This is a genomic window from Thermomonas sp. (genome assembly GCF_023953935.1).
GTDB lineage: Bacteria > Pseudomonadota > Gammaproteobacteria > Xanthomonadales > Xanthomonadaceae > Thermomonas.
Map to the genome: position 1 here is coordinate 228,800 of NZ_JAMLIW010000001.1, position 115,343 is coordinate 344,142.

The 115,343-nt window shown below is 66.6% G+C and carries 104 protein-coding genes, 1 tRNA gene, 1 other RNA gene and 1 pseudogene (1 of these 107 cut by a window edge); 40 read left to right on the forward strand and 67 right to left on the reverse strand.

Features of this window, described 5'->3' with window-relative positions:
* Positions 1-9: 9 nt before the first annotated feature.
* The 18 genes from M9902_RS01050 to ald form a co-directional block, all read right to left on the reverse strand.
* Positions 10-711 (reverse strand): TorF family putative porin, encoded by a 702-nt coding sequence (locus M9902_RS01050; protein ID WP_297220545.1) that lies wholly within the window; start codon positions 709-711, stop codon positions 10-12.
* 153 nt (positions 712-864) lie between these two features.
* Positions 865-2,328: an NADH-quinone oxidoreductase subunit NuoN gene (gene nuoN / locus M9902_RS01055; RefSeq protein ID WP_297220547.1), complete on the reverse strand. Its 1,464-nt coding sequence runs from the start codon at positions 2,326-2,328 to the stop codon at positions 865-867.
* Positions 2,329-2,377: 49 nt separating this feature from the next.
* Positions 2,378-3,892, reverse strand: coding sequence for an NADH-quinone oxidoreductase subunit M (locus M9902_RS01060; protein ID WP_297174816.1), 1,515 nt, complete (start codon positions 3,890-3,892; stop codon positions 2,378-2,380).
* Between the two features lie 33 nt (positions 3,893-3,925).
* Positions 3,926-5,986, reverse strand: coding sequence for an NADH-quinone oxidoreductase subunit L (gene nuoL / locus M9902_RS01065; RefSeq protein ID WP_297220548.1), 2,061 nt, complete (start codon positions 5,984-5,986; stop codon positions 3,926-3,928).
* A 117-nt stretch (positions 5,987-6,103) separates the two neighbouring features.
* Positions 6,104-6,427 carry an NADH-quinone oxidoreductase subunit NuoK gene (gene nuoK / locus M9902_RS01070; protein WP_297174820.1) on the reverse strand — a complete coding sequence of 108 codons (324 nt, stop codon included), beginning with the start codon at positions 6,425-6,427 and terminating at the stop codon, positions 6,104-6,106.
* Complete coding sequence (locus tag M9902_RS01075) at positions 6,424-7,071, reverse strand: NADH-quinone oxidoreductase subunit J (RefSeq protein ID WP_297220552.1); 648 nt, start codon at positions 7,069-7,071, stop codon at positions 6,424-6,426. The genes nuoK and M9902_RS01075 overlap by 4 nt, the downstream gene beginning before the upstream one ends.
* Positions 7,072-7,082: 11 nt before the next feature.
* Complete coding sequence (gene nuoI / locus M9902_RS01080; RefSeq protein ID WP_297220553.1) at positions 7,083-7,574, reverse strand: NADH-quinone oxidoreductase subunit NuoI; 492 nt, start codon at positions 7,572-7,574, stop codon at positions 7,083-7,085.
* Positions 7,575-7,578: 4 nt separating this feature from the next.
* Entirely contained in the window at positions 7,579-8,655 is a 1,077-nt protein-coding gene (gene nuoH / locus M9902_RS01085) for an NADH-quinone oxidoreductase subunit NuoH (RefSeq protein ID WP_297220989.1), read from the reverse strand.
* 23 nt (positions 8,656-8,678) lie between these two features.
* The gene (gene nuoG, locus M9902_RS01090) at positions 8,679-10,898 is read right to left on the reverse strand and encodes an NADH-quinone oxidoreductase subunit NuoG (RefSeq protein ID WP_297220566.1); all 2,220 of its coding nucleotides are present in this window, start codon (positions 10,896-10,898) and stop codon (positions 8,679-8,681) included.
* The gene (nuoF, locus tag M9902_RS01095; protein ID WP_297174828.1) at positions 10,895-12,262 is read right to left on the reverse strand and encodes an NADH-quinone oxidoreductase subunit NuoF; all 1,368 of its coding nucleotides are present in this window, start codon (positions 12,260-12,262) and stop codon (positions 10,895-10,897) included. Before nuoF ends, nuoG begins: the two co-directional genes overlap by 4 nt.
* On the reverse strand, positions 12,262-12,789 hold the full coding sequence (gene nuoE / locus M9902_RS01100) for an NADH-quinone oxidoreductase subunit NuoE (protein WP_297174830.1): 528 nt from the start codon (positions 12,787-12,789) through the stop codon (positions 12,262-12,264). Before nuoE ends, nuoF begins: the two co-directional genes overlap by 1 nt.
* Positions 12,786-14,096 (reverse strand): NADH-quinone oxidoreductase subunit D, encoded by a 1,311-nt coding sequence (locus M9902_RS01105; RefSeq protein WP_297174832.1) that lies wholly within the window; start codon positions 14,094-14,096, stop codon positions 12,786-12,788. Before M9902_RS01105 ends, nuoE begins: the two co-directional genes overlap by 4 nt.
* A complete protein-coding gene (locus tag M9902_RS01110) occupies positions 14,093-14,854 on the reverse strand; it encodes an NADH-quinone oxidoreductase subunit C (protein ID WP_297174834.1) in 762 nt (253 codons plus the stop codon). Before M9902_RS01110 ends, M9902_RS01105 begins: the two co-directional genes overlap by 4 nt.
* Entirely contained in the window at positions 14,851-15,444 is a 594-nt protein-coding gene (locus tag M9902_RS01115; RefSeq protein ID WP_297174836.1) for an NADH-quinone oxidoreductase subunit B, read from the reverse strand. Before M9902_RS01115 ends, M9902_RS01110 begins: the two co-directional genes overlap by 4 nt.
* Complete coding sequence (locus M9902_RS01120; protein ID WP_297174838.1) at positions 15,441-15,797, reverse strand: NADH-quinone oxidoreductase subunit A; 357 nt, start codon at positions 15,795-15,797, stop codon at positions 15,441-15,443. The genes M9902_RS01115 and M9902_RS01120 overlap by 4 nt, the downstream gene beginning before the upstream one ends.
* 200 nt (positions 15,798-15,997) lie before the next feature.
* Positions 15,998-16,618, reverse strand: a complete 621-nt coding sequence (gene lolA / locus M9902_RS01125; RefSeq protein ID WP_297220571.1) for an outer membrane lipoprotein chaperone LolA — start codon at positions 16,616-16,618, stop codon at positions 15,998-16,000.
* A gap of 540 nt (positions 16,619-17,158) precedes the next feature.
* Positions 17,159-19,447 (reverse strand): DNA translocase FtsK, encoded by a 2,289-nt coding sequence (locus M9902_RS01130; RefSeq protein ID WP_297174842.1) that lies wholly within the window; start codon positions 19,445-19,447, stop codon positions 17,159-17,161.
* 123 nt (positions 19,448-19,570) lie between these two features.
* Entirely contained in the window at positions 19,571-20,641 is a 1,071-nt protein-coding gene (gene ald / locus M9902_RS01135) for an alanine dehydrogenase (protein WP_297174844.1), read from the reverse strand.
* A 168-nt stretch (positions 20,642-20,809) separates the two neighbouring features.
* Here ald and trxB point away from each other — a divergent pair, with 168 nt between their 5' ends.
* The 6 genes from trxB to M9902_RS01165 all read left to right on the forward strand — a co-directional run bounded on the left by trxB (position 20,810) and on the right by M9902_RS01165 (position 26,096).
* Positions 20,810-21,763 (forward strand): thioredoxin-disulfide reductase, encoded by a 954-nt coding sequence (gene trxB, locus M9902_RS01140; RefSeq protein WP_297174845.1) that lies wholly within the window; start codon positions 20,810-20,812, stop codon positions 21,761-21,763.
* Between the two features lie 36 nt (positions 21,764-21,799).
* Complete coding sequence (gene aat / locus M9902_RS01145; RefSeq protein WP_297220586.1) at positions 21,800-22,531, forward strand: leucyl/phenylalanyl-tRNA--protein transferase; 732 nt, start codon at positions 21,800-21,802, stop codon at positions 22,529-22,531.
* A 313-nt stretch (positions 22,532-22,844) separates the two neighbouring features.
* Positions 22,845-23,063 (forward strand): translation initiation factor IF-1, encoded by a 219-nt coding sequence (infA, locus tag M9902_RS01150; RefSeq protein WP_297174849.1) that lies wholly within the window; start codon positions 22,845-22,847, stop codon positions 23,061-23,063.
* A 133-nt stretch (positions 23,064-23,196) separates the two neighbouring features.
* The gene (locus M9902_RS01155) at positions 23,197-24,141 is read left to right on the forward strand and encodes a cysteine synthase family protein (protein WP_297174851.1); all 945 of its coding nucleotides are present in this window, start codon (positions 23,197-23,199) and stop codon (positions 24,139-24,141) included.
* Positions 24,142-24,153: 12 nt separating this feature from the next.
* A complete protein-coding gene (locus tag M9902_RS01160) occupies positions 24,154-24,804 on the forward strand; it encodes a glutathione S-transferase family protein (RefSeq protein WP_297220588.1) in 651 nt (216 codons plus the stop codon).
* A gap of 404 nt (positions 24,805-25,208) precedes the next feature.
* A complete protein-coding gene (locus tag M9902_RS01165) occupies positions 25,209-26,096 on the forward strand; it encodes a pirin family protein (protein ID WP_297220590.1) in 888 nt (295 codons plus the stop codon).
* A gap of 21 nt (positions 26,097-26,117) precedes the next feature.
* Here M9902_RS01165 and M9902_RS01170 read toward each other — a convergent pair whose 3' ends face one another.
* Positions 26,118-28,016, reverse strand: coding sequence for an aromatic amino acid lyase (locus M9902_RS01170; protein ID WP_297220593.1), 1,899 nt, complete (start codon positions 28,014-28,016; stop codon positions 26,118-26,120).
* A 34-nt stretch (positions 28,017-28,050) separates the two neighbouring features.
* Positions 28,051-29,421 (reverse strand): histidine--tRNA ligase, encoded by a 1,371-nt coding sequence (hisS, locus tag M9902_RS01175; protein WP_297220595.1) that lies wholly within the window; start codon positions 29,419-29,421, stop codon positions 28,051-28,053.
* Positions 29,422-29,530: 109 nt separating this feature from the next.
* Here hisS and M9902_RS01180 point away from each other — a divergent pair.
* Positions 29,531-29,607 (forward strand) — tRNA-Pro (locus tag M9902_RS01180).
* Positions 29,608-29,686: 79 nt separating this feature from the next.
* Here M9902_RS01180 and M9902_RS01185 read toward each other — a convergent pair.
* The 12 genes from M9902_RS01185 to M9902_RS01240 all read right to left on the reverse strand — a co-directional run bounded on the left by M9902_RS01185 (position 29,687) and on the right by M9902_RS01240 (position 50,221).
* The gene (locus tag M9902_RS01185; RefSeq protein WP_297220597.1) at positions 29,687-30,814 is read right to left on the reverse strand and encodes a TraB/GumN family protein; all 1,128 of its coding nucleotides are present in this window, start codon (positions 30,812-30,814) and stop codon (positions 29,687-29,689) included.
* 473 nt (positions 30,815-31,287) lie between these two features.
* The gene (locus M9902_RS01190; RefSeq protein WP_297220599.1) at positions 31,288-31,932 is read right to left on the reverse strand and encodes an OmpA family protein; all 645 of its coding nucleotides are present in this window, start codon (positions 31,930-31,932) and stop codon (positions 31,288-31,290) included.
* Between the two features lie 290 nt (positions 31,933-32,222).
* A complete protein-coding gene (locus tag M9902_RS01195; RefSeq protein ID WP_297220601.1) occupies positions 32,223-37,700 on the reverse strand; it encodes an MBG domain-containing protein in 5,478 nt (1,825 codons plus the stop codon).
* An 11-nt stretch (positions 37,701-37,711) separates the two neighbouring features.
* Positions 37,712-39,379, reverse strand: coding sequence for a ShlB/FhaC/HecB family hemolysin secretion/activation protein (locus tag M9902_RS01200; protein ID WP_297220603.1), 1,668 nt, complete (start codon positions 39,377-39,379; stop codon positions 37,712-37,714).
* Between the two features lie 32 nt (positions 39,380-39,411).
* The gene (locus M9902_RS01205) at positions 39,412-41,628 is read right to left on the reverse strand and encodes a CHAT domain-containing protein (RefSeq protein ID WP_297220605.1); all 2,217 of its coding nucleotides are present in this window, start codon (positions 41,626-41,628) and stop codon (positions 39,412-39,414) included.
* Positions 41,629-41,957: 329 nt separating this feature from the next.
* Complete coding sequence (gene argH / locus M9902_RS01210) at positions 41,958-43,253, reverse strand: argininosuccinate lyase (protein WP_297220607.1); 1,296 nt, start codon at positions 43,251-43,253, stop codon at positions 41,958-41,960.
* A gap of 128 nt (positions 43,254-43,381) precedes the next feature.
* Positions 43,382-44,332 carry an N-acetyl-gamma-glutamyl-phosphate reductase gene (argC, locus tag M9902_RS01215; protein WP_297220609.1) on the reverse strand — a complete coding sequence of 317 codons (951 nt, stop codon included), beginning with the start codon at positions 44,330-44,332 and terminating at the stop codon, positions 43,382-43,384.
* Positions 44,329-45,648, reverse strand: coding sequence for an acetylglutamate kinase (locus M9902_RS01220; protein WP_297220992.1), 1,320 nt, complete (start codon positions 45,646-45,648; stop codon positions 44,329-44,331). Before M9902_RS01220 ends, argC begins: the two co-directional genes overlap by 4 nt.
* 33 nt (positions 45,649-45,681) lie before the next feature.
* Positions 45,682-46,767: an acetylornithine deacetylase gene (locus M9902_RS01225; protein ID WP_297220611.1), complete on the reverse strand. Its 1,086-nt coding sequence runs from the start codon at positions 46,765-46,767 to the stop codon at positions 45,682-45,684.
* Between the two features lie 374 nt (positions 46,768-47,141).
* Positions 47,142-48,398, reverse strand: a complete 1,257-nt coding sequence (locus M9902_RS01230; protein ID WP_297220613.1) for an argininosuccinate synthase — start codon at positions 48,396-48,398, stop codon at positions 47,142-47,144.
* 118 nt (positions 48,399-48,516) lie between these two features.
* Positions 48,517-49,545: an N-acetylornithine carbamoyltransferase gene (locus M9902_RS01235; RefSeq protein ID WP_297220615.1), complete on the reverse strand. Its 1,029-nt coding sequence runs from the start codon at positions 49,543-49,545 to the stop codon at positions 48,517-48,519.
* 244 nt (positions 49,546-49,789) lie between these two features.
* Positions 49,790-50,221: a hypothetical protein gene (locus M9902_RS01240; protein ID WP_297172586.1), complete on the reverse strand. Its 432-nt coding sequence runs from the start codon at positions 50,219-50,221 to the stop codon at positions 49,790-49,792.
* 103 nt (positions 50,222-50,324) lie between these two features.
* Between M9902_RS01240 and cysS the strand changes: the two genes are divergently transcribed.
* The 3 genes from cysS to M9902_RS01255 all read left to right on the forward strand — a co-directional run bounded on the left by cysS (position 50,325) and on the right by M9902_RS01255 (position 53,657).
* On the forward strand, positions 50,325-51,776 hold the full coding sequence (gene cysS, locus M9902_RS01245; RefSeq protein WP_297220617.1) for a cysteine--tRNA ligase: 1,452 nt from the start codon (positions 50,325-50,327) through the stop codon (positions 51,774-51,776).
* A gap of 208 nt (positions 51,777-51,984) precedes the next feature.
* Entirely contained in the window at positions 51,985-52,428 is a 444-nt protein-coding gene (locus M9902_RS01250) for a SufE family protein (RefSeq protein ID WP_297220619.1), read from the forward strand.
* Positions 52,425-53,657, forward strand: a complete 1,233-nt coding sequence (locus M9902_RS01255) for an MFS transporter (protein WP_297220621.1) — start codon at positions 52,425-52,427, stop codon at positions 53,655-53,657. Before M9902_RS01250 ends, M9902_RS01255 begins: the two co-directional genes overlap by 4 nt.
* Before the next feature lie 215 nt (positions 53,658-53,872).
* Here M9902_RS01255 and dksA read toward each other — a convergent pair whose 3' ends face one another.
* On the reverse strand, positions 53,873-54,985 hold the full coding sequence (gene dksA, locus M9902_RS01260) for an RNA polymerase-binding protein DksA (protein WP_297220623.1): 1,113 nt from the start codon (positions 54,983-54,985) through the stop codon (positions 53,873-53,875).
* Positions 54,986-55,086: 101 nt separating this feature from the next.
* Between dksA and yidD the strand changes: the two genes are divergently transcribed.
* From yidD to M9902_RS01275, 3 genes are all read left to right on the forward strand, one after another.
* Positions 55,087-55,305 carry a membrane protein insertion efficiency factor YidD gene (gene yidD / locus M9902_RS01265; RefSeq protein ID WP_297172598.1) on the forward strand — a complete coding sequence of 73 codons (219 nt, stop codon included), beginning with the start codon at positions 55,087-55,089 and terminating at the stop codon, positions 55,303-55,305.
* A 96-nt stretch (positions 55,306-55,401) separates the two neighbouring features.
* On the forward strand, positions 55,402-56,748 hold the full coding sequence (locus M9902_RS01270; protein ID WP_297220626.1) for a dihydroorotase: 1,347 nt from the start codon (positions 55,402-55,404) through the stop codon (positions 56,746-56,748).
* A complete protein-coding gene (locus M9902_RS01275; protein ID WP_297220627.1) occupies positions 56,745-57,626 on the forward strand; it encodes a M23 family metallopeptidase in 882 nt (293 codons plus the stop codon). The genes M9902_RS01270 and M9902_RS01275 overlap by 4 nt, the downstream gene beginning before the upstream one ends.
* Before the next feature lie 99 nt (positions 57,627-57,725).
* On the opposite strand, the gene folE2 is transcribed toward M9902_RS01275, so the two are convergent.
* The 5 genes from folE2 to efp form a co-directional block, all read right to left on the reverse strand.
* A complete protein-coding gene (gene folE2, locus M9902_RS01280) occupies positions 57,726-58,652 on the reverse strand; it encodes a GTP cyclohydrolase FolE2 (protein ID WP_297220629.1) in 927 nt (308 codons plus the stop codon).
* A 75-nt stretch (positions 58,653-58,727) separates the two neighbouring features.
* On the reverse strand, positions 58,728-59,408 hold the full coding sequence (locus M9902_RS01285) for a phytoene/squalene synthase family protein (RefSeq protein ID WP_297220631.1): 681 nt from the start codon (positions 59,406-59,408) through the stop codon (positions 58,728-58,730).
* Positions 59,405-60,124 carry a phosphoglycolate phosphatase gene (gene gph, locus M9902_RS01290; RefSeq protein ID WP_297220633.1) on the reverse strand — a complete coding sequence of 240 codons (720 nt, stop codon included), beginning with the start codon at positions 60,122-60,124 and terminating at the stop codon, positions 59,405-59,407. Before gph ends, M9902_RS01285 begins: the two co-directional genes overlap by 4 nt.
* A gap of 17 nt (positions 60,125-60,141) precedes the next feature.
* Complete coding sequence (locus M9902_RS01295) at positions 60,142-61,485, reverse strand: TRZ/ATZ family hydrolase (RefSeq protein ID WP_297220635.1); 1,344 nt, start codon at positions 61,483-61,485, stop codon at positions 60,142-60,144.
* A 236-nt stretch (positions 61,486-61,721) separates the two neighbouring features.
* Positions 61,722-62,288, reverse strand: coding sequence for an elongation factor P (gene efp, locus M9902_RS01300; protein WP_297172620.1), 567 nt, complete (start codon positions 62,286-62,288; stop codon positions 61,722-61,724).
* Between the two features lie 92 nt (positions 62,289-62,380).
* On the opposite strand from efp, the gene epmB reads away from it, so the two are divergent.
* The 8 genes from epmB (at position 62,381) to M9902_RS01340 (ending at position 70,081) form a co-directional block, all read left to right on the forward strand.
* Positions 62,381-63,427: an EF-P beta-lysylation protein EpmB gene (epmB, locus tag M9902_RS01305; RefSeq protein WP_297172625.1), complete on the forward strand. Its 1,047-nt coding sequence runs from the start codon at positions 62,381-62,383 to the stop codon at positions 63,425-63,427.
* Between the two features lie 38 nt (positions 63,428-63,465).
* A complete protein-coding gene (locus M9902_RS01310) occupies positions 63,466-65,568 on the forward strand; it encodes an EAL domain-containing protein (RefSeq protein WP_297220638.1) in 2,103 nt (700 codons plus the stop codon).
* 72 nt (positions 65,569-65,640) lie between these two features.
* The gene (gene gluQRS, locus M9902_RS01315; RefSeq protein ID WP_297220640.1) at positions 65,641-66,546 is read left to right on the forward strand and encodes a tRNA glutamyl-Q(34) synthetase GluQRS; all 906 of its coding nucleotides are present in this window, start codon (positions 65,641-65,643) and stop codon (positions 66,544-66,546) included.
* Positions 66,547-66,588: 42 nt separating this feature from the next.
* Positions 66,589-67,329 (forward strand): acetoacetyl-CoA reductase, encoded by a 741-nt coding sequence (phbB, locus tag M9902_RS01320; protein WP_297172633.1) that lies wholly within the window; start codon positions 66,589-66,591, stop codon positions 67,327-67,329.
* Positions 67,330-67,415: 86 nt separating this feature from the next.
* Positions 67,416-67,871: a cytochrome c gene (locus M9902_RS01325; RefSeq protein WP_297220643.1), complete on the forward strand. Its 456-nt coding sequence runs from the start codon at positions 67,416-67,418 to the stop codon at positions 67,869-67,871.
* Between the two features lie 33 nt (positions 67,872-67,904).
* Positions 67,905-68,405 (forward strand): DUF456 domain-containing protein, encoded by a 501-nt coding sequence (locus tag M9902_RS01330; protein WP_297220645.1) that lies wholly within the window; start codon positions 67,905-67,907, stop codon positions 68,403-68,405.
* Between the two features lie 57 nt (positions 68,406-68,462).
* Positions 68,463-69,482: a mechanosensitive ion channel domain-containing protein gene (locus M9902_RS01335; RefSeq protein WP_297220647.1), complete on the forward strand. Its 1,020-nt coding sequence runs from the start codon at positions 68,463-68,465 to the stop codon at positions 69,480-69,482.
* Positions 69,483-69,592: 110 nt separating this feature from the next.
* A complete protein-coding gene (locus M9902_RS01340) occupies positions 69,593-70,081 on the forward strand; it encodes a TerB family tellurite resistance protein (RefSeq protein WP_297173189.1) in 489 nt (162 codons plus the stop codon).
* On the opposite strand, the gene M9902_RS01345 is transcribed toward M9902_RS01340, so the two are convergent.
* Positions 70,071-70,553 carry a DUF488 domain-containing protein gene (locus tag M9902_RS01345; protein ID WP_297220649.1) on the reverse strand — a complete coding sequence of 161 codons (483 nt, stop codon included), beginning with the start codon at positions 70,551-70,553 and terminating at the stop codon, positions 70,071-70,073. The two genes, M9902_RS01340 and M9902_RS01345, sit on opposite strands and share 11 nt — an antisense overlap.
* Before the next feature lie 186 nt (positions 70,554-70,739).
* Here M9902_RS01345 and M9902_RS01350 point away from each other — a divergent pair, with 186 nt between their 5' ends.
* A complete protein-coding gene (locus M9902_RS01350; RefSeq protein ID WP_297220651.1) occupies positions 70,740-71,534 on the forward strand; it encodes a ferredoxin--NADP reductase in 795 nt (264 codons plus the stop codon).
* A gap of 42 nt (positions 71,535-71,576) precedes the next feature.
* Here M9902_RS01350 and M9902_RS01355 read toward each other — a convergent pair whose 3' ends face one another.
* Together M9902_RS01355 and M9902_RS01360 are read right to left on the reverse strand one after the other, a co-directional pair.
* Positions 71,577-71,984 carry a hypothetical protein gene (locus M9902_RS01355; protein WP_297173181.1) on the reverse strand — a complete coding sequence of 136 codons (408 nt, stop codon included), beginning with the start codon at positions 71,982-71,984 and terminating at the stop codon, positions 71,577-71,579.
* The gene (locus tag M9902_RS01360; RefSeq protein WP_297220653.1) at positions 71,981-72,463 is read right to left on the reverse strand and encodes a glutathione peroxidase; all 483 of its coding nucleotides are present in this window, start codon (positions 72,461-72,463) and stop codon (positions 71,981-71,983) included. Before M9902_RS01360 ends, M9902_RS01355 begins: the two co-directional genes overlap by 4 nt.
* A gap of 129 nt (positions 72,464-72,592) precedes the next feature.
* Here M9902_RS01360 and M9902_RS01365 point away from each other — a divergent pair, with 129 nt between their 5' ends.
* Complete coding sequence (locus M9902_RS01365) at positions 72,593-74,761, forward strand: M3 family metallopeptidase (RefSeq protein ID WP_297220655.1); 2,169 nt, start codon at positions 72,593-72,595, stop codon at positions 74,759-74,761.
* Positions 74,762-74,798: 37 nt separating this feature from the next.
* Here M9902_RS01365 and M9902_RS01370 read toward each other — a convergent pair whose 3' ends face one another.
* The 4 genes from M9902_RS01370 to M9902_RS01385 form a co-directional block, all read right to left on the reverse strand.
* Positions 74,799-75,647, reverse strand: a complete 849-nt coding sequence (locus M9902_RS01370; protein WP_297220657.1) for a DUF3298 and DUF4163 domain-containing protein — start codon at positions 75,645-75,647, stop codon at positions 74,799-74,801.
* A gap of 265 nt (positions 75,648-75,912) precedes the next feature.
* Positions 75,913-76,122, reverse strand: a complete 210-nt coding sequence (locus M9902_RS01375) for a cold-shock protein (protein ID WP_297173172.1) — start codon at positions 76,120-76,122, stop codon at positions 75,913-75,915.
* A 278-nt stretch (positions 76,123-76,400) separates the two neighbouring features.
* Entirely contained in the window at positions 76,401-77,009 is a 609-nt protein-coding gene (locus M9902_RS01380; protein ID WP_297220660.1) for a rhomboid family intramembrane serine protease, read from the reverse strand.
* Positions 77,010-77,036: 27 nt separating this feature from the next.
* Positions 77,037-77,672, reverse strand: coding sequence for a glutathione S-transferase family protein (locus M9902_RS01385; RefSeq protein ID WP_297220662.1), 636 nt, complete (start codon positions 77,670-77,672; stop codon positions 77,037-77,039).
* A 107-nt stretch (positions 77,673-77,779) separates the two neighbouring features.
* Between M9902_RS01385 and M9902_RS01390 the strand changes: the two genes are divergently transcribed.
* The 6 genes from M9902_RS01390 to M9902_RS01415 all read left to right on the forward strand — a co-directional run bounded on the left by M9902_RS01390 (position 77,780) and on the right by M9902_RS01415 (position 82,771).
* A complete protein-coding gene (locus tag M9902_RS01390; protein ID WP_297220664.1) occupies positions 77,780-78,241 on the forward strand; it encodes a ribonuclease domain-containing protein in 462 nt (153 codons plus the stop codon).
* Positions 78,238-78,687, forward strand: coding sequence for a barstar family protein (locus M9902_RS01395; protein WP_297220666.1), 450 nt, complete (start codon positions 78,238-78,240; stop codon positions 78,685-78,687). Before M9902_RS01390 ends, M9902_RS01395 begins: the two co-directional genes overlap by 4 nt.
* Before the next feature lie 9 nt (positions 78,688-78,696).
* Positions 78,697-79,251 carry a GNAT family N-acetyltransferase gene (locus M9902_RS01400; protein WP_297220668.1) on the forward strand — a complete coding sequence of 185 codons (555 nt, stop codon included), beginning with the start codon at positions 78,697-78,699 and terminating at the stop codon, positions 79,249-79,251.
* A complete protein-coding gene (locus tag M9902_RS01405; RefSeq protein WP_297173156.1) occupies positions 79,248-79,583 on the forward strand; it encodes a non-heme iron oxygenase ferredoxin subunit in 336 nt (111 codons plus the stop codon). The genes M9902_RS01400 and M9902_RS01405 overlap by 4 nt, the downstream gene beginning before the upstream one ends.
* 21 nt (positions 79,584-79,604) lie before the next feature.
* Positions 79,605-80,318 (forward strand): MgtC/SapB family protein, encoded by a 714-nt coding sequence (locus M9902_RS01410; protein ID WP_297220671.1) that lies wholly within the window; start codon positions 79,605-79,607, stop codon positions 80,316-80,318.
* A gap of 230 nt (positions 80,319-80,548) precedes the next feature.
* A complete protein-coding gene (locus M9902_RS01415; RefSeq protein WP_297220673.1) occupies positions 80,549-82,771 on the forward strand; it encodes a TonB-dependent siderophore receptor in 2,223 nt (740 codons plus the stop codon).
* Positions 82,772-82,915: 144 nt separating this feature from the next.
* Here the strand turns inward: M9902_RS01415 and M9902_RS01420 are convergent, their stop codons facing one another.
* Positions 82,916-83,494 carry a HutD family protein gene (locus tag M9902_RS01420; protein WP_297220675.1) on the reverse strand — a complete coding sequence of 193 codons (579 nt, stop codon included), beginning with the start codon at positions 83,492-83,494 and terminating at the stop codon, positions 82,916-82,918.
* Between the two features lie 110 nt (positions 83,495-83,604).
* Positions 83,605-83,946, reverse strand: coding sequence for a ComEA family DNA-binding protein (locus M9902_RS01425; RefSeq protein ID WP_297173145.1), 342 nt, complete (start codon positions 83,944-83,946; stop codon positions 83,605-83,607).
* 223 nt (positions 83,947-84,169) lie between these two features.
* Here M9902_RS01425 and M9902_RS01430 point away from each other — a divergent pair, with 223 nt between their 5' ends.
* Together M9902_RS01430 and M9902_RS01435 are read left to right on the forward strand one after the other, a co-directional pair.
* Positions 84,170-85,618, forward strand: coding sequence for a M20 family metallopeptidase (locus M9902_RS01430; protein WP_297220677.1), 1,449 nt, complete (start codon positions 84,170-84,172; stop codon positions 85,616-85,618).
* 486 nt (positions 85,619-86,104) lie between these two features.
* Complete coding sequence (locus M9902_RS01435) at positions 86,105-87,940, forward strand: DEAD/DEAH box helicase (RefSeq protein ID WP_297220679.1); 1,836 nt, start codon at positions 86,105-86,107, stop codon at positions 87,938-87,940.
* Between the two features lie 177 nt (positions 87,941-88,117).
* On the opposite strand, the gene M9902_RS01440 is transcribed toward M9902_RS01435, so the two are convergent.
* From M9902_RS01440 to M9902_RS01450, 3 genes are all read right to left on the reverse strand, one after another.
* On the reverse strand, positions 88,118-88,270 hold the full coding sequence (locus M9902_RS01440) for a hypothetical protein (protein WP_297173136.1): 153 nt from the start codon (positions 88,268-88,270) through the stop codon (positions 88,118-88,120).
* A 91-nt stretch (positions 88,271-88,361) separates the two neighbouring features.
* Entirely contained in the window at positions 88,362-89,504 is a 1,143-nt protein-coding gene (locus M9902_RS01445; protein ID WP_297173133.1) for an MraY family glycosyltransferase, read from the reverse strand.
* 82 nt (positions 89,505-89,586) lie between these two features.
* On the reverse strand, positions 89,587-90,975 hold the full coding sequence (locus tag M9902_RS01450) for an FAD-binding oxidoreductase (protein ID WP_297220681.1): 1,389 nt from the start codon (positions 90,973-90,975) through the stop codon (positions 89,587-89,589).
* 159 nt (positions 90,976-91,134) lie between these two features.
* On the opposite strand from M9902_RS01450, the gene serA reads away from it, so the two are divergent.
* A complete protein-coding gene (gene serA, locus M9902_RS01455) occupies positions 91,135-92,376 on the forward strand; it encodes a phosphoglycerate dehydrogenase (RefSeq protein ID WP_297173126.1) in 1,242 nt (413 codons plus the stop codon).
* Positions 92,377-92,498: 122 nt separating this feature from the next.
* On the opposite strand, the gene M9902_RS01460 is transcribed toward serA, so the two are convergent.
* On the reverse strand, positions 92,499-93,056 hold the full coding sequence (locus tag M9902_RS01460) for an NUDIX hydrolase (protein ID WP_297220683.1): 558 nt from the start codon (positions 93,054-93,056) through the stop codon (positions 92,499-92,501).
* 147 nt (positions 93,057-93,203) lie between these two features.
* Between M9902_RS01460 and M9902_RS01465 the strand changes: the two genes are divergently transcribed.
* The 5 genes from M9902_RS01465 (at position 93,204) to mtnC (ending at position 97,584) form a co-directional block, all read left to right on the forward strand.
* Positions 93,204-94,787 (forward strand): amino acid permease, encoded by a 1,584-nt coding sequence (locus M9902_RS01465; protein WP_297173120.1) that lies wholly within the window; start codon positions 93,204-93,206, stop codon positions 94,785-94,787.
* Between the two features lie 111 nt (positions 94,788-94,898).
* The gene (locus tag M9902_RS01470; RefSeq protein ID WP_297220685.1) at positions 94,899-95,558 is read left to right on the forward strand and encodes a class II aldolase/adducin family protein; all 660 of its coding nucleotides are present in this window, start codon (positions 94,899-94,901) and stop codon (positions 95,556-95,558) included.
* Between the two features lie 81 nt (positions 95,559-95,639).
* Positions 95,640-96,275: a methylthioribulose 1-phosphate dehydratase gene (locus M9902_RS01475; RefSeq protein ID WP_297220687.1), complete on the forward strand. Its 636-nt coding sequence runs from the start codon at positions 95,640-95,642 to the stop codon at positions 96,273-96,275.
* A gap of 14 nt (positions 96,276-96,289) precedes the next feature.
* Complete coding sequence (locus M9902_RS01480; RefSeq protein ID WP_297220689.1) at positions 96,290-96,832, forward strand: acireductone dioxygenase; 543 nt, start codon at positions 96,290-96,292, stop codon at positions 96,830-96,832.
* A gap of 56 nt (positions 96,833-96,888) precedes the next feature.
* Entirely contained in the window at positions 96,889-97,584 is a 696-nt protein-coding gene (gene mtnC, locus M9902_RS01485; protein ID WP_297220691.1) for an acireductone synthase, read from the forward strand.
* Positions 97,585-97,591: 7 nt separating this feature from the next.
* Here the strand turns inward: mtnC and M9902_RS01490 are convergent, their stop codons facing one another.
* The 13 genes from M9902_RS01490 to M9902_RS01550 all read right to left on the reverse strand — a co-directional run bounded on the left by M9902_RS01490 (position 97,592) and on the right by M9902_RS01550 (position 110,397).
* Positions 97,592-98,965 (reverse strand): calcineurin-like phosphoesterase C-terminal domain-containing protein, encoded by a 1,374-nt coding sequence (locus M9902_RS01490; RefSeq protein ID WP_297220693.1) that lies wholly within the window; start codon positions 98,963-98,965, stop codon positions 97,592-97,594.
* Positions 98,966-99,071: 106 nt separating this feature from the next.
* A complete protein-coding gene (gene hisIE, locus M9902_RS01495; protein ID WP_297220695.1) occupies positions 99,072-99,677 on the reverse strand; it encodes a bifunctional phosphoribosyl-AMP cyclohydrolase/phosphoribosyl-ATP diphosphatase HisIE in 606 nt (201 codons plus the stop codon).
* Entirely contained in the window at positions 99,674-100,444 is a 771-nt protein-coding gene (gene hisF / locus M9902_RS01500) for an imidazole glycerol phosphate synthase subunit HisF (protein WP_297220697.1), read from the reverse strand. Before hisF ends, hisIE begins: the two co-directional genes overlap by 4 nt.
* A complete protein-coding gene (gene hisA / locus M9902_RS01505; protein ID WP_297220699.1) occupies positions 100,438-101,172 on the reverse strand; it encodes a 1-(5-phosphoribosyl)-5-[(5-phosphoribosylamino)methylideneamino]imidazole-4-carboxamide isomerase in 735 nt (244 codons plus the stop codon). The genes hisF and hisA overlap by 7 nt, the downstream gene beginning before the upstream one ends.
* A gap of 10 nt (positions 101,173-101,182) precedes the next feature.
* The gene (gene hisH, locus M9902_RS01510; RefSeq protein ID WP_297220994.1) at positions 101,183-101,785 is read right to left on the reverse strand and encodes an imidazole glycerol phosphate synthase subunit HisH; all 603 of its coding nucleotides are present in this window, start codon (positions 101,783-101,785) and stop codon (positions 101,183-101,185) included.
* A complete protein-coding gene (gene hisB, locus M9902_RS01515) occupies positions 101,782-102,855 on the reverse strand; it encodes a bifunctional histidinol-phosphatase/imidazoleglycerol-phosphate dehydratase HisB (protein ID WP_297220996.1) in 1,074 nt (357 codons plus the stop codon). The genes hisH and hisB overlap by 4 nt, the downstream gene beginning before the upstream one ends.
* Before the next feature lie 2 nt (positions 102,856-102,857).
* Positions 102,858-103,946 (reverse strand): histidinol-phosphate transaminase, encoded by a 1,089-nt coding sequence (gene hisC / locus M9902_RS01520; RefSeq protein WP_297173090.1) that lies wholly within the window; start codon positions 103,944-103,946, stop codon positions 102,858-102,860.
* The gene (gene hisD / locus M9902_RS01525; RefSeq protein WP_297220701.1) at positions 103,943-105,241 is read right to left on the reverse strand and encodes a histidinol dehydrogenase; all 1,299 of its coding nucleotides are present in this window, start codon (positions 105,239-105,241) and stop codon (positions 103,943-103,945) included. Before hisD ends, hisC begins: the two co-directional genes overlap by 4 nt.
* On the reverse strand, positions 105,238-106,152 hold the full coding sequence (gene hisG / locus M9902_RS01530) for an ATP phosphoribosyltransferase (protein WP_297220703.1): 915 nt from the start codon (positions 106,150-106,152) through the stop codon (positions 105,238-105,240). Before hisG ends, hisD begins: the two co-directional genes overlap by 4 nt.
* A 9-nt stretch (positions 106,153-106,161) precedes the next feature.
* Positions 106,162-106,485, reverse strand: a complete 324-nt coding sequence (locus M9902_RS01535) for a YerC/YecD family TrpR-related protein (RefSeq protein ID WP_297220705.1) — start codon at positions 106,483-106,485, stop codon at positions 106,162-106,164.
* A 342-nt stretch (positions 106,486-106,827) separates the two neighbouring features.
* Complete coding sequence (locus M9902_RS01540; protein ID WP_343231866.1) at positions 106,828-107,571, reverse strand: M15 family metallopeptidase; 744 nt, start codon at positions 107,569-107,571, stop codon at positions 106,828-106,830.
* Between the two features lie 231 nt (positions 107,572-107,802).
* Positions 107,803-109,218 carry an SH3 domain-containing protein gene (locus tag M9902_RS01545; RefSeq protein ID WP_297220707.1) on the reverse strand — a complete coding sequence of 472 codons (1,416 nt, stop codon included), beginning with the start codon at positions 109,216-109,218 and terminating at the stop codon, positions 107,803-107,805.
* 21 nt (positions 109,219-109,239) lie between these two features.
* The gene (locus tag M9902_RS01550; protein ID WP_297220709.1) at positions 109,240-110,397 is read right to left on the reverse strand and encodes a DUF819 family protein; all 1,158 of its coding nucleotides are present in this window, start codon (positions 110,395-110,397) and stop codon (positions 109,240-109,242) included.
* Between the two features lie 268 nt (positions 110,398-110,665).
* Between M9902_RS01550 and M9902_RS01555 the strand changes: the two genes are divergently transcribed.
* The 3 genes from M9902_RS01555 to M9902_RS01565 all read left to right on the forward strand — a co-directional run bounded on the left by M9902_RS01555 (position 110,666) and on the right by M9902_RS01565 (position 113,327).
* The gene (locus M9902_RS01555; RefSeq protein WP_297220712.1) at positions 110,666-111,220 is read left to right on the forward strand and encodes a DUF3228 family protein; all 555 of its coding nucleotides are present in this window, start codon (positions 110,666-110,668) and stop codon (positions 111,218-111,220) included.
* Positions 111,221-111,303: 83 nt separating this feature from the next.
* Positions 111,304-112,101, forward strand: a complete 798-nt coding sequence (locus M9902_RS01560; protein WP_297220714.1) for a L,D-transpeptidase family protein — start codon at positions 111,304-111,306, stop codon at positions 112,099-112,101.
* Entirely contained in the window at positions 112,098-113,327 is a 1,230-nt protein-coding gene (locus M9902_RS01565; RefSeq protein ID WP_297220715.1) for a dicarboxylate/amino acid:cation symporter, read from the forward strand. The genes M9902_RS01560 and M9902_RS01565 overlap by 4 nt, the downstream gene beginning before the upstream one ends.
* A gap of 366 nt (positions 113,328-113,693) precedes the next feature.
* On the opposite strand, the gene ssrA is transcribed toward M9902_RS01565, so the two are convergent.
* From ssrA to M9902_RS01580, 3 genes and pseudogenes are all read right to left on the reverse strand, one after another.
* Positions 113,694-114,047, reverse strand: a transfer-messenger RNA (tmRNA) gene (gene ssrA, locus M9902_RS01570).
* A 392-nt stretch (positions 114,048-114,439) separates the two neighbouring features.
* Positions 114,440-115,027: pseudogene (locus M9902_RS01575) on the reverse strand (OmpA family protein); the annotation flags it as partial.
* A gap of 192 nt (positions 115,028-115,219) precedes the next feature.
* Positions 115,220-115,343 carry the 3' portion of a wax ester/triacylglycerol synthase family O-acyltransferase gene (locus tag M9902_RS01580; RefSeq protein ID WP_297172277.1) on the reverse strand. 1,376 nt of this gene lie beyond the right edge of the window, so 124 of the gene's 1,500 nt are visible here — the last part of the coding sequence; its start codon lies beyond the right edge, outside the window; it ends in the stop codon at positions 115,220-115,222.

Genomic DNA, 115,343 nt, shown 5'->3' on the forward strand with positions numbered 1-115,343 from the left:
CACGCCCAATCAGCGCGCAAACTTCACCATCAGCACGACCCGGCTGTCGGCCGTTCTGCCGAAGTCCGTGCGCGCCCGGCCATCGGTACCGTAGTACCCAAGCGCGACTTCCGCGGCCCCGAACTGCCGCGCAACCCGCAGATTCCAGTCAACATAGCTGCGCACCCCGGTGACCGCGCTGTCGCGAAACACGTTGCGTCCAAAACCGGCCGACAGGCTGAACGCGTGCGGCAGCGCCCACTGCGCCTCGGCGGCAAAATACAAGCCGGTACTGCCGGTGTTCCAGACATCATTGCTGTAGCCCAGCGTCAAGCTGTAATCATCGGCAACGGTCAGGCTGGCCAGCCACTCGTTGTAGTCCAGTTCGCTCGCGCCGGGAAAACTGTAGCGGTTGAGCGAGACATCCAGCGCGAGAGCCTCACCAAGATCGCGCGCATAGCCAACGCTCCAATCCACCTCGACGCTGGGGCTTCCGGCTCCGAAATCGACGCCGGTAGCCCAGCCTTCCACATACCAGCCGCGTTCGGATGCGATGCTCACCCCGCCCTGCATCGTCGGTTTGCCCGCGGTCTGCGAGACGCCGCGGAACAGATAATCGGACACCGCGCCGATTTCCCAGCCAACCGGCGAATCGGCGTCCTCTTCCGCGTGGGCAGGCAACGGGGTCGCGCCCAGGATGAGGGCGATGGCGAGCAGGCGCAGCGCGGACATGGCCTAGAGTCTGACCGATTCCCCCGGGAATTGCCCGTTCCAAAGACAAGGCGGCGCTGCTGGCTGCCAGCGGGAGCCGCCGCTTCGCCGCTTGCAGCCTTTAATCCAAGCATTGGGCGCGCATGCGCACGCCCTGCCCGCCTGCCCATGGAATCAGACGAACGCCGCCTGGCACCAGGCCATGATCGGGTTCCAGAACACGCCCAGCACCAGCAGGGCCAGGGCGTTGACGGCGAAGGTGAAGCGCATCACGCCGTTGTCGCGGGCCTGGATCGGCTCACCTTCGGGCTCGTCGAAGTACATCACCTTCATCACATGCAGGTAGTAGTACGCGCCGATCACCGCGAACACGATACCGACGATCGCCAGCCACATCATGTCGCCGTCGATCGCCGCGCGCAGCACCGCGAGCTTGGCCCAGAAGCCGAGGAACGGCGGCACGCCGGCCAGCGAGGCCATCACGCACAGGATCATCGCCGCGCTCCACGGATCACGCGCGTTCAGGCCCTTGTAGTCGGCGATCTGGTCCGCCTCGAAGCCGCGCCGCGCCATCACCACGATCGCACCGAACGCGGCGGTGGCCATCAAGGCATAGGCAATGGCGTAGAACATCGCCGCGGCATAGCCTTCGGCACCGCCGCCGGCGAAACCGAGAAAGATGAAGCCGACGTGGGAGACCGTCGAATAGGCCAGCATGCGCTTGAGGTTGGTCTGCACCAGCGCAATGAGATTGCCGACCACCAGCGAGAGCGTGGCCAGCACTGCCATCAGCGGCTGCCAGTGCTCGGCCAGCGGCGCGGTGCCGAAGCCGAACAGGCGCACCACCATCGCGAACGCAGCCAGCTTGGGCGCCGAGCTGATGAACAGGGTGATCGGCGTCGGCGCGCCGTGGTAGACGTCGGGCAGCCACATGTGGAACGGCGCGGCGCCGAACTTGAACGACACGCCGGCGGTCATGAACACCACGCCGGCCAGCAGCAGCATCGGTTGCTCGACGCCCATCGCCACGCCGCGGATGGTAGCGAGGTCGAGGCTGCCGGTGGCGCCGTAGACCAGCGACATGCCGTACAGCAGCAGGCCCGAGGCCAGCGCGCCGAGCACGAAGTACTTGATCGCCGCTTCCGAAGCCAGCGGATTGTCACGATCGATCGCCACCAGCGCATACGAACTCAACGCCAGCAGCTCCAGCCCGAGGTACACCATCACCAGGCTGCCGGCCGAGATCAGCAGCATCATGCCGAGTACGGCAAACAGCACCAGCACCGACACCTCGCCCTTGTAGATCCCGCGCTCGCGCAGATCCGGCCAGATGAACAGCAGCGCGATCGCGGAGACCACGCAGGCGCCGACCTTGAGCACGTCGGCCATGGTGTCGCGCACGAACATCCCCGACAGCGCAGACGCTTCGTCACCGGCGCCCACCCCAGTCGCGATCATCGCCGCGATCAGCACTAGCACCAGTACCGACAGCACGTGGGTGATGCCGCGGCGGGCATCGCTCACGAACAGGTCGAGCATCAGCAGCAGGAAGCCGAGCCCGGCCAGCGTCAGCTCCGGGATCAGCGGCACCAGTTCGCTGGCGGCCGGCATGGCAAGGGTGGCCTGCATCGTCGTCATGTCCTGAAGATCGGTTCGAAGTCGCGGCGTAGCGTGTTCACGTCAAGGCTCACGGCAGTTTGGTTGCGGCCAGCTGGTCCACGAGCTGGGAAATGCTCGGCCCCATCAGGTCGGTCAGCGGCTGCGGCCAGACGCCCAGGATCAGGGTGCCCAACGCGAACACGCCCAGCACGATCCACTCGCGCATGTTGATGTCCTTCATCGTCAGCACCGGCGCATTCGTCACGTCGCCCCAGATGATCCGCTTGGTCAGCCACAGCGAGTAGCCGGCGCCGATGATCAGGGTCAGCGCCGCGCTCAGGCCGATCAGCGGATGCGCCTGGAAGCTGGCCAGGATCACCACGAATTCGCCGACGAAGCCGCTGGTGCCCGGCAGGCCGCAGTTGGCCATCGCGAACAGCACCCAGAACAGCGCGAACCACGGCATCACCCGCGCCACGCCGCCGTAATCCTTGATCTGGCGGGTGTGCAGGCGGTCGTAGAGCACGCCGACGCAGGAGAACATCGCGCCGGAGATGAAGCCGTGGCTGATCATCTGCACCATCGCGCCCTGCAGGCCGAATTCGGCGGTGTCGTTGGCGCCGGCCACGCGCACCAGCTGGAACGCGATGAAGGTGCCGAGAATGACGAAGCCCATGTGCGCGACCGAAGAATAGGCCACCAGCTTCTTCATGTCGGCCTGTACCAGCGCGACCATGCCGACGTAGACGATCGCGATCAGGCTGAAGGCGATCATCAGCCAAGCCCACTCCTGCCCCGCGTCGGGGACGACCGGCAGGGTGAAGCGCAGGAAGCCGTAGCCGCCGATCTTCAGCATGATCGCCGCCAGCACCACCGAACCGCCGGTGGGCGCCTCGACGTGGGCGTCGGGCAGCCAGGTGTGGACCGGGAACATCGGCACCTTGATCGCGAACGCGCCGAAGAAGGCGAAGAACAGCCAGGTCTGTTCGGTCATGCTCAGCGGCATCGCGGCCAGGTCGGCGATCTGCCAGCTGCCGCCCTTCATGTACAGATAGATCAGCCCGACCAGCATGAACACCGAGCCGAGGAAGGTGTACAGGAAGAACTTGAGCGCGGCGTAGATCCGGCGCGGGCCGCCCCAGATGCCGATCACCAGGAACATCGGGATCAGCATCGCCTCGAAGAACACGTAGAACAGCATCGAATCGAGCGCGCAGAACACGCCGATCATCACGCCTTCGAGGAACATCAGGTTGGCGTAGTACTGGGCAACGCGCTTTTGCACCGAGCCCCAGGCACCGACCAGCACCAGCACGCCGACCAGGGTGGTCAGCCCGATCAACGGCACCGACAGGCCATCGACGCCGAGGTGGTACTGGATGTTGTAGGCGGGGATCCACTCGTGCAGCTCGACGAACTGCATTTGCGCCGTGCTCTGGTCGAAGCCGGTGAACAGCGGCACGGTCAGCACCAGAGTGATCAGCGCGAAAATCAGCGAGGTCCAGCGCGCCGCATCCGGGCGGCGGTCGCCGACGATGAGCGAGAGCACGCCGCCGAGGATCGGCAACCAGATCAGCAGACTAAGCAGGGGCCATTGGGTCACGCTTGCGGTATCCATCGAGTGTCGGTTGCCGGCTTACGCCCAGAATTGGTGGATCATGGCCAACAGCACGACCAAGCCAATGATCATCGCGAAGGCATAGTGGTAGAGGTAGCCCGATTGCAGCTTGCGGGAAATCGCGGCCACCACGCCGATCAGGTTGGCGCTGCCGTTGACGAACAGGCCATCGACGACGCGGCTGTCGGCAAGATTCGAAGCCTTGCCCAGCTGCACGCTGCCGCCGGCCAGGCCGCCGATCCACAGGTCATCCATGTAGAACTTGCGCTGCAGCACGCGGATCGGCAGCGCCAGCGCCCGCGCCGCGCCCGCGCGCAGTTCCGGCTTGATGATGTAGAGCAAGGTCGCGGTGGCAAATCCAAGGAAGGCCAGAATGAACGGCAGCGTGGTGAAGCCGTGCAGCGCGAAAGCGATCGGGCCGTGGAACTCCTCGGCGACCTTGGCGACCATGTCGTTTTGCTGCAGCACGTGGATCGCGCCTTCGAAGAACGGCGTCTGCCGGGCGTGGCCCATCACGTCGGTGCCGAACAGCATCGGCCCTGCGGTGAAGAAGCCCACCCCGACCGAGGCGATCGCCAGCAGCACCAGCGGCAGCGTGACGACCCACGGCGATTCGTGCGGTTCATGCGCGCCGTGGTGGCCGTGATCGTCCCGCGCGTGGGCATCGTCATGACCGTGCTCGGCCGCAACCTTGCGGAAGCGCTCTTCGCCGAAGAAGGTCAGATACAGCAGGCGGAAGCTGTAGAAGCTGGTGACGAAGGTGCCCAGGATCACCGCCCACTTGCCGTACTGGGCGATCATGTCGCCCGGCCGCGCGGCGGCGTGCAGTTCGGTGGCGGTGATGATGGTGTCCTTGGAGTAGTAGCCGCTGAAGAACGGCATCGCCACCAGCGCCAGAGTGCCGACCAGGGTGGTCCAGAAGGTGATCGGCATGTACTTGCGCAACCCGCCCATCTTGCGCATGTCCTGCTCGTGGTGCATGCCGATGATCACGCTGCCGGCGGTGAGGAACAGCAGCGCCTTGAAGAAGGCGTGGGTCATCAGGTGATAGACCGCGGCCGAGTACGCCGACACGCCCAGCGCCACCGTCATGTAGCCCAGCTGCGACAGGGTGGAATACGCCACCACCCGCTTGATGTCGTTTTGCACCATGCCGATCAGACCGGTCCAGAACGCGGTGGTGGCACCGATGAACAGGACGAACTCCAGCGCCATCGGCGACAGCTCGAACAGCGGCGACATCCGCGCCACCATGAAGATGCCGGCGGTCACCATGGTCGCCGCGTGGATCAGCGCCGAAATGGGGGTCGGGCCTTCCATCGAATCCGGCAGCCACACGTGCAGCGGCACCTGCGCGGATTTGCCCATCGCGCCGATGAACAAAAGAATGCAGATGATGGTGGGCACCGACCAGGCGTGGCCGGGGAAGAACTCGAAGGTGTTGCCCGCCACCGATGGCGCGTTGGCGAACGCGGTGGCGTAGTCCAGGGTGCCGATCCAGTACAGCACGCCGGCGATGCCGAGGATGAAGCCGAAGTCGCCGACCCGGTTGACCAGGAACGCCTTGAGGTTGGCGAACACCGCGGTCGGCTTCTTGTACCAGAACCCGATCAGAAGGTAGGACACCAGGCCCACCGCCTCCCAGCCGAAGAACAGCTGCATGAAGTTGTTGCTCATGCACAGCATCAGCATCGAGAAGGTGAACAGCGAGATGTAGCTGAAGAAGCGGGTGTAGCCGTCGTCGTCGGCCATGTAGCCGATGGTGTAGATGTGCACCAGCAGCGAAACGAAGGTGACCACCACCATCATCATCGCGCTGAGCTTGTCGATCATGAAACCGACGTTGACCGAGATGCTGCCGGCCTGCAGCCAGCCGTACACGTTCTCGTTGAATACCGGCGCGCCCTGCATCAGCTGCCAGAGCACGTGGCACGACAGCGCGCAGCTGCCGGCCACGCCGAGGATGGTGACGGTGTGTGCCCCCGCGCGCCCGACGAAGCGGCCGAGCAGGCCCGCGATCAGCGAGCCCAGCAGCGGCAGCAGGACGATCAGGACGAGCTGGGTTTGGGAAATGGCCATGGAATCGTCTTGTCTGGTCTTGCGTTGCCCAATCGCGGCGAATCTTGAACACCCGCCGTGCCGGCCGTGCCGGCGCTCGAATCCCGCATCGACCAGGGCCGACGCGGGCGCTTGAACTCACCCCTTCAAGGTGTCGATGTCGGCAACGTCAATGCTGCGTCGGTTGCGGAACAAGGTCACCAGAATCGCCAGACCGATGGCCGCCTCAGCGGCCGCCACGGTCAGGATGAAGAATACGAACACCTGCCCCGACGCGTCGCCGAGCGCGCGTGCGAAGGCCACGAAATTGACGTTCACCGACAGCAGGATCAGCTCCAGCGAAATCAGCAGCATGATCACGTTCTTGCGGTTCAGGAACAGCCCGGCCACGCTGATGCAGAACAGCACCGCGCCCAGCGCGAGGTAGTGACCCAGCGACAGCCCCGTCAGCAGCGCATTCATGGCTTGACCTCCTCAGCGGCGGCGGGTGCCGGCGCGGCCGGCCGCACCGCCGGCATCTTCACCATGCGCAGGCGCCCTTCCGGACGCGCGCGCACCTGCTCGGACGGGTTCTGGTGGCGAGTGCCTTCGCGCCGGCGCAGGGTCAGCATCACCGCGGCCACCACCGCCACGGTCAGGATCACCGCGGCCACCTCGAACGGCAGCAGGAAATTCGTGAACAGCGTGCTGGCCAGCCACTGGGTATTTGACAGACCGGCGGCAGCGGCAGGGTCGGCCGGCAGCGGCGTTTGCATGGCCCCGTGCACGCCAACCAGCACCAGCATCTGCGCCAGCATCACCGCGGCCACGATCAGGCCCACCGGCAAATAGCGCACGAAGCCCTCGCGCAGCGGCACCCGCTCCATGTCCAGCATCATCACCACGAACAGGAACAGCACCATTACCGCGCCGACGTAGACCAGCACCAGCATCAGGCCGAGGAACTCGGCGTTGCCGACGATCCAGGTACAGGCCACCGAGAAGAACGTCAACACCAGCCACAGCACCGCGTGGACGGTGTTGCGGGCACTGATCGCGGCCAGCGCGGCGATGGTCGCCACCGCCGCCGAGCACAGGAAGGAAAGGGTTGGGTAATCGAAGTCCATGCGTGCCTGCTTCAGCGGTACGGGGCGTCGGCGCCGCGGCGTTCGGCGATTTCGGCTTCAAGCCGATCCCCAATCGCCAGCAGCTTGGGCTTGGTCAGGATGTTTTCGCCGCGCTGTTCAAAGTGGTATTCGTGGATATGGGTTTCCACGATCGAATCGGTGGGGCACGATTCTTCGCAGAAGCCGCAGAAAATGCACTTGAACAGGTCGATCTCGTAGCGGGTGGTGCGGCGGGTGCCGTCGTCTTCGCGCGGGCCGGCCTCGATGGTGATCGCCAGCGCCGGGCATACCGCCTCGCACAGCTTGCAGGCGATGCAGCGTTCCTCGCCGTTGGCGTAGCGGCGCAACGCATGGATGCCGCGGAACCGCGGCGACATCGGGGTCTTTTCCATCGGGTACATCAGCGTGTACTTGGGACGGAACAGATACTTCAGGGTCAGCCACAGGCCGGAAAGCATTTCCAGCAGCAGCAGGCTCCTGACGTAGGAAACGACCTTGCTCACGCCCTCACCTCCCCGCCTCAAGGATCCCGAAATACACCAGCAGCGCGGTGACAAAGATCCACGCGATGGTGATCGGGATGAACACCTTCCAGCCCAGCCGCATGATCTGGTCATAGCGGTAGCGCGGGAACGCGGCGCGGAACCAGATGAAGCAGCTGGCGAAGAAGAACATCTTGGCCATCAGCCACCACCAGCCGTCGCCGAGCACGGTGGCAAGCACCGGCACGTCCGGGATCCACGCCGCCGGGATCGGCGACAGCCAGCCGCCGAGGAAGAAGATCGGGGTCAGGATGCTGACCAGGATCATGTTGGCGTATTCGGCAAGGAAGAACAGCGCGAACTGCGAGCCGGAGTATTCGACCATGTGGCCGGCAACGATTTCCGACTCGCCTTCCACCACGTCGAACGGCAGTCGGTTGGTCTCGGCCACACCGGAAACGAAGTAGATGACGAACAGCGGCGCCAGCGGAATCCAGAACCATTCGGTGAATCCGCCGTTGCCCGACTGCGCCATCACGATCTCGCTCAGGTTCAACGTGCCGGCGGCCACCAGCACGCCGACCAGGGCGAAGCCGGCGGCGACCTCGTAGCTGATCATCTGCGCCGAGGCGCGCATCGCGCCGAGGAAGGCGTACTTCGAGTTGCTGGCCCAGCCGGCGATGATCACGCCGTAAATGCCCAGCGAAGTCATCACCAGCAGATAGAGCACGCCGGCATTGGCATTGGAGAGCACCACCTGCGCATCGAACGGCACCACCGCCCAGGCCGCGAAGGCCGGAACCAGCAGCAGCAGCGGCGCCAGCCGGAACAACACCGGATGCGCGACGGTCGGCTGCACCACTTCCTTGAACAGCAGCTTGAACACGTCGGCAAAGGCCTGGAACACGCCCCAGCCGACGTACATCGGGCCGTGACGGACGTGCATCCAGCCGATCAGCTTGCGCTCCCAGACCACGTAGAAGGCCACGGCCAGGATCACCGGCACCGCGATCACGAGGATCTTCAGCACGATCCACGCCAGCAGGCCGAGCGTGCCGAAGCCGAGCAGCGCATCGCGCAGCGGATCGATCGCGTAGGTCATCAGCGGATTGAAGGTCGCAGTCATCATGGGCGGGCAAGGCTCACTGTGGCCGCGGCCGCAAGCGGCGCGGTGGCGTCATAACCGGATTCGATCCACACGCAGCCGCGGGCGACGCGACGGTCGTGCACGACCGGCAGCATGGCTCCGCCCAGCTTGCCCATCGCGTCGTGGACCACGCCGACCGCGGCCGCGTCGTCGGGATGCACGCTGGCGCGCGGACCCTTGGTCAGCGGGTGCGATTGCAGCGCCGCGCAGCGGCGGATCACCGCGTCGCTGCGGTAGATGGCGCGAGTGACAGCCACCTCCAGCCCGCTGCCCACCTGCGGCGCACTGCCGCGGGACGGCTGGACGGGTTTGGCGGCCAGACTGGCGCGCAGTTCGTCGAGCGTGGTGAATTCGAACCCCGGCAACTTCAGGTCGCCGCCCAGTGCGCGCAGCACGCGCCAGCCGGAATGGGCCGCGCCCTGCAGCTTGCCGGCCGGCAGCGCCTGCTGTTCGATGCCGTCGAGGTTGGTCAGGCTGGCCTCGATTTCCGGGAATGCACCGATCGGCAGCAGCACGTCGGCCACCGCCTTGAGCGATTCGCTGGCGTAGGCATTGAGCGCGATCACCTGCGCCCCAGCCAAGGCTTCCATCGCGACGACCGGATCGACGCAATCCAGCGCCGGCTCGATGCCGTGCAACACATAGGTGGCACGGCGGTCCTTGAGCATGGCGCGGGCGTCGCGCCCGCTCGGCAGCACGCCCAGTCGGCTCAGCCCAACGGCATTGGCGCCCTGCGGAATGCGGCACAGGCTGGCGCCGGTGCGCGCGGCAAACGCCGCCGCCGCGGCGCGGATGGCGGCGGCGTGCGGGCCGTTTTCCGCGATCTCGCCGACGATCACCGCCGCCTGTTGCGCATCACCAGGATCCAGTTCGGCCAGCGCCGACGCCAGCTTCGAAGGCGCCACGATCCGCTTGCCGGCGATGTCGAAGGTGAAATCGAAATCGACCGGATTGACCACGAATACCCTGGCCCCGGCCTTCCACGCCTTGCGCACGCGCTGGTGCAGCAGCGGCACCTCATGGCGCAGGTTGCTGCCGACGATGACGATGACATCGGCTTTCTCGATCCGTTCGACGGGCATGCCGAAGGGTTCGGCGACCGCGCCGTCGGACAGGTCGAGCTGGGTGATGCGGTGATCGAGATTGCCACAGCCCAGCCCCTCGGCCAGCCGCGCCAGCAGCGTGCCCTCCTCGTTGGTCGTGGCCGGATGCGCCAGCACGCCCAGCGCGTCGCCGCGGTGGTCCTGGAGGATCGACGCGGCCCGCGCCAGCGCTTCGTCCCAGGAGGCTTCGCGCAGGGTGTCGCCCTCGCGCACCATCGGCGCGATGGCACGGTCTTCGGAATACAGCCCGGCGCGCGCGTAGCGGTCGCGGTCGGACAGCCAGCACTCGTTCACGGCTTCGTTGTTGCGCGGCACGCAGCGCAGGATCTCGCCGCGCCGGGTGTGCAGGAACAGGTTGCTGCCGAGCGGGTCGTGATAGCCCAGCGATGGCCGCGCGATCATTTCCCAGGGCCGCGCCTGGAAGCGGAACACCTTGTCGGTCAGCGCGCCGACCGGGCAGACGTCGATCACGTTGCCGGACAGCTCGGTGGTCAGCGGCTTGCCGTCGTAGGTGCCGATCTGCAGGTCTTCGCCACGGTACATGCCGCCCAGCTCGTAGGTGCCGGCGATCTCGGCGGTCACCCGGATGCAGCGGGTGCAATGGATGCAGCGGGTCATGTCGCTGGAGACCAGCGGCCCCAGATCCTCATCGGCCACCGAGCGCTTGCGCTCGACGAAGCGGTTGACCGAACGCCCGTAGCCCAGGGCCAGGTCCTGCAGCTCGCACTCGCCGCCCTGGTCGCAGACCGGGCAATCCAGCGGATGGTTGATCAGCAGGAATTCCATCACATTGCGCTGGGCCTGCATGGCCTTGGCGTTGTTGGTGAAGACCTTCATGCCGTCCATCACCGGCGTGGCGCAGGCCGGCAGCGGTTTGGGCGATGCCCGCCCGCCCACTTCGGTATCGACCATGCACATGCGGCAGTTGGCCGCAATCGGCAGCTTGGGGTGGTAGCAGAAGCGCGGGATCTGGATCCCGGCCTTGTCGGCGGCCTGGATGATCATCGAACCCTTGGGCGCAGCCAGCTCGACGCCGTCGATGAAAACGGTGACCTGGTCGGGCGGCAGGTTCGGGTTGACGGGGTCGGCCATCACGCCCCTCCCTGTGCAGTCGTGACCAAGGTGCCGGCGCGCTCGTCGTCGACGTAGAAACGCTTGTTCACGATGGCGTATTCGAATTCATGCCAGTAGTGGCGCAGGAAACCCTGCACCGGCCACGCCGCGGCTTCACCGAAGGCGCAGATGGTGTGGCCTTCGATCTGGCCGGCGGCCGCGCGCAGCATCTTCAGATCGTCGAGGTTGGCCTGGAAGGCGGCGATGCGGTTGAGCATGCGGTTCATCCAGCCGGTGCCCTCGCGGCAGGGCGTGCACTGGCCGCAGCTCTCGTTCTTGTAGAAGCGGCTGATGCGCTGGCAGGCGCGCACCATGCAGGTGGTCTCGTCCATCACGATGACGGCGCCCGAGCCCAGGCCCGAGCCGGCGTTCTTGATGGCGTCGTAATCCATCGTCAGCCCCATCATCACCTCGCCCGGCAGCACCGGCATCGACGAGCCGCCGGGAATCACCGCCTTGATCTTGTGGCCATTGCGCACGCCGCCGCACAGCGCCAGCAGGTCCTTGAACGGGATGCCCATCTTCACTTCGTGATTGCCGGGATTGTTGACGTGGCCCGACACCGAGAAAATCTTGCAGCCGCCGCTGTTGGCAATCCCCTGGGCCATGAACCACTCGGGGCCGTTGCGGATGATCGCCGGCACCGAGGCATAGGTTTCGGTGTTGTTGATCGTGGTCGGCTTGCCGTACAGGCCGAAGTTGGCCGGGAACGGCGGCTTGTAGCGCGGCTGGCCCTTCTTGCCTTCCAGCGATTCCATCAGCGCGGTCTCTTCGCCGCAGATGTAGGCACCGGCGCCGAGCGCGTTGTGGATGTCGATGTCCACGCCCGAATCGAGGATGTTCTTGCCCAGCCAGCCGTGCTTGTAGGCCTCGGCCAGCGCTTCTTCGATGTGCTCGAACGGCTCCAGGTGGAACTCGCCGCGCATGTAGTTGTAGGCGACCTTGGTGTTGGTGGCATAGCAGGCGATCGCCAGGCCTTCGAGCACCGAATGCGGGTTGTAGCGCAGGATGTCGCGGTCCTTGCAGGTGCCCGGTTCGGACTCGTCCGAATTGCACAGGATGTACTTCTCGCCATCGTGCTTGGGCATGAAGCTCCACTTCAGCCCGGTCGGGAAACCCGCGCCGCCGCGGCCGCGCAGGCCCGAGGCCTTGACCATCTCGATCACCTGCGCCGGCGGGATCTTCTCGGTCAGGATCTTGCGCAGCGCCTGGTAGCCGCCGGTCTTGAGGTAGTTCTCGTACGACCACGGGCGATCGAAATGCAGCGTGGTGTAGACCGCCTGGTGTTCCTTCGGCGCCGGGCCGACCGGGCCGGTGGCGTCCGAATAGTAGAGGTGTCCGATCATTACTTCAGCCCGTCCAGCAGCTCGTCGACCTTCGCCGGCGTGAGCTTTTCGTGGTAGTGCCCGTTGACCACGGCCACCGGCGCACCGCAGCAGCCGGCCACGCATTCTTCCTCGCAGCGCAGATAGACGCGGCCGTCGGCCGTGGTTTCGCCCAGCTTCACGCCGAGCTTCTGCTCCGCGTGCGCGACCAGATCCTCGGCGCCGTTGAGCCAGCAGCTGATGTTGGTGCAGAACGAGACGCTGTTGCGGCCCACCTGACGCAGCTCGAACATCGAATAGAAGGTCGCGACCTCATAGGCCCACACCGGCGGGATGCCGAGGTAGTTGGCCACCGCCGCGATCAATTCATCGCTCAGCCAGCCGCCGTTCTGCTCCTGCGCCGCGTGCAAGCCCTGCAGCACCGCCGAACGCCGCTGGATGGCCGGGAACTTGGTCAACCAGTGGTCGATATGGCCACGCGTCGTCTCCGACAGCGCGACCATCGGATCGATGTTGCGGCAGGCTTCGAAATTGCCGGTTGCTTTCATCGATCCACCTCACCAAACACCAGGTCATACGTGCCGATCATCGCCACCACGTCCGAGAGCATGTGGCCCTTCACGATTTCGTCCATCGAGGACAGGTGGGCAAAACCCGGCGCGCGCAGGTGGACGCGGAACGGCTTGTTGGCGCCGTCGCTGACGAGGTAGCAGCCGAATTCGCCCTTGGGCGCTTCCACCGCCGCATAGGTCTCGCCGGCCGGCACGCAATAGCCTTCCGAGAACAGCTTGAAGTGGTGGATCAGCGCTTCCATGCTGTGCTTCATTTCGGTGCGACTGGGCGGCGCGACCTTGTAGTTGTTGACCATCACCGGACCGGGGTTGGCCTTCAGCCACTGCACGCACTGGGCGATGATGCGGTTGGACTGGCGCATCTCGGCCACCCGTACCAGATAGCGGTCATAGCAATCGCCGTTGACACCGACCGGGATGTCGAAATCGACCTCGGCGTACTTGGCGTAGGGCTGCTTCTTGCGCAGATCCCATTCGATGCCGGAGCCGCGCAGCATCGGGCCACTCATGCCCCAGGCCTTGGCCTGCTCCGGCGTCACCACGCCGATCCCGACCGTGCGCTGCTTCCAGATGCGATTTTCGGTCAACAGGGTCTCGTATTCGTCGATGCGGTCCGGGAAGGTCTGGGTGAAACGCTCGATGTAGTCGAGCAGCGAACCCTCGCGGGCCTCGTTGAAACGCTTGAGGCTCCTGCCCTTGTGCCAGGGCGATTGCTTGTACTTGGGCATCTGCTCGGGCAGATCGCGGTAGACGCCGCCCGGGCGGTAGTAGGCCGCGTGCATGCGCGCGCCGGACACCGCCTCGTAGGTGTCCATCAGCTCTTCGCGTTCGCGGAAGGTGTACAGGAACACCGCCATCGCGCCCAGGTCCAGCCCGTTGCTGCCCAGCCACATCAGGTGGTTGAGGATGCGGGTGATTTCATCGAACAGGGTGCGCACCCACTGCCCGCGCTCGGGCACTTCGATCCCCATCAGGGTTTCGATGGCGCGCACGTAGGCGTGCTCGTTGCACATCATCGAGACGTAATCCAGCCGGTCCATGTACGGGATCGACTGGTTGAACGGCTTGGATTCGGCCAGCTTCTCGGTGCCACGGTGCAGCAGGCCGACGTGCGGGTCGGCGCGGCGCACGGTTTCGCCGTCCATTTCCAGGATCAGGCGCAGCACGCCGTGCGCGGCCGGGTGCTGGGGACCGAAGTTCAGCGTGTAGTTGCGGATTTCCTGATGCGCCTCGGCCGGATTGCTTGCGAACGGCTCGGGGCTGGGTTGCACGTGCGCGTTCATCGGCGGGTCTCGCGGTCGAGGATGCGGTGCTCGGCTTCTTCTTCCGCCGTCGCCAGGTGACTGTCTTCGCGAATCACCCGCGCCACGCCCACGCGCGGCGTCACGCTGGTGACCGGCGCATAGACCACGCGCTTGCGTTCGGCGTCGTAGTGCACCTCGACGTTGCCGATCAGCGGGAAGTCCTTGCGGAACGGATGCCCGACGAAACCGTAGTCGGTGAGGATGCGGCGCAGGTCGGGATGGCCGTCGAAGATCACCCCGTACAGGTCGAACGCCTCGCGCTCGTACCAGTCGGCGCCGCGCCAGACGCCGGTCACCGAGGGCACCACCGGCAGGCCGTCGTCGGGTGCGTAGCAGCGCACTGCGATCCGACGATTGTCGCGGATCGACAGCAGGTGCAGGACCACGGCGAAACGACGCGTTTCACGGCGGTCGGGGGCGATGCCCGCCGAAGTCGACACCTGATGGCTGGGTTCCTCGCCCCAGTTGAAGCGCCCGGGCCCGTAGCCTTCGGCGCCGCGGCCAAAGCCGTGCCAGTTGGCTTCAACGCTGTCCCACTCGGCGTTGCCGTAGCCGAGGTAGTCCACCCCGCACAGGTCGATGAAAGTATCGAAACCGAAGTTGTCGCGCAGGTCGGTCGCCGCCGACAGCCAGGTCTCTGGCGTCAGCTCCAGCGTGATCTCGCCGCGCGGCTGCGCGAGCTTGACCGCTTCCGCACCAAAGCGCGCGACCAGCGCCTCGACCAGCGCCGTGCTCATGCGCGTGCGCCCTCGGGCTTGTCCGCCTTCGAGAACGGATTCTGCTCCAGCCGGCGGATTTTCTTCTGCAGTTGCAGGATGCCGTACACCAGCGCCTCGGCGGTGGGCGGGCAGCCCGGCACGTACACATCGACCGGCACCACGCGGTCGCAGCCGCGCACGACGGAGTACGAATAATGGTAGTAGCCGCCGCCGTTGGCGCAGCTGCCCATCGAGATTACCCACTTCGGATCGGGCATCTGGTCGTAGACCTTGCGCAACGCCGGGGCCATCTTGTTGACCAGGGTGCCGGCCACGATCATCACGTCGGACTGGCGCGGCGACGGGCGGAACACCACGCCGTAGCGGTCGAGGTCCAGACGCGCGGCGCCGGCGTGCATCATCTCCACCGCGCAGCAGGCCAGGCCAAAGGTCATCGGCCACATTGAGCCGGTGCGCGCCCAGTTCCACAGCGCGTCCAGCGAGGTCGTGAAATAGCCGTTCTGGCGCAGGTGCTCGGCACCGCCATCGGCCCGCAGGATGTCATCCAGCCGCCCTTCCGGCAGCGGATTGTTGGCGGCATCCAGAACGCCTTGAACGAGGTTGCTCATTCCCACTCCAGCGCGCCGCGCTTCCACACGTACGCGAAACCGATCACCAGCAGCGCGAGGAAGGTGCCCATTTCGATCAGGCCGAACATTCCCAGCTCACGGAACACCACCGCCCAAGGAAACACGAACGCGATTTCCAGATCAAAGACGATGAACAGGATCGCGATCAGGTAGTAGCGCACGTCGAACGGCATACGCGCGTTCTCGAACGCATCGAAGCCGCATTCGTATGGAGACAGCTTCTCCGCCGATGGCCGCTTCGGGCCCAGCACATTGCCGACGATGATCAGCACGATGCCGATGCCGGCGGCGACGATCAGGAACAGCAGGGGGGGCAGATACTCGGCCAGCACGCTCGCCTCATGCGTTGTGGAGGATCCCGACGACACGAAGTCGTCGACCGACAGCCGCACATTCTACCCGCCGCGATGCGGCCGCGGCCAGACCCGGGTCGCGTTTTCACGCAGCGCCAGCGATTCGCGCGCACTTCCCGTGGCTATAGTCGAGAACGGTTCGCATCCAGCACGACTGCGCGCGGGCGGTGAACGTCGCGCTACCCGCCAATCACGTCCACGCCCGCCGGCGGCGTGAAGACGAAGGTGCCGGCGGCGAAGGCCGGATTGCGCTTCCAGCCGCTGAAGCGGATTTCGGTGCGCTGGCCGAGCGCATCCTCGTACTCCATGCGCAGCAATTGATTGCGCAAAAACCCCAGGCGCGCGCTGCGAAAACCGGCCTCGGCACTGCGTGGCTGGATCGACAGCCAGCTCAGGCCATCGGCATCGCCGGCTTCCTTGACGATGAAATCGCGATCCAGGCGAGCCGGATCGAGCAAAACAGCGAGCGGACTGCTGGCCTCCTCGGCGCCCTGCGGGCGGCGGCTGGCCTGCTTCAGATCCGGGTCATAGACCCACACCGTCTTGCCGTCGGCCAACACCAATTGCGCGTAGGGCTGCCGATATTCCCAGCGGAACAAATGCGGTGCCGACAGCGCCACGCGGCCGGAGCTGGACTCCTTGCGCCGCCCCTGCGGATCGAACACGTCCTGGTTGAACTGGCCGTCCAATCCGCGCAGGCCGGCGGCAAATGCCGCAAGATCCTCGCGTGCGCCGGCATTGGCAACCGAGGCGACCGCCACCAGCAGTGCAGCCAGTGCGGCGGAAACGATGAACTTCATGCGGCATCTCCTGCAACGTTGTCAGCAGTGTGTCGAAACCATCCTGAACGGCAGTGCCATCAAGCCCGCGCAAGCATGTCTGCGCTTCCCGGAAGTTCGCCGGGTTCCGCAAGCCCTTTGGGCAAATGTCCCCCGGCATCCGCCTGCGCGGATGCCTCCTCCTTTACTTTGCCCAAAAGGCCTGCGGAATCCGGCGAACCGGCGTGCGATTGTGAGGCCACGCGCTGCGAGTAGCCACAGGTCGCGGGTTGCCCGCTGGGGTTCGAGCAGGCCATGGATGGCCTGCGCCCGCGAATCGAAGCTGGACGCGGAGTGTTGAGCGGCGAGCCCCAGCGGGCGACCCGCGACGCTTCATACCCTGCGCTCTGCGCCCGTTGCAAGAAAACCTGTGGCCACAGCTTCAGCCAGTGTCATGCGCGACAACCGGAGATACGCTTGCGTCAGCGCCGGTCGCCTGTGGGAGCGCGCCCCGTGCGCGTCAGCCGCGCAATCAAACCCCGGTCACGGGCAGGGCCCGTCCCGCGAAATAACGCTGCACCCTCAGCGCGGTGGCGGCGGCGCCAGCACGGCGCGATCGCCGTTGTGCTCGGGTGCACTCACCACGCCGGCCGCTTCCATCGCCTCGACCAGACGCGCGGCGCGGTTGTAGCCGATCTTCAGCCGCCGCTGGACGCCGGAAATCGAAGCACGCCGGGTTTCCGTCACGATCTGGACGGCCTGATCGTAGAGCGGGTCGGCTTCCGGATCGGTGCCGACCGGCGCTTCCGGCAAGCCACCGGCGCCAACGCTGCTGCCATCGTACATGGTCTGCGTTTCTTCCAGCACGCCCTCGATGTAATCCGGGCCGCCGCCGTCCTGCTTGAGGTGCTCGACCACGCGATGCACTTCTTCATCCGAGACGAAGGCACCGTGGATGCGCTCGGGCATGGCGGTGCCTGGCGGCAGGTAGAGCATGTCGCCGTTGCCGAGCAGGGTTTCCGCCCCACTCTGGTCGAGGATGGTGCGCGAGTCGATCTTGCTCGATACCTGGAACGCGATCCTGGTCGGGATATTGGCCTTGATCAGGCCGGTGATGACATCCACCGACGGCCGCTGGGTCGCGAGAATCAGGTGGATGCCGGAGGCACGCGCTTTCTGCGCGAGGCGGGCAATGAGATCTTCGACCTTCTTGCCGACGATCATCATCATGTCGGCGAATTCGTCGATGAACACGACGATGAACGGCAGCGGTTCCAGTGTCGGCGGCGCGCCGTCCGCGTCGGGTGCGGCCTTGAACAGCGGATCGAGCAGCGGCTGGCCGGCGTCGATGGCGTCCTTCACCTTCTTGTTGAAACCGGCCAGATTGCGCACGCCGACCGCACTCATCAGCTTGTAGCGGCGCTCCATCTCGGCCACGCACCAGCGCAGGCCGTTGGCGGCCTCCTTCATGTCCGTCACGACCGGCGCCAGCAGGTGCGGGATGCCCTGGTAGACCGACAGCTCCAGCATCTTCGGGTCGATCATCAACATCCGCACGTCGTGCGCGGAAGCCTTGTAGAGCAGCGACAGCACCATCGCGTTCACCGCCACCGACTTGCCGGAACCGGTGGTGCCGGCCACCAGCAGGTGCGGCATCCGCCCGAGGTCGGCGACGATGGGTTTGCCGGCGATGTCCTTGCCCAGCGCCAGGGTCAGCGCGCTGCCGGATTTGTCATATTCCTTCGAACGCAGCAGCTCGCTCAGGTAGATCATTTCCCGGCGCACGTTCGGGATTTCCAGGCCGATCACCGACTTGCCCGGAATCACGTCGACCACGCGCACCGATTTCACCGACAGGCCGCGGGCAATGTCCTTGTCGAGCGAGGAAATCTGGCTGACCTTCACGCCCGGTGCCGGCTGCACTTCAAAACGGGTGATGACCGGGCCAGGATTGGCGCCCACCACCTCGGCGTCGATGCGGAAATCCTTGAGCTTGAACTCGATCTGCCGCGACAGGGTTTCCAGCGTGTCCTCGTCGTAGCTCAACGGCTGCGGCTTGGGCTCATCGAGCAGGGCCAGCGGCGGCACCCCGGTGGCATCGCCTCCGTGGAACAGCGGGATCTGCTGCTCACGCTTGGCGCGTTCGCTCTTTTCGACCACCGGCGCAATCGGTGGCTCGATCTTGACCTTGTCACGCTTGGCGCGCAGCTGGCTGTCGGTGCGCCGCGCCTCCTCGCGCTGCTCGCGCAGCGCCCGCGCCTCGCCCCATTCGCTGGCGGATTTGGCCCCCTGCCGCGCACCGCGGTTGAGCAGGCCCGGCAGTGCCAATGCCCAGGCGCCGATCCGATCCATCACCGCCAGCCACGACAATCCGGTGGCCAGGGTGACGGAAATCAGGAACAGCGTGACGAGGAACAAGTTCGCACCGACCGGCCCGAAGCCGTGCAGCAGCGAACGCCCGGCCAGGGTGCCGAGGATCCCGCCGGCGCCGGCGGAAAAATCATTTGCCGGCACCCCGCGCAGGAACAGCAGCCCGCAGCTGGCCACCAGAAAGCCGACGATGCCGACCAGGCGCAGCGCCGGGCCGAGGTCGGCCTTGCCGTCACCATCGCTGTCCAGGCCGAACAGCGCGATCCAGGCGATCGCCCCCAGCACGAAGGGCAGCAGGAAGGCGACATAGCCGGTCAGGAACAGCAGGAAGCTGGCGGTCCAGGCCCCGGCGATCCCGCCGAGGTTGTGGACCGGCGCCAGCAGGCTGCCGCCGTGGTCCCAACCCGGATCCGACGGCGCATAGGAAAACAGGCAGGCCAGCAGGTACAACAGCAGCGGCGCAACCGCGATCAACACGATGTCGCGCCACAGCTTCGGCATGGATTGCGGACGGTCGCCGCTGCCACGCGGCGCCGTTTTCCGGTTGGACTTGCGAACGTCAGTCGCCGCTTTCCCCACCTGCGATCAAACCTCAGGAATCTTTCGCACCTGCTTGATAGTACGTCAAAGATTCATGCCGTGCAGCGCGGGATGCACGATGGCACCGTTCTCGACGTTGATGCCCTTGACCAAGGCGGCATCCTTGCGCCAACCGTCGCCGGCCGCGAGCCGGTTGACCCAGGGCAGGATCGCCGCGCAGATCGCCTGCGACGAGGTCTGCGGCACCGCACCGGGCATGTTCGTCACGCAAAAGTGCGTGACGCCCTCTTCCACGTAGGTCGGTTCCTTCCAGTTGGTCGGGCGCGAAGTCTCGAAGCAGCCGCCCTGGTCGATGGCGATGTCCACCAGCACGCTGCCCGGCTCCATGCCCTTGAGCATTTCGCGATCCATGACGTGCGGCGCGCGCGCGCCGGTCACCAGTACCGCGCCGACCACGAGATCGGCCGAAGCCACCTCCTTGGCCACGACGTCGTGGTAGGGATACAGCGCCGTCACGTTGTTGCCGAGGCGGCGCATTTCGTCCATGCGGTCGTGGCGCATCTCGAACACCGTCACATTGGCGCCCGCGGCGGCCGCCAGCGTCGCCGCCGCGCCGCCGGCCTTGCCGGCACCGAACACCACCACCCTGCCGCGCTCGGTTGCCGACAGCCCGCCGAGCATCTTGCCCTTGCCGCCCATCGGCTGGTGCAGCAGGTGGGTGCCGACCTGGGTTGCCAGGGTGCCGGCAATCACCGACATCGGCGCCAGCAGCGGCAATTCTCCGTTGGCCAGCTCGACCGTTTCAAAGGCGATGCCGGTCAGGCCGATGTCGAGCAGGCGCTTGGTCAACGCCGGTTCGGCGGCCAGGTGCAGATAGCAGAACAACAGGTGATCCTTGCGCAGGTGCTGCAAATCGCCGGCAATGGGCTCCTTGACCTTGACGATCATCTGGCCCTTCTCATACAGCGCCGCCGCGTCCGCGGCGATCTTCACGCCGAGCCGGGTGTATTGTTCGTCAGCGAAACCGGATTTGAGCCCCGCCCCCTGTTCCAGCCACACTTCGTGGCCGCGCTTGACCAGATCGCCGGCCGCGGCCGGCACGAGCGCAACGCGCCCTTCGAGGGTCTTGGTTTCTTTCGGTACGCCGATACGCATGTCGTGCTCCTGTCGATGACTGGTGCGATGTGAAGAGTGAAGCCGTTCCAGCCGCGGCCGGCAGCGTTGTGTCCGGCGTGGCTTGTCAGGTGACGCGGCGGCCGCCAAGCTAACGGTTTGCCGTCAAAATCGCGAATCCCGCCAATTATAGGAACATTGCCCCCGACCATGAGCACCCGCCGCCACGTTCGCCTGTTGATCCTCGGTTCCGGCCCCGCCGGCTGGACCGCCGCCGTGTATGCCGCCCGCGCCAACCTCAAGCCGGTGGTCATCACCGGCATGCAGATGGGCGGCCAGCTGACCACCACCACCGAAGTCGACAACTGGCCCGGCGACGCCCACGGCCTGATGGGCCCGGACCTGATGGCGCGCATGCAGGCGCACGCCGAACGTTTCGATACCGAAGTGGTGTTCGACCACATCCACACTGCCGACCTGTCGCAGCGCCCGTTCGTCCTCAGCGGTGATTCCGGCGAATACAGCTGCGACGCATTGATCATCGCCACCGGCGCCACCGCGCGCTACCTCGGCCTGCCTTCCGAAGAGGCCTACAAGGGCCGCGGCGTCTCCGCCTGCGCGACCTGCGACGGCTTCTTCTACAAGGATCAGGACGTGGCGGTGATCGGTGGCGGCAACACCGCGGTCGAAGAAGCACTGTACCTGTCCAACATCGCCCGCAAGGTCTATCTGGTCCATCGCCGAGACACCCTGCGCGCGGAAAAGATCATGCAGGACAAGCTGTTCGCGAAAATCGAGACCGGCAAGATCGAACCGGTCTGGCACCACACGGTCGATGAAGTGCTGGGCGACGATTCCGGCGTCATCGGCATGCGCCTGAAATCGGTGCAGGACGGCACTACCCGACAGATCGACGTCCACGGCTTTTTCGTCGCGATCGGCCACAGCCCCAACACCGAGTTGTTCAAGGATCAGCTGGAGATGAAGAACGGCTACCTGACCATCCGCACCGGGCTCGAAGGCAACGCCACCCAGACCAGCATGGAAGGCGTGTTCGCCGCCGGCGACGTGGCCGATCAGGTCTATCGCCAGGCCATCACCTCGGCCGGCTTCGGCTGCATGGCGGCGCTGGACGCGGAGAAGTTCCTCGACGAGGGGCATTGATGTGCGTCTTCCCCGCCAAGGTGGGGGTTTGAGCGCATGGAACCGCTGCGCCTGCACCGCCTCGGTTCCGCGCCCGATGCCCCGTTTCCACCGGTCGAACTGGCGCTGACCGATCCGGACGGACTGCTGGCGCTGGGCGGCGATTTGTCACCCACGCGCTTTCTGGGGGCTTATCGCAGCGGCATCTTCCCCTGGTATTCCGAGGGCGAACCGATCCTGTGGTGGAGTCCGTCGCAGCGTGCCGTGTTTCGCACCGACGGCGTGCATCTGCCACGCAAACTTCGGCAACGGCTGCGCCACAGCGGCTGGACCGTGCGCGCCGACACCGATTTCGCCGCCGTGGTACGCGGCTGCATGGCGCCGCGCCCCGGGCAGGACGGCACCTGGATCACCGCCGGCATGTTCGATGCCTATCTTGAATTGCACCGCCTCGGCCACGCCCACAGCATCGAAGTCTTCGACGGCAAGGCGCTCGCCGGCGGCCTGCTTGGGCTGGGCATCGGCCGGATGTTCTGCGGCGACAGCATGTTCTCGGCGGGTTCCGGCGCCTCCTCACTGGCGCTGGCGGTGCTGGCGTGGCGACTGCACGATTGGGGCTGGCCGCTGATCGACGCCCAGATCCCCAACGCCCACACCCGGCGCCTGGGCGTGGAGATCTGGCCGCGCGAGCGCTATCTGGCCGCGCTTTTCGATGCCCGCGACCAGCCGGGCCTGACCGGATCATGGACCGAAGCGTTCGGCGAATTCCCGGCGGAAAAACTGGCCTGAAGCCAGCAACAAGACGTGGTCGGATGTCCTGGCGTGCGAAATCAAGGGGGAGGCGTCGGTCGCAGGCCGGCGCCGGAGGACATTCGCACGCCAGCATCCGCACGCAAGGACATCCGACCCCGTCTCCGCGCAGACGCAGCCCCCCCCCCCTGGCCGCAGGCCGCTACCGGAAGACATTCACGTTCAAGGGCATCCTTCCCTGTCATCGTGTCTTGCTGGCGTCAGACAACCCTGCTTTGCGCGCAGCCCATCAACGTGCCAAAATAGCGGACTTTGGGACCGCATTCGCGGCGCCCGGTTGCGCACTCCGCCCATGGCGAAAGACGACGTCATCGAATTCGAAGGCACCATTTCCGAAACCCTCCCGAACACCATGTTCCGGGTGACGCTCGAAAACGGCCACGAGATCATCGCCCACATCTCCGGGCGCATGCGCAAGAACTACATCCGCATCCTGACCGGCGACAAGGTCAAGGTCGAGATGACGCCTTACGATTTGACCAAGGGCCGGATCACCTACCGCCACCGCTGATCCGGCACCAGCACCGCACGTCCAGCAAACGCCCCGTCCGGGGCGTTTCGCGTTTTCGCACCGCGTTGACGTGCATCAGTGCGAGCATGGCGGAGGTTTGGCGACACTGCCTTCCCCCACCGGAGCCTCGCACATGGCCACCCGCTATACCGGCGTTTCCAGCAACATCCTCGACGCCATCGGCGACACCCCGCTGCTGGACATCGACGGCGTGTTCGCCAAATGCGAATTCATCAATCCCTCCGGCTCGATCAAGGCCCGCATCGCCAAGTACATCGTCGAACGCGCCGAAAAGGAAGGCCTGCTCAAGCCCGGCGACACGATCGTGGAAGCCACCAGCGGCAATACCGGCAACGCGTTCTCGATGGTGGCCGCGGTCAAGGGCTACCGGATGCTGGTGGTCATGCCCGAGGGCCTGTCCACCGAGCGCGTGGCCATCTCGCGCGCATTCGGTGCCGAGGTGCTGTTCTGCGGCACCTTCCACGTCAACGCCGCGCTGGAACGCGCCCGCGAACTCGGCCGCCAGCCAGGGTTTTTCTTTCCCGGCCAGTTCGAGAACGAGTGGAACGTGGAGGAAAACCGCAGCTGGCTGGGGCAGGAAATCCTCGCCCAGCTCGGCGACCGCATCCCCGACGCCTTCGTCCACGGCGTCGGCACCGGCGGCACCCTGATCGGCGTCGGCCAGGCCTTGCGCGAGGTCAACCCGAACGTGCGCCTGTTCGCGATGGAGCCGTCCGAATCACGCACCATCCTGTGCGGCGAAGTGGCGCTGCACCAGATCGAAGGCATCTCCGACGGCTTCATTCCCGGCATCTTCGCCCGTCATCGCGACTTGATCGGCGACAACACCATCAGCGTGTCCAGCGAAGAGGCCGTCGCCCAGATGCGCAAGCTGGCCAGCACCCGCGGCCTGCTGTGCGGCCCCAGCTCCGGCGCCCACCTGCTGGCCGCGCAGCGGATCCGCCAGCAGCATCCCGAGCTCAAGACCGTGGTGACGATCTTCGACGACGAGGGCGAGAAGTACCTGCACGACTTCTACATGCCGCACGCCGCCCAGCAGCCGCTGCCGTTCCACTGAGGAACGCCGCCGATGTTGCTGCTCGATGCCCTCAGCCCCGCGCCACGCACCCTGCGGATGTACCTGCTGGAAAAGGGGCTGCATCTGCCGATGCAGCAGATCGACGTGTTCACGGGCGAGAACCGGCAGCCGCCTTTCCTCGACCACAATCCCGCCGGGCAGACGCCGGCGCTGCTGCTCGATGACGGCACCTGCCTTGCCGAAGCGGTGGCGATCATGGAATACCTCGAAGAATTGCACCCGGCGCCGGCGCTGACCGGAACCACCCCGCAGGAACGCGCGTTGGCCCGCCAGTGGCAGCGGCGTGTCGAACTCAACATCACCGAGAACATCCACAACGCCTACCACTACGCGGAAGGTTTGCCGCGATTCGAGAACCGCATCCCGGTGGCGCCGGAAGCCGCCGCCGGCCTCAAGCGGGTCGCACAAGATCGCATCCGCTGGCTGGACGGGATGCTGGCAGGCCACGTCTGGCTGGCCGGCGATCGGTTCACCATCGCCGACATCTGGCTCTACGCCTGGCTGGATTTCGCCGTCTCGGTCGGCCAGCCATTCGATCGCCACCTGCCGCATCTTGGCCCGTGGTTCCACCGTGTATCCGGGCGTCCTTCCGCCGCCGCCAGCCTGCACCCGAACTGCAAACCCGGCGGCGTGCGCGGCTAGCGGCGTGCGCAACCAGACGACTTCGCAAGACCGCTTTGCCGCGGTTGCTGGCGCGTGCGTCAGCTCAAATTGCCATTGGGCAGCTGGGATCGAAAGCGCTGGCCGAGGTTGTGACTGCATGCAGAGCGGATTATCGCTCAGTGATCCAATTGACCGAATTGGCCGGTTAGCCGATTAGCCGATCGGCCGGCTGACCAGTTGGCCGGCTATTTGCCTAGCGTGTTGTTATGCTAATGCGTTATCACACTAATATGCTAATACATTAACGCGCTAACATGCTGACTCGACATTCGTTCCAAAAACAGGACACTCAATCGGAACAATGGTCATTTGTTCCATTCAAATGAACACAATATCCTGAAAACCGTGGCGCAACCCGCGCCCGCACTCCAGGGAGTATCCCCATGAACACCGCCCTCGCCGCCGCCCGCAAGACCGTGCTGTCCACCCGCAAGGCGCCGGGTCGCCACTGGGTGGGGAATGGCTTTCCGGTCCACGGGATGTTCGATTACAACGGCCCGGGCGTGTCCGGCCGCAGCCCGTTCCTGCTGCTGGACTACGCGGCGCCGATGGAATTTTCGGCCACCGCAGAACGGCGCGGGGTCGGCAGCCATCCGCATCGTGGCTTCGAGACCGTCACGATTGTGTATGACGGCGAAGTCGAGCACCGCGACTCCACCGGTGCCGGCGGCGTGATCCGCAAGGGCGACGTGCAGTGGATGACCGCCGCCGGCGGGATCATCCATGAAGAATTTCATTCCGCGGATTACGCCGCACGCGGCGGCCCGTTTGAAATGGTGCAACTTTGGGTCAACCTGCCGGCGAAAGACAAGTTGAGCGCCCCGCACTACCAGGGCATCACCGATGCGCAGATTCCTGCCGTGACCTTGCCGAATGACGCCGGCAAGGTGCGCGTGATTGCCGGCAGCTTCGGCGGCAGCGCGGGACCGGCGCGCACCTTCACGCCGATGAATGTACTGGACGTGCGGCTCATGGATGGCCGCACGCTGGAGCTGCCGCAGCCGGAGGGCTGGAACGCCCTGCTGGTGGTGCTGGCCGGCCAGGTGACACTCAATGGTGGGACCACCCTAGGCGCGGCCGAGATGGCCGCGCTCTCCGCCGAAGGCGAAGGTCTCACCCTTGCGGCCAGCGGCGATGCCAAGCTGCTGTTGCTGTCCGGCGAACCGATCGACGAGCCGGTGGTCGGCTACGGGCCGTTCGTGATGAACACCCGCCAGGAAATCACGCAGGCGATCGAGGACTTCAACAGCGGGCGCTTCGGCAGGATCTGATCCGCCCCGCTGCGCGCGGCCTCAAGCCCAGGCCGCGCGCGCGGCCGCCAGCACGCTGCCGTCGGCCACCAGCGCCACGGCAGCGGCGACTTCGGCATCCAGCGCGCGGTCGCGGCCCAGGTACGGGATGCGCTTGCGCAGCAGCGCGTGGGCGGCGGCAACGGCCTTGCCCGGCTGGAACGCTTGGGTCTCCGCCAGCTGGGCCCGCAGTGCGTCCACTTCAGCGAGGAAGTCCGCGCGCTCGGCCGCCTCCGGCAACGGTCCGCCCAGCACTTTGCTGGCAAAACCTTCGGCATCGCTGCGGTGCGCCAGCTCGCGTGCGGCATTGATCATGTCACGACGCAGATCCAGCGCCTGCGCGGCTACCAGCAGCTCCAGACCCAGCACCTTGCCCAGATCCCCAACCATCGCCAGCACGTGGCGCGCTTCGTTGGCGCCCATCGACACATGGTCCTCGGCGTTGGCCGAGGTCGGAATCGAATACACCGAAGCCGGCATGGCGCGCGAGGCCAGATCGTTGACGATCGCCGCCGCGGTGTACTGCACGATCATGTGGCCGGATTCGGTGCCGTCCTCGTTGCCGATCAAAAACGCCGGCAACCCGTCATTGGTGGCCGGATCGACCAGTTTGTTCAAGCGCCGCTCGCTGATCGAAGCCAGCACCGGGATGGCGGCTTTCAGGTAGCTCATCGCCAGCGCCAGCGGCATGCCGTGGAAGTGACCGGCCGAGATCACCTGCTCTTCGACGTGGGCGGCGTCGGCCTTGTCCGGAAACACCAGCGGGTTGTCGGTGACGGCATTGAGTTCGATGTCGAGGACGCGTTTGGCCTGCTCCAGCGCATCGCGCACCGCGCCGTGGACCTGCGGGATGCAGCGCAGCGAATAGCTGTCCTGCGGCTGGTGCTTCTTGCCGCCGCGGAACGGCAGGAAGCGCCGGTAGAACTTCTCGCGGCCGTGGCGCTGGTGGAACGCCACCCAGTCCCAGCCGATGTCGAAGCCCAGCGCCTGCGCCGCCGGCGTATCCCAGCTGGTCGGCTGCCAGGCACGAAATTTCGGCACCAGATGGTAGGGAATATTGGCCAGCGTGGAACCTTCCAGCAGCTGCAGCAGGTGGGCGGCGGTCTTGACCTGGCCCGGGTGCGGGCGCAGCGCATGGACCTCCGGCGCAAACGCGCCCAAGCGCCCGGCAAAAGCGTCGATCGTCATTGCCGCGGCCAGATCGGCGGTATCCAGCAGGTCTTCCAGCTGCTGGACCGCCAGCACCCCGGTCGCCAGCATCTGCGCGGTACCGTTGTTCAGCGCCAGCCCTTCCTTGTAGCTCAAGTCGATCGGCTTCAGCCCCTTGCGCGCCAGCGCTTCACCGCCGGGCATCCGCACGCCGTCCACGAACGCCTCGCCGCCGCCGATCAGCACGATGGCCAGGTGCGAGAGCGGTGCCAGATCGCCGGACGCCCCCACCGAGCCCAGCTGCGGCACCACCGGCACGACGCCGGCGTTGAGCAGGTCCGCCAGTGCTTGCAGGGTCTGCACGCGGATCCCCGAATGTCCGCGCAGCAGCGTGTTGATGCGGATGCACAGCATCGCCCGCACCACCTCCGGCGCAAACGGCTCGCCCACGCACACCGCATGGGTGACGATCAGGTTGTGCTGCAATTCAATCCCCGGCGCTCGCCCCGACGGTTGCGCCCCCGGCAGCGCATCACGCAGCCGATGCGCGCCCAGCAATTTGTCGGCATTGCTGCCAAAACCGGTTGACACACCGTAGATGGGTTCCTGCTTCGACACCTGTTCGGCGAGAAAATCCGCGGCCCGCGCCACGCTTGCCAGTGCAACGGGTGAAAGGTCGACCGTTGCGCCATGGGCCACCGCGGCCAGTTGGGTGCGGGTGAGCGAGGTGCCGTCGAGTTGAATGTGCTTCATCGTGGATTTCGATCCGGAAAGAAATGGGAGGCCGTCAGCCCAGCGCGCGCTGCTGCTCGCGCTCCACCAGCAGGGCCGCGGTCAACTCGGCTTCGGGCACTTCGAACTGGGCCCCGCGGCGCAGGTCCTTGACCGTCGCCACGCCGCGCGCGGCTTCGTCTTCGCCACGCAGGACCACGAAGCGAATCCCGGCCTTGTCCGCGTATTGCAACTGCTTGGCCAGCTTGCGCGCTTCCAACTGGGTTTCCACGTTCAGGCCGGCCGCACGCAGCCGCTGCGACAGCGCCAGCGCATGCTCCAGGCCGGAGTCATCCAGCAACGCCACCAGCACGTCCACCGTACTGTCGGCCGCGGCGACGAGGCCTGCTTCCCTGAGCTGGTAGAACAAACGGGTCAGGCCGATGGAGATGCCCACGCCCGGCAGCTTCGATTTGGTGTAGTGGCCGGCGAGATTGTCATAGCGGCCACCCGAGCAGATCGAGCCGATCTGCGGCCAGGCATCGAGCGTGGTCTCGTACACCACGCCGGTGTAGTAATCGAGGCCGCGCGCGATCGAAAGATTGAGCGCATAGCGCGATTCGTCCACGCCCAACGCCTTGAGCTGCTCCAGGATCGCGCGCAGCTCCGCACGCCCCTCCTCGAACAGCGCGCCTCCGCTGCCCAGCGCCTCAAGCTTGGCCAGCGCGTCGGCATGGCCGTGCGAACGCACCTGCGAGAACGCCATCAACTTGTCGATGACTTCGGCACCAAGCCCGAACCCCTCGCCCGCCAGAGTTTCGCGCACGGCGTCCGCGCCGCGCTTGTCCAGCTTGTCCAGCTCGCGCAGCACCAGCAGCTGCATCTCGCCTGCAATCCCCAACCCTTCGAAATACCCGCGCAGCAGCTTGCGGTGGTTGAGCTGGATGGTGAACGCGCCGATCGCCAGCCGTTCGAACACCGCCGCGATCACCGCCGGTATCTCGGCGTCGAAACGCGACGACAGGCTGTCCTTGCCGATCACGTCGATGTCGCACTGGTAGAACTCGCGGAAACGCCCGCGCTGGGCGCGCTCACCGCGGTAGACCCGCTGCATCTGGTAGCGCCGGAACGGAAACGCCAGTTCGCGCTCGTGCTCGGCCACATAGCGCGCCAGCGGCACCGTCAGGTCGAACCGCAGCGCCAATTCCGGCAAACCCTCGTCCGCCCGCCCGAGTGCACCGGTGGACTGCACGAAATACACCTGCCGCTCGGTCTCGCCGCCGGTCTTGGTGAGCAGCACCTCCGACAGCTCCATCACCGGCGTCTCCACCGGCAGGAAGCCGAAACGCTCGAAAGTCTGGCGAATGGTGTCGAGCATCCGCTGGAACGCGATCTGATCGCGCGGCAGCAGTTCCATCACCCCGGCGGGGGTACGCGGCTTGATCAACGCAGGGCTCCGCAGTGCACAAACGCACATTCTAGGGCAACGCATCCAGCCAAATCGCCCCTCCCCCTTGCCGTCGCCCCTGCATACCCATAAAATTCGCGTTCCACTTCGGGGTGTAGCTCAGCCTGGTAGAGCGCTACGTTCGGGACGTAGAAGTCGCAGGTTCAAATCCTGTCTCCCCGACCAATGAAATCAAGGGTTCCAGCGAAAACCGGCCTAGTGCCGGTTTTTTCGTGTAAGCAATGGCCTTGCAGATGCGATCATCTCAAGGCTCAGATGGCGGTATCGCCTCGACCCTGAAGCCATCACGGCGCAGCCGGGCGACCAGTCCGTCCGGTCCAGCCAGATGCAGGGCGCCCACGGCAACCAGGGCGCGCTGCCGGCGGAACAAATCCTCGATCACACCGATCCAGCGTGCATTGCGGTCCTCCAGTAGACACAGGCGCGAACGACGTTCGATCCGCTTGGCGGAATCGCTGAGCCCTTCCATGCGATCCACGTCGGCCATCCAGGCCTCGAGATCGCGCGCGCGGTAGGCAGCCATGGCTTCGGCCGAATCGAGCTGCAGGAACACCGGATTGTGCAGGCGTTCGGCCAGGACCTGTGCTTGCTGCTCCGCCGGAACGCAGTCGAGCGCGCGCAGCTGGTCTTCCAGGGACTCCAGATGGACCAGCTGTTTGCCCATGCCGCTGGCGATCCGCTGCAGCCGGACATCGGCATTGTCTGCCCCCGCCGGCTCACCGCGCGCTTCCAGCAGCGCCAGCACCATCCACGGCCGCATCCGCTGCAAATCGCGCTCCCGCACGTCCGGCAGCAGTTCGTGCGCCTTGGCCATGGCGACGGCGCCCAGCAACCGCGACAGTGAGGCCCGCGCCGGCAGCCAGCGATAGCCGTCCAGCCGCGTGTCCCAAGGGGTATCGACATCAGCCTCGTTGGCAAACACCGCAACCTCGTCGAGCAGCTTGCCCAAGATGCCGTAATCGATTCCCTGCTCCTCGGCTGTCCCGAAATGGATGGTGCCGAACAGATAGCCGACGATCGGCCGGGCGTTGCCCTGCGCCGGCGCGGTGATCCGGAACAACACCCCGCGCTTCGATGCCGCGTCCGGATGCAGGACTGCGTCCGTGGCCTGGGTCGTGGCCGCAGGACGTACGCCGCGGGTGAGGCCCGGCGGCACTTGCTCCGGTTCTGCCGGTGTTTCGCGTCGCGTTGCCGGCTCTTCCCGCGACTGGACGTCGGTACGCGCCGCCTGGGTCGCCGTGCCCGCGTGCAGGCTGCGGGTGGTATCCGGCGGCGCCTGCTGCGGAGTTAGAGCAGCAGCGCTGGAGGCCACGAGCACCAGCAGCAAGGCCGGGAAATGCAGTCGTGCACCGCCGCAGCCCCGGGCCTTCATCGGGGTCCGTCGTCGGGAAATTGGCTCGTCTTGCTCTGGCATCTTCACCCAACCCGGACCGAGCCGGAGATGGCGCCTGCTTCGCAGATCGAAGCCGTGCCGCCACGCACCTCAGTCAATCCCATGACAACGCCGAAAAGCCGGCGATGCCGGCCGGCCGGGAAGGGCCGGCAGCGGATCATTCACCCAAGTGTTTGATCCGCGAGCGCCAAGTCCAGGCCAGCACTGGCTTGCACTGGACTTGGCGTCAGCCGACAAGCCCGGGATGGACTTGTTCGGCGCCCGCCGAAGAAAGCGGATCGCGCCCACCGCACGGCGATGAACGCGACCAGCCTGCTCCTGCCCTCCCCGGGCCTTGCTCCTTGCGAATTTGCCAACGGCATGGACTTGCCCGCCGGGAAATCCTCGTCCCTCAAGATCTCGTTCTCAAGACAACCCCGGCTGCATCGGCGCTGCCTCAAAGCCCCGTTGCCTCAACGCCCCGTCGCAATGATCTCGACGCGGCGGTTCACGCCCGAATTCGGATTGCGCGGGTTGAGCAGCTGGCTCTCGCCTTTGCCTTCTGCGGTCAGGCGATCGGCGTCGATGCCGTGCTCGACCAGATAAGCACGCACCGAAGCGGCGCGGCGCTCGGACAAGGACAGGTTGTAGGCTCCCGAGCCCTTGGCATCGGTATGCCCCACGACGGTGAACTTGCGGTCGGACAGCTGCGGTGAGGCCAGCGCTTCGGCCAGGGTGGCCATGGTGCGCTGCGAATCACCGGAGATCTGGTCCGAATTGAATTCGAAATTGATCGTCATGTTGGTCGAGGCGCGCGCCGAAGACGTTGCGACATGCGAGCCATGCCCGCGATTTGCGCGGGGTTTCGGCTTTGGTGCCGCAGCCGCTGCCGGCGCCGCCTCCGGCGCTGCCGCGGGCGCGGTGGTGGCCATCGAGGCGGCACCCGGCCGCAGCGCCCGGGTCTGCTCGTCCTGGGCTTGGTCATTGTTCGATTTCAGGGCATTGACGATCGAATCGACGGTCGGCTCACTGCCTTGGTTGCTTTGCGCAAACACGGCACCGGAGCTCGCCAGCAAGGCGATCGCCAGCGTGCCACGCATCCAGGTCTTGACGCTCATTGCAAATCCTCCTGACACCGTGGCCATCCGGCCACTTGGGGGGCGATCAGAGATTGTTCGCCCGTTTGATCATGAATACGCCATTGCCGTCGGCGACCGGCCATTGCCATTTCCCATTCGCTCAGCCGCGGCTTCAGACGCCCTCGGCAAAGTCTCTGCCTGAAGTTGAAGCAATCGGGCACGCCAATCATCCAACCAATTGATTTGGATAAACAAATCCACGGAGCACCTGCACAAGTTCCCACCGTATCCGGCGTCCGCCGCGGCAGCCGCGGGCGGACGCCGCTGCCTCAGAAACTGCCGCAGCCGTTGCGGCGGTCATTGCTGAAGCAGTTCACCAGATTCAGGCGCTTGCGCACCTTCGACCACTCGTTGCCCAGCGGATCGCCGCCCGCCAATTCGTTTTCATTGCCCGAAATCGTCAGCGGGCACATGGCGACGGTTTCGAAATTGGTCTCGTAGACGAAGGTTTCCTCCGGCTCGGAGATGAACTGGGTCGGGGTGTCCGACGGCTGCGCCAGCGGCAGGATGTGCAGTGCCGACACGTTGCTCTGCGCCTGGACGAAGACATAGTTCATCGCGCCTGAGCCGCCGCCGAAAATCCCGTAGTACCCGGGCCCCGACAGCGGACCTGCCGGGGTGCCCCACAGGATCCCGCCCGGCCCGAACACGCTGGTCAAGGTGTCACCGTTCTTGAAGCCGGTGACCGTGCCGGTGAACGCCGGGAACGGCATGCCCATGTACCAGGTCAACGGATCGGCGGTGAACACCAGCGTTGCCGGGGTGATGGTCAAGGTGCCGGGCGTGAAGCTGAAACCGTAGCCGGCCGGCGAGCTGAAGCTGCCGTTGATCGCATAGGTTCCGACGTTGCTGCCGGCGCTGGTGCCACTGCTCAGCAGCGCACTGAGGACGTACAGCGGATTGTCGTCGGCAAAGATCAGGCCGCTGACGGTGTAGGTGAAGACCGGATCGCTGTCACCGTACTCGCGGCTGACGTCATCGACGCTGATGCTGAGCACCGGTTGCTGGGTATAGATGAAGTGGTTGCCGCTGCCAACGGTGACTCCGCACGGGCCGCCGTAGGTGCAGTTGTACAGGTTGGGCAGCGGCCCGCTGCCGAGCAGGCCGCCGCGGTTTTCGCCGACCCAGGTGCTGGCCCAGACCCGCCAGGCGTTGCTGGCGGTGATGGTGGCACCGCCGGGATTGAGGAACACGCCGGCGGTCACCAGATCGATATCGTCACCGCTGACGTTGGCGTTCAGGCTCAGGTTGCCGGTCAGGTTCTGGATCAGGATGGTGTCTGCATTCACGCCCGCCCCGTTCACGTTGACGAAGGCCCCGTTGTTGAAGCCTTGGCCGGCCACGTTGCCAATGGACAGGTCATTCGCGTCCAGATACAGGAAGCTGCCCCCGGCGCTGCCTGCGAGCGTGTTGCCGGTGATGTCGTTGGCCGCGGCATTGAGGAAAACGCTGCCACCGGCCACCGCCAGCAGGCTTTCGGCATGGATTGCGCCCGTCGCGCCTTGTGAAATGTCGCCCGCGGTCAGCAAGCCCAGCGTATGGCCACTGACATCGATCATGGCGTCGAGCAGAATGCCGTTGCCACCGCCCTGGTTCTGCAGGGTGAGGTTGCCGCCATAGGTGATGGCCGAAAGCACCTGGATCGCGCCCTGATGCTGGGCGCTGCCGAGCACCAGCCACGGCGAGGCGATGTTCGCAAGCTCGGCATTGTCCAGCACGAAGCCATTGCCGCCGCCCAGGTAAATGGTGTCGGTGGCATCCAGCGGGCGCAGGTTCACCGCCGTATTGCTGGCAATCTGGCCGGCCAGCACGATCGCATCGCTGCTGCCGTCGTTGCCGGCGCGGATGACGACAGTACCGCTGCCCGCCGTGATGCTGGAGGCAGCGTCGAGATTGACCCCCGCCCCGCTGGCACTGTACCCGGCCAGTTCGATGTTCCCGGAGGTGCTGGCAAGGTCGCCGTTGACCAGGGAAATGCCGCCGCCGGTGCCCAACGCGCTGAGGTACATCGCGCCCGCGTCGCTGCTGACGGTCGACCCGGAGACCAGCAGGCCATCGCTGCTGTCGTCGGCGTCCAGGGTCACGGCACCGCCGTTGCTGTCGACCAGAGCGCCGTTGCCGATCTGGATGCCGCCAGCGCTGGCGAGATTCGCCGTCATCGTGATGGCGGCGTTGCTGGTAATGACCTGCGCAGCGTCGACCACGATCCCGATGTTGGAACGATCGGCATCGATCAGGATCGCGCCGCCTTCGGCGTCCACGAGCGCCCCGGCAAGAATGGAAATGCCGTTGCCGTAATCGGCCAGCAGCGTGATGTCGCCGCCGCCGGCGCGCACATGGGAATCGTCGACAAAGATTCCGTCTGCGGTATAGCGCGCCAGCATGTAGACATTGCCGCCATCGCTGTCGATGTAGGAATTGCCCGTGATCTGGATGCCCTCGCCTCCGGTGCCCTCACTGCCGTCGGTCAGCAGCGAAATATCGCCGCCGGTGGCGTAGATCGATGCATCATCGATATCGATCCCGGTATCGCTGTTCATCGATTGCAGCACGATGTCGCCGTTGCTGCTGCGGATCAGGCTGCCGTTATCCACGCGGATGCCCCCGGTGGCGCCGTGGTCGGCGCTCAGGGTGATGTCGCCGTAGCTGGTGAGGCTGGTCGTGTTGGTGATGTGGATGCCGGTGCCGCTGTCATTGGCGTTGACGACGATCCCCCCGGCGGGATTGGAGAGCGTGCTGGAATCCAGCAAGACCCCGTTGGTGCTGTTGTCTGCTTCGATGCGGAGATAATCGCCGACCGCGCTGATGGTGGAACCGAGGATTTCAACGCCGCCGCTCGCCTCGGCATAGAGCCCGATCGAACTACCGCCGCTGAGCGTGGAGTTGTCGATCGTGATTCCGATATAGCTGCGCTCGGCCTGCAAGGTGATGCCGCCGCCGTCGGCGTCGATCATCGATCCGCCCAGGACCTGGATGCCGCCGCTGCTGCTGTCATCCGCGTTCAAGAAGATGTCGCCGCTGTCGGAATGCAGGGTCGAACCACCACTGATCGTGATGCCTGCAATGGAACTGTTCGCGTCCAGCTCAAGGCCCCCGGCGGCCGTGAGCGTGGACCCAGCGATCTGGATGCCGCCGACGGTCCCGGGGGCAAACAGCGTGATCGTGCTTGCCGTGACCGAAGAGGCGCCGTTGATGGTGATGCCATTGCCACTGGCTCCGGCGTAGAACTCACCGCCTGCAGCTGCAATGATGCCTGCATTCAGCAGGACATCTCCGGCGGACAGGCCTATATCGCCGCCGTAGCTGTCCAGGCTGAAATTGGAAAGCTGGATGTTGCCGCCGGCGGAAAACTCCAGCCCCAGCGCGGCGTTCGCTCCGGTGATGGCGAAGTTGTTTCCGAGGATGTCATTGAGCGCGGTGAATGAAGCGCCGCCCAAGGCGGTACCGGTGACGTTGACCGAAGCGAAATCGACGAAATTCACGTTGCCGAAGAAGCTGGTCCCGCCGGCATAGGTCAGGTTGTCGGCCAGCAGCCAGACATGGGTGCCATTGCCCATCGCCGCCGCCAGCACCGCGTCGGTCACCACGACACCTTCGCTGTAGGAGCCGAAACCAAGGGGTGTGGTGACCCAGACTTCGCCGCTGTAGAGGGACCAGTCCTTCGCGAATACGGTGATCGGTGAGCCGCCAACGCCCAGATAGACGGAGGCTTCGCTGAAGAGCGTTCCCCAGATGTCCGGCGTGGCGGCACGGGTATCAAAGAACCCGCCATAGTTGACGATGGCACCGCTAATGGAAATATCGCCACCATTGCCGCCGGCCGCGCCGCCCAAGGCGAGGAAGGTGCCATTGACATTGATAATCGTCGCGCCGAGCTGGATCGTGCCGCCGTTGCCGGTGCCGGAGCCGACGCCGCCGCTGACATCGAAGCGGGTGTCGTCGAACTGCATGAATTCGGACTGGAAATCGACAAAGCCGCCCGCGCCGTAGCCGCTGGCATTGACGAACCACGGCACCGGCGAGCCCGGCGCCACAATGACCGAGATCGACCCGCCGCTGGCCATGGCATTGACCGTGCCGCCAGTGCCGCCCATCCCGCGCACATTGATGGCCCAGTAGTACTCGGGATCGGACGGCACCACGGCCAAGCCATTGGAAATCAGGCTGATGCTGTTGGCGCTGAGGTTGACCGTACCGCCGTTGTTGTAGCCATAGGCCGACAGCACGCCCTGTGACATCAGGGTACCCGGACCGCCCAGCCAGGCGCGCTGGCCGCGGTAGATGTCGATGTTCATCGATTCAATATCGATGGTGCCGCCGGTTCCGGTCGCGCTTCCGCTTTCGGCCAGGATCCAGTTGTGGATCTGGGAGGTGCCGAAGGGGTTGTTGATGTCGACCAGCCCCCCGTTGCCCCCGAACGCGGCGGCCTGGATGATGCCGGCGTGATACAGCCCGCCACCGTAGGTATCGCCGGTGAGGTTGATGGTGATCTGGCCACCGTTGCCGCCGGCGCCCTGGGCGGTGGCGTCGATCCAGCCCATGTTATCGACGCCCGAACAATTCCCCGGCGGGCCGGGCGTGAAGCAGACGTGGGTGAACAACTGGTAGGCGTCGATTTCCACCGTGCCCGCATTCTGGCCCGCGCCGGTGGCGTTGGCCCTGACCACGCCGGCTTGCCCGGAAATCCCGCCAAGATCGACGTTCCCCATCCCGGCATCGAGGATGATCGAGCCGGGGCCCAATGCCGTGGTCGGCGTGGACACCGTACCGCCGATCCAGATCCGCCCGCCGTTGGTGGCCTCGGTGAACAGCGCGGTGCCGATCGGCTGCGGCAGGCCGTCGTCGGTGGTGGTACGCATTTCGACATGGCCACCGGCGGCGGTGATGGTGCCGCTGTTTTCGATGCCGCCCAGGCAGGAGGAGGTCGGTATCCCCACCGCGCAGCCCGACGCCGCCCCGTTTCCGGTCAGGGTGACGGTGGTCAGGCCATCGTTGTAGAAATCCAGGTTGGCCCCGACCGCGGCGCCGAACACCACGCTGCCCTCGGGGGCCGTGAGGGTGGCTCCGGGCTGGTTCTCGATCCGCGCTGCCAGCAGGGCGATGGTGCCGCCGGCATCGGCGGTGATGGCCCCCTGGTTGACGACCGGCGCGCCCGGGAACCCGGCGACGGCGTTGAAGATGTAGTGACCAGAACCCACGCCCGCGTTGAAATTCGCGTCAGTGATATCCATCGTCGAGGCCACCAGCCCGCCGACGTTGACGGACGAACCGGCCCCGAACAGGATGCCCGCGCGATTGACCAGAAACACTGACCCGGTGGCATTGATCGTTCCCTGGATGAACGATGGATTGCCGCCCGTCACCCGGTTGAGGGTGACGCTGGAGGTGCTGGGTTGATCAAAATACACCGCGAACCCGCTGGCGACGTTGAACGTGTTCCATTCGATGATCGCGCTGTTCGTGGTCTGGGTGATGATCAGTGTGTCCATCCCCGTCGGGCCCGGATTCATGACGCCACTGAGATCGAGGTTGGAGGTGGCGGCACCGGATGTCACCGTGCCGATTTCAGGCAAGCAAAGCGGACAGGCCGGGACAGGCTGAGGCGTCGGCGGCGTGACGACGCCCCCCCACGCCGCCGGCGCCAGCAGCGCCAAGGCCAGCGCCAGCGCCAGACGCCCGCGGCGCGGCCGGCGTTGGGTCTGCTTGCGATGCTTGTCGTTGTTGCGATTGCTGATGTTCGCGCTCATGTCATTTCCCCTCAGAACGCCTTCTGGATCGACCAGTAAATGCGTGGATTGCGGTCGCCGCCGTCGGTGACGCCCGGCCCAGTCGCCCGCCAGGCCACGCTAAGGTTCATGCCCACGCTGCCGGGCTTGCTCCAGCTGAAACCCAGGCCGTAGCCGCGCAGGCTGCGCCCCAGATCCGGGTCGAAGACCCGGCGGCGGTGGTACATGTCCCCGCGCGCGGCATCGTAGAACGCATACAGCGTGGTCTCCGGCCGCGGCGAGAAGCGCAGTTCCAGCGCCCCCAACCAGCCGTCATCGACCAGCACCTCGCCGGTGGCGTAGGCACGCACCGCCTTGGGCCCGCCCAGCGACAGCTTTTCGTAGGGGTCGAGGTTGCGGCTGGCGTGCTGGTAGCCGACGCTGGCCATCAGGCTCCAGCGCGGTGCCAGATACTGCAGCCGCGCCGCTTGCAGGGTGAATTTGGTGAAACTGCCCTCGGTGGAATAGCCGAACGGCGGCCGGTCGAGCACCCTGGCCATCGGGTCGAGCAGGTGCAGGCTGCCGCGATAAACCTGGACATTGGCGCTGTTGTAGCCGCCCCCGCCCCAGCGGTCGCGGTGTTCCAGCGCCAGGCCGAGACTGACGCCGTTGACCCGCTTGCGGGTTTCCAGGCCGACCGTTTCATAGCGGTCGGTCAGCGACTTGCGCTCCAGTGCGCCGCGCAGCAGCAGGTTGGTGCTGCGTTGGCGGATCAGCGGGTAGTTGAACGACAGGTCGGCGACATCGCCCACGCCGGTGGGCTTGAGCGGCGCGAACGGCCCGCCCAGTTCGTACTGCACCCGCGCCAGCCCGCCGCCAATGCGCAGTCCCGAATAGCCGACCGGGGTTTCGTAGGAAATCCGCCCGAACGCGGTATGCATGCCTTGGGCAGCCATGATCCTCAGGTCGAGATTGTCGCCGCGTTCGAACGGGCTGGACCAGCGCAGGCTGCCGGTCAGCCGCAGCCGCCCGGAATCGCGAGTGCCGTTGTTGTCCAGCCCCAGCATGAACTGGAAGCGGTCGCGGGCCTCCACGTGCACGCGCAGGTCGTTGGCCTGCGAGGACGCGCCCACGGTGACGCTGGACTGCGGCTTGATGCCCGGCAGGTCGGACAGCAGCAGCATCGCCCGCTCGTATTCATTCGTGCTCAGCGGCTCGCCCGGTTTGAGCACGGACAGCATCCCGGCCACGCGCTCGAGGTGGATCGGGGCGCCTTCGGCGATCTCGATCGACACCTCGCCCAGCTTGCCTTCCAGCACGCTCAATTTGATCCGCCCGTCCACCACTTCCTGCACCGGCACGAACACCCGCGCCAGCCCGTAGCCGTGCCGCGCGTACACCGCCGCCGCTTTCACCGTGAGCTGCTGCAAGTCGGCGAAGGTGACCGACTTGCCGATCATCTCCGCAACCGACGCCTGCAATTCGGATTCCGGCACCAGGGTGGCGCCGACGAATTCGACGCCCTGCAGCACGAAGCTGGCCTGCGCCTGCTGGGCCATCTGCGGCTCGGGCAACGATTGGGCCTGCTGCGGCACGCTCTGCGGGCTGGCATCAGCGGCCAGCGCCGGCGCGGTGGGCAGCCCCAGCGCCAGCGCCGCCGCCAGCAGCGCCGGACGCAGGCGGACCGGGCGGCGCGGCGGGCAGTCGTTGTGGTGTTCCATCATCACATCCTCGTCTCGTCCGATTCCGCTGCTCACTGCATCACCCGCAGCCGCCAGTTGCCGATCAGGTTGAACGGCGCCCAGTAGTACGGATGCGCGGTGGCCGGATTGGCCAGCACCGCGCGCTGGGCGTCGCGCATTGCGTCCTGGGCGTTGGCGCCGTGGGCCAGGTCGCCGTAGAAGGTGGTCATCAGTTTTTCGGTCGCCGCATCCGACACCGGCCACAGCGAGGCCAGCAGACTGGAGGTACCCGCCGACAGGAAGGCACGGGTGAAGCCCAGAACTTCGTCACCGTTCTCCACCCGGCCCAACCCGGACTCGCAGGCCGACAGGGTGAGCAGCGCCACCCCGTCCAGCTTCAGTGCCATCACGTCCTTGGCTTCCAGGTAGACCGGCTGGCCGTCGCCATCGGTGAACAGGACTTTCGAGTGCAGCGGATCCAGGGTATCCACCAGCGCGTGCGAGGCCACGTGCACCAGCTGCGACTGCGGGGCGTACTCGTCGAAATTGGCGCGGGTGGCCTGCTCACCGAAGAACAGCCGAGCGCCGGGGAAGTCCGCGGCCAGCGCGCGCACCTCGCGTTCGGCGCCGGGCAGCGGCGCGGCGACGCTGGCAGCGACGGTCGGGTTGCCGAACCCGAGCAGATGCGACTGCGCCTGCGGTGCGTGCGCAGCCAGCCGTGCGGCGATGCTGACCGAAGGCGCCAGCGCCACCGGATTGCGTTCAATCAGGTACTTGCCGTCCAGCCGCAGGGCCTGGAACGGCAGGTAGTGCAGCGGCCCGTGCGGAACGATCAGCAGCCGTTTTCCGGCGGGAATCTGCAAGGGCGCCAGCAGCAGGCGACCGATCTGGTCGGACGCCGTCACGATGCCCGCGTTGCGGCCGATCAGCGCCGTCCGGTAGGCCTCCACCAACTTGACCAGATCGGCGCGCGGCAGCGCGGTCGGGAAGTGCGCCTCGCGCACGCCCTCGCGGGTCAGCACCCAGGCCACCAGATGGTCCGGCAGGGTGTGGAAAGCGACCACCACCTCATCGGGCGCCAACCCGGCGCGCAGGGTCTGCACGTCGAGCGCGGTGGTCTCGTTCGAATTCAGGTCGGCGCGGCCCGCAATCGAATCCAGCAGCGCACGCGCGCGGCTGCGTTCGCTGATGTCGAAGGCGCGCTCGACCTGACCCAGCTTGTCGTGCAGGGCAATGGCGCGTTCGAACACGCTCTGCGCATCCGAGAACAGCCCCATCTTGAAATCATCGCTGCGGAACTGCGCGCGCGCGCGTTCGAATTCGTCCAGCGCCTGATCCAGCGACGCGGCGGCCGCCGCATCGTCGCCCAGGGCCGCCTGACTGCGCGACATGCCGTCCAGCGCCCAGGCGCGATAGAACACGCCGTCGCCGGCCGCGGCATCGACCGGCGTGTCGGCCAACTGGCGGAACACGGCCAGCGCCTGCGCCGGCTGGTTTTCGGCAAGCAGGAGCTTGCCGCGGGTGCGGGCCAGCTGCGCGCGCTGGGCACGGTCGGCCGGCTCGGGCATCGCGTCGAGCGTGCTGCGCGCGCGCGCCAGATCACCCGACTGGATCAACGCGTTGGCCAGGGAGGCCTGCACCAGCGGCTGGAAGCGCGGCGAACTTCCTTTCTCCGCCTGATCATAATAGGCAATCGCCTCGGCATAGCGGCCCTGGCGGGCGCGCACGTCGCCGAGGATCTTGTTGGCCGGCCCCAGCACCTGGGTGGGATCCAGGCCCGGATACTTCAGCGCCAGCGTGGCGAATTGTTCGGCACGCTCCAACTGGCCGGCATAGCTGAAGGCGATCGACAGATCGCGGTAGGCCTTGCCGAGCAAATCCGGATTGCCGGTCTCCAGCGCCACGTGCAGGGCCATGCTCGCCGCCCGCGCGCTTTCACGCAGTTCGCCCAGGTCGGCCAGCTCCACGGCCTGGCTGCAGTAGGCATAGCCGTCGAGCTTGACCCGTTCCCGCGCGTACAGGGCGGCGCCTTCGGCCGCCAGCGAGAGCGCGGTGTCGGCATCCTGCAGCCGGGCCAGGGCTGCCAAGGCTTCACGGGAACCGCCGTCGGCCGGCGCTGCCGGCGCAGCGCGCCTTGCCTGCGGCACGGGCGCGGCTGCGGGCGCTGCCAGCGGAGCCGATGACGCCAGCCCGCTCGTCGCCAGCAGCGCCGCATCCGGCGCGCAATTGGCGGCGGCCGAACCACAGACCAACAGGCCACTGAAGGCGAGTGTGACGAGTGCTGTCATCCTTCGGTGCGAAACGGTGGCTGGTCGCATGAACAAGGACTCCACGATCAACGCGCACGCAGGGGATGCGCGAATGAGATGCAGTCCGGAAAGTCGTCGAAAAAAGAGTTGCCAGCCACCTTCCGCAAGCCAACCGACTCCATTCCCCTGAAATCCGCCTGTCCGAACCCCCGCCATGAGCCTACCGCAACGGCAGGTTTTTGGCAGCGCCCTTGTTCAGCAACGGCAGCCGCGTCCGCAAGCGGTCAGCCTGCCCCGGTTCGGGCATCGCGCCGGCGGATGCACCGGGCGGCCGTGGCGTGCGTCAGCCCGGCCACGATCGCCCGGATTCAGGCCAGCCCCTGCCAGCGCTCGCGCAGCGCCTCCAGCCGCAGGTCGGCGGCGGCCCCGGGTGAGCGGCGTGCCGCCAGCGAGCCTTCCGGGCTGCGCCCCCGCCCGGCGCTGTCGGCAGACGCCGCCGCAGTCCTGTAGGCATCACGAAACGGAATACCGGCCAGCGCCGCTTCGACCGCCACGTCGGTGGCGTACATGCCCGAATCGATCGCGCCGCGCAGACGTTCTTCACGCCATTCGAGACTGGCCAGCAGCGCCGGCAGCAGTTCGAGTGCAGCCAGACCGCGTCCAAAGCCGTGGAAGATGGCCCCCTTGGTCGCCTGTAGGTCGCGGTGGTAGCCGGACGGCAGCGACAGCAGTTGTTCGATCTCGGTGCGCGCCGCCGCCACGCTGGCATGGCTGGCGCGCATCAGTTCGATCACGTCGGGATTGCGCTTGTTGGGCATGATCGAGGAGCCGGTGGTGTACTGCGCCGGCAACGCGATGCAGCCGAACTCGGCGCTGGCGAACAGCGACAGGTCCCAGGCCAGGCGGCGCAGGTCGAGGGTGGCGCTGCCCAGCGCCTCCAGCGCCGCCAACTCGAACTTGCCGCGCGACAGCTGCGCGTAGATCGGGCTGACCTGCATCCGCGCAAAGCCCAGCGCCGCGGTGGTGTGCTCGCGATCGAGCGGGATGTTCACGCCGTAGCCGGCCGCCGTGCCCAGCGGGTTGCAATCGATCAGGGCCAGGGTGTCACCAGCGCGGATGGCATCATCGATGAACGCCTCCGCCCAGCCCGCCCACCACATCCCGGCGCTGGACACCACGGCGCGCTGCAGATGGGTGTAGCCGGGCATCGGCAGCGCGCGCTCGGCTTCGGCGCGCGCCAGCGCGACCTTGGCGATCTCGCGTGCCAGCGCCTGCAAATGCGCCAGCTTTTCCTTCAACCACAAGCGCGTGGCGACCAGCACCTGGTCATTGCGACTGCGGCCGGTATGGATCTTCTTGCCGACATCCCCCAGCCGCTCGGTCAGCCGCGCCTCGATCGCGGAATGGCCGTCCTCGAAGCGCGCATCGAGCACGAACGCGCCGCTGCGGAAATCCTCGGCCAGCTGCGTCAGTTCCTGCTCCAGCCCCGCCAGCTCGTCCGAAGTCAGGAGGCCGATGCGCTGCAATCCCTGTGCGTGGGCGCTGCTGGCGAAGATGTCGTGCAGGAAGAATTCACGATCCAGCAGCACGTCGTCACCGGCGAGGAACGCCTGGATCCGCGCATCGACCTCGACGCCGGGTTTTTGCCATAGCAAATCAGTCATCTATGTCTCCCTGCTTTTCCTTCTCCGGCCGGGGGAAGGTGGCCCGAAGGGCCGGATGCGGGATTGGAGCATCGAACGGCCCCGTACCCTCACCCCAACCCCCCTCCCGGCGGGAGAGGGGCGCAACGCTACCGTGGGACACCTTCGAGCTCATCCAGCCCGAACGCCCGATTGAGATTTTGCAACGCCTGCGTCGCCGCGCCTTTCAGCAGATTGTCCTCGGTTGCCACCACCACCAGCCGGCGGCCGTCGTCGGACAGCGTGAAACCGCCGACTTCGACGTGGTGCCGCCCGGCGATGCGGCTCACCCACGGGGCCTGGTCCTGCACCCGCACCAGCGGCTCGCCCGCGTAGCGCTCGTGGTAGCGCGCCAGCACCGCCGCCCGCGTGAACGGCCCGGACAGATGCAGGTTGGCGGTGATCGTGATGCCGCGGAAATGCGGCGCCACGTGCGGCATGAATTCAACCGCATGCCCCAACTGCGCCGAGACTTCGCGCTCGTGGACATGGCCGATCAAGGCATACGGCATCAGGTTGTCGCGCAGCAGATCGGGATTGTTGCGGTCCGATGGCGTGGTGCCGGCACCGGAATGCCCGGACACGCCGAAGCATTGCAACGGCGCCGCGCTCAATGCATCCAGCATCGGGGCAATGGCCAACTGCATCGCGGTGGCATAGCAGCCGGGGTTGCTGATGCGTCGCTGCCCGTTGTAGTGCCCCCGGGTGCGCTCGGGCAGACCGTAGTACCAGCCCGCATCGAATCGGTGGTCGGCGGACAGATCGACGAACACCGGATCCTGGCCCGCCGCGTCGAAGGCGGCGACGATCGCGGCGGACTTGCCGTTGGGCAAGGCCAGGATCACCGCATCGGCGCCCAGTTCCGGCAACTGCCCATGCGCCGGATTGGAATACCGCAGCGCACCGTCGAAGCCGTCGTTGTGGTCGGCCACGCGCTGGCCGTCCAGCTCGCGCGAGGTGACAAACGCCAGCACGAAGCGCGGATGCGCGGCGAGCAGGCGGATCAATTCGGCGCCGGTATGGCCGCGCGCGCCGATCAGGCCGATCTTGATCGCATTCACGTCGGTTCCTCCAGCGTTGCCGGCCGCTGCGCGCACAGCTGCACGTAGCGTTCGATCCGGTCGAAGCCGGCCGGGCCGGACCAGAACACCTTCCATTTCTCACGCTTGATGCAGCCGTCGGATTCGGCAACGTAGAACGGGTTGACCGGATTGCCGTGGCGCGAGCGCCAGAACAGTTCCGGGGTTTCTTCCCGCATCACGTTCCACACCGCCCGTCCCAGGCCCTCGCCCTGCGCCGCATCGGTCACCGCGAACTTGTCCATGTAGGGTTGGCCATCGACGCTGGCCAGCACGATCGCGGCGCGGTAGCTCTCGCTGACGTAGGCCCGCAGCAGCGTCGTGCGCGACACATAATCGGGAACCAGCCTGCGGCCGAAGCTGGATTCGATCAGCCGGGTCAGGCGCTCGCCATCCAACTGGTCCCAGGCAACGGCGCGCAGCACCCGCTCGCCGCGCCGGACCAGGGTGCCGGACCCCTTGTGGGTGAACAGCTCCTTGGCCAGTTCCGAAGGCTTGGTGATCGACACCGACGAAGCCCGCGGCAGGCCATCCAGCAGATCCTTGATCTGTTCGATCTTGACCCGCATGCCGCCGTCGATCCACGGCTGCTGCATCAGGTGGTCGTATTCGGTGGACAGATTGATCGAATCGATGATCTTGCCGGCGGCATCCAGCAGGCCGCCGGTGCCGGTCAGGAAAATGATCTTGTACGGCTGCAGCACCTGCACCAATTCCTTGGCGGCGAAGTCGGCATTGACGTTGAGGATCTGCCCGCCGATGGTTTCGCCCAGGGACGCGATCACCGGGATCGAGCCGGATTGCAGGCTGGCTTGAATGGGGGCCAGATCCACGCGCTTGACCTCGCCCACCAGGCCGAAGCGTTCACGATCCAGGTAATCCGCCTCGAACACGCCGCTGACGATACTGGTGGCGCGTGCATCCGCCGCCTGCAGGGCCTCCACCAGCTTCAGGTTCTGCGCATGGAACACCCGGCGCACGATGGCCAGCGCTTCCGGCGATGTCACCCGCAGGCCGTCGATGGTTTTCTTCTCGATGCCGGCCGTGGACAGTTCCAGGTCCAGCTGCGGGCCGGCGCCATGGAGGACGATCGGGGTCAGGCCGACGTCCTGCAAGAATGCCAGCGACGACACCAGCGCGTCGAGGTCATCGCGCAGCACCGCGCCACCCACCTTCACCACCGCAAAGCGCGCGGCATCGAGCTGCGAGAAGCGTTTCAGATACTGCGAGATTTCCTTGGCACTGCCCATGCTGGACAGCAGGCGCACGATGGTCTGCCGCGTCTGCGGGTCATGGATGGCCTGGGGTTTCAGGAACGGGGTCACGGTCGGTCAGTTCCCGAGGATGCGAACGATGGAAGTGGTGTAGTGCAGGAGTTGGTCGAACAACACGAACTCATCGGCGGCATGCGCCTGCGCGATCTCACCGGGGCCGTAGACGACGGCGGTCAGTCCGGCCTGCGAGAACAATGCGGCTTCGGTCCAGAAATCGACGGCCGCGCCGATCGGCAGCTGCATGGATTCGGCCAGCGCCTGGGCGGCCCGCCGCCGCTGCTCGGCGCCCGCGCTGTCACCAGCGGGCAACGACGGCCCACGGAAGGTTTCCTCGTAGCGCTGCAATGCCCCCACCGCGGCGCAGGCGCTGAAGCGCGCGTGCAGGGCATCCACATCATGCGATGGCAGCGGCCGGAAACCGAAGCGGACCTCGGCACTGGGCGCGATCACGTTAGCCTTGATGCCGCCTTCGACCTTGCCGATGTTGAAACGCAGCCCGCTCAGGCCATCGAAGTGCGCGCCACTCTCGGCCTCGACCAGATCCAGCGCCCGACTGCCCCAGCGCATCGCCTGGTGCAGCGCGCTGGCCTGCAGCGCGTTGGCGCCCGAGGCATGCCCGGCTTCGCCGTTGAACTGCAGCAGGACCGAGCTGATGCCGCGATGCGCCAGCACCGCTTCGCAGCGCGTCGGCTCGGCGACGATTGCCTCATCGAAGCCGTGCTTGCGCGCAAGGAAAGCCGCAATGCAGCGCGGATCGTTGGCCTCTTCATCGGACGAAAACAGGAACGCGGCATCGCCCGAGGTGGCGCTTGCAGCCGCAAGCAGCCCGGCGGCGGCGCCCTTGATATCGCAGGCACCAAGGCCAATCGCGCGGTCGGCCGCCAACCGCAGCTGCAAGGGATCGGCGCTCCAGGCCGCCGTCGCCGGCACGGTGTCCAGATGCACGTTGAACACCCGCCGCGGGTTGCCGCGCACGGCCAGCATCGACACCGCTCCGTCACCATGGTCGGTGATTTCGATGCGAAAGCCCGGGAGCTGGACGCGCAGATAGTCGAAGATCCCGTCCGTGCCGATCCGGCGCGGCGGATTGCGGGTGTCGAACGACACCAGCGCTTCGAGGTGAGGGAGGACGTTATTGAGCATTTCGTTGTCCAAACATTTGTCCTGTCCCGTTCGCAGGATGTGCAGCTGCTGTGCCCCGTTCATGGTTCGACAGGCTCACCACGAACGGATCACATCCTGCCGTTCGTCCTGGGCTGGTCGAAGGATGAACGGCCAATCGGCTCCATTCGCGGTTCGACAGGCTCACCACGAACGGATCACATCCTGCCGTTCGTCCTGGGCTGGTCGAAGGATGAACGGCCAATCGGCTCCATTCGCGGTTCGACAGGCTCACCACGAACGGATCACTTCCTGCCGTTCGTCCTGAGCTGGTCGAAGGATGAACGGCCAATCGGTTCCATTCGCGGCTCGACAGGCTCACCACGAACGGGGATTTGAAACCCATCACGGGCAGCTCAGCGATCGCCATTCACCTGCGCCCACAAGGTGCTGCTCATGCCGAACAGCTTGATGAATCCTTCGGCCTCTTCCACGCCCCAATCCGCTGATTGCGCATAGGTGGCCCCCTTGCCACTGAGGATGTGCGGCGAGCGCACCGCGATCGCATCGACCCGGCCGCCGTTGGTACGCAGGGTCACTTCACCGCTGACCTTTTGCTGCGAGGCTGCAAGGAAGGCTTCCAGGTCGGTCTTCAGAGGATCGTGGTAGAAGCCCTCGTACACCAGCTCCACCCACTTGCGCGCCACTTCCGGCTTGAAGCGGTTTTGCAGTTTGGACAGTACCGCTTCCTCCAGCGCGCGGTGGGCGACCAGCAGGGCGGTCAGGCCGGGCGCTTCGAACACGATCCGCCCCTTCAGACCGATCGTGGTATCGCCGGTATACAGGCCACGCCCCACGCCGTACTGGGCAAACATGATGTTGAGCTTGGCCAGGAGTTTCTCGCCTGCCAGCGGATGACCGTCCAGTGCCACCGCCTCGCCGCGCTCGAAACGCAGGCTCGCTTCCATCGGCTCGGCCGGCCACTGCTCGCGGCGTGCACACCAGCCGCGCGCGCCCTCGCCGGGCGCTTCCCAGGCGTCGATTTCGCCACCGGACAGGGTGACGCCCAGCAGGTTCTCGTTGATGGTGTAGGCCTTCTGCTTGCTGCGCACGCCAAAGCCGCGCGCTTCCAGATAGGCCTGCTCGTAAGCACGCGTTTGCGTGTGCTCCTTCTGGATTTCCCGGATCGGGGCGATGATGCGGCACTGGCTCTGCGCCTTCACCGCGAGGTCAAACCGCACCTGGTCATTGCCCATGCCGGTGCAGCCGTGGGCGATTGCGTCAGTCCCCAATTCCCGCGCACGCGCCAGTGCGGCATCGACGATCAGGTAGCGGTCGGACACCAGCAGCGGATACTGGCCCTGGTAGCCCTCGCCGGCCCAGACGAAGGGTTTGACGAAATCACGCCACAGCGCCGGCCCGCCGTCGATGGTGACGTGCGAGGCCACGCCCAGTTCCGCCGCACGTGCCTCGATGGTGGCGCGTTCCTCGGCACCCACGCCCCCGGTATCGGCGAACACGGTGTGCACGTTCCAGCCCCGTTCCTTCAGCCAGGGCACGCAGAAGCTGGTGTCGAGGCCTCCGCTGAACGCCAGGACGCAGTCCTTGCTTTCAGCGGGGCCGTGATTGGTGATGGGCGATTCGTGATTCGGAGAGGCAGTTTGCTGTGACATGGATAGACCCAGTAATGGCTGAACTGAAAAATTGGTTGCTCTTGCGAATCCCGAATCCCGAATCCCGAATCACGAATCACGAATCACGAATCACGAATCACGAATCACGAATCACGAATCACGAATCACGCCCGTCATGGCTGCCCACAAGGGCCGCCATGACGGCCTTCTGCACATGCAGACGGTTCTCGGCTTCGTCGATGGCGATGCAGCGCGGTGAATCCATCACCGCGTCGGTGGCCTTGACGTTGCGGCGCAGCGGCAGGCAGTGGCTGAACACGCCGTTGTTGGTCAGCGCCATCTTGGCTTCATCGACGATGAAGTGCTTGAACCGGTCGCGGATGGGCTTCTCCGGCTCCCAGTTGCCGAAATACGGCAGCGCCCCCCAGCTCTTGGCATAGACCACGTCGGCGCCGGCATAGGCGCTTGCGATGTCGTGGCTGACGTGCAGCGAGCCGCCGCTTTCGGCCACATTGTCGGCCGCCCAGCCCATATAACGCTGATCGAGGATGTATTCCTCGGTCGGGCACAGCAGGGTGACATCCATGCCCAGGCGGGTGGCAATGGTCAGCGCGGAGTTGGCGACGGCGGTATTGAGCGGCTTGGGGTGATATGTCCAGGTCAACACGTATTTCCTGCCGCGCAGGTCGGTGGTGCCGAAGTGTTCCTGCAAGGCCAGCGCGTGGGCCAGCTCCTGGCAGGGATGGGTGATGGTTTCCATGTTGATGACGGGCACCGTCGAATACCTGGCGAACGACTTCAACACGCGGTCCTGACGGTCGGCCTGCCAATCGACGAACTTCGGGAAGGCGCGCACGCCGATCAAATCCACATAGCGGCCCAGCACCCGGGCCACTTCCTTGATGTGTTCTTCGGTGTCGCCATCCATCACCGTGCCGAGGTTGAATTCGATCGGCCACGCGTCCTTGCCCGGCTGCAGCACGATGGCGTGCCCGCCCAGCTGGAACGCGCCCAGCTCGAAGCTGGTGCGGGTGCGCATGGATGGATTGAAAAAGACCAGCGCGATGGATTTGCCCTTCAGCGCATCGCCGGCTTTCTCGCGCTTGAACCGCGCCGCGTCGGCCAGCAGCGCGTCCAGCTCGGTGCGGCTCCAATCCTGGGTGTTGAGGAAATGCTTCATTGGCAAGTTTCACAAGGGAAAACCAAGGGGGTTCAACGCAAAAAACCCAGCCTGCGGGGCTGGGTTTCGGAAGTTGAAGCGCATGCAAACGATCCGGATTACCCAGCTGGCGGCGTCAGTTCCGGTCGGCGCGCGCGCGAGGTCATGCCCGAGGCCATCCGGGCGGCGACTGCATGACGGGGGGCAAGGGCGGCGTTCATCGAGGCGCGAATCCTCGCACGTCCATGTTCATCGCGCAAGCGCTGCGCCGTCAATTCAGCGGCGCCGGCATGATCGAGATGCGGATGCGCAGGCGATTGCCAGGATCGCTGCCCATCCGGGTCCGGAACCGGCTGCCGCGATAGACGTAATCGACGTCATAGGCGATCGTGCGCCGGAATTCGCGGACCACCGGCGCCATCCGGCAATTGCGCAGCCGACCGGAATCCTGGCCCGCGGGCACCGGCACCTGCGTTTCCGGGTGCTGCGGGTCGCTGCAGACGCGCTCGCGGTTGGTCGTGCGCAGCACCTGCTGGACCGGACGCACGGACATCACCTGCGCGTAGTCGTAGCGCACGTTCTCGATCGGCAGCACGACCTCGCGCGGCGGCTGCCCCTGCGCTGACGCCTGCGCATGTGCCAGCCCGCCCACGCACAGGGACATGGGCAGGAACAAACGCGGGATTTGCCGCAGCGCGAACATGCGGCGAGTCTATCGGCGCCCGCGCTGGCGCGGCTGAATCCCCGCTGTCGCCCGGCGCGGCGACCGGCGCCGCTACAATGGCGCATCCCCTGCGGTCGCTTCCATGAACCTGTCCCTTTACAACACCCTGTCGCGTCGGGTCGAGCGTTTCGTACCGCTGGATCCGGCCTGCCCGACGATGTACGTCTGCGGCCCCACCGTCTACAACTACGTGCACATCGGCAACGCGCGCGGGCCGGTGGTGTTCGGCGTGCTGGCTGCGCTCTTGCGGCGGCGTTTCGGCGGATTGCGCTACGCTCGCAACATCACCGACGTGGACGACAAGATCAACGCGGCGGCGAAGGAACTGGGCACGCCGATTTCCACCATCACCGACAGATACGCGGCGGCCTATCGCGAGGACATGGCGGCGCTGGGTGTCACCGGGACGTTTGCGCCGGACATCGAGCCGGAAGCGACCGCCCATATCGGCCAGATCATCACGATGATCGAACGCCTGATCACCGAAGGCCACGCCTACGCCGCCGAAGGCCACGTGTTGTTCGCGGTTTCAAGTTTCGAGGCCTACGGCAAGCTCTCGCGCCGCGACCCCGAGGAAATGCTGGCTGGTGCGCGGGTGGAGGTGGCCCCGTACAAACGCGATCCCGGTGATTTCGTGCTGTGGAAGCCCTCCAGCGACGACCTGCCCGGCTGGGATTCGCCCTGGGGCCGCGGCCGTCCGGGCTGGCATATCGAATGCTCGGCGATGGCCGAAGCCCATCTCGGGCCGACGATCGACATCCACGCCGGCGGCGTTGACCTGCAGTTTCCGCACCACGAAAACGAAGTCGCGCAAAGCGAGTGCGCCCACGGCGGCGCGCCGTTTGCACGCTGGTGGCTGCACAACGGCATGCTCAATTTCGGCGGCGCCAAGATGGCCAAGTCGGTGGGCAATATCCAGCGCGTGCACGATCTGGTGCAACAGCATCCGCCGGAAGCGCTGCGCTATGCGCTGCTGTCGGCGCATTACCGGCAGCCGCTGGAATGGTCGGATGGGTTGATCGATCAAAGTGTGCGCACGCTGGATCGACTGTACGGCACGCTGCGAGATGCTGACGTTCTACGATTACTTAGTATCCTCAGGGGAAAAGGCGACCCCGAACCGCTGAACCATCCGGCCCCTCAATCCATCGAGGACGCATTGGATGACGACCTGAACACGCCCAAGGCCTTGGCAGAACTGGCTTCGATTGCCGCCCGTGTTCGCGCTCTTCGGAACCAGCTCGTCCATTCGAACAAACCGCCGCAGGAAGGCATTGAAGAGTTGTCTGAATTGACCGCTCAGCTCAGGGGTGCCGGCGCCGTTCTGGGCCTGCTGCAGCAGGATCCGGGCGCGTGGTTCGCGCGCGGCACCAGTCGCGCCGACGATGCCCGCATCCAGGCCCTGATCGACGAACGCATCGAAGCGAAGAAATCGCGCGATTTCGCCCGTGCCGACGCCATCCGTGAGCAACTCGCCGGCGAAGGCATCCTGCTGGAGGACACCCCGCAGGGCGTGCACTGGAAGCGGGCGTGATGCTCCTTCTCTCTCCGGGAGACAAATCGGCAGGATTGCCGATTTGCACGGCGTCACCCGCCCGATGGGTGAGGCACATGGACGTGCCGAATGTATGTGGCCCGCAGGGCGGATGAGGGTTCGGTGAAGCCGGCTGTACCACACACGCCGGGCCCTCACCCCAACCCCTCTCCCGGAGGGAGAGGGGCTCGAACGAACAGGAACACCAATGACCGACTCCCCTTTTCCCCTCGAACCCACCGCCGCCGCAGCGCAGGCCGCGATCGCCGACGAATTCGGCTTCTTCGGCGACTGGTCCGAGCGCTACCAATACCTGATCGATCTGGGCCACAAGCTCCCGGAATTTCCGGACAAATGGAAAACCGAGGAACACCGCCTGCACGGCTGTCAGTCATTGGTGTGGATCGTGGCCGAAGGTGACGCCGAGCACCTGAGCTTCCGTTCGATCAGCGATTCGGTCATCGTGTCCGGGCTGATTTACCTGGCGCTACGGGTGTATTCGGGCCGCAGCGCGCAGGAGATCCTCGCCACCGCGCCGGATTACATTTCCGCCATCGGCCTGTCCAAGCACCTGTCGCCCACCCGCAGCAACGGGCTGGCGGCATTGCTGGCCTTTATCCGCGCACGCGCCCAGGCCGCCATCGGCGGATGACCGCATCGGCGTCATCACCGCTGGGCAGCGTCGGCTTCCGCTGGCTGATGCTGTTTCGCATCTTCACCCTGCTGTCCTATCAGGTCGTGTCGGTCACGGTGGGCTGGCACATCTACGAGATCACCCACGACACCCTCGCGCTCGGTCTGATCGGGCTGGCCGAAGTAATCCCGTATTTTTGCGTGGCGCCGTTTTCCGGCCATCTGGTCGACCACCTGCCGCGGCGCAAGCTCGGCGCTGCCGCCTGCATCCTGCTCGCCATCAATGCCGGCGCGCTCGCGCTGGTCGCAGGCAACATCCTGCTGCACACCCACGGCACCTGGCCGATCTACCTGGCGGTGGCCGTGGGCGGCATCGGGCGTTCATTCCTCGGGCCGGTCTACAACGCGCTGTTCGCCCGGGTGCTGCCGCGTGCGCAGTTCCCGACCGGCGCGAGCATGGGCAGCGTGGTATTCCAGACCGGGCTGGTGCTGGGGCCGGCGCTGGGCGGCCTGCTGGTCGGCAGCTTGGGCAAATCGGTGGCGTATGCCACGGCAACGATCGTCGCGCTGGCCGCCGCCGTCACTCTGCTGGTGATGCCGGTGACGGAACCCGCGCTGAAGCAGCAGCGTGGCCCGGTGTTTGCCAGCATCGCCGAAGGGGCGCGCTTCGTCGCCGGCAACCAGATCATGCTCGGAGCGATGGCGCTGGACATGTTCTCGGTGCTGCTGGGCGGTGCAATGTCGATGCTGCCCGCCTTCATCAAGGACATCCTGCACGCCGGCCCGGAAGCCTTCGGCTTCCTGCGCGCCGCGCCCGCCGTGGGGTCGATCCTGGTGGCGATCTGGCTCACCCGGCGCCCGCTGGAACGCCTGGCCGGACCGATCCTGATGTGGGCGGTGACCTGCTTCGGCCTGTGCACGATTGCCTTCGCGCTGTCCCGCAACATCTGGCTGTCCGGCGCGCTGCTGGTGCTCTACGGCATGTGCGACGGGGTGTCGGTGGTACTGCGTTCGACCATCATGCAACTGGTGACGCCCGACGAAATGCGCGGACGGGTTTCTTCGATCAACGGCATCTTCGTCAGCTCGTCGAACGAACTGGGCGCCTTCTACGACGGCGTGATGGCGCGCCTGCTCGGGCTGGTGCCGGCGATGATCGTCGGCGGTTTCGTCACGTTGGGCGTGGTGGCGACCACGGCACGACTTGCGCCCAAACTGCGGCGCTTGGACCTGCGCGAATTGCAATAACCCATCGAAGTGACGAGCCGACAGCAGAAGCCCCACCGCGGCGGGGCTTTTGCATCAACCGGAGCGCCTCGGCGACACACAGCCGGCTGGCCCGGATTAGGCCGAGCGAGCTAAGCCGAGGCGGGTTCGCGCGGAGCACAGGAAGCGGAGTGTACTCATGCGTACATGAGCATTCCGAGCACCGCACGCGCCCGCCTCGGCGACGCGCAGCCGGCCTAATCTCCCATCTGCTTCTGGATGTGTTCCCAGCGCTCCTGTGCATCCAGGGTGCGCTCGGCCGTCAGCCGCGCCTCAAGGCGGTCGAGGCCAATCTCCTCGCCGGTATCAACGCAAAAGCCGTACTCGCCGTTGTCCAGGCGTTTGAGGGTACTGTCGATCTTGCCGATCAGCTTGCGGTAGCGGTCGCGGGTGCGCAGTTCCAGCGAATTTTCGGTCTCGCGGGTGGCGCGCTCGGCTTCATCACCGACATCGCGCACCTCTTCCTTGAGGTTCTCGATCGTCTGCTTGGATTCCTCGACCAGGCTCGCGCGCCAGTCGAGCAGTCGCTGGCGGAAGTACTCGAGTTGCAGCGCGCTCATGTACTCCTCGTCCGGCGCAGGCTTGTAGCCGGACGGAAGCAGCGGTCGGCCGGTGGCTTCGTCGACCCGGTAGGCAATGACCTTGTACTTGACCTTGGGCGCCGGACGCGGCTCGGCCGATTTGGGGACAGCCACCGCCACCTTGCCCGAGGTCCGGGGTGCCGTGGTGACCACCGCCGGAGGCGCTACGTGCCCCTTCGCCTTGGTTGACGCCGCCTTGATCGGAGCACCGGCGGCCTTGACTGGCGCGTGCGCATTGGCTGCGGTTTTCTTTTTCGGCGCGGCGGCCGGCTTGGCAGCCGGCGCCCTGCTGGCCGCAGCCGGTTTGTTGGCCGGGATCGGCTTCTTTGCCGCAGCCGCCCGCTTGGTCTCCGCCGGTTTTTTCGCAGAAACCGGCTTCCGAGCTGCCGCCGCCTTCTTGGCAACGGCCGGTTTTTTCGCCGCGACAACCTTCTTTGCAGCGGCCTTTTTTGCAGCGGCCGGCTGCTTCTTCGGTGCCGTCTTCGCGGCCGGCTGCTTCGCCGCCGGCTTCTTGGCAGCCACCAGCTTCTTCACCGCGGCCACCGCCTTCCCGACCACGCCCGTCGCCTTCTTCGCGACTTTCTTCACGGGCGCCGGCTTTTTCGCGGGGGTCGGCTTTTTCGCCGCCGGCTTCTTGACCGCAGGTTTCTTCGCAGCGGCAGGTTTCACCGCCTTCCTGGTGGAGCCGGCCTTCTGGCCAGCCTTTTTCACGGGTTTCTTCACAGCCACGACAGAGGGTTCCTTGGATTTTCCTTGAGCCGGTGAGGCGGGCTGTTATAACCTGCCCAGCACGGGGCGGCAACCGCGCCACGTCGCCTGTCAGCCAAATCGTGATCGCCAAGCTCCTTATCGCCCTGCTGCGCGGCTACAAACGCTGGATCAGCCCGCTGCTGGGTCAACGCTGCCGGTTCGCGCCGACCTGCTCCGAATACGCCATGGAGGCCTTGGCGCGCTTTGGCGTGGTCAAGGGCGGCTGGCTGGCCATGCGTCGGGTCGGCCGCTGTCATCCATTCCATCCGGGCGGCCACGATCCGGTTCCACCGGCCTGAAGGCGCCGCGCTGCCGCCGCCGCGCAGAATTCCGTTCCGCCGGCGCCGGCCTGACCGTCGCATCCGGACTGCCCCACCACTGCACAAGGAAAGCCCATGAGCTCCACCCTGATCGTCAACGCCCGCCTCGTGAACGAAGGCCGCGAATTCGACGGCGACCTGCGTTTTGCCGACGGCCGCATCGAACGGATCGGCAGCGGTCTGGCCGCACGCTCCGGCGAAACCGTGATCGACGCGGGCGGCAAGCGCCTGCTGCCGGGGATGATCGACGACCAGGTGCATTTCCGCGAACCCGGCATGGAATACAAGGCCGACATCGCCACCGAATCCGGCGCTGCGGTGGCCGGCGGGCTGACCAGTTTCATGGACATGCCCAACACCCGCCCGCCGACCCTCGACGCCCCCGAGCTGGAAGACAAATACCGCCGCGCCGCCGGCCGCGCCCGCGCCAACTACGGTTTCTACATGGGCGCCAGCAACGACAACCTCGACGCCATCCGCGCCATCGACCCGCTGGCCACGCCCGGGGTGAAGGTGTTCATGGGCTCATCGACCGGCAACATGCTGGTGGACAACCCGGTGACTCTGGACGGCATCTTCGGCGAAACCCCGGTGCCGATCATCACCCATTGCGAAGACACCCCGATGATCAACGCCAAGCTCGCCGAATACAAGGCGAAATACGGCGAGGCCATCCCGGTGGAATGCCACCCCGACATCCGCCCGCGCGAGGCTTGCATCAAGTCCACCCGGCTTGCGCAGTCGCTGGCGCGCCGCCACGGCACCCGCCTGCACGTGCTCCACATCAGCACCGCCGACGAGGTGGCGCTGTTCGAAGCCGGCCCGCTGATCCGCGCCGACGGCAGCCGCAAGCAGATCACCGCGGAAACCTGCGTGCACTACCTGCACTTCGCGCGTCCCGATTACGCACGGCTGGGCAATTTCATCAAATGCAATCCGGCCATCAAGGACGAGGCCGACCGCGCTGCGATCATCCAGGGCTTGGCCGAAGGCCGCCTCGACGTGCTCGCCACCGACCACGCGCCGCACACGCTGGAAGAGAAGAGCAAACCCTATGCCGAAGCACCCAGCGGGCTGCCGCTGGTGCAGCACGCCCTGCTGCTGGCGCTGGAACAGGTCCACGACGGGCGCCTGACCACGGCGCAGGTGGTGCAGCGCTTTGCCCACGCGCCGGCGCAGCTGTTCGACGTGGCGCAGCGCGGCTTCCTGCGCGAAGGCTACGCCGCCGACCTGGTGCTGGTCGAAGACGCGCCGCTGCCGGTGCGTCGCGAGGACGTGCTGTCCAAATGCGGCTGGTCGCCATTCGAGGGCATGACCTTCCGCTCGCGGATCGCTTCCACCTGGGTCAACGGCGTGCTGGCTTGGGACGGCTCGCGGCTCATCGGCGCGCCGCAGGGCCAGCGGCTGCGGTTTGACCGATGAACGCCCGCTGGCTGCCTGCCCTGTTGTTCGCCATCGCCGCCGCCGGCGCCCAGCAGGCGGTATCCGCCAGCGGGCCCGCGCCCACCCAGCAGGCCGGTCCGGTGATCGGCGGCGGCGCGATCCCGGCAGGGGAAACCCGCCTGCCCGCCTCGGTACCGCAGGGCAGCATGGTGCTGGGCAAGACCGACCCGGCGGCCCGCGTGGAATACGCCGGCCGCACGCTGAAGGTGACGCCCTACGGCAGCTTCGTTTTCGGCATCGGCCGCGACGCCACCGGCATCGTGAAAGTGCGCATCAAGCCGCCGGCCGGCGACTGGGTCGAGCACAGCATCCGGATCACGCCGCGCGACTGGCCGATCGAAGCCGTGCGCGGCGTGCCGCCCGCCACCGTGAATCCGCCCAAGGCCATCGCCGAGCGGATCGCCCGCGAGCAGGCCGCGGTGGCCGCCACACGCACGCGCGACGGCGACGAACTCGGGTTTGCACAAATCTTCATCCGCCCGCTCGACGGCCGCATCAGCGGGCGCTTCGGCCGCGCCCGCAGCTACAACGGCCAGCCCGGCGCACCGCATTCGGGGATGGACATCGCCGCCGCCAGCGGCACGCCGGTCAAAGCTCCGGCAGCGGGGCTGGTGATCTTCGCCGCACCCGATCTGTACCTGACCGGCGGCACCCTCGTCATCGACCACGGCCACGGCATCAGCAGCACCTTCCTGCACCTGTCGCGGATCGACGTGCAGGTGGGCGATGCGGTGCGCCAGGGCGATGCGGTCGCGGCGGTGGGCGCCACCGGCCGCGCCACCGGCCCGCACCTGCACTGGGGCATGAACTGGTTTGACGTGCGGATCGACCCGCAGCTGGTGCTGGAACGCAAATAGCTGCGACGCGGCATGCCGCGGATTCTTGTGGGAGCGCACCGCAGGGGCGCGATGCTCTGCGTGGCCCGGGAAAGAGCGTCCGCGCCCTGCGGTGCGTTCCTACGCCGGATTGCGGCCGCTGACCGACGCCACCGCGTCGTGCGGGTGCAGGCTTTCCAGGTGCGCCGCGCGCACGCTCCACGCCGCCACCCGGGAATCGGCTGCCAGCGCTGCCGCAATCCGCCGCGCCGCGTCTTCGCAGAACATCAGGTTGGCGCCGTTGGCCAGCGCAAAGGCCTGTTCGTCCTCGCGCTTGACCGCCGTCTGCACCGGCGTGCCGAGCGCAGCTTCCACCGCATCGATCAGCGGTTCCAGCGGCAGTTCATCGAACGCCGGGCGCAGCTCCACCCGCAGTTCGGCGCGGCTGCGCTGGGCGTGCGGGGTGGCGATCATGCCCGACTCGCTCTCCAGCCAATCGCGCACGGCCGCCGCCGGCGGCGCAGGATCGACCGCAAAATCCTCGCTGAACCGCTGCGCGTTGGCCTGACGCGCCAGCGCCGCCGAGGCCGGGCAGGTGCTGGAATACTCGACCGAGAAGCCCAGCGTCAGCCGCAGGTGGCCCTCGGTCAGTTCCGCTTCGATCTCGACCGGATAGCGCTTCCAGCCGGCGTTGTCGCTGCGCAAGGCACGACGCAGCAGCAGGCGGTCGAAGCGCAGCCGCAGCCGCGCCCGATCGGCCAGTCCTTCCTGCGAGGCCACGCAGGCATCCAGCAGCCGCCGCAGCGTCGGCGCGCCCAGAGTTTCGCTGGCCAGCGCCTGCTGCAACCGCAGGTACAGCCGCGACATGTGGATGCCGCGTGCGGCCGGATCGCGCAGGTTGACCGCGACATCCACCGCCGCCGGCACCAGCATCGGAACACCGTCCGCGCCGTCCACCCGGATCGGCAGGGTCATCCCGTCCATGCCGACCCAGTCCAGCGGGCGCGCCAGCGGCACCGCGTCGAAGGCGACATCAGGCAAGGGCAAGCGCGGGAATGCGTTGTGCATCGCGACATTCTACCGGCTTCGCTTTGACGTGGCTTGACGCACCCGCAACGCTGCGTTCGCCTCCTGGGCAACGGCTTAGGTCAGCGCCTGCTCGCGCGCCGCGCGCCAAGCCGTCCACAGGGCACGAAAGCGGCCCGGCTCGGGCGGCTTCCCGGCGAGCAGCCGCTGCAGGCGCAGCCGCACCAGCGCGGCGTGGATGCGCTCGGGCCGGCTACCGGCATCGAAACGCGGCTGAAGGAGCAGACCGCGGGCGCTGATCTCGCCCGGGGTGCCGCTGGGCGGCTGGCGCAGGGCGCGTTCGCCCAGCAGCACCACGGCCGTGGTCCAGCCGGATGCCGTCGGGTGGGCGTCGAACAAGACAGAAGACACCTGCGCCAGCCCGGCGGAGAACGGTTCCAGACCCTTGGCCGCCGGCGCCAGTTCACCGATCTGGGTGCGGCTGGCGCGCAGCGCGGGAATCCCGGCCGCCAGCGCTGCCCAGGCCGCAGGCTGCTTCTGCAACACCCTTCCCAGTGGATGTCGGCGCGCGCCCTGCGCCCAGCCGGACAATTCCTCTGCCCACCAGCCCAGTTTGGCCGCGCCGGGGGTCGGATCGCTGCCGCTCCAGGCCGCATCCGCCAGTTCGCTGCGCAGCGCCAACCAGGCCATCGCCAGTTCACGCTGCGGTTCGGGAATGAAGGTCTCGACGACCGGCCATTCCGGCCAGCGCGCGCGCCACTTGTCGAAGAAATGGCGCAGATCGTCGGGGTCGCTCATACCCGCGCGCCCCGGACCGCCATGCCCCAGACCGCCTGGTTCAGCAGCGCATCGACGCGGGCCGCCAGCGCCTCGGCGCCCCACCCGGCCGGGTCGTCATCCGCCAGCCGATAGCCCCACAGCGCCACGATGCAGTACATGTGCGCGGCGCGGGCCGCCTGCACGTCGCGTTCGTCATCGCCGACATACACGCACTGCGCGACGGCAACGCCGAGGCTGGCGGCCGCGTGCAGCAGCGGCAGCGGGTCCGGCTTGCGCTGCGGCAGGCTGTCGCCACCCACCAGCACCGCACAGCGCCGGGTCCAGCCCAGCGCGTCAAGCACCTGCCGCGCCAGGTATTCCGGTTTGTTGGTGACGATGCCCCAGCGGCTGCCGGAGGCCTCGATCGCCGCCAGCAGCGACTCGACGCCTGCAAACGGTGCGCCGTGCCGGCCCAGTTCCTGCGCATAGACGTCGAGGAATTCGCGGATCAGGGCGTCGGGCACCTGCCCGCCCAGCTCGGGAAAAGCCACCGCGCTCATCGCCCGCGAGCCCTTGGACACATGCGGGCGCAGCTCGGCCAGGGCCAGCGCCGGACGCCCGCGCGCGGCGCGCATGCGATTGACCGTTGCCAGCATGTCGGGCGCGCTGTCGAGCAGGGTGCCGTCAAGGTCGAACAGCACCAGAGGGGGAAACGACGGTCCCGGAGTGGCTGCGTCGGCGGCCGGTCGCTTCACGCGGCTTTCCGATTCGGTCACGCCGGGCGCACCCGGGCGATGCGTTCGCGCCAGGATCCGGCGCTGGCCAGCACCGCGTCGAGGTCGATGCCGACCACGTCGCCACGGTCGAGCTTGCGGACGCCGGCAACCCAGACATCGCTGACCTGGCGGCGGCCGGCCGCATACACCAGCTGCGAGATGACGTGGTGCAGCGGCTGGGTTTCCGGCGCCGACAAATCAATGCAGGCCAGATCCGCCTCCTTGCCCACTTCAATGCTGCCGATCCGCTCGCCAAGGCCCAGCGCGTTGGCGCCGCCGAGGGTCGCCGCGCGCAGCGCCTCGAAGGCGGGAAAGCCGGCGGCGTCTTCCGCTACCGCCTTGGCCAGCAAGGCGGCCGTGCGGGTTTCGCCGACCATGTCGAGGTCATTGTTCGAGGCGCAACCGTCGGTGCCGATGGCCAGGTTCACCCCGGCCGCGAGCAGCTTGCACACCGGGCTGAAGCCGGAGGCCAGCTTCAGGTTCGACTCCGGGCAGTGCACCACGCTCACGCCGCGCTGCGCGCACAGCGTGATTTCCGCATCCGTGAGCTGGGTCATGTGGACCGCGATCAGACGATCGTTGAGCAGGCCCAGCCGGTCGATGCGGGCGAGCGGGCGCTGGCCGTGCTTGTCGATCGACTGCTGCACTTCCTGCGCGGTTTCGTGCAGGTGCAGGTGGACCGGGATGTCGAGCTGGTCGGCCAGCATCCGGATCCGCTCGAAGTTGGCATCCCCCACCGTGTAAGGCGCGTGCGGCGCGAACGCGGTCGCCACCAGCGGGTGGCCCTTCCACTGGTCGTGGACCGCGCCGGCACGTTCGAAGTATTCGTCATCGCTGGCGGCCCAGGCGGTCGGGAAATCGATCACCGGCAGCCCTACCAGCGCGCGGAACCCGTGCTTGGCATAGGTGGCCGCCTGCACGTCCGGGAAGAAGTAGTTTTCGTTGCAGCATGTGGTGCCGCCGCGCAGCATTTCGACGATGGCAAGCTGCACGCCGTCTTCGACGAAACCCTGCGACAGCACCGCCGCCTCGATCGGCCAGATGTGCTGTTGCAGCCACACCTTCAGCGGCAGGTCGTCGGCGACCCCGCGCAGCAGGGTCATCGGGTTGTGGACGTGGGCATTGACCAGGCCGGGGATCAGCGCCGCCTCCGGGCGTCGCACCGTTTCCTTCGGCAGGAAACGGCTCGCCGCTTCGGCGCTCGGCAGCAGGGCAAGGATCCGACCGCCCGAGATGGCAACGGCATGGTCTTCCAGCACCACGCCGTGGGGCACGATCGGCACCACCCAGCCGGCTTCGATCAACAGGTCGCAGGTTTCAAGCGGAACACGTTCGCTCATGACTCTCGCCCTATGCTCTTGATCCACATTGCCCCGAAAAACGGGTACCGCTAGAAATTCTTGCGACCTACTCGCCGCGACAAAATCTTGATCGTCATTCCCGCGAAAGCGGGAACCCATGGACTTTGAGTTTCTTGGTCAGAGTCACGACACGAAAAAGACCAACGTCCTTGGATCCCCGCTTTCGCGGGGATGACGGATTCGCCGTGCAGCGCTGCGCGTTCGCTGCGAACCAATCACTTCACCCGCGAGACGTATTCGCCACTGCGGGTATCGACCTTGATGATTTCGTCCTGGCCGACGAACAGCGGCACCCGCACCACCGCGCCGGTTTCCAGCGTGGCCGGCTTGCCGCCGGTGCCGGCGGTGTCGCCCTTCACGCCGGGGTCGGTTTCGACGATCTTCAGTTCGACGAAGTTCGGCGGCGTCACCTGGATCGGGTTGCCGTTGAACAGGGTGACGACGCAGGTTTCCTCGCCCTTGATCCACTTGGCGGCATCGCCGACGCCGGCCTTGTCGGCCTGCACCTGCTCGAAAGTTTCCTGGTTCATGAAGTGCCAGTATTCGCCGTCGGTGTACAGGTACTGCATGTCGGTATCCACCACGTCGGCCGCTTCGACCGAATCGGTGGACTTCATGGTGATTTCCTGCACCCGGCCGGTGCGGATCTGGCGGTAGCGCACGCGGGTGAACGCCTGGCCCTTGCCGGGCTTGACGTAATCGGTCTCGGTGATGACGGAAGGCTCGTTGTTGACCAGGATCTTCTGTCCGGCCTTCACGTCGTTCATGCCCAGGCTGGCCATGGGGTACTCCTTGGGACCGCCCGCCGGGCGGCATAGAATGTGGGGTTTCAGGGGAAACGCGGCGGCAGCGCCGCGTACCGAAGCGGTCGTACATGATACCCGTAGCCTCAACGCCATTGCAGCAAGCGCAGGAAACCCGCTGGCAGGCGCTGTGGCGGCAGGCCGTCCGCGATCCGCGCGAACTGCTGGCCCTGCTGGGGCTGGAAACCCAGGCGCAGCGCATTTCCGAGGCCGCCGCCCGGCAGTTCCCGCTGCGGGTACCGCGCGGCTTCATCGCCCGCATGCGCCACGGCGATCCGGAGGATCCGCTGCTGCGGCAGGTCCTGCCGGTTCTGGACGAAGAGCGCGTGGTGGCAGGCTTCGAACTCGATGCGGTCGGCGATGGCGCGGCGCGCCGTGGTGGCGGCGTCATCCACAAATACGCCGGCCGCGCCCTGCTGATCGCCACCGGCAGCTGCGCGATCAACTGCCGCTACTGCTTCCGCCGCCACTACCCCTACGCGCAGGACACGGCGGCGGCGGCCGGCTGGCGCGAAGCCGTTGCCAGGCTGCGTGAGGATGCCTCGATCCACGAAGTGATCCTGTCCGGTGGCGATCCGCTGTCGCTGGCCGACCACAAACTGGCCGAACTGACCGACGCGCTGCGCGCGGTGCCGCACATCCGCCGCCTGCGCATCCACAGCCGGCTGCCGATCGTGCTGCCCGAGCGCGTCGACGCCGGCCTGCTGGATTGGCTGCGCGGCCTGCCGTGGCCCGCAACTCTGGTCGTGCATGCCAACCATAGCAACGAATTCGACGCCAGCGTCGATGCCGCCATGGCGAAACTGCGCAGCATCGGAATCACCCTGCTCAATCAGGCCGTGCTGCTGCGCGGCGTCAACGATTCCGTCGCGGCGCTGGCCACCCTGTGCGAACGCGGCTTCGAGGCAGGCGTGCTGCCCTATTACCTGCACCAGCTCGACCGCGTCGTCGGCACCGCGCACTTCGAGGTCAGCGACGCCCGCGCGCTGGAACTGCACGCCGGGCTTTCGGCCACCCTGCCGGGCTATCTGGTGCCGAGGCTGGTGCGGGAGATCGCCGGCCAGCCGGGCAAGACGCCGCTGGCGCAGGCTGCATCGGGCACGGCAGCGGCCGTATGATGTAGCCTCTTCCCATCGCCGCCACGATCCCCCGACGCATGGCCATCACCAAGGACACTGCCCTCCGACTGATCATCGTGACCGACCTGGTCAACGAAGCCGAAGCGATGGTCAGCCGCCTGCGCAACTCGGGAATCGCGGTCCGCCCGACCCGGCCCGAGTCGCTGGACGAGCTGGCGCAGGCACTGGCCCAGCAGCAGCCGGTCGACATGGTGCTGGGCGACTACGGTTCCACGCAGATGCCGTTCGAACAGGTGGCCAAGATGGTCATGGGCTGCGGCAAGGACGTGCCGCTGCTGGCGGTGCTGGACGGGGTCACCGACGACATCCTCGAAGACGTGCAGGCGCTGGGCGCGCAGGCGGTGGCGCTGCGCGAGCGCCCGCAGCAGTTCCTGAAGAATATCCTGACCGAATGGAACGACCTCGACGCCCGTCGCTCGCAGCGCCGGCTGGAGGCGCAGATGCGCGAAACCCAGCGCCGCTGCGACATGCTGATCGATTCCTCGCGCGAGCCCATTGCCTACATCCACGAAGGCATGCACATCCGCGCCAATCAGGCGTATCTGGAAATGTTCGGCTTCGAGTCCTTCGAGGACATCGAGGGCATGTCGCTGCTGGATCTGGTGGCACCCGGCGACGTGGGCAACTTCCGCACCCTGCTCAAGGATCTCGCCAGGGGCGAAGCGCCGCCGCCGCGCTACGAACTCACCGCGGTCGACAGCGAGGGCGGTGAATTCCCGGCGGTCATGGAGTTCTCCGCCGCCGAGTATCAGGGCGAGGCATGCCAGCAGATCATCTTCCGGCACCAGGCGATCGAAGCCGACCCGGAGCTCGAACGCGAGTTGGCACAGCTGCGCGAGCGCGACCAGGCCACCGGACTGCTCAACCGCCAGACCTTCCTGAAGCATCTGGAAGATGCCGTCATCGACGCCGGCAAGAATCAGGCGCAGTACGGCTTCCTGCTGTTCGAACCGGACAGCTGGCAGCGCACCCTGCAAGGCGTCGGGCTGGACAGCGTCGATGAGCTGTTGGCCGCGATCGCCGAGTTCCTGCGGACGACGCTGGGCAACCCGGACGAGGCCAGCGGGATCCGGCTGGGGCGCTTCTCCGACCACGGCTTTGCGGTGCTGGCGCCGGGCGACCACGCCCAGAACAAGGCGTTGGCCGAACGCATCCTGGCCGCTTTCCCGACCCGGGTGTTCGCGGTCGGCGACGGCTCCAGCACCTTCTCGGTCAGCATCGGCGGCGTCCAGATCAGCGAAAAGACGGCCAACGTCAACCAGGTGCTCAGCCGCGCCAGCCACGGCATGCAGTCCTCGGCCAGCACTGGCGGCAACCGCATCGAGGTGTTCGATCCGGGCGCGATCGACCGCGCCGAGGCCGAACGCATCCAGGCCTGGGTGAACCGCCTGCGCGATGCGCTCGAGAACGACCATTTCCTGTTCCATTACCAGCCGGTGATTCCGTTGCTCGGCGCGCCCGGCGGCATCTACGAAACCTCGCTGCGGCTGGAAGGCGACAACGGCGAAAGCGTCACCGACATGAGTTTCCTGCAGATCGCGGAGGAGCACGGCCTGCTGGGCGACATCGACCGTTGGGCGATCGAAAATGCGATCGAGGTGGTCGCCTCGCGCAACAGCGGCCCCAAGCCGGTGCGCTTGATCGTGCGCATCACCCAGGCCTCGCTGACCGACGAAGGGCTGCCGGGGTTCGTCGGCGGTCTGCTCGCACAGCACGGCGTGACGGGTTCCAGCCTGCTGCTGCAGATCCCGGAATCCACCGTGTTCACCAACCTGGCCGATACCCAGACCCTGACCAGCGCCATCGGCAAGCACGGCTGCCAGATCGTCCTCGAACGCTTCGGTGCCGGCCTGGACTCATTCCAGCTGCTGTCCCACTTCACGCCCGGCTTCATCAAGCTCGACCCCAGCTTCATGGAAGACCTCGCCAAGAACGCCACCAACCAGCAGAAGGTCCAGGAAATCACCCACAAGGCGCGCGATCTCGGGATCATGAGCATTGCCGATGGGGTGCAGGACGCCAGCAGCATGACCGCGCTGTTCTCCAGCGGCGTCGACTACGTGCAGGGCGAGTTCCTGGCGCAGTCCGGCCCGGACATGAACTACGATTTCGAGAGTTGAGCCAAGGCGGGTGCCTCCAGCGTTGCCCGCCGCACGTGGACGACCGGCCACGGATCATTCACGAGGGAGCGGATGCCCGCCACGCCAGCCGCCCGCGGTCGCTTCGCCCCTTCCCCCACCGGGCCGCTGCACGCCGGCTCGCTGCTCGCCGCGCTGGGAAGCTGGCTGGTTGCCCGCCAGTCCGGCGGCCAGTGGCTGATCCGGATCGAGGACATCGACCCGCCGCGTCAGCGCCCCGGCGCCGCGGCTGACCAGCTGCGCACGCTCGCCCGCTTCGGTCTCGACCACGACGGCGCGGTCGAATACCAAAGCCGACGCGGCGCGCTTTATCAGGCCGCAATCGACCGCCTGCTGGCCGCCGGCACGGCCTTCCCCTGCCACTGCAGCCGCAGCGATCTGGCCGCCAGCGGTGGCATCCACCGCCGCTGCATGGCCCGGTCCGAACGCCCCGACCCTGCCATCCGGCTGCGGGTGCCCGAACGCTGCACGATCGGTTTCGATGACGCCATCTGCGGGACGATCCGGCAGCGCGTCGACGTGGACGTCGGCGACTTCGTCCTGCGCCGGGCCGATGGACTGTGGGCCTACCAGCTGGCGGTGGTCGTGGATGACGCCGAACAGGGCATCAGCGAAGTCGTGCGCGGCGCCGACCTGCTTGACTCCACCCCGCGCCAGATCCTGCTGCAACGCGCGCTGGGCCTGCCAACGACGCGCTACGCGCACCTGCCGCTGCTGCGGGACGCAGACGGGCACAAGCTGTCGAAATCCTCGGCGGCGCTGCCGGTCGATGCCGACCGGCCGCTGGACGCGCTGGCACGCCTGTGGGGATGCCTCGGGCAGCGTCCACTGCCACCGGCTCGAAGCGTGGGCCAATTCCTCGAACTTTCGCTCGACCAGTTCCGGCTGGAGCGAGTGCCGGCCAGCCCGTTCACTTCCCTCGCCGCAGCGCACAACGCGGATTCAGCGTCTGCCGTCTAGAATCACTGCGGCTGGAGATTCGATCCATCAAGGAGCGCGCACATGACATCCCGAGTTGCACTGGTCACCGGCGGTACCGGCGGCATCGGTACCGCCATCGTCAAGGAACTGGCCCGAAAAGGGCACCGCGTCGCCACCAACTACCGCAACGAGGCCAAGGCCAAGGCCTGGCAGGAGCAGATGCATGGCGAAGGTTTCGACATCCTGATCGTCCACGGCGACGTCAGCTCGGCCGAAGATGCGGCACACATGGTCCAGGAGGTCGAAGCCAGACTCGGGCCGATCGAGATCCTGGTCAACAACGCCGGCATCACCCGCGACGGCACCTTCCACCGGATGAAGCCGGAGCAGTGGATGGACGTCATCAACACCAACCTCAACTCGTGCTTCAACGTGACGCGCCCGGTGATCGAGGGCATGCGCGAGCGCAAATGGGGACGGATCATCCAGATCAGCTCGATCAACGGTCTCAAGGGCCAGTACGGTCAGGCCAACTACGCGGCAGCCAAGGCCGGCATGCACGGCTTCACCATTTCGCTGGCCCGCGAGAATGCGCGCAACGGCATCACGGTCAACACGATTTCCCCGGGCTACATCGCCACCGACATGGTGATGGCGGTGCCGGAGGAAGTGCGCGCCAAGATCGTCGCCGACATCCCCACCGGCCGCCTCGGCACGCCGGAGGAAATCGCCTACGGCGTGGGCTTCCTCGCCGATGACCGCGCCGGCTGGATCACCGGCTCCAACCTCGACATCAACGGCGGCCACCACATGGGCTGGTAAGCTCGCGTTTGCCATCCCGCGGCGGCGCGCCTTGCCCGGGGCGCGCCGTTTCCATCTTGCCCCGCGAACCTGCCCACGGAGTCCCCATGCCCAGCCCCGATCCCGCCCCCAATGACGTCCCCCGAGCCAAGTCCCGCGGCGGGCGCTACCTGTTCCTGCTGATCCTGGGTTTCGTGATCGGCGTGATCGCCACGGTGATGGGCATGCGTGCGCTGCAGGCGCGCCAGGATCCCTTCCCCGATGCGCTGATGCACGTGCAGGGCTGGCACATGGACCAGCTGAAGGCTTCGCTGGACTCGAATCACTGCAGCCCCACCGCCGCGCTCCCGCACCTGCAGGCGCTGCGGATGACCTCGGAGAATCTCGAAGACGCCTTCCCCGGACTGCGTGATGACGAACGCTTCCGCAGCGCGGCTTCCGCGATGCGCGCGGCTGCCGACAAGGCGATCGCCACCCCGCCGCTGAGCTGCGCGGCGTTCGGCGCCACCCTCAAATCGATGGGCGAAACCTGCCGCGGCTGCCACCGGGATTTCCGCGACTGAGCCGGTCGCGGCCACAGGCAGCCGGCTGATTCGATGGACGGACACGTCCTGCTCTACGCGCTGGCCGGCCTGCTGATCCTGATCGGGCTGGTCGGAATCCTGCTGCCCCTGCTGCCCGGCATCCCGCTGATGTTCGCGGGGATGCTGCTGGCGGCCTGGGTCGACGATTTCCGGCACCTTGGTGTCGGGCTGCTGTCGACGCTGGCGGCGTTGACCCTGGCCTCGATGGCTCTCGACTTCTGGGCCACGGCGCACGGCGCCAGGCGCGTCGGCGCCAGCCGCACGGCCATGTGGGGCGCGGCGCTGGGCACGCTCGTGGGCCTGTTCTTCGGCCTGCCGGGCCTGCTGCTGGGGCCCTTCGTCGGCGCGCTGGTCGGAGAACTGCTCGGCGTGCGCAGCCTGCGCGCCGGGGCCATCGGCCAGGCCACCAAAGTCGGGGCCGGCACCTGGCTCGGTATCCTGATCGGGATCGGGCTCCGGTTTGCGCTGGCTTTTGCAATGCTGGGCATCTTCGCATTCGCCTGGTGGTTTTGATCCGACGACCGGCAGCACCCGCCCCACCACCCGAACGATGTTTCACCTTCACGCCTCATGACCTTCCAGCCCGCCCTCCCACACGCCACCCTTTCCGACCGCTTCACCGCTGCACTGGACCAGGTGCAGGAAAAGCTGGTGCATCTGCTGGCCAGCGCCCCGCTGCTGCTGCTGGCCCTGCTGATTGTCTTCCTGTCAATCTGGCTGGGCGGCGTCCTCAGCCGGCGCATGCGCGTGCTGCGCCGGATCAGCCAGAGCAATCCCTACATGGAAGGCCTGCTTCGCAACACCGTGAAGGTGCTGGTCGGGCTGGCCGGGGTCCTGGTCGCCCTCGATCTGCTGGGCGCCACCTCGCTGGTTGGAGCGGTGCTCGGCTCGGCCGGCGTGGTCGGCCTGGTGCTGGGCTTCGCCTTCAAGGATATCGCCGAAAACTACGTGGCCGGGGTGCTGCTCAGCATTCGCCAGCCATTTTCCCCCGGTGACAGCGTGTGCATCGATATCCACGAAGGCAGCGTCATCGCCCTCACTTCGCGGGCCACGGTGCTGATGACCGCCGAAGGCCACCATCTGCAGTTGCCCAATGCGCTGGTGTTCAAGTCGGTGCTCCTCAATTACTCGCGCAACCCGCAGCGCCGGTTCAATTTCGATCTCATGGTGGGGCATGGTGCATCGCTGCACACCGCGCTGGATGCGGGCATCGCCGCGATCGCCGCCATCGACGCCGTACTCGCCGATCCCGCCCCCGACGGCAGCGTGTTCAGCCTGGACAATGACGGTGCCGTGCTGCGCTTCACCGGCTGGATCAACCAGACCCGCAACGATCTGACCCGGACCCGCAGCGAGGCCCTGCGCCGGGTGCGGCGGGCGCTTCGCCAGCACGGCATCGCCCCGCCGGAGGCACGGACCCGGGTGAACCTAGTGCGCAACGACGTGCTGGGAACGCTGCCCGGCGAGAACGGACAGGAACGCGACACCTCGGTCGATCACACCCTGGACGAGCAGGTCGATCGCGCGCAGCGCGCGGCCGATGCGGGCAATCTCCTCGAGCCGACGCCACCGCCCGCGGTCGGGCCCTGACCGGCGTCTCGGGAACCCGGTCACGAAACCCGGCGACCGCCCGCCGGCCCCCTTTTCAGCAGGCCCGAAGTAGCGCAGGATGGGCTCGGGTCAATTCGGGAAAGGGGATCATGGCAGAGAACGACAAGCACTCCGGCATGCGCGGCGTCTTCAACGACATCCGCCTGCTGCTCAGTGACATGCTCGGGTTGGGCAAGCCGGACGCCGAGCGCAGAATGACCATCGAGGTCTTCTTCGGAATGATGGGCTACGTCGCCAAGACCGACCGACTGGTCAGCAGCCACGAGTCCAACGTCGCCAACACCGTGATGGACGAGATCGACCTGTCGCTGGCCGAACGTGAAATCGCTTCGTCCGCCTTCGATCGCGGGATGAGCCGGAACATCAACGCCCAGGCGGAGTTGCTGCGGTTCACCGACAGCCACAAGCCCGGCTCCGAGCAGATCGACCGGCTGTTCGACATCCTGGTGCGGCTGGCCGCTTCCGACAGCCGGCTGGACGTGCGCGAACACGATGCCCTCAAGGAGATCGCCAAGAGCCTCGGGCTGCCGGCCACGGCGGTCGACAACAAGCTGGCGCTGTACACCATCAAGCGCTGAGTGCGGGCGCTCCGGGATAGCGCAGGACATCGTCCACCAGCAGCGCGCCCGGCTGCAGGGTGTGGCGCATGTGCTTGCCCGGGCCCATCAGGTGTTCGACCGTCCAGCCGCGGACCGTGAAATCGTCGGCGATGAGGCGGCGGTGACAGCGCCACCACACCGCTTCGGCGCACATCACGCAGGCACGCTTTTCCTGCGCCAGAGCCATCAGCTCGGCGCGGCCCTGCCGGTACTCGGCGCTGGCCAGATGGTCGGCATAGGCGCGGAAGGCCTCGACCCGCCAGCCGAGATTGACCGATCCTGCTGCCGGGCGGCGCCGTCCGCCCAGCGCCGGCAGGGCGCGATAGCCGATTCCGGCCACGGTCAGCGCTGCCGGCAGGACGTCGCGGGAATATTGCGGGTTGTGGCGCGAGCCGGCAAAGCGACGGACATCGACCAGCACCTCGATATCGACCTCGCGCAAAAGGGCCACGAAGTCCGGCCACGGGCGAGTCGAATGTCCGATCGTCCACAAGATGTGCAGCGGCTCTGCCACAGCGGAAGCATGCGCTTGCGACGGTCGAATCGTGCTTCACGCAGGAGAATTTTGCTCAGGATCAAACCTCATGTTGCGCTGCGGCGTAAAATCCCCATTCATCCAGTCTGAGCCCCCACGCGCATGGCCGCCCCTTTCGGCACCGAAACGGTGCTCGACGTCCGCCACTGGACCGATTCCTACTTCAGCTTCACCCTCACCCGCGATGACGGCTTTCGTTTCGACAACGGCCAGTTCGTGATGATCGGGCTGGAGGTGGAGGGCAAGCCGCTGCTGCGCGCCTACTCGATCGCCAGCCCGAACTGGGACGAGCAGCTGGAGTTCTTCAGCATCAAGGTGCCCAACGGGCCGCTGACTTCGCGCCTGCAGCACATCCAGCCGGGCGATGTGGTGTTGGTCGGGCGCAAGCCCACCGGCACCTTGCTGATCTCCGACGTGCACCCGGGTCGCAATCTGTATCTGCTGGGTACCGGCACCGGGCTGGCGCCGTGGCTGGCGATCATCCAGGATCCGGCCACCTACGAGCGCTTCGAGCGCGTGGTGCTCTGCCACGGCGTCCGCGAAGCCCGCGATCTGGCTTACCGCGACTACATCGAACGCGAACTGCCGCGCCACGAGCTGCTCGGCGACCTGCTCCGCGACCGCCTGCTCTATTATCCGGCGGTCTCGCGCGAGGCCTTCGACTACAACGGCCACGACCACCGCGGCCGCATCACCGACCACCTTGAACAAGGGCGGATCGCGGCGGCGCTCGGGCTGGATCCACTCGATGCCGCACGCGACCGCGCCATGGTCTGCGGCAGCCCGCAGATGCTCGCCGACTTCCGCCACATCCTCGACGCACGCGGATTCAGCGCCTCGGCGAAGATCGGTGTTGCCGGTGAATACGTGTTCGAACGCGCGTTTGTCGAGAGGTGAAAGCCCGTCGCGGCTGGCCGCACCTGAAGCACCGATGAGGCCTCAGGCATCCTCGCCATAGCGCAACCACAGCGATGCTTCGGCTGCGTCGGAGAACACCCGCACCCGGTAGCCGCGCTCGCGTCCCATCATCTCCACCGCTTCGATTTGCGGCATCTGGTCCGCCCGCCCCTCCACATAGGCGATCTGCAACTCGCGCAAGCCGGAATGCTGGATGACCTCGAACAATTTCGGCAGGTCGGCTTCCGCCAGTACCTCGCTCGGAAGCTCGTCGAGCACCAGCAATTGCCGCGCGCCGCGCGCCTTCGCCTCCGCGCCGATCCGCAGCCAATACGCACTGCTCGCGGCAAGGCTCGCCGCGAGATTGCCGATCAGGCGCACGGTCAACCGCGGCGCGTCATAGCTGAATTCCAGCCGATATTCGCCGCTCGGAGCATCGTTCCGACTCATGCGATCGTCCTTTCAATGGCGGCGCGCAGCGCCTCCGGCGTGGTGGTCGGCGCGTATCGCTCCAGCACCTGGCCATCGCGACCAATCAGGAACTTGGTGAAATTCCACTTGATCGCACCGATCCCGAGCAACCCGCCCTTCTGCGCCTTCAGCCACTTCCACAGCGGATGCGCGCCCGATCCGTTGACCTCGACCTTGGCGAACATCGGGAAGCTCACGCCGTAGGTCAGCGAACAGAACTGGCGGATTTCCTCGGCATCGCCAGGCTCCTGGTGGCCGAACTGGTCACAGGGAAAGCCCAGCACCACCAGCCCGCGCTTGCGGTAGTCCTTCCACAGCTGTTCCAACCCGTCGTATTGCGGAGTGAAGCCGCAGCGACTGGCCACGTTGACGATCAGCAGCACCTTGCCGCGCCAGCGACCCAGCGGACCGGGGGTGCCATCGAGGGCTACGGCTTCGAAGTCAAACGCGCTTTCCATCACATGCCTCCCCCGAGGCGGCAACGCCTCACATTCAACATACGCGACAAGCCGCCAACACCGGACGCACGGCGGGTAAAGCCTGCATGCGCTACCCTACGCACTTCGTTGCAAACACCGGCAAGCTCAATGACCGCCCCCTACTCCACCCTTTTCGCCTGCGCGCTCACCCTTGCGCTCAGCGCCAGCCCGATGACGACCCACGCCCAATCCCGGACCACCACCCCGCCCGCCGCGAGCTACAGCGGCCCGTTCGCCGCGCCCAGCCCGCTCGACCTGCACTACCCGCAGTTCGACCGGATCAAGGACAGCGATTTCGCGCCCGCCTTCGACGCCGGCATGGCGCAGCAGCTGCGCGAGATCGACGCGATCGCCAACAACCCGGAAGCGCCGAGCTTCCAGAACACCATCGTCGCGATGGAGCGCAGCGGCCGCGTCCTCGACCGCGCCTCCAACGTGTTCTTCAACCTGGTCGGCACCGACAAGAACCCGGCGCGCGCCGCGCTGGAAGTCGAATACGCGCCGAAGTTCGCCGCCCATCGCGATGCGATCTCGCTCAACCCGCAGCTGTTCGCCCGCATCAAGACCCTGTACGACGCGCGTGCCGGGCTTGGCCTCGACGCCATCGACCTGCGTCTGCTGGAGAAGCGCTACCAGGACTTCGTGCGCGCCGGCGCCGCGCTGAACGATGCGCAAAAAGCGCGGATTCGCGCCATCAATACCGAGCTGTCACAGCTGGGCACCAAGTTCGACCAGAACGTGCTGGACGAGGTCAACGATTCGGCCATCGTGGTCGACAGCCGCGACCAGCTCGCCGGCATGAGCGACGAGCAGATTGCCGCCGCCGCCGAAGCCGCACGCACCCGCAACCTGCCGGGCAAGTTCGTGATCGCGTTGACCAATACCACCGGCCAGCCGGCCGAAGCGCAGCTGCGCAACCGCGCCCTGCGCGAGCGCCTGCACCGTGCCTCGGTCGCGCGCGGCAGCCGCGGCAACCAGTGGGACAACACCGGCGTGGTTTCGCGCATCCTCAAGCTGCGCGCCGAACGCGCCCGCCTGCTGGGTTATGACACCTACGCCAATTTCATCCTCGCCGACGAGACCGCCGGCAATCAGGACAACGTCAACCGGATGCTCGGCCAGCTGGCGCCCAAGGCGCTGGCCAATGCCCGCCGCGAGGGCGCCGACCTGCAGGCGATGATCGACAGCGAACAGCAGCACGCCGGTGCGCCGAGCTTCCAGCTGGAACCCTGGGATTGGGCCTACTACAGCGAGAAGGTGCGCCAGGCCCGCTACAACTTCGATGAAGGCCAGCTCAAGCCCTACTTCGAGATGAAGAACGTGCTGGAGAACGGCGTCTTCTACGCCGCCACCCAGCTCTACGGCATCACCTTCAAGGAACGCACCGACCTGCCGAAATACCATCCGGACACATGGACCTATGAGGTGTTCGACAAGGACGGCAAGCCGCTGGCGATGTTCATCTTCGATCCCTACGCGCGCGCGACCAAGCAGGGCGGCGCATGGATGAACACTTATGTCGCGCAGTCGGACCTGACCGGCGAACAGCCGGTCGTGGCCAATCACCTGAACATCCCCAAGCCCGAGGCCGGCAAGCCGACCCTGATGACCTGGGATGAGGTGACTACCGCGTTCCACGAATTCGGCCACGCCCTGCACGGGTTCTTCCAGAACGTGCGCTATCCGTACTTCTCGATGAACGTGCCGCGGGATTTCGTCGAATACCCGTCGCAGTACAACGAAATGTGGGCCGACTGGCCGCAGGTGCTGGCGCACTATGCGCACCACTACCAGACCGGCGAGGCGATGCCCAAGGAACTGCTGGACAAGGTGATCGCCGCATCGAAGTTCAACCAGGGCTTTGCCACCACCGAGTATCTGGAAGCGGCGATGCTCGACCAGCGCTGGCACCAACTGCCGCTGGAGCAGATCCCCGATGCGTCCGGCGTGATGGCCTTCGAGACCCGTGCGCTCAAGGCCGATGGCTTCGACTACGCCCCGGTGCCGCCGCGCTATCGCACGCCCTACTTCAGCCACATCATGGGCGGCTACGCGGCCGGCTACTACGCCTATATCTGGTCGGAAGTGCTGGCCGCCAACACCACCCAGTGGATCAAGGACAACGGCGGCCTGACCCGCGCCAATGGCGATGCCCTGCGCGCCAAGGTGCTGGCGCCGGGTGGCGAGATCGACCCGGCCAAGCTGTTCCCGAATCTTGCCGGGCACGAGGCGACGATCGAGCCGCTGCTGGAACGGCGCGGGCTGGACGCGAACTGAAGGCAACGCGGATGGGAGCCGCGCGCAGAGCGCGCTCCTATTCGCCGCGGAACAGCTCCCGATACTCTTGTGCCACCAGCGGACGCAGCACGCTGGCCGGCACTTCCACGGCCTGCTGTCCGGCCTCGTAAGGCGCCACCTGCTGCGGAGGAAACACGAAACGCAGCGAGCGGATGCTGCCGTCGGCATTCATCACCGGCTCGAAGCGGGAAAAATTGCGCACTTCTGGCGCGGTGCCGGCGCTGATCGCCGCGCTGCCGCGGCGCATCTTCGGCGCACGCTGCTCGGGCGGCACCTCGTCCTCGTCAAGCTGCTGCGACAGTTGGGTCATCAGCTGGTCGCGAACGTAATCGGACACCGGCTTCCAGTCCCGCGCCTGCGGAATGAGTTGCTCGGCGGCCAGCATCTGCTGCATCTGCGGCAGCCAGACAAAACGCTCGACCAGCGGCGTTCCGTGTTCCCCGCCGGTGTAGCTGGTCCCATCCACGCCCACCACCACCACCCGCGGCGTTTCGACGAGAGTGGTAAACGGCAGGCTCAGGTCGAACGGCGCTTCCGGCTTCGCGCCGTGCAGTCCATCCACCGCCTGCATCAAACGCGCCCGCGAGGCTTCGGCATAGTCATGCAGCGCCCGCGCCAGCGGCGGATATTTGCTGGCCGCCTGCGGGTAGCTGATGCCGATGATGTAAGCCGGCGTGGTCTCGATACTGTCCTTCAGCGTCACCGGTTGCTCGGTCTCCGGTTGCGCCGCCGCGGGTGCGGCCTGCGCTGGCGGATTCACGCCGGGGCCGGATTGCGGCGCATCGCGATTGCACCCGACCAGCAACCCCAGCGCCAGGACCAGCGCAGCCTGCAAGGGGTGAGGGCGGATCGACGAGACGGGCACAGCGAACTCCGGTGCTGATTGAATCAGTGCGATGCCCCGCATTTTCTCACGACCATCCACTTTGGGAAGGGGCGTACCCGCGGGAGGGAAGGCAGCTCGATCTGCGACGGGATTCGTGTCGACCCGACACACGGCAACAGGATTCCGTGAAATCGAAAGTTCGCGACCCGGCGCGCCAGGCTCGAACATGCCGGCATGGCCGTGTCGGCACCCCACAAAAAAAGCCCGGCCGAAGCCGGGCTTTTCATCGACGCGATGAAGCGACTTACGCCGCCTGCACTTCGTCCGCCTGCAGGCCCTTCTGGCCCTGCACGACCTTGAAGGTCACCTTCTGGCCTTCCTGCAGCGAACGGAAGCCGTTGCCCTGGATCGAGCGGAAGTGGACGAAGACGTCCGGGCCGGACTCCGGGGTGATGAAGCCGAAGCCCTTGGCGTCGTTGAACCATTTGACGGTTCCGGTCTGACGATCAGACATGTTGTTACTCCTGAAACAGTGGGTCATGGAAACACGATTCGATGGTTTCGAAGCGCGACTGTCGAGCAAGGGGTAACGCACACGATGTAGCGGATCGCAGCCGATCTACCGCATCGGGTCACGATGTACCGTGATCCCGCTTGAAACAGTGCGCGCACCTTACCCTGTTTTCGGGCGAAAGTGTGGATTTTGGCGCATTTTTTTCACGCGCCACGGGACGGGAAACCGCCGGGTTCCGCCCCGGCCTTCGGGAGCTGCCACCCCGGACTAGCGCAGCGTCAGCCGGTCAGCGATTGCAGGAAATGCCCCAGCACCCGTGGTTGCAGCGCCAGCGTGAGCAGCACTCCGTAGGCGGCGCCCCACAAATGCGCGCTGTGATTGACGTTGTCGCCCCCGCGGCGATCCATCCACAGGCTGTAGCCGACGTACAGGACGGCGAACAGGATGGCCGGGATCGGAATCGGCAGCGGGAAGATGATCAGCGTCGACCAGGGGGCGAACAAGATGAAGGCAAACAAAACGGCAGACACGCCGCCGGAGGCGCCCAGACTCCGATAAGCGGGATTATTGCGCTGCACAATGAACGTCGGCAGGATCGAAACCACGATCGCCGACAGGTAGAACAGCACGTAGCCCAGCGGCGAGAACCACGCCGAATACACCCGTTCCACCGCGCTTCCGAACGACCACAGCGTGATCATGTTGAACAGCAGATGGGTCCAGTCGGCGTGGACGAAGCCGTAGGTCAGCAGGCGGTCATACTGGTGTCGGCGCTGGACCGCCGGTGGCCACAGCAGCAGACGCTCCAGCAGGCTGCGATCGTTGAAGGCCCGCCACGACACCAGCACGGTCAGGCCCACGATGATCAGGTTGACGGACAGCTGCATCTCAGCGCTCCGCCGCCGGCAGACGGTTCACGGCCATTCGCCCAGGTCCTCGCGTTGGTACAGCGTCGCAAACGTCGGCCTTGCGGTCATCCGGCGCGCCAGTTCGGCAAGCTGCGGAAAGTCCAGCGCCGGCGTTTCCATCTTGCGGCCGATCCGCATCAGCAGCACGAGGAAGAAATCCGGCACCGTCGGCTCGGCGCCAAGCAGGAACGGCCCGTGCGCCGCGAGATGGGCGTCGATCCGCCGCCAGTGCGCCGCCACCCGCCGTCCGGCGTGCGCCTTGACCGCCTCGCGCTGTTCCGGGCCTGCCACCGGATCGGGGAACCACCACTGCCGCACCAGCGGCTGCACTTCGTTGGCCAAGTCGAACATCCATTGCAGGAGCGCGAACCGGCGCGGATCATCCGGCCCCGGCGCCAGGCCCGACTGCGGATGCCGCTCGGCCAGCCACAGCGCCAGCGCCGGCGCTTCGTGCAACGGCTTGCCGTCGATCACCAGGGTCGGCACGACGCCGTTCGGATTCAAGGCCAGATAGTCCGGCGATTTCTGTGCGTCGCTGTCGAAATCCACCAACCGCAGTTCGTAGTCCATGCCGAATTCGATCAGCAGCCAGTGCACGAGAAAGCTGGCCGAACCCGGGGCGTAATACAGCAACGTGGTCATGGCGAAACCGCAGCGAGGGGAGGCCTGCATGTTCGCACGCCGTGGCCGCGCCGGCCGTGCGCTTGGTTATCCTTGCATGCTCCCGGTTGCCGCAACGCCAATCCCGCATGCGCAGAATTTCGACCACAGTCTGTCTGTTGCTCGCCGTTGCGTTGCTGTTCGGATGGCGACAGCTGCATCCCGACGCGGCGCCAACCGTCGAGGTGGCGGGATCCGCAGCGCCGGCCACTGCACCCACCCCGCCGGCCCGGGCCGGGCGCAATTCACGCCCGGCGCCACCGTCCCTGCCCGCCTTCCTGCCGCCCGAAGCGCAGGCGGTCATCGCCCGCATCCTGCGCGACGGGCCCTATCCTTATCCGCAGGACGGCAGCACCTTCGGCAATTACGAAGGCCACCTGCCACGCCAGCCGCGCGGCTGGTACCACGAATACACGGTGCCGACGCCGGGGCTGTCGCACCGCGGCACGCGCCGGATCGTCACCGGGGGTACGCCACCGCAGGTCTGGTATTACAGCGCCGATCACTACCGCAGCTTCCGCCGCTTCGAGCTCGAGGGCACCCGTCCATGAACCCGCTTGCCCACGGGCTGGCTGACCCCGCACGCTCCGGCATCGTCGCCCTTGCCGCCTCCGAGCTCGCTTCGCTCGCCGCGGCCGCCGACGCCGCCGGTCTGCCCATGCTGCGCATCGACCTGCGCGGCTGTCGCGACAAACCCGCCCTGCTCAAGCGCATTGCCCGGGCCTTGGGCACGCCGGCGGCGCAGGGCCGCAACTGGGATGCGCTGGCCGACCAGCTGCGCGACCTGGGCTGGCTGCCCGAATCCCGTGGCCACATCCTGCTGTTCACCCACGCCGGCAGCCTGCATGCCAGCGATCCCGCCAGCTTCAGCACCTTGCTGTCACTGCTCGCCGACGCCGCCGACCACTGGCGCACGCGCGGCATCCCGTTCCAAGCTGTTTTCACCCTGCCGGCGCACATGCTGCGCGTGCAGGGGAATTCATCCGAACCGCGCTAGCATTGCCGCATGGATGCCTTGAATACCGCAACCACGCTGCGCAGCGCCACCCTTGCCGATGTTCCCGCGTTGGTCGCGCTGGTGACGCGCTGCTATCGCGGCGAGGCCAGCCGCGCCGGCTGGACCACCGAAGCCGACTTGCTTGACGGCGAGCGGATCGACCCGGACGTGCTGCGTGCGGACATCGCGCGTCCACACAGCCGCGTGCTCATTGCAGAACGCGGTGCCACGACCGTCGCCTGCGCCCACGTCTGCCGCGACGGCGACGCCGGCTACTTCGGGATGTTTGCGGTCGCCCCCGAGCTGCAGCGCTCGGGGCTGGGATCAACGCTGCTCGCCGAGTGCGAACACATCGTGGCCGGCCAATGGCGGCTGCCGGCGCTGCGCATGACCGTGATCGAACAGCGCCCGGAACTGATCGACTGGTACCGGCGCCGGGGCTACCGCACAACCGGCGAGATCAAGCCCTTCCCCTACGGCGATCCACGCTTCGGCCTGCCCAAACGCGACGACCTGCGCTTCGTGGTGCTGGAAAAATCCCTGCCGACGGAGCACGCGGCATGAGCGGTGGGTGGACCCGCGTTTGCACCACCGCCGAACTGCTGCCCGGCGAGATGCAGGTGGCCTTCGATGAGGCCACCGGCGTGCAGATCGTCGTATTCAACCTCGACGGCGACCTGTACGCCTACGAGGACCGCTGCTCGCACGAGGACTTCGAACTGTCGGTCGGCCACTTCGACGCCGCCAGCGGGGAGATCGAGTGCGTGCTGCATGGTGCCCGCTTCGACGTGCAGGACGGACGCGCGCTGTGCGCGCCGGCGCACGAGCCGGTGATCAAGTTCCCGGTCAGGATCGAAGACGGCCAGGTCTATGTGCGGGATGATCGCGATGATTGAAGCGCCAGCGGAGGCAGGCCGATGATTCCATGGTGGGAAATGGGCCTGCGGCTGGTGCTCGCGGCCGCCCTCAGCGGGGTCATCGGGATCAACCGCGAGCACCACGAGTGGGCGGCAGGCCTGCGCACCCACATGCTGGTCTGCGTCGGCGCGGCGCTGACCATGCTGGTATCGACCTACGGCTTCCGCGACGTGCTCGGGCAGCCAGCCATCGTCCTGGACCCTTCGCGTATCGCCGCCCAGGTCATCAGCGGGATCGGCTTCCTCGGCGCGGGCACCATCCTGTTCCTGCAGCGCGAGCAGGTGATCCGCGGGCTGACCACCGCCGCCGGGCTGTGGGCGGTGGCCGCGGTCGGGCTGGCCTCCGGTGCCGGCATGTACCTGGCTGCCGCCATGGGCACCGCGCTGATGTGGACCATCCTGGCCATCCTCAAACCCCTGGAGCGGCGGTTCCTGCGCCGCAACTTCCGCAACAACCACGTCCGCCTGCGGCTGGCGGGCGGCACCCCGCTGGCACAGGTGGAAACGGCGATCGCCGAGGTCGGGCTGGAAATGTCCAGCGTCACGTTGCGCCGCGATGGCGACGGGCTGGACGTGGTCGAGCTCGAGTGCGACCCGCCGCGGCCGCGCGCCGAGCTGCTGGCCAAGGCGGACGCACTGCGGCGGATGGAAGGCGTGCTGGCGGTGGAAGTCGGCAACCTGAACGCAGCGGGCGCTGCCGGCAACAAGCGCTGAAATTCGGACGCTGCCGTCTCCCCGCGCCAGGTTGCCGGCGCGACGCTCTGCTGCCGCAAATGGCCCCACCTTGCCGGCGCCGCTGGGCACACGCTGGGCGCCTGCCCGCGGACACACTCCAATGCCGGAACGCCGGCTTGAAGTCCAAGATTTTGTTGCGTATGCGAATCAGTCTCATTATCATGCGCACCCGATGCGGCCGGATGCCGCCACACCCCACCAAGGACCCCATGTCGTCACACCTGTTCGCGCTGTCGCGCACGCTCCTCGCACTGGCCATTGGCCTGTCCCTGGCCACGCCCGCCTTCGCCGGCACGACCACAGCTGCCACCACGCCAAAGCACGCAGGAACGGGCCATCCAACCGCCGCAAGCACCGGCACCGAAACACCGTCAGGCAGCGGCGGAGATTCCCCATCCGCGCAGTCCACCGGCAACGGCGACCCGACGCGATTGCACGGCGTGGTGGTGATCGGCCAGCGCTACCTGCCCGATTACAACGTGCGCAGCACCCGCAGCGCGACCCGCACCAATACCGCCCTGCTGAACATCCCGCAGGCGGCCACCGTCGTCACCGACAAGCTGGTCGCCGACCAGGCCATGACCAGCTTCGGCGATGCCTTCCGCTACATGCCGGGGATCGGCACGGCGCAGGGCGAAGGCAACCGCGACACCCCGGTCATGCGCGGCATCAGCACCACCGGCGATTTTTACGTCGACGGCATCCGCGACGATGTCCAGTATTTCCGTGACATGTACAACCTCGACCGGGTCGAGGCGCTCAAGGGCCCGAACGCCCTGACCTTCGGGCGCGGCGGCAGCGGCGGCGTCATCAACCGGATCACCCGCGTGGCCGATGGCATGGACCACCACAGCGGAACCGCCCAGTTCGGCTCGGGCCTGCGCCGGCGCGGAACGATCGACTACGGCACCGGCATCGGCGACCGCGCGGGATTCCGCGTCAACGCCGTGTACGAGGATTCGGACAGCTTCCGCGACGATGCGACCCTGAAGCGCTACGGCATCAACCCGACCTTCAACGTCGACTTCGGCAGCGCCACATCGCTGCTGCTGTCCTACGAGCGCTTCCACGACAAGCGCACCGCCGACCGCGGCGTTCCCTCGTACCTTGGCCGCCCGGTCGCCACCGACCCTTCGACCTTCTTCGGCAATCCCGAGCTCAGCTTCAGCGAAGCCGACGTCAACGCCTTCGACGCCACCCTCCAGCACGCCTTCACCGAGCAGCTCAGCCTGCGCAACCACCTGCGCTGGGCCGATTACGACAAGCTGTACCAGAACGTGTTCCCCGGAGCGGTCAGTGCAGACGGTGCCACGGTGACACTCGGGGCCTACAGCCACGCGACCCGGCGCACCAATCTTTTCAACCAGACCGATCTGGTCTTGGAAACCCAAGCCGCCGGGATGCGCCACACCCTGCTGCTGGGCAGCGAGCTTGGGTATCAGTCGAACGACAATTTCCGGATGACCGGCTACTTCGCTCCGGGCACCAACGTGGTTCCGGTGGCTGCACCCAACGTCGATGCCGCTGTCGATTTCCGCCAGAGCGCCAGCGACGCCGACAACCACACCACCGCCAGAATCACCGCCGTCTACCTGCAGGACCAGATCGAGTTTTCACCACACTGGCAGGCCATCATCGGCCTGCGCTATGACGATTTCCGGGTCGACCTGCGCAACAATCGCAACGGCCAGGTCTTCCGCAGCGCCGACCACATGCTCTCCCCGCGCGCCGGGCTGATCTTCAAGCCCAATGCCGACGTCTCGATCTACGCCAGCTACAGTCGCGCCTTCCAGCCGCGCTCCGGCGACCAGTTGGCCTCGCTGACGGCCAGCAACGCCGCGTTGCGCCCCGAGAGTTTCAGCAACCGCGAGATCGGCGCCAAATGGGATATCCGCCGCGACCTGCAGGCCAGCATCGCGGTGTACCGCCTGGACCGCGGCAACGTGGCGATCGTGGATCCGAACGACGCGACCCGCATGCTTCTGGTCGATGGCCAGAACACCCGCGGCGTCGAACTCGGCCTGGCCGGGCGCATCACCGACGCCTGGCAGGTCATGGGGGGCTATGCCTGGCAGACCGGCGAAATCACCACCACCCAATCGGCGACGATCCTCAAGGGCAACCGGTTGGCGCAGCTGCCCCGTCACTCCGCTTCACTGTGGAACCGCTACGACTTCACGCCGCGCTTCGGCGCCGGCCTGGGCATCGTTTACCGCGGTGCGCTGTACGCCAACGTCGACAATCGGGTCACTTTGCCCGCCTTCACCCGCATCGATGCAGCCCTTTACTGGAGCATCACCCAGGACATGGAAGTCCAGCTCAACGTCGAGAATCTCGGCAACGTGCGCTACTTCTCCAGTGCCCACAGCAACAACAACATCAGCCCCGGCGCCCCGCGCAGTGCGTGGGTGTCGATCAATTACAGGTATTGAGGCAATGCTGACTTGAGCAGCATTGCCTTGAATACCCGGCGTTGCGGCGAGGGCATCGAGGCAAACATCGAAAACAGGTGCGGCACGTCCCTGTGCCGCCGCGGCGTCGGTTCCTTCGTCGCCGCGTTGACCCTGGGCTCGCACTCAGGCGCACGCGCCGGCGCGATCCCCTCGATGGTTTCGTCCCTCCTGGATGTGCATCACCAGCGCTTCGCCGCTGGCCTCCAGCGCAAACCGACCGCGTTCAGCGTCGTTAGCGCACAGGATCGCGGTATCGCCCGGCTCGATCGCGCCCAGCCCGGAATCGTCGGCAAACCGTCCTTGCCCGGTGAGCAGGTGCACCGCCCAGGTTTCGCCCGGCGCGGCAAACAGCACCATGGTCCCGGCCAGCGGCCGCCGCCACAGGCAGGCATCGACCTGGCCGCGCTTCCACATCAGGTTGAAATCCCGACTCGGCCCGTCGATCGGCTCGCCGACCAGCCGACGCTCGCCTGGAAACCGCAGCTCGCCGTAAGGCGGCAACAGCTCGCTGACTTGGCCATCCTCGAAGTGCAGCCGCAGGCCGTTGCCCGACAGCAGCACCAGCTCGCGCTCCACGCCCGGATAGGGCGAAAACGGCGCGGCGACTTCGACCTCGGCGATCGACAGCCGCCAGCGCCAGTCACCGGCGGCCGGCTCGCAGAGGATTTCCGAAGTCCTGCCGGCGCCGTTTTTCCACGGCATCCTGCGATAGTCCCCGGAGCGGAGGATCCGCGATGCCGGGCGCGCAGAAGACCCCTGCTCCGCCATGGCCCGCATATCCTCCATCCTCGGCTTGACGGCCGCCGGCGCGTTCATCGCCGCGCCACCGACTGCGGCGTACGCACGGGGGCAGTGCGACCCGCAGGCTGCACGGCCGGGCGCGCCGTGCCGATCACGATCCGGTCACGGTTGCGCTCGACGGTCTTCAGGCCGACGCCCTTGACCATGGCGAGCTGTTCGGGGCTGCGGAACGCGCCGTTGGCGCGGCGGTAATCGACGATGGCCTGCGCCTTGGCCGGCCCGATATTGACCAGCACGCGATCCAGGGTGGCGGCATCGGCGGTGTTGATGTTGACCGTCTCGCCGGCGATCGCGCTGCCGAACAGGGCGAACAGCAGGACGATCGAAGACAGCAGGGTGGACAGGGTTTTCATGGCGTTGCTCCTTGCGGTGGGTGGCTACCGATTCGCGTCTTGCGGCCGGTGCGTGCAGATTGCCCATCGCGATGGAAGCAGGGTATCGGGAAGCTTCCCAAAGGGAATCAGACTTTCCCCCCGACAATGGGTAGGAAAAGTCTGATGTGCCCTTGCTCGGCCAGGAACGCGGCCACGGCGCCGCGCTACAATGGCCAATTGAAGCAATGTCTGAAGGGACGCCATGCACAACAGCCGATTCGACGCCGTCCAAGCCCGTGACTTCATCGCGGCGAAGTGGGACCAGGAAATCGTCCCGACCCTGGTCGACTACATCCGCATCCCGAACAAGTCACCGATGTTCGACATCGATTGGGGGGCCAATGGCCACATGCAGCGCGCGGTGGCCCTGTTCGAAGGCTGGGCGCGCGCCCAACCCATCGCGGGCATGCAGCTTGAAGTCGTCCAGCTGGCGGGGCGCACGCCGCTGATCTGCATCGAAATTCCGGCGTTCGGCGGCGGCAGCGGCGATGACTGCGTGTTGCTCTACGGCCACCTCGACAAGCAGCCGGAGATGACAGGCTGGGATGAAGGCAAGGGCCCGTGGACGCCGGTCATGGAAGGCGATCGCCTGTACGGGCGCGGCGGTGCCGACGATGGCTACGCGATCTTCGGCGCGCTGACCGCGATCATGGCGCTGCAAGCCCAGGGCACGCCGCACGCGCGCTGCGTGGTGCTGATCGAAGCCTGCGAAGAGTCCGGCAGCTACGACCTGCCGGCCTACGTCGATCACCTGTCCGCCCGCATCGGCAAGACTTCGCTGGTGGTCTGCCTGGATTCGGGCTGCGGCAATTACGAGCAGCTGTGGTGCACGACCTCGCTGCGCGGCATGGCCGGCGGCAACCTCACCGTCGAAGTGCTGTCGGAAGGCGTGCATTCCGGCGATGCCTCCGGGATCGTCCCGTCCAGTTTCCGGATCCTGCGCGAGCTGCTCGCCCGCATCGAGGACGCCGGCAGCGGCAAGATCCTGATCGACGCCATGCACGTCGAAATTCCCGCCGATCGCCACGCGCAGGCCAAGCGCATGGCTGAAGCGCTGGGTGACGAGGTGTTCAGCAAATTCCCGTTTTTGCCCGGCATGACCCCGATGGGTACGGACCGCACCGAACTCGTGCTCAACCGCACCTGGCGGCCGGCGCTGTCGATCACCGGCGCCGACGGCCTGCCGCCGCTGGCCTCGGCCGGCAACGTGCTGCGCCCTTCGACTTCGCTCAAGCTCAGTCTGCGGCTGCCGCCGACGCTGGACGGCAAGCGCGGCGGCGAGTTGCTGCAGGAGGCCCTGCTGAAGGATGCGCCCTACGGTGCGCGCATCAGCCTGCATCTGGAAAAGGCCAGCACCGGCTGGAACGCTCCGACCATGGCGCCCTGGCTGGAAAATGCGATCGAGCAGTCGAGTCAGGATTTCTTCGGCAAGCCGGCGATGTACATGGGCGAAGGCGGCACGATTCCGTTCATGGGCATGCTCGGCGAGAAGTACCCGGAGGCGCAGTTCATGATCACCGGCGTACTCGGCCCGCATTCCAATGCCCACGGCCCGAACGAGTTCCTGCACATCCCGATGGGCAAGGCCGTGACGGGCTGCGTGGCGCGGGTGGTGGCGGAGCACGCGCAGCGGGGAGTGGCAGGGGGCTGAGGTCACAGCCTGGCCTAGCATCGCCCGAATTTCATGGTCGATTGAAGCAGGTTCGGGTGCCCTAGGACGCGAATGTCCTCCGGCGCCGGCCCGTGGCCGACGCCTCCCCCCTTGATTTTGCGTCCTAGGACACCCGAACCTGCTTTCCTGATTGCAAGTCACACATCGGTCACGACAAGCCGACGGCCGTGACCCGTGGATCTTCGGGGCAAAATCAAGGAGGAGGCATTCGTCGAAGACGGATGCCGGGGGACATTTGCCCCGAAGATCCGCGGGTCGCGGCAGGCTCGAAGATCCAGCAGGCGGAATTTCAATTCGTCGAGACCCACCAAGGCACCTGAAGATGGGTGCCGGTATTGCGGTTCCAGTTTCTGTGTATCCATCCGCGTCAAAAAGCACTTTCCTGACCGCGGGTCACGAACCGCCCATCGCAACCCGCGTAGAATGAACCCCCGTTTGACTTCGGCGACAACGCCCGCAGGCCTCATGAGCGCCGACACACCTTCCGTTTCTCCGTTTACCGCCTTCGGCCTGCCCGAGCCCCTGCTCGCGGCGCTGCGCGATGTCGGCTATGAATCGCCCAGCCCGATCCAGGCAGCCACCATTCCGCCGCTGATGGCCGGCCACGACGTGATCGGCCAAGCCCAGACCGGCACCGGCAAGACCGCGGCGTTCGCCCTGCCCGCGCTGGCCAAGCTCGATCCAGCGCCGGGCAAGCCGCAGGTGCTGGTGCTGGCGCCCACTCGCGAATTGGCAATCCAGGTGGCGGAGGCATTCCAGACCTATGCCAAACACATTCCCGGTTTCCAGATCCTGCCGATCTATGGCGGCCAGGGCTATGGCCCGCAGCTGCACGCGCTGCGGCGCGGCGTACACGTCGTTGTCGGTACGCCCGGGCGGGTGATCGACCACCTCCAGCGCGGCACGCTGGATCTGTCGCAATTGAGGATGCTGGTGCTCGACGAAGCCGATGAGATGCTGCGGATGGGCTTCATCGACGATGTCGAGACCGTGCTGAAAAGCACGCCTGACACGCGCCAGGTCGCGCTGTTCTCGGCGACAATGCCGGCGCCGATCCGCAACATCGCCAAGACCCACCTGCGCGAGCCGGTGGAGGTGGCGATCAAGGCCCAGACCACCACCGCAGCCGGCATCCGCCAGCGCTACTGGATGGTCAGCGGGATCAACAAGCTCGATGCCTTGACCAGGATCATGGAGGCCGAACCGTTCGAGGCGATGATCGTGTTCGCGCGCACCAAGCTGGCCACCGAGGAACTGGCCGACAAGCTGGCCGCGCGCGGCTTCGCGGCGGCGGCGATCAACGGCGATGTCGAACAGAAGACCCGCGAGCGCACCATCCAGCGATTGAAGGATGGCCAGATCGACATCCTGGTCGCCACCGACGTCGCCGCGCGCGGGCTGGACGTGGAGCGCATCAGCCACGTGCTGAACTACGACATCCCCTACGACACCGAAAGCTACGTCCACCGCATCGGCCGCACCGGCCGCGCCGGCCGGCAGGGCGATGCGATCCTGTTCGTGGCCCCGCGCGAGCGCGGGATGCTGCGCGCGATCGAGCGCGCCACCCGCCAGACCATCGAAGCGATGAGCCTGCCCAGCGTCGACGCGGTCAACGCACGACGGGTGGCGAAGTTCCTCGAAAAGATCGACGCCGCGCTCGGCAGCGAGGACCTGACGGTGTTCCGCGATCTGGTGGAACGTTTCGAGAACGAGAAGAACGTGCCGATGGTGGAAATCGCGGCGGCGCTGGCCAAACTCGTGCAGGGCAAGACGCCGCTGCTGTTGCCGCAGCCGGCCAAGCCGGAGCGGGTATTCGAACCGCTGCCCGATCGCCGCACCGACGCCGGCACCAAGCGGCCAACGCCACGCAAGCCAGCTGCCCCTCATCGCCACGCGCACGAACACGACCAGCGCAACGAAGGCTTGGCACACGGTCACGAAGACGCCGGCACACGCAGCCCGAGACCCGCGCGCGAACGTCCAGCGCCCGAGTTCCCGATGCAGACCTTCCGCATCGAGGTCGGCCACCGGCACGGCGTCCAGCCCGGCAACATCGTCGGCGCGATTGCCAATGAAGCCGACCTGGAAAGCCGCTACATCGGCCGCATCGACATCCGCGACGACCATGCATTGGTCGACCTGCCCGAAGGCATGCCGCCCGAACTGCTGACCCATCTGAAAAAGGTGCGCGTGGCCGGCCAGCCGCTGCGGATGCGCCTGGCCACCGATGAGGATCGCGCCGCCGGCAAGGGCAAGCGCCGCCCACCGGCGCCACGCGGACGCAAATCGCACGACGGTTGACCTTGGGTTTTCCGGCCCCGGTCAAACCGGACAGCCGCGGGCGAAACCTGTCCCGCTTGATACTGCGTGAGGCAGTTCCAGGCGCGACGAACCGGCCATTTTCCGCGGATGACCGGCCGCTCCGGCCAGCCAATCCTTCCGCGTTGACCGGCGTCGAAAACTTTCAATCCAGCCTGTTCAAAACGGCCATGGCCAGTCCATCAGCGGCGCCAGAAACCAGTAGGCCCCCACCAGCGCCACGCCCCAGAACGCCAGCTTGAGCAGCGCGTCCACCACCTTGATCGCAAGCCAGACGCCGACCACCAGCAGGATGATCGCGGCCAGGCTCACGCGGTCGCTGCCATCGGATTGAACCGGAACGCCTCTCCGCAACACCGTCGTTTGCGCACTGGGCGCGATCGCACCATCGCCACCGGCAATCTCACGCGGAGCGATCCGGATGTTCGTGCACCGGCGTCGCCTGCTGCGGCACGTCGATCACGGCCGTACTGTCCACCGGGCGGGCACGCCGCAGCCGGGCAAACAATGCCACTGCTCGCTCCCGCTTGCAGGTCAACGCGTACCAGCCCACGCACAGCAGGACGAACAGCACGAGCAGCACCGGATGGGGAACGTCCATCCGCATTGCCTGCCCCACCAGCAGTCCGCACAGCAGACTGAACCAGGTCAAGTGCAAGGCGGCGCGGGTCGGCCCGAAGCCGGCGTCCTGGAGGATGTGGTGGATGTGGGTGCGATCGGCAAAGAAAGGCGAACGCCCTTGCCGCATCCGCCGCACGCTGACCACCAGACAGTCCATCACCGGAATCGGCAGCAGCCACAGCGCCAGCACCGGATTCACCGGATGCCCCGGGTTCTGGGTCAAGCGGAAACTGACCCAGGCGATGACCAGGCCCAGCAGGGCGCTGCCGGCGTTGCCGAGGAAAGCGCTGGCACGCGGCCGCCACGGCAGGCGCAGGTTCCAGACCAGGAATCCGGCCAGGCCACCGGCCAGCACCGAGACACGCATGGCCAACTCGCCGTTGCCGGCGTACAGCGATGCCGCCATCAGCATCACCAGCGCCGCCAAGCCCAGCAGGCCAGCCTGCCCGTCGGCACCGTCGATCATGTTCATCGCATTGATGATGCCCACCGTGGCGAACACCGTGAACGGCACCGACAGCCAGCCCAGCGAGAATGTCGACAGGCCGAACACCGGGCCGATCTGCTCCACCCGCACTTCGCCCCAGTAGATGATGATCAGCGCCGCAGTGATCTGCGCCAGGATGCGCCAGTACCAGCGCACATCGTGGATATCGTCCCACAGCCCCACCGCGACCAGCAGCAGCGCCGCCACGCTGAACGCCTGCAGGCCGTCGCTGACGTTCTGGAACAGGGAAAAGGCGATCAGGCAGCCGATGAAGATGGCGATGCCACCGGTGACGGGCGTCGGCGCGGCGTGGTCCTTGCGCCCCTGCGGATGGTCCAGCAGGTCCAGCCGGTGGGCCACTGGCCGCAGCAGGCACATCGCTCCCGCCGTGAGCAGGAAGGCCAGAACCGCCGCCGTCGGGTCAAATCTTGCCAGCACGCAACGTCCCCGTTACCACAACGCTCTCCAACTACCTGGCAAGTTTAATCCAGCCGGGCGCGACCGATCAGGAATTGTGCCCTCACGCCGCATCGAACACCTTGCCCGGATTCATGATCCCGTTCGGGTCGAACGCGGCCTTGATCCCGCGCATTGCCGCGATTTCCACCGCACTGCGGGTGCACCACAGGTAGGGCTTCTTGACCAGGCCGATGCCGTGCTCGGCGGAAATGCTGCCGCCGTGGCGTTGCAGACTGTCGGCCAGCAGCCGGGTGACACGCTCGCAGTCGGCCACGAATGCCTCCAGCGCCAACGCGTCCGGCTTGAGGATGTTGATGTGCAGGTTGCCGTCGCCGATATGGCCGAACCAGACCACTTCGAACTGCGGATATTCGTGCCCCAGCAGCGCCTGCGTTTCGGCGAGGAAGGCCGGCATCGCCGAGAGCCGCACCGAGATGTCGTTCTTGTAGGGTAGGTACTTCGCAAGGCTTTCGGTGATGCCCTCGCGCAGCCGCCACAGCTGCGCCGCCTGCGCGTCGCTGGCGCTGAGCACGCCATCGCTGGCCAGCCCGTCGCTGAGGCATTGTTCGAACGCCGCCAGTGCCGCCGCTTCGCTGGCCGGGTCGCTGGCGAACTCGGTGACGACATAGAACGGATGTTGCTGCGCGAACGGGACCTGCGCGCCGTGCGCCAGCACGTGCTTGAGCGCCACCTCGGTGAAGAACTCGAACGCCTGCAACGCAAGGCGCGCCTGAAACACCGCAAAGACCTGCATCAATGCCTCGAAGGATGGCAGCGCCAGCAGCATCACCTTGGTCGGCGGCGGCGGCTCGGTCAACCACAGACTGGCCTCGACGATGATGCCCAGCGTACCTTCCGATGCGATCGCCAGATGCCGCAGGTCGTAGCCGCTGGAATCCTTGACCAGCCCCCGGCCCAGGTCCAGCAACGCGCCGCTGCCGGTCACCAGTTTCAGCCCGGCGATCCATTGCCGGGTGTTGCCGTAGCGCAGCACGCGGATGCCGCCGGCGTTGGTGGCGATGTTGCCGCCGATGCTGCACGACCCGCGCGCGGCAAAATCCACCGGGTATTGCAGACCGTGCTGTTGCGCCGCCTCATGGACACGCTGCAAGGGCACGCCGGCCTGCACGGTCAGGCAACGATCGATCGGGTCGAAATCCAGCACCCGGTTCATCCGCGCGGTGCTCACCACCAGCTCGCCGTGCGCGGCCACGGCCCCGCCCGACAGTCCGGTGCGGCCACCGGACGGCACGACCGCCACCCCCGCCGCATTGGCCCAGCGCACGATCGCCTGGACCTCGTCCACGCTGCCCGGCAGCGCGATCGCCAGCGGCGCCGGCGTCCAGCGCCGGGTCCAGTCGCGGCCGTAGTGCTCCCGATCGGCCGCATCGGTCAGCAGCCGCAACCCGGGCAGTTCGGCCTGCAGCGACAGGAGGCGGTGATCGGTCATGGCGGCGGCTCGGAAACGAAAGGCGACGGCCCGGCCATCGAAGCGGACTTCACGACCTCGGCGGCATGGGCCGGATGCAAAATAGCATGACGCAGCGCAACAAAACGCCGCGGTTCTGGCTATAGTCGCCCTTCCAATCCTCCGCGGATGCACCCCGGCATGTCCCCTCCGAAGACCTCATTCCCGAAACAGGACATCCGCGTGCTGCTGCTGGAAGGCGTCAGCCAGACCGCAGTGGACAGCTTCCGCGCCGCCGGCTACAGCCAGATCGAATATCACGCCAAGGCGCTGCCGGAAGACGAGCTGAAGGCCCGGATCGCCGAAGCGCACATCGTCGGGCTGCGCTCGCGCACCCAGCTGACCGCCGAGGTGCTGGCCCAGGCTAAACGTCTGATCGCGATCGGCTGTTTCTGCATCGGCACCAACCAAGTCGACTTGGACGCCGCCCAACTGGCCGGCATCCCGGTGTTCAACGCGCCCTATTCCAACACCCGCTCGGTGGCGGAACTGGTGGTGGCCCAGGCCGTCATGCTGGCACGCGGCATTCCGCAGAAAAACGCGCAGTGCCACCGCGGCGGCTGGAGCAAGTCGGCCACCGGCAGCCACGAGGTGCGCGGCAAGACCCTGGGCATCATCGGCTACGGCCACATCGGCACCCAGGTCGGCGTGCTGGCCGAGGCGCTGGGCATGCGGGTGCTGTTCCACGACATCGAAACCAAGCTGGCGCTGGGCAACGCGCAGCCGGCCGCCGGCCTCGACGACCTGCTGGCGCGCGCCGACATCGTCACTCTGCACGTGCCGCAGACTGCGGCAACCCAGTGGATGATCGGCGCGGCGCAAATCGCGAAGATGCCGCCGGGCGCACATCTGATCAACGCCGCTCGCGGGACCGTGGTGGTGATCGAGGCGCTGGAGGCGGCGCTGCGCTCGGGCCATCTGGCCGGCGCGGCGGTGGACGTGTTCCCGGTCGAGCCCAAGGCCAATGACGATGAATTCCAGTCGCCGCTGCGCGGCCTCGACAACGTGATCCTGACCCCGCACGTCGGTGGCAGCACGCTGGAGGCGCAGGACAATATCGGGGTGGAGGTTGCCGCCAAGCTGGTGCGCTACAGCGACAACGGCAGCACCCTGTCGGCAGTCAATTTCCCCGAGGTGACCCTGCCCGAACACCCCGGCAGCCTGCGCCTGCTGCACATCCACCGCAACGTGCCGGGCGTGCTCTCGCGGATCAACGAGGTGTTCAGCCAGGCCGCGCTCAATATCGATGGCCAGTACCTGCGCACCGACCCCAAGGTTGGCTACGTGGTGATCGATGTTGCTGCCGACGAGGCGCGGGCCAGCGCGCTCAAGGATGCGCTGGCGGCGATCCCAGGCACACTGCGGACGCGGGTGCTGTATTGATGAGACGTGATTGGTGATTGGTGATTCGTGATTGGGAAAAGCACATTGCCTCTTTCAAATCACCAATCACGAATCACCAATCACTAATCACTAATCACCAATCACGAATCACCAATCACCAATCACCAATCACCCATCCACTTGCGCGCCATCCGCCGCACCGAGGCATCTGCGGCGGGGTCAGCTGCCAGATCGACGACGCTGCGCCACGCGAGGTCCAGTGACTCCTCGCTGACGGTGAACGCCTCGTCATCACCCGCCCGCACCACATAGCGCACGTCGTAGTGCCAGTGCGCCGGCACGCCCTTGTGTTCGGGGATCCAGTGACGGTCGAGGTCAAAGATGCCGGGCTCGACGCACAGGCCGGACAGCCCGGACTCCTCCCCGGCTTCGCGCAGCGCCGCCGCGGCCAGGTCGCGTTCGCCGTCGGCATGTCCACCCAACTGCAGCCACAGCCCCAGCTTGCGGTGGTGGGTCAGCAGGACGCGGGCACCGTCGCGGCTGACCAGCCAGCAGGAGGCGGTGAAATGGCCTGCGAGGCGCTCGCGCCGGAACGGGTTGTCGGGATCGGCCAGCAGTTCGAGAAACAGATCAACCGTGTCCGACTCGGCCGGCCAGCGCCGCGCGTAGCCGAAGAGCCCCTCCCGCAGCCGCCGATCTTCCGCGATCCCGCCCGCCATTCTTCCATCCTGGCAACATGAATGCGCCGAATTATGCGCGTGCGGGACCTGCGGCGCTTGTGCAAGCCCCGTGCAGCGTATAAGGTCGGCCGATTGCGCCTGCATCCCGCAGTCGCGCCACGCAATGGACTTGAAGGGGAGCCCCCGATGCTGTTTCAGCGCGTCAAACCGCTCGACAAGATTCTCGAGACCGCGGAAAAACATGCCCTGACGCGCCAGCTCGGCGCCCTCCAACTCACCCTGCTCGGGATCGGCGCCATCATCGGCACCGGCATCTTCGTGCTGACCGCGGCCGCTGCGCAAAAGGCCGGCCCGGGCATGATGTGGAGCTTCGTGATCGCCGGTGCGGTGTGCGCGGTGGCGGCACTGTGCTACGCGGAAATCGCCTCGATGGTGCCGGTGTCCGGTTCGGCCTACACCTACACCTATGCGGTGATGGGCGAGCTGCTGGCGTGGACGGTCGGCTGGGCACTGATCCTCGAATACGCGGTGGCGGCCTCGGCGGTGTCGGTCGGCTGGTCGGGCTACTTCATGGGGCTGGTGAAGAGCGCCACCGGGTTCGAGTTGCCGACCGCGCTGGCGGCGGGTCCGGCGTGGTCGTTCACCGGCGGCATCGGCGTGGATTTCACTCACGGCGTGTTCAACCTGCCGGCCGTGATCATCGCCCTTGCCGTCACCGGACTGCTGATGATCGGCACCACCGAAAGCGCGCGCGTCAACGCGGTGCTGGTGACGATCAAGATCATCGCGCTGACCGCATTCATTGCACTCACCGTGCCGGTGATCGACGGCGCCCACTTCGAGCCGTTCGCCCCGAATGGCTGGTTCGGCAACGGCAACGGATCCGGACTGGGCATCGTTGGCGCCGCCGCCTCGATCTTCTTCGCCTACGTGGGCTTCGACGCCGTGTCGACCGCCGCCGAAGAAACCAAGAACCCGCAGCGCAACATCCCGATCGGCCTGCTCGCCAGCCTCGGCGTGTGCACCGTGTTCTACCTGCTGGTTTCGGCCGGTGCGATCGGCGCGATCGGCGCGCAGCCTACCGCGCTTGGCGTGCAGCCGGGTTCGCCGGAATTCATGGCCCAGTGCCAGGCACTGGCGACTGCAGGCACCCAGCCGTTGGTGTGTTCCAACGAGGCACTGGCGCACGTGCTGCGCATGATCAATTACGACCGCGTCGGCGACATGGTGGGCCTTGCCGCCAACCTCGCGCTGCCGTCGGTGATCCTGATGATGTTGTACGGCCAGACCCGAATCTTCTTCGTCATGGCCCGCGACGGCCTGCTCCCGGAAAAGCTGGCCGACGTGCATCCGAAGTGGAAGACCCCGCACAAGGTGACCCTGATCACCGGCATCTTCGTGGCGATTGCCGCCGCCCTGTTCCCGGTCGGGCAGCTGGCCGACATCTCCAACTCCGGCACCCTGTTCGCGTTCTTCATGGTGGCGCTGGCGGTGCTGATGCTGCGCATCAAGGACCCGAACCGCGCGCGTCCGTTCCGCACGCCGATGGTGTGGGTGGTGGCCCCGCTGGCCGTGATCGGCACCGTGTTCCTGTTCTTCAACCTGCCGTTCGAAGCCAAGATGGTGCTGCCGGTCTGGGGCGCGATCGGGCTGGTGGTCTACTTCCTCTACGGCTACCGCAAGAGCGACCTGGCCCGCGGCATCACCGGGCCGGAAGGCGGTCCGAGAATGAAGGATCCGCCGAGTTTCCACGAAGGGCCGCACGCCTGATTCCACCTTCGTGCCGCAGGCAATCACGAGAACCCGGCTGCGGCCGGGTTTTCGTTTCCGGGGTTGGCGCAGCGCAGGTATCCTTGGCGTTTCACCCCCAACGGCCCTTCCATGCACGACCACGAACGCGCGGCGCGGCAATCGTTGATCGACCACTGCCGCGCCATGAATACCAGCGGGCTGTCGCTGAACAAGTCCGGCAATGCCAGCCTGCGCTGGGCGAGCGGCCTGCTGATCACGCCCACCGGACGCGCCTACGACCGCCTGCAACCGGAAGACATCGTCTTTCTTGAAGCCGATGGCGGCTGTCCGCCCGGGCAGCTGCTGCCCTCCAGTGAATGGCGTTTCCACTGCGACATCCTGCAGGCGTTCCCGGACACCAATGCCGTGGTGCATGTGCACTCGACCCATGCCACTGCACTGGCCTGCCTTGGCGAAGGCATCCCGGCCTTCCATTACATGGTGGCGGTCGCCGGCGGCGACCACATCCCCTGCGCGGCCTACGCCACCTTCGGCACCACCGAACTCTCGCACAATGTTCTGGCCGCGCTGGGCGACGGCGTGCGCGCCTGCCTGATGGCCAACCACGGCCAGGTCGCCACCGGCAAGACCCTGGCGGAGGCCTACACGCTGGCCGAGGAAGTCGAAAACCTGGCGCGCCAATACCTGCTGGCGCGCACCTTGGGGGCAACACGCAACCTGTCCGCGGATGAAATGCGGGTAGTGCTGGAGAAATTCAAAACCTATGGCCAGCAGCGCAGTGATCATTGAGGCCTGCGGCACGGCAACGGCGCATGAAGGCCGAACCAAGTGGCATGTGGCAAGCGGGCGGCAGCCGCTAAACTTCGCGGCATGACCACCACCGCCTTCGACCACAACCTGTACGCCGGCTGCGCGGCGCAGATCATTTCCCACACCCGTGAACTGGCCGCGAAGGGCTGGACACCGGCCACCGCGGGCAACTTCTCGATCCGCATGGACGCCAACCACGCCGCGATCACGATTTCCGGGAAGGACAAAGGGCGCCTGACCGAAGCCGATATCATGGTGGTGGACATGACCAACAACGCGGTCGCCACCCACCATCGCCCGTCGGCCGAGGCCGCCTTGCACACCCACTTGTACCGGCGCTTCCCCGAGGTCGGCGCGGTGCTGCACACCCATTCACCGACCCAAACCATTGCCGGGCTGCTGCACGAAGCCGAGGGCCGGGTGCGCCTGCGCGGCTATGAGCTGTTCAAGGCCCTGCGTGGGCACACCACCCACGAAACCACCCTGGATCTGCCGGTGGTGCCCAATTCGCAGGACATGGACACCCTGACCGCCAGCGTCGATGCCGCGCTGTCCGCGCCGAACAGCTGGGGCTACCTGATTGCCGGGCATGGCCTGTATGCCTGGGGTCACGGCATCAGCGAGGCACGCCGCCATCTGGACGCGTTCGAATTTCTGCTCGGCTGCGAGCTGGAAATGCGGCGCCTGCGTGCCTGACCGGAGACGCCGCCATGAGCCGTTTGCGCATTTTCCACGACAACGCACCGCACACTCCCCTGCGGGTGCTGCACGAGCACGCCGCCATCAGCGCCGAGCTGGACGCGATCGGCGTGGAATTCAAGCAATGGCGGCCGGTGCACCCGGTCGTGCCCGGCGACCCCGCCGACGCCATCCTGGCGGCCTACCGAAGCGACATCGATCGCCTCGTGGCCGCCCGTGGCTTCAAGAGCGTGGACGTGGTCAGCATCGCGCCGGACAACCCCGACAAGGCGACGCTGCGCGCCAAGTTTCTCGATGAACACGCGCACAAGGAAGACGAAGTGCGCTTCTTCGTCGCCGGCAGCGGTCTGTTCGACCTGCACGTCGACGGCAAGGTCTACGAGGTCTTGTGCGAAATGGGCGATCTGATCTCGGTGCCCGACGGCGCCACCCACTGGTTCGACATGGGGCCGGAACCGAGTTTCGTCGCCATCCGCTTTTTCACCGAACCCGATGGCTGGGTCGGTCACTTCACCGGCAGTGACATCGCACAAGAATTTCCGCGCTACGAATGAACCCGTTCGTGGTGAGCCTGTCGAACCATGAACGGGATTCTCGCAGCTAACACGCAATGATAACCACCGTCCTCACCGACATCGAAGGCACCACCAGCAGCATTTCCTTCGTCAAGGACGTGTTGTACCCGTACGCCCGCGCCGCCCTGCCCGGCTTCGTGCGTGCGCATGGGCAGCAACCCGAGGTGCGCCGCTGGCTGGATCAGGTCGCCATCGAAATCTCTGCCAGCGCCTGCCAGGACGCGGTGATCGTCGAAACCCTGCAAGGCTGGATCGACCAGGATCGCAAGCACACGGCGCTGAAAGCATTGCAGGGTCTGGTGTGGGAAGCCGGATATCGGGATGGCGATTTCACCGCGTCGCTGTATCCGGACGTCGCACCGGCGCTGCGCGCCTGGCACGCGGCGGGACATCGACTGGCGGTGTATTCCTCCGGCTCGGTGCCGGCGCAACAGCTGCTGTTTTCGCACACCGATGCGGGGGATTTGACGCCGCTGATCAGCGCCTATTTCGATACCGAAATCGGTGGCAAACGTGAAGCCGACAGCTACCGCAGCATCGCCGGGCAGCTGGCCGTTGCGCCCGGGGAGATCGTGTTCCTGTCGGACGTGGTGGAAGAGCTCGACTCCGCCCGCGCTGCCGGCCTGCGCACGGTGCTGCTGGATCGTCGCGAGGACTACCCGCAACCCCGCTCAGGCGAGGCCGCAAACGGACATCGGCGGGTCACGTCCTTTACCGAAATCCAGGCATAAGGCGCTGCTAGAGCGGCGCTCGCGGCGACGCAGCCGCCTGCAAGCGATAGCGCGTCTGCGCGTGCACTTCACCACGCCAGCGGTCGAACGCGCGGACTTCGATCACGTGCCCGCCTTCCGCAAGATCGGTGGGCAATGCGCCGCGCCACAGGTGCGGCGACGCCTTGGCTTCGGGGGAACGATCATATCCACGCAAGACATCGGCTTCATCGTCGCGCGCGTTCTCCGCCAGCAGCGCCGGATCGGGTTGCAGGACCCTGCGCATCGGCTTCCAGGCGCCATCGTCGATCCGGTATTCGACCCTTGAATCGGCATCGCCCATGTAGACATTCGCGTACACGCCCCAGGCCGGGTAGGCGCCGTGCCGCAGCACCTTGGGTGCGTGCAGGCCGATTTGGGTGTCCTCCGGATCGCGGGCGTTGTGCCAGGCCAGCGCGTAGGCGCCGCCCATCTTCACCGTCAGCACCGCGTAGCCGTTGGGCGTGCCGTCGGCCATGGTCGCGGCGGGGATCCCGGCCGCATCCTTCACCCCCGACCAGAACGCGCCGCAGGCGGCACCGACGTTGTATTCGTGCAGCGGCTTCGGGCCGTGCCAACCATCGCGCGCCGTATGCGCGTACTGCTGCTGGATGTGGGTATGCGCGCTGAGCACCAGCACGTGCGGGAATGGCGCCAGCAGCGCATACAGCCGCGTGCGGTCTTGCGCACGGAAGCTGTCAGCGCTGTCGCGCCGGTACAGCGGGATATGCATCGCCACCACCAGCAGCTTGTCTTTCGACAGGGACGGCAGCCAGCGTTCCAGGAACGCGAACTGATCTTCGCGCAGACCGCCGATGTAGGCCGGCTGCCGCCCGGGCTGCACGATCACGTCATCCAGCACCACGATATTGGCCAGGGCGGTTTCGCGGGCGAAGGTATCGGGGCCGATGGCGCGGTGAAATGCGTCGAGCGACGCCTCATCGCTGACCGCATCGGCATCAACGTCGTGATTGCCCGGCGCGTACAGCCATGGCACGCCAAGCAACCCGGTCACGGTCTTGACCTGCGGGTACAGCGCCGGCGCATCATCCACCAGATCGCCCAGCACGATGCCCAGCGCCGCCGGCGTTCCAATCAACGGTTCGACGATATCGCGGCGGTAATAATCGACATCCGCCGCCGATTTTACCTGCGGATCGCCGAACACCAGCACCTGTGCGCTGGCGCCTTGCAAAGTCGCGGGTGCCCGTCGATAGGCGATGCAGCCCGCCGCAACGCCGGATTCCGAACGCGGCAGCGGCAACGACGTTTCCACTGTCACGGGCATGCAGGCGGAACTGGCCACCGCCGGCAGCGCCAGTGCGATGGGCAGAAACGCGAGCCACAGGAAGGAGCGGATCATCGGCGCATTATGACCACAGCCATGTTGAAAAGATCGGCGCTGTCTGCTGGCCAAGGAAGGCCGAGCGCGAATCATTCACGCGATGATTGACCTGTGTTCGCCAAGCTCAGCCGCGCCGACCGGCCAGCACGCGGCGTGCTTCCGCCAGCGACAGCCCGCGCGCGCGCAGCAGCACGGTCAGGTGATAGAGCAGATCGGCGGCCTCGCCCAGCAGTGCCGTATCGCCCTGCACCACCGCCGCCAGCGCGGTTTCCACGCCTTCTTCGCCAACCTTCTGCGCGATGCGGCGGGTGCCGGCCTCGAACAGTTGTGTGGTGTAGCTGCCCTGCGGACGCTCGCGCTCGCGCTGCGCGATCAAGACGTCGAGTTCCGCCAGGCCATCACTTGGCGCATCAGGGAAGCAGCTGGCGCGCGCAAGATGGCAGGTTGATCCGCACGGTCGGGCTTGCACCAACAGTGCGTCATTGTCGCAATCAGTTTCGAGTGAAACCAATTCCAGAACGTGACCGGAGCGTTCGCCCTTTGTCCACAGCCGGTTTTTGCTGCGGCTGAAGAACGTCACGTGGCCGCTGACCAAGGTGGCGGCCAGCGCCTCGCGGCTCATGTAGCCCAGCATCAGCACGCGCAGGTTGTCGGCATCCTGCACGATGGTGGGCAGCATTCCGCCCTGCTTGTCCCAAGCCAGCGATTCGATGTCGAAATTTCGATTCATAGCCGCACCTCGATGCCGCTTGCGCGCAGCCCGCGCTTGAGTTCGGGAATGGCCAGCGCGCCGGAATGGAACACGCTGGCGGCCAGCGCGCCATCGACGTCGGCTTCGCGGAACACTTCCGCGAAATGCGCCGCCGCGCCGGCGCCGCCGGAGGCCACCAGCGGCACCGCGCACAGCGCGCGCACAGCGCGCAGTTGCGCAATGTCATAGCCTGCGCGCACGCCATCATTGCCCATGCAGTTGAGGACGATCTCACCGGCGCCGCGCTGCTGGGCTTCCACCACCCAGTCGAGGGTGCGCTTGTTCGGCGCGCGCATCGCCTGCGGATGGCCGCTATGCGTGCGCACCCGCCACTGGCCGTCGGCCTCGCGCAACGAATCTATGCCGACCACCACGCATTGCTGGCCGAACGCTTCCGCCAGCTCGGCGATCAGCGCCGGGCGTTCCAGCGCCGGGGTATTGATCGAGATCTTGTCGGCGCCGGCATGCAGCAGCGCGCGCGCGTCCTCGACGCTGCGGATGCCGCCGGCGACGCAGAACGGGATATCGAGGACACGGGCGATCCGCTCGACCCAATCGCAGCTGGCGCTGCGCCCTTCCGGACTGGCGGTGATGTCGTAGAACACCAGCTCGTCGGCGCCGGCTTCGCGATAGCGCAGCGCCAGTTCGAGGCAGTCGCCCATGTCGACGTGGTCGCGAAAGCGCACGCCCTTGACCACCCGCCCGGCGCGCACGTCGAGGCAGGGAATGATCCGTCGGCTCAACATGCCAGCACGTCCTTCAGCGACAGATGCCCGTCCAGCAGCGCTTTGCCCAGCACCACGCTCGCACATCCTGCCGCGCGTGCGCCGATCACATCTGCAATGCCTCGCACGCCGCCGCTGGCTTGCACCTGCAGGCAGGGATATTCGGCGCAGAGGTGGCGATACAGGCCCAGGTTCACGCCGGCCAGCATGCCGTCGCGGGCGATGTCCGTGCACAACAGATGCCGCAGGCCGGCCTGCGCATAGCGTGGCAACAGCACGTCCAGGGTGTGTGTGGAGGTCTCGGTCCAGCCGTGCACCGGCAATCGCCATTGGCCATCGGCAGCCTGCCGGGTGTCGAGAGCGACGGTCAGCGCCTCGCCGCCAAACGCTTCCAGCCAATCCATCACGCGACTCGGCTCGCGCACCGCCAGCGAACCGACCACCACCCGCGTCGCACCGGCCGCCAGCAGCGCCTCGACATCCGCGCGGCTGCGCACGCCGCCACCGGTCTGCACCTGCAGCCCGGTCTCGCGCACGATCTCGGCCAGCAGCGGCGCCAGGGTGTAGCCACCGGCCTTGGCCGCGTCCAGGTCGACCAGGTGCAGCCAGCGCGCACCGGCTTCGGCGTAGCGCCGAGCCAGCGCCAGCGGCGTATCCGGGTAGCGGGTTTCCGCCGCGTAATCGCCCTGCCGCAGGCGCACCACGCGGCCATCGCGCACGTCGATCGCGGGGTAGACGGTGGAACTCATGATTCCGGACTCATGTCGGATTCCATTGCAGGAAATTGGACAGCAGCCTGGCGCCCACAGCGGACGAACGTTCGGGATGGAATTGTGCACCGGCAACCCTTCCGCTCTGGACCAGTGCAGCGAATGATTCTCCGTGCGTGCAACTGGCGATGCAGACTGCACTCACCGGCGCGGCGTAGCTGTGCACGAAATAGGCAGGGCTGCCTGCGGCGATCCCCGCCAGCAGCGGCGATGCAGCCACCGAGTCCAACGTGTTCCAGCCCATGTGCGGCACCCGCAGAGCGGGGCCACCAGCCAAGCGGCGCACCCGGCCGGGGAGCAGCCCGAGGCCGTCGCTATGGTCTTCGTCGGAATGCTCGTACAGCAGCTGCATGCCGAGGCAGATCCCCAGCAGCGGCACCTGCAGCGCGCGCAGCGGCGCGACCAGGCCCTGCGCGCGCAGCCGGCGCATGCCCTCGCCGGCCGCACCGACGCCCGGCAGGACCACCCGCGTCGCGCCGTGCAGCGCCTCCGCGCTGCGCACCAGCCGTACCGCTGCCCCTAGCCGCTCCAGTGCATAGTGCACCGAGCCGAGGTTGGCGCCGCCGGCGTCGATCAAGGCCACCTGCATCAGAGCACGCCCTTGGTCGAAGGCAGCTCCACGCCTTCGCGGCGGATCGCCTGGCGCAGCGCGCGGGCAAACGCCTTGAAGCAGGCCTCGACCTGGTGGTGGGCGTTTTCGCCTTCCACCTTCAGATTGAGATTCAAGCCCGCCGCATCGCAGAGCGAACGGAAAAAATGCGGCACCAGCTCGGTCGGCAGGTCGCCGACTTTCTCGCGGCTGAAGTTCCCCTCGAACACGAAATACGGCCGCCCGGAAAAATCCAGCGCGGCCTGCGCCAGGCATTCGTCCATCGGCAGGCTGAAACCGTAGCGGCCGATCCCGCGCTTCTCGCCCAGCGCCTCGCGCAGCGCCTGCCCCAGCGCCAGCCCGGTGTCTTCCACGGTGTGGTGTTCGTCGACGTGGAGATCACCCTCGGCGTCGATGTCCAGCGCAAGGCCGGCGTGCTTGCCGATCTGTTCCAGCATGTGGTCGAAGAAGGCCAGTCCGGTGCGGATCTTCGGTTCGGCGATCCGGTCAAGATCGACGGACACCCGGATCCGGGTTTCCCTGGTGTTGCGCAGGACGATGGCGGTGCGCAGGGCCTGCGCCAAGGCGTGAGCAATCCCCGCCCAGTCCCAGTCGCCGCCGAACGGCTCGGTGTGCAGCTGGAAGCCGCGAATCTTCAGATTGTTTGCAAACGTGATGTCGGTGGGGCGATCCCCGACCATCGCCGAGCGCGCCCAATCGATGGTGCGATCCTGAAGGTAGGGCACCAGCATGCCGATCCCGGGCTTGCGGTTCGGGCTGTTGTCGGCCGGCAGGCTGCAATCAATCAACTCCTCGCGGAACACGATGCCCTGGCTTGCGAAGATCTCCCGCATCAGCCGATGCGGGCCGTCGAAGCTGGCCTGCGGGTAGCTCGGCGTGCCGAGACCGTCCTGGTTGGAGACGATCACGAACTGGTAGCCGGCATCGCGCAGCTTGAGCAGGGCCGGGATCACCCCGCGCACCAGGCGCAGCTTCTCGTAGGCATCGATCTGGAAATCTTCCGGCTCCTCGATCAGGGTGCCGTCGCGATCGACGAACAGGATCGGCTGCAGGCTCATGGCGAGACCTCCACCGCCGCGCCCAGCGCCGCGAACAGGCGCCCGCACTCGGCCGCGGTTCCGATGCTGATCCGCAGCGCATCGCCCAGCTGCGGCAATGCACGCATGTCACGCACCACCACGCCGGCGGCAAGCAAGGCAGCAAACACCGCATCCGCATCAAAGAATCGCGCCAGCACGAAGTTGCCCGCAGATGGATAGACGCGGCGCACCTGCGGCAACCCTTGCAGCGCATCGCGTACCTGCTCGCGCAGGGCGCACGCATCCCGAACCTGCGCGCGGGACGCCGCCACCGCCGCCGGTTGCAGCGAACGCAGCGCCGCCTCGACCACAGGTTCAGGGATTGGATACGGCACTTGGCAGCGGCGCAGCGCCGCGATCAGCGCCGGACTGCCGAGCACGCAGCCCACCCGCGCGCCCGCCAGCGCATGCGCCTTGGACAGGGTGCGCAGCACCGCGATGTTGTCGTGCGCAGCCAGCAGGCTGGCCGCCGACGGCGCCTCGGCATATTCGAGATAGGCCTCGTCCACGATGACCAGGCAGCGGCCGCGCAGGCGCTGCGCCAGCGCGGCCACCTCGGCCAGCGCCAGCAGCTCGCCGGACGGATTGCCGGGCGTGCACAGGAACAGCAGCGAGGCGCCCTGCGCCAGCGCGGCATCGCCCAGCGCCGCGAGGTCGGCGCACAGGCCGGCCGCACCGTCGCGCAGCGGCACTTCGACCACCTGCGCGCCGTGCAGGCGCGCGCACACCGCGTACATGCCGAACACCGGCGGCGCGAGCACCACCTTGCCCTGCCCCGGCAGGCAGAACGCGCGCAGCAGCAGGTCGATCCCTTCATCGCTGCCGCGGCCGACCAGCAGCTGCGCCGGCGCCACGCCGTACAGTTCGGCCAGACGCGCGCACAGCGCCTGCGGCTGCGGCTGCGGATAGCGCCGCAGCTGGCCACCGGCATCGCCGGCATTGGCCCAGGCCGACTCGTTGGCATTGAGCCAGACCGCGCCGGTCAGGGCTTCGCTGCGCGCGGATTTGTAGCCGGCAAAATCCTGCAGGTCGGCGCGCAGCAGCGCGTTCACGGTCAGGCTCATGCCGCAGCCTCCAGCCGCAGTTCCACCGCCCGCGCGTGCGCGACCAGGCCTTCGGCGCGCGCCAGGGTGGCCGCGCAAGGCCCGACCCGGGCGATCCCGGCGCGGCTGGCGTCCTGCACGGTGATCGCTTTCTGGAAGCTCGCCACCGACAGCCCGCTCCAGGCCCGCGCCGCGCCGCCGGTCGGCAGCACGTGATTGCTGCCGCTGCAGTAATCCCCCAATGCTTCCGGGGTGTAGTCGCCAAGGAAGATGCTGCCGGCATTGTCGACCTGCTCCACCCAATTCTCGGCATCGTGCAGGGCAAGAATCAGGTGCTCGGGCGCGTACCGATTGCTGATGGCGATCGCCTGCGCGATGTCGGCCGTTCGGATCAGGCGTGAACTGGCCAGCGCCTGGCGGGCAATATCGGCCCGCGGCAGCTGCGGCAACTGCTGCGCGATCTGTTCGGCCACCGCGTCCAGCAGCGCATCGCTATCGCTCAGCAGCAGCACCTGCGAATCCGGCCCATGCTCGGCCTGCGACAGCAGGTCGGCGGCGACGAACGTCGGATTGGCGCCGGCGTCGGCGATCACCAACACTTCCGAAGGCCCTGCCGGCATGTCGATCGCCGGCCCGCCCGGACGCTGCGCGGCCTGCCGCTTGGCCTCGTCCACCCAGCCATTGCCGGGGCCGAACAGCTTGTCGCAGCGCGGGATGCGCGCGCTGCCCAGCGCCATCGCCGCGATCGCCTGCGCCCCGCCCAGCTTGAACACGCGCACGCCCGGCGCCTGCTGCGCCGCCAGCAGCACCGCCGGATCGGCACTGCCATCCTTGCGCGGCGGCGTGCACAGGATGATCTCGGCACAGCCGGCCAGGCGCGCCGGGATCGTCAGCATCAGGGCGGTCGATGGCAGCGGCGCGCTGCCGGCCGGCACGTACAGCCCGACCCGCCGGATCGGCCGCAGCACCCGCTCGCAGCGCAGCCCCGGCGCGGTTTCCAGCGCGTAGCCTGCGGCCATGCCGGCGCGGTGGAAGGCTTCGATCCGGCCGGCGGCCTCCGCAATCGCGGCCTGCACCGGTGCCGCCACCCGCGTTGCCGCCGCGTCGAATTCCGCGGCTTCCACCTCGAACGCCGACAGTGCGACGCCATCGAAGCGCAGGGTGAAATCGTGCAAGGCGCGATCACCGCGTGCTTGGACATCGGCGAACACGGCCTGCACGCCGCTGCGCACCGCCTCCGACACCGCCTGCACCGGGCGCTGCAATATGTCCTCGCGCTCGCGCGCATCGAGCCGGTTCCAGTCGAAGCACTTCATGCCAGCATCCGCTCCACCGGCACCACCATCAGCCCGTGCGCGCCGGCGCGTTTCAGATCTTCCAGCCGCTGCCAGGTCATCGCGCCGTGGCAGAGCGCCTGCAATGCCAGCGTTTCAGTGCCGTCCACGACACACATGGTCGGTGGCTCGGCATCGGGCAACAGCGGCAGCACGTGCGGCAACGCGTCACGCGCGGCCTGGAACAACAGCAGCTTGCTGTCGCGGATCCGCAACACCCCGGCCATCCGCCGCAGCAGCAATTCGGCCAGCTCGGCACGCACATCGTCAAACGGCTGCGTCGGCCCGACCAGCACTGCTTCACTGTGCAGGATGACCTGGACCGGCTTGAGCTGGTTGGCGGCCAGGGTGGCACCGCTGGAGACCAGGTCGCAGATGGCATCGGCCTGCCCCAAGCGCGGCGCGATCTCCACCGATCCGTTCAGGACCACGACGTCCGCGGCGATCTGCTGTTCATGCAGCCAGGCTCGGAGTTGGTTCGGATACGTGGTGGCAATCCGCTTGCCGGCCAGCTGCGCCGCGCCCCGCCAGTCCCAGCCCTCGGGCACGGCGATGGACAACTTGCAGCCGCCGAACCCGAGGCTGCGCCATTCCCGGAATGGCACGGAAGCACCGACTCCAGCCCGTTCACCGGCGTGTTCCAGCAGCACATTGCGCCCGACCACGCCGAGATCGCAGACACCGTCAGCAATCAGCCCGGGAATATCGTCATCACGCACCAACAACAGGTCCACCGGCAACGATTCGCCATAGCAAAACAGCCGATCCCGGCTTTCACGCCAGCTCAGGCCGGAAGACGACAGCAAGGCACGCGCCGGTTCGCTCAGGCGGCCGGACTTCTGGATGGCGATGCGCAGGCGATCGCGCACCGCCGCATTTGCGGCAGTGTTCATGCAGAACGCTCAATGGGAGTTTCTGGAAAGTCCGAGCCGCTTGGCGGCGGCCCGATAGCCGCCGGCCCCAAGCTCAAGACAGCGCGCCACGCGACCGATGGTGGTGGTGCTGACCTTGGTGTGCTCGTGGATCTCCCGATACGGAGTGCCTTTCAGCAGTTCCGGGACCACCCGCCAGCGATCGCCCATCGCCTCCAGCTCAGTGGGGGTACACAGATCCTCGAGGAATGCGCGGACCTCGGCGGCCCCCTTGAGCGTGGACAGCACGTGGGCCAGCGCGTCAATGGCGACGGCTGCATCGTACGTCGGCAATGGCTCGGGGCGTTGCTTCATGACGGGTGTCGATCCTGGTCCGGGGTCCGCCTCACGCGAACATCAGTTGCTGCCAGCACTGCTGGCAGCGCAGTGCTTGCTGGAAAAACATGTTAGCTCGTTATCATGCTATCACGCTATTGTGATAACACGTTAATACGTTAGCAAAACACCTTCCCCGGCGTCAACACCCACCCCGCACGCCCCTCGAACTGGCAATAGCCACGGCCCCACCCAAGCGCAGGGTGGCCGGATCAGACCGGGTCCGGCGGCCTGCTCAGCGATTCACACACCGCAAGACCGCACGGACACGGACGCCGCAAGCAACCGATCCTGCCATCGCGCGATTCGAAGAATCCAGGCTCAAGGGCCGGTGATGGGCACGTCATAGTACGCGCGCGGCGACGGTTCGCGCTCCAGTCGGTAGTGCCACCATTCTTCGGGCAAGTTGATGAAACCATGCGCCTGCATCGCGTTTCGCAGCAGGTCGCGATTGGCGCGCTGTTCCGCGCTGACTTCAGGGGAATCCGTATGCGCGCGCAGGCCGAAAAAATCGAACCCTGTCCCCATATCGAGGGGCTGACAGTCGGTCATGCTGTCAACGCACCGCAACAACGTGAGATCCACGGTCGCGCCGCGGCTGTGGCCGGAGACCGGCGCGATGTACACCCCGCGCAGCTGCGACTTGTCCAGATCCGGATAGAACTCCGCCTTCCCGCGCAGGTCCCGCGGATCATCCATCCAGCGCACGAACTGCGCGACCGCGCGCGCCGGGCGATAGCAATCAAAGATCCGCAAGCGCAGATGGCGCGAACGCAGCGCCGCTTCGACCCGCGCAAGTGCATCTGCGGCCTCGGGCTTGAGCCAGCAGCGCGGGGCGTCATAGCCATCGATCGGAATGCCGATGAAGTTGTGGCGACCGGCATAGCGGATCTCCAGATCAATGTCCGGGATGCGTGACCGGAGATCGACCAAACCCGCCTCCTGCATGGTCGTGGCCGACGCCAGAACCGGGGCGTCGCTCACCCGCATCGCGCCGGTGCAGGCACTGGCACCGACGCCCGAACACACCAGAAAACACAGCCAAGAGACAGCCCGTTTGATCATGTTCGCTTCCTCAGGTCAGCTGCGGCATGGGTGACCGGCACCGCGGTTGCTTGAACAATCCCGGCTTGTTTGCGGCCGCCGTCCGAACCGATCATGACCACGCCCTACCCGTCTTCCGCGCTCCACAATACCGGCTTGGAGATCAACACGTGACGCGGGTACGGGCGGGTGTCGGGAATCCTCATCGGGTTGCAGGCTCCTTGATTTCGATCTTAGCGCCACCCGATCAGATCAGTGTCGCACGCGAACGATGCTGGTCATGCGATCCACGAGGGGCGCACCGTCGTTGAACAGCAACGGCAGCAGCGGCGTGACGGAGACCGCGTTCAGTTTGATGTCCGCAAGCGTCCCGTCCGCACGCCGGTAGCGCATGCCCGCCACGTCATGGATGACATAAGGTTGACCGTGCAGATGGCCGATCACCAGCATCACGTGTCCGGGGATGAAAACCAGATCGCCCACCTGCAGGGCCTGCACGGCGGCAAGCCGTGCGGCATGCCCGTCACCGGGGCCAAACGAGCGATGTACAAGTCCGGGACTGGCCGCCTGTCGACTGGTATTGCGCGGCAGCAACACGCCCAGGCTTCCATACACTTCCGAGACGAACCCCGAGCAATCGCGACCGTCAAAATCATGTCCCCAGCCATAGCGCTCGCCGAGGAACTTGAACGCCTGCCGGATCAGATTGGCGCGGGTATAGGGCAGATAGCCGTCGGCGGTGTCCGCATTCTTCCGGATCAGCGCAGGCTGGAAAACCAGTTCGCCGTCCGGCCCGCGGGCCGGCAACGTCACAGGCCAGGCCGCGTAGGCTGTCTGCCCGTTCACTGGCTGGTCCGGCGCAAGCCCGGCGGCCAGCGGCAGGCGCGTGGTCATGTCGAATTCAAGGCGCGAGACCTGCGGCGCCTCCGGCGTGTACACCGACTCCACGCGCGCGCCGGTGACGATTCGGAATGGCGTTCGGGTCGCGTAGCCGAGCACGGCGGCACGCGCGCCCAGCGCCACGAAATCGCGCTGCACCCACGCCGCATAGCGCGGGCTGAGCACGAACAGCCAGCGCCCATCGGCAGATTCATGGACGACCGCCACCGGGGTCCCGGGGAATTCCGCGGTTTCCTGGAACCGGTCAATATCCACGTCTCCAGGTGCGGCAAAAGCGCGCAGCTCGGTGGGGAAGGTGCGCAGCGGCGCGCGCCGGACGATCAGGCCGAAGCGCGGCGTCACCCGCTCCGGCACCCGATCCAGCGCCAGGGATTGGCGCCAGCCCGCAGCCATCGCCTCCGGATAACGTTGCCCTTCTTCATCGAACAAGGGATCGCCTGGCAGCCTGGAAACGCCGCCGATCCAGCCCAACACCGCTTGCCGCGACAGCGTGTCGGGCAACGCAGCCAGATCATGCAACGAAGGCTCCAGCCGCAGCAGCCGCGCATTGGCCGCCTGGATGTCGGCAGGCGTCAGCACCACCGCATCCGGCTGCTCCAGCCGAGATATCCAGAACTCCGGCACCAGTTGCGCGTCCTCCACCCCCAGCACGCCCGAGGCCGGCAGCAGCAGCGGCTCCGCCGGCTGCTGCGCAGCCCGAACCAGCGAAGGCATCCCGGCAAGCAGGACCAGAATCAGCAAGCTGCGTGACAACCGGGACACCGGCATGGGGTTCGCCTCCAATTCGCCTCACGGCCCCGGCAGCGCCAATGCCGACATGATCGTCGCCATCAGCAGGCCGAAACCCGTTCCGAGAATGTAGCCCAGCAATGCCAGCAGGATACCCACCGGCACCAGCGGTTTGGCATAGCTTGCCGCCAGCACCGGCGTCGCGGCCACGCCGCCGACGTGCGCCAACGATGCAATCCCGCACAGATACAGGTCGAAGTGGAAGACCTTGGCAAGGATCACCAGCACCAGCGCATGGATCGCCAGAATGCAGACGCCCGCGAGGAGATACAGCGGCGCCGAGGCAATGCCCTTGAAGTTGCTTTGCGAAGCCAGCACCGCCACCACCACGATCAGCAGCGCCGACGACAGCTGGCTGGCACCTGGAAAGCGTGCCAATGGCGTATGCGCCACCACCAGACCGAAGCCGGTGGCCAGCAGGATCGCCCAGGTGGTCGCACTGATGACGCCGCTTGCCGGCAGCCAGTCGGCCAGTTGCCGCGACAGCAGCGCGGCCGCCAGCGCGAAACCCAGCCACAGCAGCACGGCGTCCCAATGCAGCGGCACGCTCGCACGAGCCTCGATATGCGGCACGTCGCCGGAGTTCATCGCGCCGGTCCAGCGGTTGAACGCCGGTGCCAGTCGCGCGATCGAGAACAGCACCACCACCCAGGCCGAATAGCACAGCGCGTCGGTGAGCAGCGACATCCCCAGCAGCGCGTCGGACATGCCGATCGCTTCCTTCACCGCGATCTGGTTGGCGGTGCCGCCCACCCAGCTGCCCGACAGCGCCGCCAGCGGCTGCCAGGCCTTCCCCGCCAGCCACGGGCGGAACAGCAGGAACACCGCAAGAAAGGCCACGAACAGGCTGAAGGTGGTGGACACGAACACCCCCAGCACGCGCGGGCCGAGCCGGTAGATCGCGCGCAAATCACAATTGACCATCAGCAGGAACAGCAGCGCCGGCACCCCGCGCGACACCAGCACGCCCTGGGCCTGCTTGATCTCCGGGCTGATCACCCACAGCCCGGCCACCGCCAGCGCGGTGATCGACAGATACACCAGCACGATGGGCGGCAGCACCGTGAACAACTTCCAGCCGGTGCGGCGCTCCAACGCCGGAAACGCGCCGGCGATCAGCAGCATCAATGCCAGATAGGGCCAGAGCGTGCTGATCACGAAGCCGGTCGATCCTCGAATGGCGCAGACGGTGGACGCTGAAAGACTGCCTGACAAAACGGGCGGCAGCTTGTGGCCATTCTCCACTATCCGGAACGCGAACCGGCCAGATTCTTTCGGTGGTGACATGGCGGCCCGATGTCCAAAGGGGCACGCAGGCCCGGAATCCCGGACAATCCGCGACAGGCGCCCGCAACAGGGCCGCCTGCAGCCCCGCGCCGCACCCCGCTCCATCGCCCCCGCCTCCACGTTCCCGACGCCACCCACGATGTCCATCGCCCTGACCGACTTCGCCCGCACCCGATTGTTCCCGCGCGACGGCCGCTGCACCGCGATCCAGGACTGCACCCCGGATGCGTTCATCGAACGCCTCAACTCCGCGCCGCCGCTGCGCGTGCTCGATGGCTACGCGCCCTTCTGCAAGCTCCACGTCCACGCCAACTGGACCACGACCCGCTGCTCGATGATCGCGATCACCGAGGCCAATCGTCACCTGCTGCGCAGCGCCTACGAGGCGCGCAGCCGCGAGGAATTGCCGGTGCTGGTGCGCTGGTTCGAAGGCATCGAACCGCCGGTGGCCCAGTACCTGATCCCGATCCTGTACGACCGCGCCCAGCTGGCCAGGGAAGGCACCGCCATCGATGCCGACTGGGGCGTGGTCGGCTGCCTGTACACGCTGGAACCCGAGGAAATCCCGATGGTGCCGATCACCCAACTGCGCAATGCGCTGGGCGTGGCCGAAGGCGGCTCCGGAGTGGCCATCGACCGCGCCGCTTACCTGCGCAGCGTGGCATTCTGGGAACGTCACGCAAACTGGCGTTGAGCCCACCGAATTTGAATTGGAGTCATCTCCCACCCATGCCCACGCAGCACACGCACCAACGCCTCACGAATCGACCCACCGCGATGGCGCACACCACTGCTCGCCTCGCGCTGAGCCTGTTCGCCAGCCTGCTGCTGGCCGCCTGCGCCCACCAGCCGCCCGACGCCAGCCACGATGCCCGTGCATGGTCCGATGCCGGCCAACTGGTGCTGGTGACCTCCGCCGACTGGAATGCCACCGCCGCCGAACTGCGCCGCTTCGAACGCGTCGATGGCCGCTGGGTGCAGGTCGGTGAGACCGCGCCAGTCGTGCTTGGTCGCAGCGGCAGCGGCTGGGGCATTGGCTTGAATCCGCCACGCAGCGACGGCCCGAACAAGCGCGAAGGCGACGGCCGCGCGCCCGCCGGCGTGTTCACCATCGGCACCGCCTTCGGCTACTCCGAGCGCGCCACCACCGGATTGCACTATCAGGCCATGACCGGCAACGACTGGTGCATTGATGTGCCCGCTTCGGCCTACTACAACCGCATCGTCGATCGCAGCGTGATCAAGGCGCCACTGCTGGATCAAAGCAGCGAACCGATGCGCCGCGACATTCATGTTGACGGCGACCAGCGCTACCGCGAAGGCTTCGTGATCGAACACAACCTCGACGGCCAGCAGCGCCAGGGCGGCAGTTGCATCTTCGCCCATCTCTGGAAAGACCCGCAGACCACCACCGCCGGCTGCACCGCGATGGCGCCGGCGAGCATGGACGCGCTGCTGGCCTGGCTCGACAAGCGCAAGCATCCGGTCTTCGTGCTGCTGCCCACCCCGCAATACCTCGCCCTGAAGGCCGACTGGCACCTGCCTGAGATCACCGCCGCGGAGGCGACTCGATGAACCAGACCGTGCGCGTTCTCGCCGGCCTCATCGCCGGTCTGGTGATCGGCATCCTGCTGGCATGGCGGACGCCCGAGACCGCCCTGCAGACGGCCACCATCGTCGAGCCCTTCGGCAAACTCTGGCTCAATGCCTTGCAGATGACCGTGGTGCCCTTGGTGTTCTCGCTGGTGGTGGTGGGCATCAACCAGGCCAGTGACGCTGCGCATTCCGGGCGCATCGCCAAGCAGGCGATCATGACCTTCGTGCTCCTGCTTACCGCCGCCGCCGCAATGACCGCCGTGCTTGCGCCGCTGGCGTTGTCGCTGCTGCAACCCTCGCACGCCGTCGCCGTCGCGCTGCAAGCGCATGGCGAGGCCTCGCCGGCGGCAAGCGGCGGCTGGGCCGCGGCCTTGACCGCGATCGTCCCCAGCAACGCGCTGGCCGCCGCAGTTGCCAATGCGATGTTGCCGCTGGTCACCTTCGCCTTGTTCTTCGGCTTCGCCCTGACCCGGATCGAAGCGACGGGCCGCACCCAGGTCGTCGGCTTCTTCAAGGCCGTCAGCGACGCGATGATCGTGATCGTGCACTGGGTCCTGCTGGCCGCGCCGGTGGGCATCTTCGCCTTGGTGCTGGCCCTGACCGCCCGCGCCGGGCTGGACGTGTTGCAGGCGCTGGGCATCTACATCCTGCTGGAATGCGCGCTGTACGCGCTGGCCACGATATTGCTGATCGCCACCGCACTCACCTTCGGGCACCGCAAGCTTGGCGAATTCATGACGGCGCTGGTGCCGGTGCAGGCGGTGGCCGCCAGCACGCAATCCTCGCTTGCCACCCTGCCGGCGATGCTGGACAGCGCGCAGAACCGGCTGGCGATCCCCGCCCGCATCTCCGGACTGGTACTGCCGATGGCGGTGTCGCTGTTCCGCATCACCTCGCCCATTCAATACATCGCCACCGCCTGCTTCATTGCCTGGGCACTGGGCGCGGCCCTAACGCCCGCGCAGCTCGCCACCGGTGTGGCGCTGAGCGTGCTGGTCAGCATGGGCTCGGTGGGCCTGCCCGGCCAGGCGATCTTCCTCGCCACCAACCTGCCGGTCACCTCCGCACTCGGCCTGCCGATCGCCCCGCTACCGGTCTTGATGGCAGTCGATGCGATCCCGGACGTACTGGCCACCGTCGGCAACGTCACCGGCGACATGACCGCGACGGCGGTGGTGGCAGCGCGGAATCCAGCGCAGGAGTAAGCACGTCATCGCTGCATATCCCGTACTTGGGCCTGAACATATCCCCTTCTCGAGTCTGCCCATCTTCCGTTCGTGGGCCCGCACATAGTGCGTTCATGGTGAGCCTGTCGAACCATGAACGGATCGCACATCCCCCGTTCGTGGTGAGCTTGTCGAACCATGAACGGATCTCGACAAACATCGCATCACCACCATCGCGTGTCGTGGTGTTGCAGTTGAACGATAGCGGGAACTGAGAACGGAAAACCGCCCGAAACGGGGTTGTCCGGGGTGGCTGCGTCCGTCGCAGCAAGGCCCGAACCCGCGCCAACACTGGCGCTCCGGGCAAGAAAAAACCCCAACCGGGAACGGTTGGGGTTTTGATATTGGTGGAGGTGGGGGGAATTGAACCCCCGTCCGAAGATGCTCCATGCCAGGCACTACATGCTTAGCTCGGTGTTTGGTCTCGGATGGCGGCAACACACCGTGCGAGGCACGCCGTCATCCACACCCGCTGAGTTTCGGAGCCGGTTGGCGGGTCGCCGCCGGAACCTATCCCGTGATAATGACCCTACATCCACGAGCACAGGCACAAGTGGGTTCGGGGCTAGGCCTTAGGCGGCCAGAGCGTAGTTGTCGTCGTTGGCAACTATGAGTTTTGCAGCTGGATTAGCGAGGAAAGCTACCCCCTCGGCATGCGCCGTGCGATTTCGCAACCCCCGTCGAAGCCAGTGCACCCCCGGGAATGTCGATGTCGCCGACGGGGCAAGTATAGGGGCTGCGGCCGGTTTCACAAGCATTGCGACGGAAGGCGCGGATCCACAGCAACACCCCGTTCATGGTTCGACAAGCTCACCACGAACGGGACGACCCGGCTTGCTCGAACGGGGCGACTCTGTTTGCTCGAACGGGGCGGCCCGGCTTGCTTGAATGGGGCGGCTCGGCCTGCTCGAATGGGACGACCCGGCCTGCTCGAACGGGATGGCTCGACGGGGTGGCGGGGCTTCTTGTTGACGCGGATCTCCGCGAAGAACGCGGATGTCGCGGCTTGGTTCAACAGCATTTCGACCTGTCCCGCCCTATCCGCGCTTCATCGGCGTTGATCCGCGTCCAAAAGCCCTTATAGCCTCCCATCACGACCGCAGCGGCAGCAGGCGGATTTCGACCCGGCGATTCATCGCGCGCCCGGATTCGGTGGCGTTGTCGGCGATCGGGTAGCGCTTGCCCATGCCGATGATTTCAAAACGCTGGGGCTGCACGCCCTGTGCGGTCAGGTAGCTGGCCACCGCTTGCGCGCGTTGCTCGGAAATGCGCTGGTTCACTTCGTCTGAACCAATGCTGTCGGTATGGCCGCTGACTTCGACGATGGTCTGGTTGTATTCGCGCAAGGTGCCGGCGATGGTGTTGAGCGAGGGATAGAACTGCGGCTTGATGTCGGTGCGGTTGAAGTCGAAGGTGACGCCGTCGGGCAGGTTCAGCAGGATGACGTCGCCGTCACGGCGAACGTCCACGCCAGTGCCGGCGGTTTCGCGGCGCAGTTCGGCTTCCTGGCGATCCTGGTAATTGCCGATCGCCGCGCCCGCGAGCGCACCGATGCCGGCGCCGACCATGGCGTGCTGGCGGCGCTCGACCGCGCTGTCGCCGCTGAGCAGGCCGGCGGCGGTGCCAATCGCCGCGCCGATCAGCGCGCCGCGGCGGGTGCGCTGATTGGTCTCGTTGCCCTGATCGTCGTAGGTCGCACAACCCGCCAGAAAGGCGGTGAGGCAGGCACCGAGGGCGATGCATTTGAGCGGCGTGGTGTTCATGCGGGCTCCAGTATCAGGTCAGGACACAGGGGCCAGCCTAGACGGGCGCACGTGGCTGGAGGATGAACACGGGCCCGGTTTTCGCGATGCAGCGCGGCCCGAACCAGTTCAGGCGCCGGTCGCTTGCATCAATCCGAGCGCCGCGTCGGCGTCGAGCTGGCGATCCCACGGGCCCATCATCGCCAGATACAGCAGCTTGTCGAACTCCTCGACGAACCGGCGCGCGACCGCG

Bases quoted from the DNA above. Each gene is read 5' to 3' on its own strand.
- M9902_RS01385 (WP_297220662.1), bottom strand. From the start codon at position 77,672: ATGACCACGTTGCTGTATTACGCCCCGGGTTCGGCCAGCTTTCTCGTG.
- lolA (WP_297220571.1), bottom strand. From the start codon at position 16,618: ATGAAGTTCATCGTTTCCGCCGCACTGGCTGCACTGCTGGTGGCGGTC.
- hisC (WP_297173090.1), bottom strand. From the start codon at position 103,946: ATGAGCCTGACCGTGAACGCGCTGCTGCGCGCCGACCTGCAGGATTTT.
- M9902_RS01410 (WP_297220671.1), top strand. From the start codon at position 79,605: ATGATTCCATGGTGGGAAATGGGCCTGCGGCTGGTGCTCGCGGCCGCC.
- nuoF (WP_297174828.1), bottom strand. From the start codon at position 12,262: ATGATCGGACACCTCTACTATTCGGACGCCACCGGCCCGGTCGGCCCG.
- hisF (WP_297220697.1), bottom strand. From the start codon at position 100,444: ATGTTGAGCCGACGGATCATTCCCTGCCTCGACGTGCGCGCCGGGCGG.
- M9902_RS01355 (WP_297173181.1), bottom strand. From the start codon at position 71,984: ATGAGTCGGAACGATGCTCCGAGCGGCGAATATCGGCTGGAATTCAGC.
- M9902_RS01480 (WP_297220689.1), top strand. From the start codon at position 96,290: ATGAGCCGTTTGCGCATTTTCCACGACAACGCACCGCACACTCCCCTG.
- cysS (WP_297220617.1), top strand. From the start codon at position 50,325: ATGAACCTGTCCCTTTACAACACCCTGTCGCGTCGGGTCGAGCGTTTC.
- hisIE (WP_297220695.1), bottom strand. From the start codon at position 99,677: ATGAATCGAAATTTCGACATCGAATCGCTGGCTTGGGACAAGCAGGGC.
- trxB (WP_297174845.1), top strand. From the start codon at position 20,810: ATGAGCACCCGCCGCCACGTTCGCCTGTTGATCCTCGGTTCCGGCCCC.
- M9902_RS01115 (WP_297174836.1), bottom strand. From the start codon at position 15,444: ATGAGCAACCTCGTTCAAGGCGTTCTGGATGCCGCCAACAATCCGCTG.
- M9902_RS01165 (WP_297220590.1), top strand. From the start codon at position 25,209: ATGAACACCGCCCTCGCCGCCGCCCGCAAGACCGTGCTGTCCACCCGC.
- nuoN (WP_297220547.1), bottom strand. From the start codon at position 2,328: ATGACGACGATGCAGGCCACCCTTGCCATGCCGGCCGCCAGCGAACTG.
- epmB (WP_297172625.1), top strand. From the start codon at position 62,381: ATGATACCCGTAGCCTCAACGCCATTGCAGCAAGCGCAGGAAACCCGC.
- nuoE (WP_297174830.1), bottom strand. From the start codon at position 12,789: ATGAAAGCAACCGGCAATTTCGAAGCCTGCCGCAACATCGATCCGATG.
- M9902_RS01470 (WP_297220685.1), top strand. From the start codon at position 94,899: ATGCACGACCACGAACGCGCGGCGCGGCAATCGTTGATCGACCACTGC.
- M9902_RS01240 (WP_297172586.1), bottom strand. From the start codon at position 50,221: ATGTTCGCGCTGCGGCAAATCCCGCGTTTGTTCCTGCCCATGTCCCTG.
- M9902_RS01425 (WP_297173145.1), bottom strand. From the start codon at position 83,946: ATGAAAACCCTGTCCACCCTGCTGTCTTCGATCGTCCTGCTGTTCGCC.
- M9902_RS01390 (WP_297220664.1), top strand. From the start codon at position 77,780: ATGCGCAGAATTTCGACCACAGTCTGTCTGTTGCTCGCCGTTGCGTTG.
- M9902_RS01340 (WP_297173189.1), top strand. From the start codon at position 69,593: ATGGCAGAGAACGACAAGCACTCCGGCATGCGCGGCGTCTTCAACGAC.
- M9902_RS01170 (WP_297220593.1), bottom strand. From the start codon at position 28,016: ATGAAGCACATTCAACTCGACGGCACCTCGCTCACCCGCACCCAACTG.
- M9902_RS01380 (WP_297220660.1), bottom strand. From the start codon at position 77,009: ATGCAGCTGTCCGTCAACCTGATCATCGTGGGCCTGACCGTGCTGGTG.
- nuoK (WP_297174820.1), bottom strand. From the start codon at position 6,427: ATGAATGCGCTGCTGACGGGGCTGTCGCTGGGTCACTACCTCGCGCTG.
- M9902_RS01330 (WP_297220645.1), top strand. From the start codon at position 67,905: ATGGACGGACACGTCCTGCTCTACGCGCTGGCCGGCCTGCTGATCCTG.
- nuoH (WP_297220989.1), bottom strand. From the start codon at position 8,655: ATGACCTACGCGATCGATCCGCTGCGCGATGCGCTGCTCGGCTTCGGC.
- M9902_RS01190 (WP_297220599.1), bottom strand. From the start codon at position 31,932: ATGAGCGTCAAGACCTGGATGCGTGGCACGCTGGCGATCGCCTTGCTG.
- gluQRS (WP_297220640.1), top strand. From the start codon at position 65,641: ATGCCCGCCACGCCAGCCGCCCGCGGTCGCTTCGCCCCTTCCCCCACC.
- hisG (WP_297220703.1), bottom strand. From the start codon at position 106,152: ATGAACACTGCCGCAAATGCGGCGGTGCGCGATCGCCTGCGCATCGCC.
- phbB (WP_297172633.1), top strand. From the start codon at position 66,589: ATGACATCCCGAGTTGCACTGGTCACCGGCGGTACCGGCGGCATCGGT.
- M9902_RS01475 (WP_297220687.1), top strand. From the start codon at position 95,640: ATGACCACCACCGCCTTCGACCACAACCTGTACGCCGGCTGCGCGGCG.
- M9902_RS01555 (WP_297220712.1), top strand. From the start codon at position 110,666: ATGTCCATCGCCCTGACCGACTTCGCCCGCACCCGATTGTTCCCGCGC.
- hisA (WP_297220699.1), bottom strand. From the start codon at position 101,172: ATGAGTTCCACCGTCTACCCCGCGATCGACGTGCGCGATGGCCGCGTG.
- M9902_RS01160 (WP_297220588.1), top strand. From the start codon at position 24,154: ATGTTGCTGCTCGATGCCCTCAGCCCCGCGCCACGCACCCTGCGGATG.
- efp (WP_297172620.1), bottom strand. From the start codon at position 62,288: ATGGCCAGCCTGGGCATGAACGACGTGAAGGCCGGACAGAAGATCCTG.
- nuoL (WP_297220548.1), bottom strand. From the start codon at position 5,986: ATGGCCATTTCCCAAACCCAGCTCGTCCTGATCGTCCTGCTGCCGCTG.
- M9902_RS01465 (WP_297173120.1), top strand. From the start codon at position 93,204: ATGCTGTTTCAGCGCGTCAAACCGCTCGACAAGATTCTCGAGACCGCG.
- M9902_RS01400 (WP_297220668.1), top strand. From the start codon at position 78,697: ATGGATGCCTTGAATACCGCAACCACGCTGCGCAGCGCCACCCTTGCC.
- M9902_RS01460 (WP_297220683.1), bottom strand. From the start codon at position 93,056: ATGGCGGGCGGGATCGCGGAAGATCGGCGGCTGCGGGAGGGGCTCTTC.
- M9902_RS01335 (WP_297220647.1), top strand. From the start codon at position 68,463: ATGACCTTCCAGCCCGCCCTCCCACACGCCACCCTTTCCGACCGCTTC.
- M9902_RS01110 (WP_297174834.1), bottom strand. From the start codon at position 14,854: ATGAGCACGGCGCTGGTCGAGGCGCTGGTCGCGCGCTTTGGTGCGGAA.
- M9902_RS01420 (WP_297220675.1), bottom strand. From the start codon at position 83,494: ATGCCGTGGAAAAACGGCGCCGGCAGGACTTCGGAAATCCTCTGCGAG.
- M9902_RS01560 (WP_297220714.1), top strand. From the start codon at position 111,304: ATGGCGCACACCACTGCTCGCCTCGCGCTGAGCCTGTTCGCCAGCCTG.
- M9902_RS01490 (WP_297220693.1), bottom strand. From the start codon at position 98,965: ATGATCCGCTCCTTCCTGTGGCTCGCGTTTCTGCCCATCGCACTGGCG.
- M9902_RS01325 (WP_297220643.1), top strand. From the start codon at position 67,416: ATGCCCAGCCCCGATCCCGCCCCCAATGACGTCCCCCGAGCCAAGTCC.
- aat (WP_297220586.1), top strand. From the start codon at position 21,800: ATGGAACCGCTGCGCCTGCACCGCCTCGGTTCCGCGCCCGATGCCCCG.
- M9902_RS01195 (WP_297220601.1), bottom strand. From the start codon at position 37,700: ATGAGCGCGAACATCAGCAATCGCAACAACGACAAGCATCGCAAGCAG.
- M9902_RS01225 (WP_297220611.1), bottom strand. From the start codon at position 46,767: ATGCTCAATAACGTCCTCCCTCACCTCGAAGCGCTGGTGTCGTTCGAC.
- M9902_RS01415 (WP_297220673.1), top strand. From the start codon at position 80,549: ATGTCGTCACACCTGTTCGCGCTGTCGCGCACGCTCCTCGCACTGGCC.
- M9902_RS01565 (WP_297220715.1), top strand. From the start codon at position 112,098: ATGAACCAGACCGTGCGCGTTCTCGCCGGCCTCATCGCCGGTCTGGTG.
- serA (WP_297173126.1), top strand. From the start codon at position 91,135: ATGTCCCCTCCGAAGACCTCATTCCCGAAACAGGACATCCGCGTGCTG.
- M9902_RS01430 (WP_297220677.1), top strand. From the start codon at position 84,170: ATGCACAACAGCCGATTCGACGCCGTCCAAGCCCGTGACTTCATCGCG.
- M9902_RS01365 (WP_297220655.1), top strand. From the start codon at position 72,593: ATGACCGCCCCCTACTCCACCCTTTTCGCCTGCGCGCTCACCCTTGCG.
- infA (WP_297174849.1), top strand. From the start codon at position 22,845: ATGGCGAAAGACGACGTCATCGAATTCGAAGGCACCATTTCCGAAACC.
- M9902_RS01350 (WP_297220651.1), top strand. From the start codon at position 70,740: ATGGCCGCCCCTTTCGGCACCGAAACGGTGCTCGACGTCCGCCACTGG.
- M9902_RS01535 (WP_297220705.1), bottom strand. From the start codon at position 106,485: ATGAAGCAACGCCCCGAGCCATTGCCGACGTACGATGCAGCCGTCGCC.
- M9902_RS01075 (WP_297220552.1), bottom strand. From the start codon at position 7,071: ATGGACTTCGATTACCCAACCCTTTCCTTCCTGTGCTCGGCGGCGGTG.
- M9902_RS01230 (WP_297220613.1), bottom strand. From the start codon at position 48,398: ATGTCACAGCAAACTGCCTCTCCGAATCACGAATCGCCCATCACCAAT.
- M9902_RS01105 (WP_297174832.1), bottom strand. From the start codon at position 14,096: ATGAACGCGCACGTGCAACCCAGCCCCGAGCCGTTCGCAAGCAATCCG.
- M9902_RS01395 (WP_297220666.1), top strand. From the start codon at position 78,238: ATGAACCCGCTTGCCCACGGGCTGGCTGACCCCGCACGCTCCGGCATC.
- M9902_RS01435 (WP_297220679.1), top strand. From the start codon at position 86,105: ATGAGCGCCGACACACCTTCCGTTTCTCCGTTTACCGCCTTCGGCCTG.
- M9902_RS01205 (WP_297220605.1), bottom strand. From the start codon at position 41,628: ATGACAGCACTCGTCACACTCGCCTTCAGTGGCCTGTTGGTCTGTGGT.
- M9902_RS01275 (WP_297220627.1), top strand. From the start codon at position 56,745: ATGAACGCCCGCTGGCTGCCTGCCCTGTTGTTCGCCATCGCCGCCGCC.
- hisD (WP_297220701.1), bottom strand. From the start codon at position 105,241: ATGAAGTGCTTCGACTGGAACCGGCTCGATGCGCGCGAGCGCGAGGAC.
- M9902_RS01155 (WP_297174851.1), top strand. From the start codon at position 23,197: ATGGCCACCCGCTATACCGGCGTTTCCAGCAACATCCTCGACGCCATC.
- M9902_RS01185 (WP_297220597.1), bottom strand. From the start codon at position 30,814: ATGAAGGCCCGGGGCTGCGGCGGTGCACGACTGCATTTCCCGGCCTTG.
- folE2 (WP_297220629.1), bottom strand. From the start codon at position 58,652: ATGCACAACGCATTCCCGCGCTTGCCCTTGCCTGATGTCGCCTTCGAC.
- M9902_RS01050 (WP_297220545.1), bottom strand. From the start codon at position 711: ATGTCCGCGCTGCGCCTGCTCGCCATCGCCCTCATCCTGGGCGCGACC.
- M9902_RS01360 (WP_297220653.1), bottom strand. From the start codon at position 72,463: ATGGAAAGCGCGTTTGACTTCGAAGCCGTAGCCCTCGATGGCACCCCC.
- M9902_RS01545 (WP_297220707.1), bottom strand. From the start codon at position 109,218: ATGCCGGTGTCCCGGTTGTCACGCAGCTTGCTGATTCTGGTCCTGCTT.
- M9902_RS01295 (WP_297220635.1), bottom strand. From the start codon at position 61,485: ATGAGCGAACGTGTTCCGCTTGAAACCTGCGACCTGTTGATCGAAGCC.
- M9902_RS01270 (WP_297220626.1), top strand. From the start codon at position 55,402: ATGAGCTCCACCCTGATCGTCAACGCCCGCCTCGTGAACGAAGGCCGC.
- M9902_RS01375 (WP_297173172.1), bottom strand. From the start codon at position 76,122: ATGTCTGATCGTCAGACCGGAACCGTCAAATGGTTCAACGACGCCAAG.
- mtnC (WP_297220691.1), top strand. From the start codon at position 96,889: ATGATAACCACCGTCCTCACCGACATCGAAGGCACCACCAGCAGCATT.
- argH (WP_297220607.1), bottom strand. From the start codon at position 43,253: ATGACTGATTTGCTATGGCAAAAACCCGGCGTCGAGGTCGATGCGCGG.
- M9902_RS01450 (WP_297220681.1), bottom strand. From the start codon at position 90,975: ATGACCGATCACCGCCTCCTGTCGCTGCAGGCCGAACTGCCCGGGTTG.
- ald (WP_297174844.1), bottom strand. From the start codon at position 20,641: ATGCGTATCGGCGTACCGAAAGAAACCAAGACCCTCGAAGGGCGCGTT.
- M9902_RS01255 (WP_297220621.1), top strand. From the start codon at position 52,425: ATGACCGCATCGGCGTCATCACCGCTGGGCAGCGTCGGCTTCCGCTGG.
- M9902_RS01405 (WP_297173156.1), top strand. From the start codon at position 79,248: ATGAGCGGTGGGTGGACCCGCGTTTGCACCACCGCCGAACTGCTGCCC.
- M9902_RS01540 (WP_343231866.1), bottom strand. From the start codon at position 107,571: ATGATCAAACGGGCTGTCTCTTGGCTGTGTTTTCTGGTGTGTTCGGGC.
- M9902_RS01200 (WP_297220603.1), bottom strand. From the start codon at position 39,379: ATGGAACACCACAACGACTGCCCGCCGCGCCGCCCGGTCCGCCTGCGT.
- M9902_RS01250 (WP_297220619.1), top strand. From the start codon at position 51,985: ATGACCGACTCCCCTTTTCCCCTCGAACCCACCGCCGCCGCAGCGCAG.
- M9902_RS01310 (WP_297220638.1), top strand. From the start codon at position 63,466: ATGGCCATCACCAAGGACACTGCCCTCCGACTGATCATCGTGACCGAC.
- M9902_RS01285 (WP_297220631.1), bottom strand. From the start codon at position 59,408: ATGAGCGACCCCGACGATCTGCGCCATTTCTTCGACAAGTGGCGCGCG.
- M9902_RS01130 (WP_297174842.1), bottom strand. From the start codon at position 19,447: ATGCCGAAGCTGTGGCGCGACATCGTGTTGATCGCGGTTGCGCCGCTG.